This window comes from Streptomyces sp. 147326 (assembly GCF_045000215.1).
In the GTDB taxonomy this organism is placed as follows: domain Bacteria; phylum Actinomycetota; class Actinomycetes; order Streptomycetales; family Streptomycetaceae; genus Streptomyces.
In genome coordinates this window covers 1,526,921-1,639,886 of sequence record NZ_CP134201.1, presented here as the reverse complement: position 1 = coordinate 1,639,886, position 112,966 = coordinate 1,526,921, and the positions used below count along the sequence as shown (strand labels likewise).

The following is a 112,966-nucleotide window of genomic DNA, read 5'->3' as shown; positions in this document are numbered from 1 at the left end:
GGCCCGTCTCGATGAAGCTGATGTGCCGGGACGAGGAGTCGGCGCGGCCCGCCAGCTCCAGCTGGCTGATGCCGCGCCGCTCCCGCCATACGCGGAGCAGGGCGCCGACCGTCGGGGCGGGAGCCGGCGCGGGTGGCGGTGCGGGGGGCGTCGGGGTCATGCCGACGACGGTAGCCGAGCCCCTCGCCCCCGGCCGGCCCGCGTCACCCGAGGTCGAAGATGTTGCGCAGGCCGAGGCGGTGGCGCCACAGGTCGTGCCGCCTGGCGGACTCCAGCTCGGGCGCCCGGTACATGGGTCGGACCGTACACCGCTCCGCCCTCGAACCGTCCCGGTCCAGAAGGCTGTTGACGGCCGCGCGGGCCGAGGCGTTCGCGCCCTCCATCGTCGCCAGGTCGATGTCCACCGCGACGTAGTCCCCGCTGAGGAAGAAGTTCGGGATGCGGGTCCCCGCGCTCGGCCGGTTGTGGAGGGTGCCCACCGGGTGGATCAGCAGCTCGTCCTGGTTGGTGGGATGCGGGGTGCCGAGCCCGTCCACCCCCGGGTCCAGGAACCACGAGTGCAGCCTGGAGTCGCTCAGCAGCGTCTTCCCGGTGTCGTTGAGGGAGGCCTTCAGCTGCGCCCACACCTCGCGCGCCACCTCCTCGCGGGTGCACTGCTTGGCCGTCTTCCCGTACAGGATCCCGGGCTTGTCCCACTCGGAGATGTCCACCGACAGGCAGTCGACCGCCGTACCGTCGCCGTAGTCGGCCGGGAAGTTCCGTGCGGGCCAGTGCTCGGCCTGCTGGATCGCCGTCAACGACCAGGGCGAGTCGATGCAGTTGAGGTGCCCGTGCACCAGCGGCGCCCGCTCGGTCAGATAGAACTGGATACCGGTCATCCAGTCGGTCTCCAGCTTGTCGCAGCGCCCCAGCATCGGATCGGCCGCCCGCAGGCCCGCGCCCCAGGTGCGGCGGGCGTGCTCGACGGGCAGCGCGCTCACGTAGTGGTCGGCCGTGACCGTCTGCCGGGCGCCGTCCGGGCCCTCGACGGAGACGCCGCTGACCCGGCCGTTCCCGTACTGCACCTCCCGTACGGTCCACCCGATTCTGAACTCCACCCCGAGCGACCGCAGATGGGCCTCCCAGGGGTCGATCCAGGCCTCGTTGGTCGGCAGGTTGAGGATCCGGTCAGGCGGGCCGTCCGCCCCCCGCCCCAGCACATTGAAGACGAAGGCCTCGCCGAGGGTGCCGACCGTGCGGGTGGAGGCCTCCTCGGCCTTGGTCGCGACGATGTTGCGGGTGATGCCGACGGCGAGGATGCGCTGGTACTCGGACGACATCCGCGCCGCGCGCACGAAGTCCCACCACGGGGTCCGCTCCCAGACCTCGTTGCGCCGCTCGTCGCAGCTGGTGACGAAGACGAGCACACGGTCCACGAAGTACGCCGTCTCGTGCAGCGGGAGCCGGACCAGCGTCTGCAGGATGCCGGTGAGGGCCCGCCGGAGCTCGTCGGGCGTCAGCTCGGCGGGGGAGTGGTCCGGCCAGGGGATGGGCCCGCGCAGGTCCTCGCGCCCGCCCGCCCGGGCGAACATCATCTCGCGCGGGGCGACGAGGTTGTCCCACACCCCGTTCGCGTTCCCGGGGAAGGGGATGCGCCGCATGGTGTCGGGCAGGTTGTGGTAGATGCCGGGGATGAAGCGGAAGCCGTGCTCGGCGGGCAGCGGCCGGCGCCCGCCGCGGGCGCTGCCGGGCACGTCCATGCTCCGCGCCTTGCCGCCGAGCGCCCGCCGCTCGTACACCGTGACGGCGTAGCCGCGCTCGGCGAGTTCGTGCGCCGCCGTCAGGCCGGCCACCCCGCCCCCGAGGACGGCGACGCGGCGGCCGTCCGGAGCTGCCGGGGCGGCGGCCGAAGACGCCGCGGCCGCCGGCGGGGCGGCCGCGACCCCGGCCGACAGCGCACCGGCGGTGGCCACGGCGCCCGCACCCGCGCCCGCGATGAACGTACGCCTGGAACTCCCTGTGATGGTCATGGCGAATGCCCCCTAGTTACCGCTGGTAACAGTCATGTCCGGCGCAGGAGCCTATGGGGGGCGCGAGGGACGCGGAAGGCGCAGAAGTACCCGAGCGCACTATGGCGCGAAAGGTTCGCTCCGGCGTGCACTGTGGGAACCTTGACTACACGTCACGGGGAAAAGGAGCCGGTGCATGCCGAGTGAGCCGCTGTCACAGAAGGAGATCGAGGACCGGTTGCGGGAACTTCCCGGCTGGGCCTTCGAGGACGACCGGATCATCCGCACCTACCGGCTGGGCACGCACTTCGCCGCGAGCGCCCTCGTCGCCCACATCGCCTCGGTCCAGGAGGAGTTGAACCACCACTCGGACCTGACCCTCGGCTACAACACGGTCCGGCTCTCCGTGAACAGCCACGACGCCGGCGGGGCCGTCACCGAGACCGACTTCGCGCTCGCCGAACGCGTCGAGGCCCTCGCACCCGCCCACGGCGCGAGCTGATGACCACGCACATACAGACCGTCAAAACCCTGCTGGACTACGACGCCGAGGCCGCGGCGTACGACGCGAGCCGCGGCGGCGCCCCACGCGCCGAAGCCGCGGCCGCGGCGGTCCTGCAGCTGCTCCCGGCCGACGTGGGCACCCTCCTCGACCTCGGCTGCGGCACGGGCGTCGTCACCAGCCGGCTGACCCGCCCCGGACTGCGCGTCCTGGGCGCGGACGCCTCCCACGGCATGGCCTCCATGGCACTGCGGCGGGGCGTCCCGGTGGCCCTCGCCGACGCGGCGCGGCTGCCGGTGCGGTCGGGCTCGCTGGACGCGGTGAGCGCGGTGTGGCTGCTGCACCTGCTGAGGCAGCCGGGACTGGTGCCCGCCGTGATCGCCGAGGCCGGACGGGTCCTGCGGCCCGGCGGGGTCTTCCTCACCACCGTGGACAAGGACTCCGCGCACGACGTGGGCAGCGACATCGACGCCGTGTTCGCCGCACACCTGGCCCCGACCCCCGCGGACGCCTCCGGGGACGTCGAGGCGTACGCGGCCCGGGCGGGCCTGCGCCCGGCCGGCGAGGCCCGCTTCACCGGCCACGGTCAGGGCCGCAGCCCGCGCGCCTCCGCCGAGGCCCTGCTCGCGGGCCGGTACGCCTCCCGCATAGCGCCGCGCGGCATCACCCCGCAGCAGCTGGCCGCGCGGCTGGAGCTGCTGCCCGACCAGGACGTGCCGCGCGCGGAGCCGACGTACCGCGTACGCGGCTTCGTACGCGTCTGACGGACGCGCGCGGCTCCGCGCCGCAGGGCTACACCGGCTCCAGGCGCCACCACTGGGCCGGGGAGTCGGTGTCCTCGCCCTGCCGGACGCGGCCCGCGCCGTCCGACTCCAGCGGCAGGCCGCTGATGCAGGCGATCAGGGACACCACCCCGGGATCGTCGAGGTGCTCCTCGACGATCCACTCCTGCGCGCCGAAGGCGTTGGCCCGCCACACCTGCACCCGTGCGCCGCTCTCCGTCGACGCGTTCGCGACGTCGAGGCGCCGCTCGTTGTCCTCGCTCACCACGTGGAAGATCCCGCCGCCGCTGTGCACCGGCGAGATCCGCCACCGGCGGGCGGCCTCCGGCGCGGGCGGCCCGTCCGGGCCGACCCGCACCCGGGAGGCGCCCTCCAGCTGGAGCACCAGCCCGCTCTCGACGTTGCGGATCCGGTAGAGCCCTTCGGGAAGGTTCACCTGGCCGTCGCCCTCAGACGTCGAACTCGGCCGGGTCCGGCCCGATCCGGCGGCCCGCCGCGCCCGAGCCGAGCGCGTCCAGCGCGGCGACGTCGGCGGCCTCCAGCTCGAAGTCGAATACGTCCAGGTTCTCCCGGATGCGCGCGGGGGTCACGGACTTCGGGATCACGATGTTCCCGTGCTGGAGGTGCCAGCGCAGCACCACCTGGGCGGCGCTGCGGCCGTACTTGCCGGCGAGCGCGGCGACCGCCGGGAGGGTGAGCAGTTCCTTGCCCTGGCCGAGCGGGGACCAGGCCTCGGTGGCGATCCCGCGCGCGGCGTGCACGGCGCGCAGCTCGGCCTGCGGGAAGAGCGGGTGCAGCTCGACCTGGTTCACGGCCGGCACCAGCGCGCTCTCGGCGGCGAGCCGGTCCAGGTCCTCGGGGCGGAAGTTCGACACGCCGACCGCCTTGGCGCGGCCGCTCGCCGCGATCTCCTCGAAGGTCTTCCAGATGGCGACGAAGTCGTCGCGCATCGGGCGCGGCCAGTGGATCAGGTACAGGTCGATGTGGTCCAGGCCCAGCTTGCCGAGGGAGTCGTCGAAGGCCCGCAGCACCTCGTCCCGGTCCCACCGCCGCTTCGGGCCGTTCCACAGCTTGGTGGTGACGAACAGCTCCTCGCGCGGCACTCCGGAGGCGGCGACGGCCTTGCCGGTGCCCTTCTCGTTGCCGTAGACGGCGGCCGTGTCGATGCTGCGGTAACCGGCCTCCAGTGCGGTCCCGACGGCGTGCTCCGCCTCCGCGTCGGGCACCTGCCAGACGCCGAAGCCGAGCTGGGGCATGAGGCTGCCGTTGTTGAGCTCAATGGTGGGGACCTGCTGGTTCACGTCTGGTCGTTCCTCGCGTCGGCGGCAGTACAGCGTCGTACGAGGGGCGACAACCGGCCCCTCGTACGACGTATTCCCGCCATCGGCGGAGCCCCTCGCAGGTCCCCTCGAACGCCCCCGCTCACGCCCTCACCCAGCCCTCACCCAGCCCTTACGCGGCTCCCAGATACGCCTCCCGCACCAGTGGGTTCGCCCGCACCTCGGCCGCCGTGCCCTCGGCCAGCACCGTCCCGAGGTCCAGTACGACCACCCGCACGCAGAGGTCCATCACGAACGCCACGTTGTGCTCGACCAGCAGCACCGCACAGCCCTCCTCGGCCGCAAGCCGCCGCACGACCTGCGCGAGCTGCTCGCGCTCGGGCGCCGACATCCCGGACGCGGGCTCGTCCAGCAGCAGCACCCGCGGCGGATCGGCCACCGCACGGGCCAGCTCGACCATCCGGGCCCGCCCGACGGGCAGCCCGCCGGCGTACGAGGTCCCGAGCGCGCCGATCCCGCAGTCGGCCAGCACCCGCTCGCCGCGGTCCCGGCGGGCCCGCTCCCGGGCCCGCCGGGCCGGGAGGGCGAGGAGATCCGCGGCCAGCCCGCCCCCGCCGCCCCGCCACTCCTGCGCCACCAGCACGTTGTCGGCCACGCTGAGCTGCCCGAACAACTGCTGGCGCTGGAAGGTCCGGCGCATCCCGTGCCGGGCCCGCCAGACGGGGGAGCGGCGGGTGATGTCCGCGCCGTCCAGCAGCAGCCGCCCCTGGTCGGGCCGGCGGATCCCGGACAGGACGTCGAACAGCGTGGTCTTCCCGGCCCCGTTCGGCCCGATCAGCCCGCACACCTCGCCCGCCCGGACACCGAGGTCCACCCCGGTCAGCGCCCTGACTCCGCCGAAGCGGACGCTGACACCACTGGCTTCCAGCACGTAGCCGCTCAAGTCCCCACCCCGCTCGTCCCCATCCCGCTCGTCCCGATCCCGCTCGTCCCCATCCCCAGGTAGGCCTCGGTGAGCCGGTCCGCCTCCACCTCGGCCCGGGGGCCGCACCAGGAGACCCTCCCCTGGGAGAGGTAGGCCACGGTGTCGGCGATCCCGAGGATCCCGGCTGCCTTCTCCTCCACCAGGAGCAGCGCGGTCCCGGCGTCGCGGAGCTCGGTGAGCAGCGCGTACACCTCCTCCACCACACGCGGGGCGAGCCCGAGCGAGGGCTCGTCGGCGATCAGCACCTCGGGCGGCCGCTGCAGCAGCGGGGCCAGGGCCAGCAGCTGCTGCTCCCCGCCGGACAGCGCCCCGGCGGCGACCGTGCGGCGCTCCGCGAGCCGGGGGAAGCGCGCGTACACGGCGGCCCGGGCGTCGGCCTCCCCGAGGTACAGGGCCAGGTTCTCCTCGATGGTGAGCGAGGGGAAGATCCCCCGGCCCTCGGGGGCGAGCAGCACCCCGGCCCGCGACCGCCGTACGGCCCCGTCCCGGGTGGCATCCCGCCCGTGTACGCGGACCGCCCCGCCCGCGACGGGCAGCAGCCCGGCGGCCACCCGGCAGGTGGTGCTCTTCCCGGCCCCGTTGGGCCCGAGCACGGCGAGGATCTCCCCCTTGCGGACTTCCAGGTCGACCCCGTGCAGGACCAGCCCCCCGTCGTACCCGGCCGCTACGCCGCGCAGCTCCAGGGCGGGCCTTGCCGGGCTCCGCCCCGCACCCCGCTCCTCAATCGCCGGCGGGGCTGCAACTCCAGCCCCGACGGCGTTTGAGGCGCGGGGGTCCGGGGGCGGAGCCCCCGAGGGGTCCGGGGCGGAGCCCCGGGAAGCGGCGGTCCGCCGCTTCGCCAGGCGGACCGGCACGGCCGCGCAGTACCCGTCGGGATCGTTGGCCAGGGCCAATCCCGCCAGGCCGAAGAGGATCACCGGCAGGTGCGCGGACTCCGTCACGTAGTCGGACAGCAGCCGCGGGGCCACCGCGAACACCAGCCCCGCCACCACCGCGTACTGCGGCCTGCGCACGCCCGCCGCCACCACGACCGCCAGCCACACCAGCCCCGTCAGCGCCGTGAAGTCCGTCGCCGTGATCCGGGTGTTGTACGAGGCGTACATCACGCCGCCGAAGCCGGCCAGCCCCGCCGACAGGGTGAACAGCAGCAGCTTCGTCCGCAGCACGGACACCCCCGAGGCCACCGCGGCCGCCGGGGCCGACCGTACGGCCAGCATCGCCCGCCCCGACGGGGAGTTCCGCAGCGCGCTCAGCCCGGCGGCGACCACCGCGACCAGTACCACCAGGGCCACCCCCAGTGCCCGGTCGTCGGAGAGGTCCACCGGCCCGAACACCGGCCGCGGGACCGACCACCCCGAGTCGCCGTTGCGCAGCCACCTCAGCTGGAAGAGCACCTGGTCGGCGAGGAAGGCCAGCGCCAGCGTGGCCAGGGCCAGGGACCTGCCTCCGAGCCGCAGTGCCGGCAGCGCGACGAGCGCCCCCAGCAGGGCCGCCACGCACGTGCCCACCGCCAGCGCCGCCACGAAGGGCCAGCCCCGGCTCATGAGCAGCCCGGCGACGAGCGCGGCCCCGGTCACGAAGGTGCCCTGTGCCAGGGACACCATCGCCCCCAGCCCGGTCACCACCGTGAAGGACATGAACACCAGCGCGATGGCCAGCCCTTGCGCCAGCAGCCCGCTCCAGAAGGGCGTGGTCACGGTGTAGAACGCCACGCACAACAGCCCGGCGCCCGCCGCCCACACCCCCCACCGCCGTCCCCACGAGGCTCCCGCCAGGTGGTCGACGGGCGGCGCGTCCGCGGCGGCCACTCCCGCCGTCCGGGCCCTGCGGGTCAGCACCAGCAGGCCGCCGAAGAGGATCAGGAAGGGCACCGCCGTACGGAAGCCCGTGATGCCCTCGGCGAAGGACGCGTACCCGGCCACCAGGTTCTGCAGGACCCCCAGCCCGAGCCCGCCCGCGAAGGCGAGCGGCACGGACGCGAACCGCCCGATGACCGCCGCCGTCGCCGACACGAACAGGAACAGCGTGAAGTCGTGCGCCGACAGCCCCAGCAGCGGCGTCGCCAGTACGCCCGCCAGCCCGGCCAGCCCCGACGCGATCATCCACGCCACCGACGACAGCCGGTCGGCGCTGATGCCGCGCAGCTCGGTCAGCGAGCGGTTGTCGACGGCGGCCCGCAGCTGCAGCCCGAGGCGCGTGTGCCGCATCAGCACCCACAGGGCGACCGCCACCAGCGCCGTCACCACCCAGGTGATCAGCTGGTCGGAGTCGATGCCGACGCCCTCCGCGAGCTGCCAGGACTTCGCCGGGCTCGGTCCCGCCCCCGGCAGCCCGAACTGGTTCTCCGCCGGCTTCACCGGCGCGCCCGCGTCCGCGAGCAGGTCCACCGCCCACAGCCCGGCGGCCGGCAGCGCCACCAGCAGTCCGATGGTCGCCACGATCTGGGCCGTCTCACCGACCCGCGCGAGCCGCCGGAACATCAGCCGGTCGAGCCCCCAGCCGAGACCGGGGGCCAGCACGGACACCACCAGCAGCGCCGCCGGGACCGCCGGCCAGCCCAGGCCCGAGTGCAGCTCGTAGAAGGTGAGCGCGCACAGGTAGGCGGTGGCCCCGTGCGCGAAGTTGAACAGCCCGGACGCCGAGTACGACAGCACCAGCCCGGTGGCGAGCAGTGCGTACAGGGCGCCGGAGACCAGACCGCTCAGCACGAAGACGAGCAGATCTCCCATGCCGCAGCCCTACTTGAAGGGGATGGGCTCGTAGCACTTGAACGGGACGGAGACCTCGTACGCGCCGTTCTTCAGCTGTACGAGCGCCCCGCAGCCGAAGCTGTCCTTCTGCCCCTTGGGCTCCGCCCGGTCACCGACGAGCGTGCCGGTGTCGGAGAAGCTCTGCGCGGCGCTCTGGAAGGACTCGACGGTCAGGTCCCTGCCCGCCTTCTGCGCGATGGAGACGAACAGGTCGGCCGACATGTACCCGGTCAACATGTGCATGTTCAGCGGGACTTCCTGGCCTCCCGCGGCCGCCTTGATGTCGGCCCTGAACTGCGCCATCTTCGGATCCGCCGATTCGAAGGGCTGGAACTGCAGCAGTACGTGCACCCCGTCGAGCGCCTGCTTCGTGGCGTCCTTGGCGAGCAGGCCCGGGTCGTAGTCGGTCGGGTCGGAGAGCAGCCCCTTGTACCCGCTGCGCTTGAGCGCGGTGAACAGCCCGATGTTGTTGGGGGTCTGCATCACGGAGACCACGGCGTCCGGGGCCTTGCCGCCGTTGCTCTCCAGGATCTCCTTCACGTACGCGGACCAGTCGCTCGGGACGGCGGTGGCGGGTACGGAGGCCTTGGCGTAGGAGACCGTGAACCCGGCGCTGGCGAAGCCCTGCTGGAAGGTACGGATGCCGAACTTCCCGGCGTCGCTGTCGTTGGCGATGACCGCGACCGACTTGCCGCGGGCCCCGCCGAGGATCGTGGCGATGCCCTCGGGCCAGGTCTGGTTCAGGGTGCCGCCGGGGGTGGGGACCAGGCAGCCGTTGAACCCGTAGATGTACTTGGGCCCGCAGAAGGAGGGCAGGGTGCCCCAGCCGAAGGTGGGGACCTTCTCCTGCTCCAGGAAGTCGGCGCCGGAGAAGGTCACCGAACTCATGGGGGAGACCGCGAAGACCTTGTCCTGCTGGACGAGTTTGCGGGCGGCCGCCATGTTCTTGGCGGGGTCCTGGCCGTCGTCCTCCGCACCGAGGTAGTCGATCTTGCGGCCGTTGACGCCTCCCTCGGCGTTGGCCCTCATGTAGCGGGCCTTGGCACCGAGATCGGTGTCCTTCTTGCTGTAACCGCTGGCGCTGGTCATCGAGACGATGCCGCCGACCTTGATCGAGTCGGCGGTGACCCCGCGGGAGTTCCCCGGGCCGTCGCCGCGCTTGCCGGGGCCGGTGCCGTTCGTGGAGGCGGAGTTGCAGGCGGAGACGAGCGCGAGGGCCGCCGCCGCGGCGGCCAGGGTGCGGATCGGTCGCAACATGTCGGGGGATCCCCTCCGGTCGGAATCCCCGCATTCTGTGCGTGACCTGACGAACCGTCAATATCAACGGCAAAGAGAAATGACGGGTCGTCAGTTGTGGTGAAGGGGTGGCGGGGAAGGCGCCCAGACCTGCGGCGACCGTGGTGAAGGGGGGATCGCGGCCGAGAGGTGCCGACGAGGCGATCCACCCCGGTCCCCGGCCCCGGGGTGTGGCCCCGCCCTCGGCGCGGCAAACCCTGCCATATCCGACTAAGGTGGATCGGAAAGGTAAAAAGCATGTCCGGCGGCTCGTGGCACCCCCGCGTGCCGTCCGGCTGTCCCTGGAGGCGTGATGACCGTACCCTCCGACGCGGCACCGCAGCACACACAGAGCGACCCCGAGGACGCCCTCAAGCAGCTCGGGGGCTCGTGGCGCTGGGCACTCGCGTTCGCCCTCGCGACCCTGATCCCAGGCATCCTGGTGCTCGTCTGGCCCGACGAGACGCTGCACGTCCTCGCCGTGATCATCGGTCTGCAGCTCCTGGTGGCGGGCGGCTTCCGCTTCGTCTCGGCCTTCTCCCACAGCCGTGACGACGGCGGCAGCAGACTGGCCGGCGTCCTGGTCGCCATGCTGGCGTTCCTGGCGGGCGTCCTGGTGCTGAGGCATCCCATGCAGACGATCGGTGCGCTCTCCCTGATCGTCGGGGTGTTCTGGCTGCTGAGCGGAGTGCTCACGGCATACGTCGCGATCGCCGACCGCTCGCTCGTGCACCGCGGCCTGATGTTCGGCCTGGGCGCCCTCGGCGCGGTCGCCGGCATCGTCGTGCTCTGCTTCCCGGTGGACTCCGCGGTCGCCCTGACCCGGCTGCTTGGCCTGTGGCTCGTCCTGCTCGGAGTGTTCGAGGTGGTGATGGCCTTCGCGCTGCGCTCGGCCACCCGCCGGAGCATGTCCCCGTCCCCACGGTGAACGCGGCGAACAGTCCCCCCGGTGAACGCGGCGAACCCCGGTGAACGCCGGGCGCCGGGGACTCACGAGGAGTAGAGGGCCGCGACCTCCTTCGCGTACGCCTTCTCGATCGCCCGGCGCTTCAGCTTCAGCGAGGGGGTCAGCAGTCCCCGCTCCTCCGTGAACTGCTCGCCCAGCACCCGGAAGGTGCGGATCGCCTCCGCCTGCGAGACGAGGGTGTTGGCGGCCACCACCGCCCGCCGGACCTCCACCGCCAGCTCGGGGTCGTTCACCAGGTCCGCGGCCGGCAGCTGCGGCCGGCCGCGCATCGACAACCAGTGCGCGATCCCGTCCATGTCCAGCGTGAGCAGGGCCGCGATGTACGGGCGGTCGTTGCCCACCAGCACGCACTGCGACACCAGCGGATGCGAACGGACCCGCTCCTCCAGCGCGGCCGGCGCGACGCTCTTGCCGTTGGAGGTCACCAGGATGTCCTTCTTGCGCCCGGTGATCGTGAGGTAGCCGCTCTCGTCCAGCCGCCCCAGGTCCCCGGTCGCCAGCCAGCCGCCGCGCAGCACCGCCTCCGTGGCGCCGGGGTCGTTGAGGTACCCGGCGAATATGTGGCGGCCGTGCAGCCACACCTCCCCGTCGTCCGCGATGTGCACCGCGCTGCCCGGGATCGGCCGGCCCACCGTGCCGTACCTCGTCGCCCCCGGCGGGTTCGCGGTGGCCGCCGCGCACGACTCGGTCAGGCCGTACCCCTCGAACACCGTGATCCCGGCACCGTCGAAGAACAGCCCGAGACGGCGCGACATCGCCGACCCGCCCGACATGGCGTGCCGCACCCGGCCGCCCATCGCCTCGCGGACCTTCCCGTAGACGAGCTTCTCGAAGAGCTGGTGCTCCATCCGCAGCCCGGCCGAGGGCCCCGGCCCGATGCCGAAGGCCTTCCGCTCGCGCGCCTCCGCGTACCGTACGGCCGTCTCCACCGCCCGGTCGAAGGGACCCGACCGCCCCTCCGCCTCCGCCTTGCGGCGGGCCGCCGCGAAGACCTTCTCGAAGACGTACGGGACGCCGAGCACGAAGGTCGGCCGGAACGCGGCCAGATCCGGCAGCAGCTCGGCCGCCGCCAGCACGGGCTGGTGACCGAGCTTGACCCGCGCCCGGACGGCGGCCACCTCCACCATCCGCCCGAAGACGTGGGCCAGCGGCAGGAAGAGCAGGGTGGACGGCTGCTCGCCCTGCCTGCCCTGGAACACGGACTCCCAGCCGGCCACCAGGGTGTCCGCCTCGTACATGAAGTTGGCGTGCGTCAGCACGCACCCCTTGGGCCGGCCGGTGGTCCCGGAGGTGTAGATGACGGTGGCCGTCGTGTCCGGCGTCACGGCGCGGCGATGGCGGTGCACGACGTCCTCGGAGACCCCGCGGCCGTCGGCGACGAGGGACTCCACGGCCCCGGCGTCGAGCTGCCACAGCCGCTGCAGGTGGGGAAGCCGGTCGATGACCGAGCCCACCGTCATGGCCTGGTCCTCGTCCTCGACCACGCAGGCCGTGCAGTCGGTGTCGTACAGGATCCAGTGCACCTGATCGGCCGAGGACGTCGGATAGACGGGGACGGGCTGGGCGCCGACCGCCCACAGGGCGAAGTCGAAGAGGGTCCACTCGTACCGGGTACGGGACATGACGGCGACCCGGTCCCCGAACCGCACGCCCTGGGCCAGCAGCCCCTTGGCGAGCGCCAGCACCTCGGCGGCCAGCTCCCCGGAGGTGACGTCCCGCCAGACGCCGTCGGTCTTGCGGCCGAGCACCACCCGGTCCGGCTCCTCGTGGGCGTGCTGGAAGACGACGTCGGCCAGTCCGCCGACGGGCGCGCCCGTGACGACCGGTGGGACGGTGATCTCGCGCAAGGCCCCGCTCCTCTCCGCGCGCCGCGGTGAACGTACCTCACGGTCAAGGGGGGTTGATCAGCAATCGGATACCTCCACAAGACCTCCCCAGTGACCATGCTTCCCATGCCTCTGACGTGCGACATCGGCGGTGCGTCCGGGTTGCCGTGAGGGGCGCCGCCGCGGTTGCCGCGGGGCTTGATCACGGGATCGCCGCCGGGGGTTGCAGCCGGCGCCGCTCCCGGCGTCGCCACCGCCGCCGCTCCCGCGGTCGCCTCCGGCGGCGCGGGCCGCCGTTCCCGCGGTCGCCTCCGGCGGCGCGGACCCGTTCAGCCGGTGCGGCTGAGCCGGTCCGCGCCCGAGAGCACGGCCGCCGCCAGTGCCTCGGCCGCGGCCGAGGCGCGCGGCCCGCGGAGCAGCGCGAACTCCACCGGCCCCAGCTCCGGCAGCCCGCCGACCCGCACCAGGCCCGGCGGGATCAGCCCGCGGGTGTGCGCCATCACGCCCAGACCGGCACGGGCCGCCGCGATCAGACCGCTCAGACTGCCGCTCGTACACGCGATCCGCCAGGCCCAACCCTCGCGTTCCAGCACCTCCAGGGCCCTACCGTGGACTGCCGTACGCCGAGCCGCCCCGCGGCCTGCGTGAAGCTGAGCGTCTGGGCCACCGTGAGGAACGTGCGCAGCTGGACGGGGTCGTACATACCGCCGATGCTAGGCCGTCCCCGCGGACGGCGGTCCTCGTCCTGGCCGTTGACCTGGGCACGAGCCGTCCACGGAGCCGGGGGGCGGCTGCGCCGTGCGCGGTGCGCCGGGTTACCGTGTCCCTTCATTTCTAGGGGGACAACTGATGTCGCACCACATGGGGCCGGGACCGTACCCGGGACAGCCGAATCCGCAGTGGGGAGGCGGCTGGCAGCCGCCGCTTCCGCCGCCGCCGCCGAAGCCCGGCGTCATACCCCTGCACCCGCTCACCATGGGCGATGTGTTCAACGGCGGCTTCGCCACCTTCCGCCGGTACGCGAAGCCCCTGATCGGCGTCATGCTCGCGGTCCAGGGCATCGGAATCCTGGTCGTGCTCGCCGGGATCGGCGCCACCGTGGCCGCCGTGCAGGACCGGTTCGCCGCCGTCTTCGACCTCGCACCGGGGGACCGTCCCGACGGCGCGGACGTGGCGGGCCTGTTCCTTTCCTTCGTACCGGCCGTCGTGCTCCTGCTGGTCGTGGTCACGCTGTGCGCGGGGCTGATCAGCGCCCTGACTCCCGCGGTGACGCAGGAGGCCGTGCTCGGCCGGCCCACGACCTTCGGCGCGATGTGGCGCCGCAGCTGGTCCCGGCTGCCGTCGGTGCTCGGAACCGTGTTGCTCACGGGGCTGATCGTGGGCGGTCCGCTCCTCGTCCTCTACGCGATCTGCGTGCCGCTGATCGTCATGTCCGTCGACGACTCCGAGCCGCCGGCCGCCGCGCTCGCCGTGCTGTTCCTGGGCGTCTTCCTCTACATGCCCGTCGCGGTCTGGCTCATGACGCGGTTCAGCTTCGCGCCCGCCGCCGCCGTGTGCGAGGAGCTGCGCCCCGTCGCGGCTCTGCGGCGCTCCGCCCAGCTGGTCAGCGGTGACTGGTGGCGCGTGTTCGGCATCACGATGCTCGGGTACCTCGTGGCCGGCGCCGTGGGCTACATCATCCAGGTGCCGTTCAGCATGGTCGGCATGATCCCGCTCTTCCCGACCCTGATGGCGGCGGACGGGGGCGACATCGACCCGAGCCAGCTGATCTTCGGACTCGTCGTGTACGCGATCGCCTCGCTGGTCGGCGGCCTGCTCAGCGCGGTGTTCCAGTACGGCTTCCCCCAGCTGGTCATCGCCCTGCTCTACGTCGACCAGCGGATGCGCAAGGAGAACCTCGCGGCGGTCCTGATCGCCGCCGTCGCCCCGGCGCCCGCCCCCGCACCCGCCCAGGCGCCCGCACCCGCCGCCCCGGGTGCCGACGAGGTGTGACACGCACCTGCTATCGCAGGTTGTGATGACAGTGAGTGCGGTGTACGGGTTTCCCGATGACCGCCCACCGTCGACCATGGAGGGAGCACCGCGCCCGGGCCCTCGGCCCGGGCGCCACCCGCCCCGACAGCAAGTGAGCACCCCGCGCATGCGCCGCCCGCACCTCCCCGCCCGGCTGCCCCTGGACCCGTACATCCTGGCCCTGCTCGGCACCGTCGGCCTCGCCGCCCTGTTGCCCGCCCGCGGCGCGGCCGCCACCGTCGCCGACGGGGCTTCCACCGCGGCCGTGGGCCTGCTCTTCTTCCTCTACGGAGCCCGGCTCTCCACCCGCGAGGCCCTCGAAGGACTGCGCCACTGGCGGCTGCACCTCACCGTGCTCGCCTGCACCTTCCTGCTCTTCCCCCTCCTCGGCCTGGCCGCCCGCGTCCTCGTACCCGGCGTCCTGACCCAGCCGCTCTACGGCGGCCTGCTCTTCCTGTGCCTGGTCCCCTCGACCGTCCAGTCCTCCATCGCCTTCACCTCGATCGCCCGCGGCAACGTGCCCGCCGCGATCTGCGCTGGCTCCTTCTCCAGCCTGGCCGGCATCGTCCTCACCCCCCTCCTCGCCGCCGGCCTCCTCGGCAGCCGCGCGGGCGGATTCTCCCCCGACTCCCTGCTCAAGATCACCCTCCAGCTGCTGCTGCCCTTCCTGCTCGGGCAGGCCCTGCGCCGCTGGGTCGGCGGCTTCCTCGTCCGCCACAAGCAGGTCCTCGGCTACGTCGACCGCGGCTCGATCCTGCTCGTCGTCTACGCCGCCTTCAGCGCGGGCGTGGCCGCGGGCATCTGGCACCAGGTCAGCCTTCCGCGGCTGGGCGCCCTGCTGCTGGTGGAGGCCGTACTCCTCGCCGTCATGCTGCTCGTCACCTGGTACGGGTCGGCGCGCCTCGGCTTCGGCCGCGCGGACCGCATCGCCATCCAGTTCGCCGGGTCGAAGAAGAGCCTCGCCGCCGGACTCCCCATGGCCAGCGTGCTGTTCGGGGCCCAGGCCGGCCTCGCCGTGCTCCCGCTGATGCTCTTCCACCAGATGCAGCTGATGGTCTGCGCGGTCCTCGCCCGGCGCCGCGCGCGGGACGCCGAGCCCCAACGTGCGGCAAACCGTGTGGCGGAGGTCTCGCCCCCGGCCCAACATCCCGCCCCCCGGGGCCGTTAACGTGCGGTAGTGACCTGGATACGCCCGCTCGGCGCGCACGCCGAACGCCCCTGCACCCTGGTGGTCTGCCGCGGCTGCTGCTGCGGCGATGCCCGCAAGAACCCCGGCTCCGACCACGCCGGCCAACTCGCCCGGCTGCGCGAGGCCGCCGCCGCCTCCGGGGGCCGCCTGGCCGTCCGTACGAGCGACTGCCTCGGCCCCTGCGCCCAGGCCAACGTGATCGTCGTCCAGCCCACCACCGAAGCCCGCCGCCGCGGCGCCCGCGCGACCTGGTTCGGCTGGGCCCTGGACGACACCGCGACCGACGAGATCATCGCCTGGGCCGAATCCGGCGGCCCGGGCTCGACCCCGCTCCCGGCCATCCTGGACCTCCACCGCATCGACCCCCCGGCCCCCAAGGAGCCGTCGTCGTCCGTCGCCTCCGCCCGCCGAGGCCGCCGCAAGGCTAGAGGGTGATCCGCTCCTCGCCCGCGTAGATGTTCATGTCCGGCCCCCGCAGGAAGCCGACCAGGGTCATCCCCGACTCCAGCGCCAGGTCCACCGCCAGCGAGGACGGCGCGGAGACGGCCGCCAGTACCGGGATGCCGGCCATCACGGCCTTCTGCGCGAGTTCGAAGGAGGCCCGGCCCGACACCAGCAGGACCGCGCCCGTCAGCGGCAGCCCGCCGGCCTGGAACGCCCGGCCGATGATCTTGTCGACCGCGTTGTGCCGGCCCACGTCCTCCCGCAGGTCCAGCAGCTCGCCCTGCGCCGTGAACAGACCGGCCGCGTGCAGTCCGCCCGTACGGTCGAAGACCTTCTGCGCCGCGCGCAGCCGCTCCGGGAGCTCGCAGAGGACCTCCACGGGTACCCGTACCGGGTCGGCGGCGATCCCCGGGAAGCGGGTCGCCGTACGGACCGCGTCCAGGCTGGCCTTGCCGCACAGGCCGCAGGAGGACGTGGTGTAGACGTTCCGCTCCAGCGTGATGTCCGGCACCGGGACCCCGGCGGCCAGCTGGACGTTCACCACGTTGTAGGTGTTCGAACCGTCCTCGGTCGCCCCCTCGCAGTAGGTGACGGCCTGCACGTCCGATGCCGCTCCGAGCACTCCCTCGCTGACCAGGAAGCCCACCGCCAGCGCGAAATCGTCGCCCGGCGTACGCATCGTGATGGCCAGCGGCTTGCCGTTCAGACGTATCTCCAGTGGCTCCTCGGCCACCAGCGTGTCCGGGCGGACACCCGCCCCGCCGTTCCGGATCCGGACGACGCGACGGCGTTCGGTGACCCGTCCCATGGTGATCAGCCCTCCCCTTCAGTTTCTCGCCGGTATCCGACGACCTCATTCTCCCGGTTCCGCTTCCCGCGACGCCCCCGGCAGGTGGATCCTCGGGAAGCTCCAAAATCCGGGGCCGGAATCCTGTCGGGTCACACGCACCCGTACCCACCAGTAGCAGGCAAAGCTGGGTGATCCTGACTTCCGTACAAGGGGGGACCCCGCCCATGACCGGTTCACGCGTGGTGGCGCTAGGGCACTACCAGCCCGCGAAAGTGCTCACCAACGAGGACCTCGCGGCCATGGTCGACACCACCGACGAGTGGATCCGGTCCCGCGTCGGCATCCGCACCCGCCACATGGCGGGCCCGGACGAGCCGGTGGACGAGCTGGCCTACCAGGCGGCGGGCAAGGCGCTGGCCGGCGCCGGCCTGACCCCGGACGACATCGACCTCGTCCTGGTCGCCACCTCCACCGCGATCGACCGTTCGCCCAACATGGCCGCGCGCGTCGCCGCCAAGCTGGGCATGGGCGGCGGCCCGGCCGTGATGGACATCAACGTCGTCTGCTCGGGCTTCACCCACGCCCTGGCCACCGCCGACCACGCCATCCGCGCGGGCTCCGCCACCCGCGCCCTGGTCATCGGCGCCGACAAGATGACCGAGATCACCGACTGGAGCGACCGCAGCACCTGCGTGCTCACCGGCGACGGCGCGGGCGCGGCCGTCGTCGAGGCCTGCGAGGAGCCGGGCATCGGGCCGGTGCTGTGGGGTTCGGTCCCGGAGATGGGCAACGCGGTCCGGATCGAGGGCTCGCCGCCGGTCTTCGCCCAGGAGGGCCAGTCCGTCTACCGCTGGACCACCAGCCAGCTCCCGCCGCTCGCCCGCAAGGTGTGCGAGAAGGCCGGGATCACCCCGGAGGACCTGGCCGCGGTCGTCCTCCACCAGGCGAACCTGCGGATCATCGAGCCGCTCGCCGCCAAGATCGGCGCCGTCAACGCCGTCGTCGCCCGCGATGTCGTCGACTCCGGCAACACCTCGGCCGCCAGCATCCCCATGGCCCTGTCCAAGCTGGTCGAGCGCGGCGAGATCCCCTCCGGCGCCCCGGTCCTCCTCTTCGGCTTCGGCGGCAACCTCTCCTACGCCGGTCAGGTCATCCACTGCCCGTGACGGCTTCCGCAGCCGTTTCCTCCGCCGGCCCGGCGGGGGAGCGGAGGCCCTCGGCGGCCAGCGCGCCGATCAGGACGCACGCCAGCGCCACCAGCTGGCCCGCTCCCGCCCACCCCGTGCCCACGGGGACGGTGGCCAGGGAAAGCACCAGGGCCGCCGCGCGGTAACGGGCCGGCCCGATGCCCAGCGCCGCCCGGAAGGCCAGGTCCCCGGCCAGGTACAGGGCGACGCCGCCCGCCAGCGCGACCGCCGGCCCGGTGTGCAGGTGCTCGCCCAGGTGACCGATGGTCTTCTTCACGCCCGCCGCGAAGACGGCGATGCCCAGGAGCATCGGCAGGAAGGCGTAGTAGTACGCGACCATCGCCAGCTTGAAGCGCCGCTCGGGCGGAGTCCGCTCGAAGACCTCCTCGGCCCGGCCCTCGTCGCGCACGAAGTACATCCACCACATCGCGGACGCGACGGTCAGGGCCAGGAAGGCACCCCCGGCGATCCCGGGGGACAAGGGCAGTGAGCCCACCCCGATGCCGATCGCGATCACGGATTCGCCGAAGACGATGAGCAGCAGCAGGCCGTGCCGCTCCACGAGGTGCGCCGCGTTCATCCCGCCCAGCTGGTCCCCGACCGTCTGACCGGGCGCCTCCGGCTCCGCCGCGGCCCCCGCCGACCCGCTCGCCGCGACCCGCTGTACGACCACCGGCGTCGCGAACTGCAGCAGCAGCGCCAGCATCCACAGTCCCCAGGCCGGCGCACCGTCGAAGAACCCGGCCGCGGTCACCGACAGCGCGCACAGCGCGTTGGGCAGCGCGAACCACAGCACCCCGCGCCCGTGCGCCTGTGTGTAGAGCGCGCTGTGCACCAGGACGACCAGCAGGTACCCGAGCCCGAAGGCCACGCCGCCCGCCCCGAAAGCGGTGGGCACGGCCAGCGCGCACACCAGGAACGCCCCCATGGCCAGCATGAGCAGGACCCGCCGGACGGTCCGGTCCGGCGGCACCTGGTTGGTCAGGTGCGCGTAGCCCCCGTACATCCAGAACAGCACGGTGAAGATCAGCACCACCTGCCCCGCACCCCGCAGGGTCAGGTCGTCCGCCAGCAGCACCGTCAACTGCGTGATGGTGAAGACGAAGACGAGGTCGAAGAACAGCTCCAGCGTGCTGACGCGGTGCTCGGTTTCCATGCGCGGCTCCCCCCCCCGGATGTGTGCGCAGCCATCCGACCGCCCGGCATCCCCCATGTCCAGCCGGTATCAGCATCCGGAAGCCCCACGACGCCGTCGCCCCACCCCGCCCGGTCCCGACGAGACATCCCGTCTCGCTGCCCCCCTGGGGGCATGCCCGCAGGTCAGCCCGGCGTGGCGGACGCCCGCCGCTCGGATAAGTGGTCGGAACCCCGCCGATCCTTTGCTATTGTTGTCCATGTCGCCGCGGGAAACCGGGGCCGACCACCTGGTCCGGGTGGCGGAATGGCAGACGCGCTAGCTTGAGGTGCTAGTGCCCTTTATCGGGCGTGGGGGTTCAAGTCCCCCCTCGGACACAAGCGAAAACCCCACTTCGGTGGGGTTTTTGTCGTTCCGGGGAGTGATACACCGAGCTGAAGCCCGCTCGGTGTGACGGAAGGGTCGGATAGCCTCCGGGTGTCCCGCATCCGCCCGTTCCGTGGAGGGCTCGCACGCCATGGCCAAGCTGCTCTACAGCGACACGACACTCGCTGTGTCTCACCTCGTGAACGACATCGAGCGCGGAACCATAGCCCTGCCCGAGCTGCAGCGCCCTTACGTCTGGCCGGCGGCGAAGGCGCGTGACCTGTTCGACTCCATGTACAAGGGTTTCCCGGTCGGCTCCCTGCTGTTCTGGAAGACCGGAGCCGAACCGGGCGCTCGCCAGATCGGCACCGAGACCAAGCAGGCCGTGCCGCAGCACCTCATCGTCGACGGGCAGCAGCGGCTCACCTCCCTCTACGCCGTGATCACCGGTGCCGCCGTGCTCCGGGACGACTTCACCACGCGCCGGATCCGCCTCGCCTTCCGGCCGACCGACGCCACGTTCGCCGTCACGGACGCCGCCGTCGAGAAGGACCCGGAGTACCTGCACGACATCAGCACCCTCTGGGCGCCGAACAGCCGGAAGAAGGTCGTCCGGGCCTTCCTGGAGCGCCTCGCGGAGAAGCGGGAGCTGGACGAGGAGGAGAAGGACCGCCTGGACACGGCGCTCGACGACCTCCACGGCCTCGGGAACTACCAGTTCAAGATCGTCGAACTGTCCGAGACCATCGACGAGGAGGAAGTCGCCGAGATCTTCGTCCGGATCAACAGCAACGGAGTCACCCTCAACCAGGCGGACTTCATCCTCACCCTGCTGTCCGTGTTCTGGGAGGAGGGCCGGCGCGCCCTGGAGGACTTCTGCCGCGAAGCCCACCAGCCGAGCCTCGACAACTCCTCTCCCTTCAACTGGCACATCCAGCCCGAGCCTTCCCAGATGCTCCGCGTCACCACGGCGGTCGCCCTGCGCCGCGCCGTCCTCAAGCAGGTCTACGTCGTACTCCGCGGCAGGGACATCGACACCGGCAAGCCCTCCGCCGACCTTCGCGAAGAGCAGTTCGGCCGCCTCCAGGCAGCACAGAAGCACGCACTGGACCTGACGAACTGGCACGAGTTCCTCCAGTGTCTGGAGCGTGCGGGCTTCCGCGGGAGCAAGATGATCAGCTCCGCCAACGCCGTGATCTACACCTACGCCCTCTGGCTGGTCGGTCGCGTCGACTACCAAGTGCCGCTCGGCCGGCTGCGCGAGACCATCGCGCGCTGGTTCTTCATGGCCCACACCACCAGCCGCTACTCCGGCTCGTTCGAGACCCGGGTCGAGCAGGACCTCGCCCGCCTGTCCGGCGTGGACGCCGGCGACGCCGATGCCTACCTCGCGACGTTGAACAAGGTCGTCGACGACACCCTCACCCAGGACTACTGGGCCATCACCCTGCCCAACAACCTCGAGACCGCGGCCTCGAAGTCCCCGGCGCTCATGGCGTACATCGCGGCGCTCAACATCCTGGACGCCGACGCCTTGCTGTCCACGGGGAAGGTGCGCACCCGTCTCGATCCGGCGATCACCGCGAAGAAGGGCATCGAGCGCCACCACCTCTTCCCGAAGAACCACCTGAAGAACAGCGGCGTCACGGAGACCCCGCGCATCAACCAGATCGCCAACATGGCCCTGGTGGAGTGGAGCGACAACATCGCCATCGCCGATCAGCGGCCCGCGGACTACTGGCCCGCCCAGGTCACCGCCAAGCAGATCCCCGGCGACCGGTTGGCCCGGCAGCGCCACTGGCACGCGCTCCCGGACGACTGGGAGCACATGCCGTACGACGAGTTCCTCGCGGCCCGCCGCACTCTGATCGCCTCGGTGGTCCGCGACGCGTTCACCAGGCTGAGCGAAACCACGCAGCACACCACTCCGGGGCACTGAGCCGGGGCCCGGCCCCGGACCTTCACGTGCCCAGCACCACCAGGCCCGTCGGGGTGGTCAGGCTGCCCGGGGTGACCGAGGTGAAGGTGTGGGGGAGGGCGAGGCGGGGCTGGCCGGTGTTCGGGGCGGCGTCGAAGAGGTAGGCCGCCGCGGTCGTGGTGTCGCTGACCAGGTGGGGGCCGGCCGCGGCAGCCATGGCTCCGGTCAGCGGGGTGCGGAAGAGGCGGCGGAGGTGGCGGAGGGTCTCCGGGGTGACCGGGGCCCTCATCGGCGGGGGCTCGGCGGCGGGAGCGTCCGCGGGAGCCGGGGTGTCCGGGGGGATCGCGCCGGTCAGGAGCAGCGCGAGGAGTACCGGAACGGCCTTGCGGCGCAGCGCCGCGGTGGCCTCGGGCAGTCGGTGGGCATGGGTCGCGGGCAGGGAGAGCGCGAGGCTCCCGGCCGCGTCGCCGGTGGCGATCGGGACCGCCGAGCAGACGACTCCGGGGGAGTATTCGAGCAGGTCGAAGACGGGCGCGCCCGGAGCGACCGCGTCCAGGGCGGAGAACAGGGCCCGGCTGTCGGTGATGGTCTGCGGGGTGAGCCGGGCGGGCCGGTGCCGGGCCACGTGGTCGGCGCGGCGGTCGTGGTCGAGCTGGGTCAGCAGGCACTTGCCGACCGCACTGGCGTGCGCGGCGGCCCGGAAGTCGACCCACTCCCGCACCGGCGGGGTCGCCGGCCCGTCCGCCATCTGCGTGATCCGGACCTCCCCGTCGGCGTACCGGCTGAGGTACACCGCGGCGCCCGCGCTGTCCCGGGCCAGCGCCAGGGTGCGCTGGAGCTGGCCGGCCAGGCCGTGGCCGCCGGGGGCGGCGAGCCGGTCCAGGGCGGGCCCGGGCCCGTACACCCCCGCGCCCGCGCGGTACGCGTACTCCTCCTCGCACAGCATCGGCAGGAGCCGGCGCAGCTCCGCCCCGGCGAGGCCCGACTCCCGTGCGAGCCGGGCGGCCCCCACCCCCAGCGGGTGCTGCTCCAGGACGCGTACGACGGCCAGCGCGCGGCGGGCTTCCGCCAGGGCCTCGCCCGTTCCGCCCTGGACGACGGTCCCGCGGGCCGCCGCCGTCAGTGCCGGGTGGCGCAGCGGTCCTGCGGACGGCCGGACCGCGGCCGCCGGGGCGGGGGCCGCCGGCGCCGGGACGGTAGCGGTCACGGAGACGGGCGGCGCCAGGAAGGCGGTCAGCACCGCGGACAGCCCGGGCCGCGGCAGCGGCACCGCGCCCAGGTCGGGGTCCTCGAACTGGTCGACGTAGCGCAGCACGGCCGCTTGCGCGCACAGCCGGACCTCCCGCAGGTCCCGCCGGCCGCCCGGCCGGAAGCCGCGGCGGCACAGCTCGCGCGCCCAGTGCCGGGCGTCGTGGTGCTCACCGCGCCGGGAGTGGTCGAGGAAGAGGCAGTACGCGGCCGCGGCGGTCGGCGGGCTCCCGGAACCGGCGGCGAACTGCCACCAGAAGCGGGCGCCTTCGCGCAGTCCGGCGAGGTGCAGCAGGCAGCCGAAGACGACCGCGCCGGCCAGGTCGGTGTGCCCGCCGGTGCGGAAGGAGTCGAGGTGCGCCCCGGCCCTCGGCGCGCACACGGACGCCAGGCAGACGGCCTTGAGGTCGCGCCGCGCCCGTTCGGCGTCGAGCGGGCAGTCCCGGGCCGGGTCGCTCCAGCCGTAGGCCGACCGGCGCCGGGCCCGGTGCCCGGGGACCGGCCCGTGCGGTGTCGCGCGCAGCAGCCGGGCCTCGGCCGCGCCGAGGTCGTAGTGCCGGTAGCGGTCGCGGACGCCCGCCCGGGCGAGGAACTCGGCGAGCGAGCGGGGGGTCGGGTCGCCGTCCTGCCGCTCCACGGGCTCGTACCGCTTCATGAGCCGGCTGATTCGGCTGATTCGGCGGACGTGTCGAGGAGGCGGGCGAGCCGCCGGTGGGCCTGGCCCAGGTAGGAGCGGACCGTGGCCTCGTCGACGCCCATCACCGCGGCGGCCTCACCGGGGGTGCACTGGAGCCCGTACCTCAGGAGGACCGCGTCGCGCTGCCGCTCGGCGAGCCGGGAGACGGCGGAGTAGAAGCGGATGGTGTCGGTCAGCACCTCGTACCGGTCGGCGTGGGCCTCCTTGAGGGCGGCCTCGAAGGCGCTGATGTCCATCGGCTCGGGCTGCTGCTGCCAGGGGTGGCGCCTGTGCTGCCGGTCGACCAGGCAGTGCTTGAGCACGGTCCACGCGTAGGCGTCGAGGCGGTCCATGTGGAGCATCCGGAGCCACTCGCCCATGATCGAGTCGAAGGTGGCGTCCACCGCCTCCTCCGCCGCCGCGTCGGAACCCAGCTGCAGATACGCGAAGCGCATGTACGCGGGCCGCCGGTTGGCGTGGAAGGCCCAGTACGACAGGCGTGCCGTCGCATCCCACTGGCTCATGGGAGTCGGCCGCCGACGCCGACTCGGTAGTCCCACGGCCCCACCGGACTCCTCCGGTCCGCAATCGCTCACCGCTCCACCTCATCCCCTGTGCGCAGAACAGGAAAGCAGCGCGGGCGCACTCGGAGGGCGCAGAGAAGAAAGCTGGAAGCATTGCGTCGGCGATGATCGAACCGTGATCGATCTCGATCGCGCGGGGCTCCAGCCAGCACGTATGCATATGCCCGCTGCCGGTGCCGCCGGACCTCCGGTCCGGTGCCCTGCCGTCCGCCTGTAGCATGGGCCCGATTGCGAGGGCCGTGACGGAGAGGTCACTGCCCTCGCTTTTGCGTTACGTCCCCCATGAACAAATGCGGCGCGTGGCCTTTCGGCGGTTCGATACGATGAACCGCACTCACAATCCGTCACGTCACGTGGCACCGCACAGAGGAAATGGAGCATCCGAGGATGGCTCGACACCTGATCACCAGCGCGCTTCCCTACATCAACGGGATCAAGCACCTGGGCAACATGGTCGGGTCGATGCTTCCGGCGGATGTGTACTCCCGGTACCTCCGCCAGCGCGGCCACGACGTCCTCTACATCTGCGCCACCGACGAGCACGGCACCCCCGCCGAACTCGCCGCCAAGGAGGCCGGGATCTCGGTCGCCGAGTTCTGCGCGCAGGCCCACGACGCCCAGAAGGCGGTCTACGACGGCTTCGAGCTGTCCTTCGACTACTTCGGCCGCAGCTCCTCCGCGCAGAACCGCGAGATCACCCAGCACTTCGCGCGCAAGCTGCAGGAGAACGGCTTCATCGAGGAGCGCGCGATCCGGCAGGTCTACTCGCCGGTCGACGGCCGCTTCCTCCCGGACCGCTACGTCGAGGGCACCTGCCCGCACTGCGGCTACGACAAGGCCCGCGGCGACCAGTGCGAGAACTGCACCCGCGTCCTGGACCCCACGGACCTGATCGAGCCCCGCTCGGCCATCTCCGGCTCCACCGAGCTGGAGGTCCGCGAGACCAAGCACCTCTTCCTCCTGCAGTCCAAGCTCCAGCACGAGGTCGAGGCCTGGGTCTCCGAGCACGAGGAGGAGTGGCCGCAGCTCGCCTCCTCCATCGCCCGCAAGTGGCTGACCGAGGGCCTGCACGACCGCGCCATCACCCGTGACCTCGACTGGGGCGTCCCGGTCCCGGCCGACACCTGGCCCGAGCTGGCCGCCGAGGGCAAGGTCTTCTACGTCTGGTTCGACGCCCCGATCGAGTACATCGGCTCGACCAAGGAGTGGTCGGACCTGGACCCGGCGAACCGCGACTACAAGTCGTGGTGGTACGAGGCCGAGGACGTCCGCTACACGCAGTTCATGGCCAAGGACAACGTCCCGTTCCACACGGTGATGTTCCCCGCCACCGAACTGGCCACCCGCGAGCCGTGGAAGAAGGTCGACTACGTCAAGGCCTTCAACTGGCTGACGTACTACGGCGGCAAGTTCTCCACCTCGCAGAAGCGCGGCGTCTTCACCGACCAGGCGCTGGAGATCCTCCCGGCCGACTTCTGGCGCTACTTCCTCATCGCCAACGCGCCCGAGTCCGACGACTCGTCCTTCACGTGGGAGCACTTCGCGGCCACGGTCAACAAGGACCTCGGCGGCACCCTCGGCAACTTCGTCAACCGCGTACTGACCTTCTCCCGCAAGAAGTTCGGCGACGAGGTCCCCGCCGGCAGCCCCGCCGGCGAGGTCGAGGCCAAGCTGGGCGAGCAGATCGCCGAGCTGCTGGCCGAGTACGAGGGACACATGGAGTCCCTCCAGTACCGCAAGGCGGCGGCCGCGCTGCGCGCCCTGTGGTCGGCCGGCAACGCCTACCTGGACGAGAAGGCCCCCTGGCTGGAGGTCAAGACCGACCTGGAGGGCGCGGCGCTCACCCTGCGCACCGCGATGAACCTGATCCACCTCTACTCGGTGGTCTCCGAGCCGTTCATCCCGGCCTCGGCGCGCGCCATGCGCTCCTCCTTCGCGCTCGCCGACGACACGGCCACCTGGGTCACGCCGGAGCAGGCCAGGGCGCTGGACGCGGTCCCGGCCGGTACGCCGTTCACCGTGCCGCCGGTGCTCTTCGCGCGGGTCACCGAGGAGGACCTGGAGTCCTACCGCGAGCGCTTCGGCGGTTCCCCGGAGGCCTGAGCCTTCGAATGACAACTCCGTGAGGGGCGCGGCCTTTTGGGGCCGCGCCCCTTTCGCGTGCCCGCCGGGCGGGCACGGTAGGGAAAACCCCACCGCGAAGTGTCCACCTGGGCGTGCAGACCCGGTGGGCGCCGCGCGGCTGGAATGGGGCCATGACCCTTTCCCGTACCGCCCGTTGGACCGCGGGCTGGCTGCTCGCGGCTGCCTGGGCGCTGTCCTTTCCGCTCCTGTCCCCGCTGGAACCCCACCGGCTGTGGGGCGGGTGCGCGGCCTGCGGGTACCTCGTCGCCGCCGTGGCCACCGCCCTGGGCCGCCGCCGCGCCGCCCTCGCCGCCGCACTGCTCGGCGCCGTCGCCGTACCGCTGCTGTGGCTGGTCCTGACCGGCCGGGGACAGTCGGAGGTGATGGTCATCGAACGGTCCGGGCGGCTCCTGCTGGAGTCCGGCCGGCTCTACGTCGACCGGCCCGCGGACGTCGAGGAGTACACGCCGTACCTGCCGGGCATGGCCCTGCTCGGCATCCCGCGGGCCCTGCTCGGCGGCGGGGACGGCTGGGCCGTCCGGCTGCTGGGCGATGCCCGGATCTGGTGCGCGGCGGCCCTGTTCGCCGGCCTGTGGGCCGGCCGGAGGCTGCTCGGCGCGGCCCGGTCACCGCTGCTCCCCGTGCTGGTGGCCTCGCCCCTGGTGGCCATGCCCCTCGCCGTGAGCGGGGTGGACCTGCCGCTGGCCGGGCTGTGCTGCCTGGCGCTCGCCGCCGCGGCGTCGGGCCGGCCGGTGGCGGCCGGCGCGGCCCTCGCCGGGGCCTGCGCGCTGAAGTGGACGGCGCTGCCCGCGGTGGCCGTGGCGGTTGCCCTGCTCGCCGTCCGCCGGGACGGGCGGTCGGCGGTGCGCTGCGGACTGACGGCGGTGGGCGGCACGGCCCTGCTGGTGCTGCCCGGTGCGCTGCTGCAGCCGGGCGAGCTGTGGCGGCAGGTGTTCGCCTTCCCCACCGGGCGCGCGGAGGTCGCGACCCCGGCCGGCAGTCCGCTCCCCGGACACCTGCTGGCCGAACTGGGCTCCTGGGGCTGGTACCTGACGACGGCTCTGCTCGTGCTGGGCGGCCTGGCCGTGGCCCTCTCGCTGCTGCTCCGGCCCCCGCGCACGCTGGTGGCGACGGCGGACCGCCTCGCGATCGGCCTCACCACGGCCTTCCTGCTGGCCCCCGCGGGCCGCTTCGGCTACCTGGCGCTCCCGGTGCTGCTGGCCCTCTGGTCCCGCACGGTCGCCGCGCCCCCGCGCCCCACCCGCGTCGTGGCGGGCTCCCGGCAGCCGGGGAAGGTTCCGTCGGTGGTGCGCGGGTCCGGGGGCAGCTCCCACCGGTAGCCGGGGGAGCGGGCCCGCAGGGGACGGTCTATCCGTCGGCGCCGCGCAGGTGGGCCAGGACCGCGAGGACGCGGCGGTTGCCCTCCGTGGCGTCCAGGTCGAGTTTCGTGAAGATGCTGGAGGCGTGTTTGACGACCGCGGCCTCGGTGATGAAGAGCCGTGCGGCCAGGGCCTGGTTGTTGAGGCCCGAGGCCATCAGGGTCAGCACCTCGCGCTCGCGCGGGGTCAGCCGGGCCAGTGGCCGGTCCTCGGACCGGCGGCTGAGCAGGACCCGTACGACCTCCGGGTCGATGACGGTCTGGCCGTCGGCGACCCGCTGGAGGGCGTCCAGGAACTCGGCCACCTCGCCGACGCGGTCCTTGAGGAGATAGCCCAGCCCGGCCGCCGAGGCGCCGGTGAGCAGCTGGGTGGCGTAGGCCGTGGCGACGTACTGGGAGAGCACCAGCACGGGCAACGAGCCGTCCCGGTAGCGGAGTTCGAGCGCCGCCCGCAGCCCTTCGTCGCGGAAGCCGGGCGGCATCCGCACATCGGTGACGACGGCGTCCGGCCGCTCCGCCTCCACCGCCCGTACGAGCTCGTCGGCGCTGCCGACGGCCGCGAGGACCCGGTGGCCGCCACGGGTGAGGAGTTCCGTCAGCCCGGCGCGCAGCAGGACGGAGTCCTCGGCGAGGATCAGCCGGAGCACGGGACCTCCACGCGCAGTTCGGTCGGCCCGCCCACCGGGCTGGACACCACCAGTCTGCCCTTCAACATCGCCACCCTGTCCGCGAGTCCCGCCAGGCCCGCCCCCGCGCCGGGATCGGCGCCGCCGCGGCCGTCGTCGGTGACGGAGAGGATGAGCCGGTCGCCCTCGACCCTACCCGCGACCGCGATCCGCGAGGCGCCGCTGTGCTTGGCGGCGTTCGCGAGGGCCTCGGTGACCGTGAAGTACGCGGTGATCTCCACCGGTTCGGGCAGCCGGGGCAGGTCCAGGTCCACCGTGACCGGCAGGGGATGGCGCAGGGCCACCTCGGCCACGGCCGCCGCGAGCCCGTGGTCGGTGAGCACCTGCGGGTGGATGCCCCGTACGAGGTCGCGCAGTTGCTCCAGGGCCACCTTCGCCTCGCCGCGGCCCCGGGCGACCAGCGCGGCGGCCCCTGCGGCCTCCGGCAGTCCCCGCAGTTCCAGCTCGGCGAGGCCCAGGGTCATGCTGAGCGCGACCAGCTGCTGCTGGGCGCCGTCGTGCAAGTCCCGTTCGATGCGGCGGCGTTCGGCCTCGAAGGCCTCGACGAGCCGGACCCGGGAGCGGGTGAGCTCCAGGACCCGGTCGGCCTCCTCGCGCGGCCCGAGCAGCCGGCGCACGGTCGTGACCTGCGCCCAGGCGAGCAGGGCTCCGGCGTACGCGGCCACCAGCAGCCCGGCCAGGCCGGCCGCCGTGCCGCCCAGGCCCTCCAGCGGGCCGGAGACGGGCCGGCCGGGGATCAGCATCACCTGGTCCGGGGCGATGGCCCAGACGGTGACCGGGGTCGCGACGAGGATCAGGGAGAACGCCACCAGTGTGATCACGAGGAACCCGGCAGCCCCGAAGACCGGCCCGAGGAGGGCGGCGTACCCGAACTCCCGCCAGGTGGCCCGCTCGCGCAGCCGCGTCCGCAGCCAGGCCGCGGGCCCGGCCCCGGGGAGCGAGGTGTGCGGGTCCGCCACGCGCACGGGCTCCACCCACCGCAGCCGCCACCGCTCCAGCGCACTCAGCGGCACCCCGGCGATGACCGCGCAGAGCAGGAGCAGCAGCCCGATCCCGGCCACCGCGAGCACCACCCCGAGCCCGACGAGCAGCCCCAGGACGACCAGGACCGGATAACCGATGAGGAAGCCGCTGCCCGCGTACGCCCAGCACCGCCAGGGCCACCAGGAGCCCAGGAAGCGCAGGGGCCGGCGCATCGCCGCCCGGACGGCGACGGGTGGCCCGGCAGCCGGTTCGGCCGCCGGTGGTGCGGCAGCAGGTTCGGCCGCCTCTTCGGCGAGGGGAAGGGAGTCGGACATGTGACCCCAGTCTAGAAGGTGCCGGCCGGACGCCGGCCGGACGGTACTCCCCGCGTCCGCTGCTCAGCCGGTCCGTACGAAGGTCCGCACCGCCGTGTCGAAGTAGCCCCGCGCCTCGCCGGAACGTCCGACCGGCGACGAGACCCACACGTCGTACAGCCGGCCGCCCTCCTCCCAGCACAGGTCGCGGGTGTGCCGGGGGCCCTCGGCCGTCGAGAAGCCGTTCCAGGTGAACAGCCAGAGGGCGGCCTCGTGGCCGTTGTGCGTGCTGGCCGCGACCTCGGCGTCCCGGTAGCCGGGGTTGTTGGACGGCCCCTTGGCGTGGGCCCGTTGATGCACGGCGAGCGGCCCGCCCGACTCCGGATCGGCCACCTTGATGCCGATGCGGAAGGTCTCACCGGGGGACACGTAGAAGATCCGGGGACCCTCGACCTTGCGCGTGAAGCCGAGGGGGACGGCGAGCGAGAAGCCCTCCGGGTCCTCGGCGACCCGGTAGCCGGCCGGGGCGCCCTTGTCGTCGGAGGACGGGGGAAGCGGCGGCGGCGCCGCCGGGGTCACCGTGCCGGTCCGCTCGCCGGGGCGGCTGGGGGAGGGCATGGGGGTCGTGGGCGAAGGGGTGGTGAGTGCGGGGGCCGGGGAGGTGGCCGTGGCGGGGGACGAGCTGTGGCCGCCGGCCGCCCCGCTCGTGGCGGCCTGTCCCCGGCGTTCGTCGTCGTTCATGAGCAGCGCGGCGGCGGAGACGCCCGCCCCGGCGATCGCGGCCACCAGCAGGCCGGCGATCAGCGCGGCCCCCGGCCGCCGCTTCCCGGGGGCGGGGGAGGCCGACGCCGGGGCTGCGGCCGCGGGTGCGGTTACGGGCGCCGTCGCCGGCACGGGAGCCGGCACCGGTGCCTGCGGCGGCGCCGGCGGCAGTACAGGAGCCGGTACAGGAGCCGGTACGGGCGCCCGTACGGGCGTCGGTGCGGGTACGGCGGGCCCGGCCACGTCCTGCGTCGGCGTGTACTCCGGCGCCGCCGCCGCGTACGCCCGCAGCAGCCGCTCCGCCTCCTCCGCGCCGAGCCGCTCGGCGGGATCGCGCTCCAGCAGCCCCCGCACCACCGGCAGCAGCGGCCCGCACGCGGCGGGCGGCCGGATCTCGTCGTAGACCACCGCGTGGAGCACCCCGCCGAGCGAGTCCCGCCGGAACGGGGACGCGCCGCTCACCGCCGCGCAGAGCAGGGCGCCCAGGGACCACAGGTCGGACTCGGGCCCCACCGGCGCCTGCGCGGACATCCGTTCGGGCGCGGTGTACTCCGGGGAACCGACGAAGGCCCCGGTCGAGGTCAGCGTCGTCGCGCCCGCCACCTGCGCGATCCCGAAGTCCGTGAGGACGGGCCGGCCGCCCGGCGCCTCCAGCAGGACGTTCGCCGGCTTGATGTCCCGGTGCAGCACCCCCGCCGCGTGCGCCGCGCGCAGGGCGCCGAGCAGGGCGATCCCGATCCGGGCGCCCTCCGCGGGGTCCACCGGGCCGGTGCGGGAGAGCCGGTCGGCGAGGGAGCCGCCCTCGACCAGCTCCATGACGATGTACGGGCGTTCGCCGTCCTCGACGATGTCGTGCACCACGATGATGTGCGGGTGCTTGAGCTGAGCCGCCGCGCGGGCCTCGCGGAGCGTGCGCTCGCGCTGGAGCCGGGCCCCGTCCTCGGACAGGGCGGGATCGAGCGCCACCTCCTTGACCGCGACGCACCGGCCGAGCAGCTGGTCGGTGGCGCGCCACACGATGCCCATGCCACCGCGGCCGAGCTTGGCATCCAGCCGGTAACGCCCGGCGATCAGTCGGGCGTTCTCCCCCTGGGTCCCCATGGCGCCATCATGCCGCATCGCCGGCGTGGGCCGGGGCCGGGCGCACGCACGGGCGGACGCACGACCGTGTGAGGACCGGAGGCGCGACCGGGTGAGGAACGGTACGCGCGACCGGGTGACGTGACCCCGCGTCAGGGTTCCCGATCCGTCCGCGGCGTGTCGAAGACGAGCCTTGATCGTTTCTTCAGCGGTGACCCATGCATCTGCTGCGGATTTCGGGAGGACGCGCGTGACCGCTTGGCAGTACTTCGCCGGGGCGGGGCTGGTGGCGGCGCTCTGCCCGCTGCACGGCCACGTGGCGGTCGCGGGCGACGGCCACGGCCGCGGCGCCCGCGTCGACCTGTGCGTGCCGATGAAAGGGCCGCAGCCGAGGGGGCCCGTCGCCCAGCCTTCCGGGCGGCCCTCGGTACGGGCGGCCGTGCCCGGCGCCGCCCGGCCCACCGTGCACCACCCGGGGCGGATGCCCGCGCCGGCCGTCGCCGCGCCCGGACGGACGCCGCGGCCCGGACTGCCGGAGCCGGCGGAGCCGCCGGCCGCGCCGGCTCCGGCGGCGCCCTCCGCGCAGGCCGGGGCCGGGGACGCGGAGCCGCCGGTGCCCGCGCCGGATCCCGGGGGCGCAAGCGCAGGGGCGCCCGCCGACGCACCCGCCGATGCACCCGCCCCGCCCGCGCCCAGGGCCGCCGCCGCCTCGCGCGTGAGTGCCTTCCACGTGCGTCCGTACCGCGCGGTGGCCCTGGAGCGGCGCGGCCCGAACGGAATGTCCACCGTGATGCTCATGGTCGTCGTCACCACCCCGGCCGTACTCGCCGCGGCCGCCCTGCGTCCGCGCTCCAAGAGCCGCGGCTGACCGCCTCTTCCAGGAGCCGCGGCCGCCCGCCGCGCCCCATCGACCCCACCCACCCCACCCACACCGGGAGAATCCACGTGTCCGAATGGCTGGTCCTGGCCATTGCCATGGCGCTCGTCTGCGCCGTCGTCCTCGCCATCACCACGATCCGGCACCGCCGGGCCGCGGACGACGAGGACACCAGCGAAACCCCCGACGTCATCGAGTACATGACGATGATGGTGGGCGTGGTCTACGCCATCGTGCTGGGCCTGGCCATCGCGGGCGTCTGGGAGGCGCGCGGCGCCGCGGAGGACAGCGTGCGCCGCGAGGCCCAGGCGCTGTACGAGGTCACCCAGCGCGCCGACGTCTACCCGGCCGCGGTCCGCGACCGGATCCGCGGCGAGGTGGACGCGTACGTCTCCCACACCGTCGCCGTGGACTGGCCGCTGCTGACCTCCGGGGAGGGCGCGTCGGCCGAGGGCGCCCAGCTGCTGGGCAAGCTGCGCAGCGACGTCACCCACCAGAGTCCGGCCACCGAGCTCCAGGCGCAGGCCTACCAGCCGCTGCTGGACCACATCGCGGCCGCCGACGACGCCCGCCACTCGCGGACGCAGAGCTCCGAGTCCACGCTGCCGAGCGTGGTGTGGTTCGGCCTGCTGGTCGGCGGGGTGGTCACCGTCGGGCTGATCTTCACCCTGCAGATCCGCCGCTCCGGGCGGGAGTTGCTGCTCGCCGGACTGTTCAGCGCGCTGATCGTGTTCCTGCTGTTCATGGTGTGGAGCTTCGACGCGCCCTACGGGCGGGACGGGATCGACTCCGCGGGTCCGTTCCAGGACCTGTTCCCGAAGACGGCGGTGACCGCGGCCCGCTGAGCCCGCAGGGGTGCCCGCTACACCGCGACCTGCTGACGGACCGCCTGCACCACCGGTGAATGCCGCAGGGCGTGGGAGATCCGCAGCAGGTCGCGCGGTACGTCGGCGGTGTCGAGCGGGGTCTCGTCGTCCTCGCCGATGATCCTGCCCTCGGGGTCCGCGGAGCGGGCCCGCACGGCGGCCGCGACCATGGCGGCGTCGGCGACCGCGCGGGCGGTCTCCTCGTCGGCCCCCGCGGCGACGGCGCTCTCGTAGGCGCCGTCGCGCAGGCCCTTGTCGAAGTACGGGCCCAGGTGCAGGAAGCCGTCGTGGATGTCCGACTCCCGCTGGATCACCCGCAGCTCCGCCGCGGACCACCAGGCCATCTGCACGGACGGCGTGCCGCTGGGCGCGGAGATCTGCACCTCCTGCCACAGCGCGCCGAGCCGGCGGTACGTCGCCCAGGTCTGCCAGTGGTCCGACAGCCGCTGGCAGACGAGCGGGACCACGAAGCCCATCGCGCTGATCAGCGCGCCCAGGGCGGCGAGCGGCGGGGCGACGTAGGTGCTCAGGTCGTCGAGGTCGTGGCCCAGCCAGCGGGCGACCACCGAGGAGATCTTGGTGGCGTCGTAGGTGAGGTTGAAGATGTAGCCGGAGACGATGATCATCAGGCCGACCCGCAGCCAGCCGCGCACCTGCAGGGACCAGCGCCAGCACAGGACCACCATCACCACCGCGGCCACGTGGTGGGCCAGCAGGTAGAGGGCGATCATCATCCCGATGTACGGGGTGTTCGCGTAGAAGGTGTCGAAGTCGCGCAGCCGCTCCACCGGGGTGTCACCGAGGGCGAACAGCACGATCAGGGCCACGATCACGAGGCTGTAGCCCGTGATCCAGCGGCGCGAGACGCGTCGGGTCTGTTCCGGCGGTCCGCCCCGCCAGTTGACCATCAGGACCAGGCAGGAGGCGCTGAAGGCGGTGATCAGGCAGTACACCAGGGGGGCCGAGACGTTGACGATCCCGGTCCAGCGGTTGACCGCCGCGATGGTGGGCGGGGCCGCGAAGAAGAACACCGCTCCCGCAAGGGTCAGCAGGGCGACGACCGAACGCAGGAGCGGGTCGCGCCAGTTGTGCCGTAGGGCGGGCAGCTTGAAGGCGAGTGAGATCGCCATCGCGGCCGCCGGTATGTAGTAGTCCTCGCCGTTCAACGGTCGTTCCTGTGCCCCCGGTAGCCCAGCGATGCCTCGATCCGGCCCGCCAGTTGGTCGCGCTGGACCGGAGCCCGGTGGCCGGCCGATCCGGCCAGCCAGTTCCGGCACCGACTGCCCAGCAGTAAGCCGAAGGTTTCGGCCTCGGTCTCCTCCTGCACGTCGGCGCGCGTGCGCGCCGCGACACGGCGGACGGTCTCTCCGATGTCCGCCTCGTCGGTCAGCAGCCGCGCGGCGACGGCGGCGCCGTCGACGTGGTGGCTGCAGTGGCCGGCCTTCATGTGCCACAGCTCGTGGCCCAGGATCACCAGTTGGTGGTCGGGAGCGGTGCGTTCCTCGATGACCACGAGATCGCGGTCCGCCATGTCGAGCCAGAGGCCGCTCGCCGTCCGCGGGGGGAACGAGGCCATCCGGAAGTCCACCCGTCGGCCGCGGTGTCTGCTCATGCCCTCGCAGAGGGCAGCGTAGAGGTCCACGGGTTCCACGGGTGCGGTCAGCCGGATGCCGGCCACCAGCTCCCCGCACAACCGCCGCTGCTCTCTGCCTATGCTCACCGTTCTCCCCGTCGGCGCGGATCCGGATCAGGACTCAAGGATCAGACCCAGACTTTCGACTGGGTCAGGATTCGTTCGGTTTTACGCTTTCGAGGAGCATGTCCAGCCATTCGGTCACCTTGTCCCGGTGCTTGTCGCTGGGCAGTTGGGCGGCGCGCCAGGCGATGCCCCGCACGCCGTGGTTCTGGAGGAGTCTTGCCAGCGGATCGCCCGCCGATGCGGCCGCGGCCGGTACGGTTTCCCGCGCGCGCCCCGCGAAGTCCTGCAGCAGCTGTTGCTCGGTCCGCTGGAGCGCGTCGGTGAGGGCGTCGGAGTCGTGTGCCGTGAGGAACCCGGCGTGCACCCCGAAGAAGCGCTGGATCGCGTCGCAGTGCTCCATGGTGGGGCGGCGGTCGCCGTTGATCAGGGCCCCGGCCTGCTGCCGCGACATGCCGGCGCCGTCCGCGATCTCCTGCTGCGTGTAGCGGCGGCCGTTGGGTTTGACCCGGGTGCGCCGTAGCAGGTCGAGCCGCTGGAGGAACCGGGTCTGCAGATCGGGTTCGCCGGCCGGCCTGCCGTCGAGGAGGGTCTTGACCACGTCCGTGGGCACGCCGGAGGCCTCCGAGAGCCGCCGCAGGTCGAAGACCTGGTTCAGGTCGCGGCCCATCTTGCCCGCGAGTTCGGCGACGCGCGTGATGGTGGCTGCCAGGGGTGCGTTGGCCACCGCGACGGGAGCCGGGAAGCCGTCTGTCACCAGTGGTTCTCCTAGATCGCGCGAAGTCGGTTACGGCACATGGTCGGCTTCTGGAATCTAGCCGCTCTCGCCCGGAAGGGCTAGAACGTGCCACAGCTGTGGCGGGAATGAGCTGTCAAGAGGCTGGAATTGCCACAATAGTTGACACTCGAATGAAGTCGGTAGCAGGATCGCCACACGGAAATGAAGATCCAGACCGGAGGAGGGGGAGCTCTCGGTGCCACATCTCGCAGCGGTGGGCCCGTCCGATGGCCTCGCCCGAGCCGGTGAGGAGCGCCTGGCGGGCGAGGAGTCCGCACGGGGCGCCGTGCGGTCGGAGCGACGCAAGGAGATTTTGCGCCAGCGCCGCGAGGAGCTGGGACTGAGCCAGGAGGACCTCGCCGCCCGGCTGCGCATCAGCGTGCGTGCGTACGGAAACTGGGAACGCGGCCTCGTCAAGGAGTGGACGGACCGCAAACTGCTCGCCCTGGCCGAGGCTTTGGAGATGAGCGAGCGGCAGTGCTTCTGGCTGTTCCGCGTCATGGTCGACCGCGACCCGCCGCCCACGTGGCGGGCCGCCGAGGAGAACAGGCTGCCCGAGGACCCCGCGCAGCGCGACTACCTGTGCGACTACGCGGCCCTCATGGAGTCCGTGCCCTACCCGAGCTTCCTGGTGGACCACCGCTGGGACGTCGCGCTCACCAATTCGGCCTTCGACCAGCTCTTCCAGTCCGTGCGGCCGCACCCGACGGCCCTGCCGGACGACAACTTCCTGCGCTTCGTGCTGTTCCATCCGGACGCGGCGGGCGTGCTGGAGGATCACGAACCGGCCTGGTGCGTACCGCTGCTGGCCCAGTTCGCGGCCGCGCTGGCCGTGGCTCCGGAGGACGAGGGGCTGCGCAGCATCCGCCAGGAGGTGGCCCGTGACCCGTTCATGGAGGCCGCCTACCGGTACGGGGTGCCGCACTGGCTGAGCATGCGCGGAGCCGAGGCCGCCGAGATGGACGGGGCGGTGCGGACCGTGCGCCACCCCGACCCGCGGTGGGGCCTGGTGCGCTGCCGGATGGTGGCCGAGACCAGCCGGATGCTCGACGCGATGGGGCTGACGCGGATCACCCTGATCCTGTCGGCGCCGCAGGGCGCGCCGGTGGGTCCCGTGCGGGGCGGCGGCGCGGGGGTCATGCACCAGCAGGGCGCCCGGCTGCGCGCCGTGCCGTCGCTGGGGGAGTGACCGGCCGGGGCAGACTGGAGCCGGCGGGTGCGCGCCTCGGATTCCGTGCCACCGATCGTGTCACCGATCGTGGCACTGGAGCCCCGGAGCCGCCGCCGGCACGATCGTGGTGCGTGGAACGGCCACGGGAGCTGCCACTGTCACCGGCACCTGCCGTGGCAGGGGCACCGGCACGGGCGAAGGGCGGTAGGGGCGTGCGGCTGACGATCCTCGGCGGGGGCGGTTTCCGGGTACCGCTCGTCTACGGAGCACTGCTCGGCGACCACGCCGAGGGCCGGGTGTCGCATGTGACGCTGTACGACCAGGACCCGGCGCGGCTCACCGCCATGGCCCGTGTCCTCGACGACCAGGCGGCCGCCGCCGGCGTACCGGACGCCCCGGCCGTCACCGCCACCGGGGACCTCGACGAGGCCCTGCGCGGGGCGGACTTCATCTTCTCGGCCATCCGCGTCGGCGGCCTGCACGGGCGCGCCGCGGACGAGCGGATCGCCCTGGCCGAGGGAGTGCTGGGCCAGGAGACGGTGGGCGCGGGCGGCATCGCGTACGGCCTGCGGACCGTGCCGGTGGCCCGCGCGATCGCGCGCAGGATCGCCCGTACCGCCCCCGATGCGTGGGTCATCAACTTCACCAACCCGGCCGGGCTGGTCACCGAGGCCATGGCCGAGGAGCTCGGCGACCGGGTGATCGGCATCTGCGATTCCCCCGTGGGCCTCGGCCGGCGCATCGCCCGGCTGCTCGGGGCCCGGCCGGGAGAGGCCTGGATCGACTACGTCGGCCTCAACCACCTGGGCTGGGTGCGCGGGCTGCGCATCGGCGGCCGCGACGAGCTGCCCCGGCTGCTGGCCGACACCAAGGCCCTGGAGTCCTTCGAGGAGGGCCGGCTCTTCGGCGCCGAGTGGCTGCGCTCCCTCGGCGCGATCCCCAACGAGTACCTGCACTACTACTACTTCAACCGTGACACCGTACGGGCCTACCAGGAGGCCGAGCAGACCCGCGGGGCCTTCCTGCGCGACCAGCAGCGCGGCTTCTACGCCGAGGCCGGCCGGGCCGGGCAGCCGGCCGGGGCGGCGCTGGCCGCCTGGGACCGGACCCGGGCCGAGCGCGAGGCCACGTACATGGCCGAGAACCGCGAGGCGGCCGGCGTCGGCGAGCGCGACGAGAGCGACCTGGAGTCCGGGGGCTACGAGAAGGTCGCGCTCGCGCTGATGCGGGCCATCGCCAGGGACGAGCGGGCCACCCTGATCCTGAACGTCCGCAACGGTTCGACGCTGTCGGTCCTGGACGCCGCGGCGGTCATCGAGGTGCCCTGCCTGGTCGACGCGAACGGCGCCCACCCGGTCGGCGTCGCACAGCTGCCGCTGCACGCGGTGGGGCTCGTGACGGCCGTCAAGGCGGTCGAACGGGAGGTCCTGGCGGCCGCGGCCAGCGGGTCCCGGGCGACCGCCGTCAAGGCCTTCGCGCTCCACCCGCTGGTGGACTCCGTGGCCGTGGCGCGGCGGCTGCTCGACGGGTACGCGGCGGAGCACCCGGGCCTGGCCTACCTGCGCTGACCCGCCTGCGCCGAGCGCCGTCGGGCCCCCGTACGGCGCAGTGCCGCATGCGGTGGGGCGGGGGCGCTGTGAGAGTGCGAGGGTGACCACCGCTCCCGCCGTAGCCGCCGCGCCACCCGTGCTCGACCGGCGGCAGCGCAACATCATCTTCGGCACGATCATGCTGGGCGTGCTGCTCGCGGCACTGGACCAGACGATCGTCGGCACCGCCCTGCCCACGATCGTGGGGGACCTCGGCGGCGGGGACCACATGTCGTGGGTGGTGACCTCCTACCTGCTCGCGGAGACCGTGTCGACGGTGCTGGTGGGAAAGTTCGGCGACCTGTACGGCCGGAAGCTGATCTTCCAGATCTCCGCGATCATCTTCATCAGCGGCTCCTTCCTGTGCGGCCTGTCCAGCAACATGACGTTCCTCATCGTGTGGCGCGGCGTCCAGGGCATCGGAGCCGGCGGCTTGATGGTCACCGCCATGGCACTGATCGCCGACGTGGTGCCCCTGCGCGAACGCGGCAAGTACCAGGGCATGATCGGTGCCGTCTTCGGCGTCGCCACCGTCATCGGACCGCTGCTCGGCGGATTCTTCACCGACCAGCTGACCTGGCGGTGGTGCTTCTACGTCAACGTCCCGATCGCCATCCTCGTGGTCGTCGCGGCCGCCAAGACGATCCCGGTGGTACGGGCCACGGGCAAGCCGGTCATCGACTACCTGGGCATCGCCCTCGTCGCGATCGGCGCGAGCGCGCTGATCCTGGCCACCAGCTGGGGCGGGAACGAGTACGCCTGGACCTCGCCGACGATCATCGGCCTGTTCGCGGGCGGCGTCGTCGCGCTGGCGCTGTTCTGCCTGGTCGAGACGCGGGCCGCGGAACCGATGCTGCCGATGCGGCTCTTCCGCAATCCGGTCTTCGCCGTGTGCTCCGTCCTGAGCTTCGTCGTCGGGTTCGCGATGCTCGGCGCGATGACGTTCCTGCCGACCTACCTCCAGTACGTCGACGGGGACTCGGCCACGGTCTCGGGCATCCGGACCCTGCCCATGGTCTTCGGACTGCTGATCGCCTCCGTCTTCAGCGGCAACGTCACCAGCAAGACCGGCCGGTACCGGATCTTCCCGATCGTCGGCAACGCGGTCATGGGCGTCGGCCTGTACCTGCTGTCGCGCATGCAACCGGGGACCAGCACCCTGCTGGAATCGCTCTACATGTTCGTGCTCGGTGCGGGCATCGGCCTGTCCATGCAGGTGCTCACGATCGCCGTGCAGAACACCGTCGACTACGCCGACCTCGGCACCGCCACCTCCGGGGTCACCTTCTTCCGTACGCTCGGCAGCGCCTTCGGGACGGCGGTCTTCGGCACGATCTACGCGAACCACCTGGGGCCCGGACTGGAGGCGGGGGTCGCGGAGGCGGCGCGGGTCACCGGGCAGGATCCGGCGCGGCTGGCCGAGGCCGCGTCGACCCCGGAAGGCGTGCACCGGCTCAGCCCGGAGGCCGCGGCGCCCATCATCGACGCGTACGCGCAGGCCCTGCACACGGTGTTCCTCTGGACCGTGCCGGTGGCGGTCTTCGGGTTCGTCGCCGGGCTCTTCCTCAAGCAGGTCAAGCTGCGCGACACCGCCCGGGCCGGTTCCACGGACATGGGCGACGGTTTCGGCTCTCCGGCCACGGCCAGCGGGGACTCGGCCAAGCTGCTGGAGCTGGCGGTCGGCAAACTCGTACGGAACATGGGGCGGGACACGGCACGCGGGATCGTCGCGGCCTCCGACACCCGGCTGGACATCGCGGGCGCGTGGGCCGTGATGCAGGTGGAACTCATGACCCGGACGGTCGGTACCGCGAGCATCGGGCTGATCGCCGCGCGCCGGTCGCTGCCGCCGGAGGTGCTGCTCCCGGTCTTCGACCGGATGACGGAGGAGGGCTACCTCAGCGGCGAGGCCGGCTACTTCTCCCTCACCCGGGCCGGGGAGCGGGAGGCCGCCGTCATCTCGGCGGCGTGGGCCCAGTGGCTCGGCGACCAGCTGGAGAAGGACCGGGGGCGGCCGCGGAGCGCCGAACTGCGGGTGGCGGCCGACGCGATCGCGAGGCGGCTGCTGGCCGAGGACCTGGGCGAGGGGAACTTCGCGCCGCGGGTGGTGGTGCGGACGTAGCGCGGCGGGTGGTGGTGCGGACGTGGCGCGGCGGGTGGTGGTGCGGACGTGGCGCGGCGGGTGGTGGTGCGGACGTGGCGCGGCGGGTGGTGGTGCGGACGTGGCGCGGCGGGTGGTGGTGCGGACGTGGCGGAATCGGAACCTCCGCCAGCTGCCGGACATCCTCCCCATCGACACGTGTGGAGCACGGGGACGGGAGTGGACATGGGAATCACACTGGCCGAGGAGATCGTGCTGTTGTCCCTGGACGACGAGTCCGGGCAGGCGCGCGAGCGCCAGTCGGCGGGCTGGGCCGCGGCGGGCGCGATCTTGCTCGAACTGGTCATGGCGGAACGGGTGTCGGTGGCCGGCAAGTACCTGGAGCTGCGGGACCCCACGCCCACCGGGGAAGAACTGCTCGACGGCCGGATCCTGCTGATGGAGGCCTGGCTGCGCGGCCGCGCCAAGCGCCGGGTGACGGACTGGCTGACCAGGGACCAGGCCAAGGCGGTCGGCGCCGCGCTGGAGCGCCTGGTCGGGCGCGGCCTGGTGGTGGCGGAAGTGCACAAGGTGCTCGGGGTGTTCCCGCAGCGGCGCTACCCCGAGACCGACGGCGCCGCCGAGCGCGCGCTGCGGGAACGGCTGCACGCCGTCGTCATCGAGGGCGCCGAGCCGGACGCGCGCACGGCCGGCCTCATCGCGCTGATCCACTCGACCGGGCTGCACCGGCAGGCCTTCCCCGGCCGGCGCCGCGACACGGTGGCCCCGAGGACGGCTGAGATAGCCGCCGGTCAGTGGGCGGCCGACAGCGTCCGGACGGCCATCCGCGACGTGCAGGCCGCCATGGTGGCGGTGACGGCCGTGACGGTGGCGACGACCTTCACGGTGTGAGGCCGGGTCCCGTTCCTTCCCGAGGCCCCGGACGGCCTCGGCCGGTGCGGGGGCTTCAGGCGGTGCCGGTCGCCCCCGAGCTCGCGGTCGGATAGTCGTACGAGGAGACGTGCGGCAAAGTCGCGAGGTCCGGGCGCCAGGCGCGCAGCACGGCCGCCGTCGGGACGTAGAGGGCCGAGGGGATCTCGGCCGGGGCGAACCACTGCCAGCGGGCGATCTTGTGGGGTTCGGTGACGGCGGGGACGCCTTCCGCCGAGGTGGTCACGGCGGCCGCCGTCAGCCGGGTCACGCCGGACTGCGCTTCGATCTGGACGGACAGGACGCGGATGGCCTCGGGGGCCGCCCGCAGATCCGTCTCCTCGGCGAGCTCCCGGGCCGCGGCCTGCTCGAAGCCCTCACCGGGGTCGACCTTGCCGCCGGGCAGCTCCCAGCGGCCGTCGTGCGCCTGGCCGAGCAGCACCCGGCCGTCCGGGCCGATCACGACCAGCCCCACGCCGACGACGGCATTGGGCTGCGGCACGGCGCGCTCGGGACGTTCTCCGGCGGTGGTCATGGGCGTCCTTCCGGTGGAGTGGTGGGCCGGGCGCGGACGTGGATCCGTTCGCCCTGGGGGCCGAAGAGGCTGAGGAACTCCGCTGCCTGCGGTCCCGCGTTGAAGAAGGCGTGCGGGGTGCGCGTGTCGAACTCGGCGGCCTCGCCGGGGCCGAGGACGAGGTCGTGCTCCCCGAGCAGCAGCCGGATGCGCCCGGACAGCACGTACAGCCACTCGTGGCCCTCGTGGACCTTGAGTTCGGGCTCGGGCGGCGGACCTTCGAGGGGCGGGAGGATCTGCTTGAAGGCGTGCACCCCGCTGAACTTGCGGGTCAGCGGCACATAGGTGCTGCCGTGCCGGACGAAGGGACGCGGGCGGACCCGGGGGTCCCCGGTCTCCGGGGCGCCGACCAGCTCGTCGAGCGCCACCCGGTGCGCCCTGGCCAGCGGGAGCAGCAGCTCCAGCGTCGGCCTGCGCTGCCCGGACTCCAGCCGGGAGAGGGTGGAGAGGGAGATCCCGGTGGTCTCGCTGAGCTGGGCCAGTGTGGTCCCGCGCTGCCGGCGCAGGGCGCGCAGCCGCGGGCCCACGGCGGTGAGCACGCCGGCGAGTTCCTCGTCCTGCTCCTCGGTGACCATGGCTCCATTTGCCACTTCGGCAAGAACATTTGTCAAGCGGGCGCCTGCGAGCGGACCCTCGGAGACATGGACGACGCACGGGACTCAAGGAATTCAGGCGATGCGGGGGACGACGTGTTCGACGTGGTGGTCGTGGGCGGCGGGGCCGCCGGGCTCGCCGGGGCCCTGACGCTGGTCCGGGCCCGCCGGTCGGTGCTGGTGATCGACTCCGGCAGCCCGCGCAACGCCCCGGCCGCGCACCTGCACGGCTACCTCGGCCAGGACGGGGAGAGTCCGGCCGCGCTGCTGGCCAGGGGGCGGGCCGAGGTGGCCGGCTACGGCGGCGAGATCAGGCAGGGCACGGCCATCGCCGCGGACCGGCTGCCCGGCGGGGGCTTCCTGGTCCGCTGCGGGGACGGCTCGACCGTCCGGGCGCGGCGGCTGCTGGTCGCCACCGGTCTGGTCGACGGGCTTCCCGCGGTGCCGGGCCTCCGGGCGCGCTGGGGCCGGGACGTGCTGCACTGCCCGTACTGCCACGGCTGGGAGGTCCGGGACCTGCCGGTGGCGGTGCTGGCCGACGGACCCCTCGCGGTGCACCAGGCGCAGCTCTGGCGGCACTGGAGCGAGCGGACCACCCTGCTGGCGCACACCTGGCGGCTCACCGAGGAGGACCGGGAACTGCTGGCCGCCCTCGGCGTCCGGGTCGTCGAGGGAGAGGTGACCGGGCTCGGAGTCGAGGAGGACCGGCTGACCGGGGTGACCCTGGCCGACGGCGCCGTCGTGGAGTGCACGGCCCTGGTGGTGGCCCCGCGGTTCACCGCGCGCTCGGGCGTCCTGACCGCTCTGGGCCTGCCGACCACCGCCGTGGAGCGGGACGGGCACGTGGTCGGCACCTGCGTCGCGTCCGACCCGGCGACCGGTGCCACCGCGCTGCGCGGGGTCTGGGCTGCGGGCAATGTGACCGCGCCGACGGAGCAGGTCGCGGGCGCGGCCGCGCAGGGGGTGCGTGCGGCCGTCTCCGTGAACGCGGACCTGATCGAGGCGGAGGCCCGCCGGGCCGTGGAGGCCCACCGGGCGGGTGCGTGAGGGACCGCCCCGAGGCGGGACGCACGGCTCGTATCGGACAACTGTGCGGGTTTCGGCCGTCGTCCGTCCGTGCAGGCTCTGAGCGGTGTGATCGTCGTACGGTCCAACGGTTCCAAGGGTTCGGGGGGACGCTCCATGACACATGTACTGGTCATCGGCGGAGGAGTCGGAGGACTGGCCACGGCCCTGCTCGCGGCGCGGCACGGACACACGGCGGAACTCTTCGAGCGCGATGCGCGCGCTCCCGGCACCGCCCTCGACCGTGACTTCTTCGGCTGGCGCCGGCCGACCGTACCGCAGGCGGTCCAGCCGCACGTGCTGCTCGGGGCCGCCCGCACCGTCCTGCGGGACGGACTGCCCGACGTCTACACGGAGATGCTCGCACTCGGCGCCCGGGAGCGGCACGAGCTGGACTGGTTCGAAGCCCGGCCCCCCGCCCTCCCCGGCGACGAGGACCTCGTCATGCTCCAGGCCCGGCGCATCGTGCTGGAGAGCGCGCTGACCTCGGCCCTGCGCGCGGAGGCGGGCGTCGTCGTCCGGTACGGGGAGCCGGTCACCGGACTGACCACCGTCCCGGGGCCGGCCGAAGCCCCGGAGGTCCACCACGTGACGGGAGTGACCACCGAGGCCGGGAGTTACGAGGGGGACCTCGTCGTGGACGCGGGCGGGCGGCGCGGGGGCGTCGAGCGCAGGCTGGCCGAGGCGGGCTGCCGGCCGCCCGTCGTGGAACGGCACCGCACGGGGCTCGCGTACTTCTGCCGCTGGTACCGGCTGCCCGAAGGCATGGACGAGGGGCCGCGCCGGCCCTGGGCGGTGACCGGCGGGGCCTTCGCCGGATGCGCCGTGTTCCCGGCCGACAACCGGGTGTTCGCGGTGACGCTGTTCGTGCACACCTCGGACACCACCCGCTCGGCGCTGCGCGACCCCGCCGTCTTCGAGCGGGCGGCCCGCGCCTTCCCGCCCGGTGCGGCCTGGCTGGCGCTCGGGGCCGAGCCGCTGTCGGACGTACGGGCCACGGCGAGCCTGGACAACCGGTGGAGCGCGCTGGTCGACGAGCGGGGACCGGTGGTGACCGGGCTGGTGCCGGTCGGCGACTCGATCACGCACACCAATCCGACCCTCGGGCAGGGCACCTCGCTCGCGCTGTGGGCCGCGCGCAGGGTGGCCCGTACGGCGCACCGTGACCCGGGATCGGCCCGGTTCGCCGTCGGTCACCACGACTGGGCGGTGCGCACGCTCAAGCCGTGGTTCGACTTCCAGGTGGTCGCCGACGCGGCCATCGGGGAGCGCTTCGCGACCCGGGCCGGGCGTACGGGGACGGCGCGGGAGGTGGCCGCGCTGTTCGACTGCGCGCTCGAGGATCCCGAGGTGATGCGGGCGCGGGCGAAGGTCCGGCACCTGGCCGAGCAGCCGGAACGGGCGTACGCGGATCCGGAGATCAGGGCCCGGGTGGCGCGCTGGCTGGCCGCGCGGCCGGACTACGTCCCGCACGAGGCGGGGCCGGACCGGGCCGAGTGGGAGAAGCTGACGGCGGGGCCGGGGCGGGGCGCTCAGCCGGCGGAACCTCAGGTACCGGAGGCGCCGGCGGTACCGGAAGTACCTTCGGTGTCGGAAGTGCCCGCGGTACCGGCGGCCGGGCCGAGCACTTCGGCGAGGTCGTAGCCGACGACCTCCTCCAGCTGGGTGTAGGTGCAGCTCTCCGGTGTCCGGTCCGCCCGCCAGCGGTGGAACTGCGCGGTGTGCCGGAAGCGGTCGCCCTCCATGTGGTCGTACTTCACCTCCACGACCCGCTCGGGGCGCAGCGGTACCCAGGACAGGTCCTTCTTGCCGGTCCAGCGGCTCTGCGCGCCCGGCAGCCGGGCGCTCTCGTGGGCGGACTCCTCCGCCCAGGCGGCCCACGGGTGTCCGGCCGGGTCCGGCATCCGCAGGGGTGCGAGTTCCTCCACCAGCTCGGCGCGGCGCTTCATGGGAAAGGCCGCGCAGACGCCCACGTGCTGGAGGGTGCCGTGGGCGTCGTACAGGCCGAGGAGCAGCGATCCGACAATCGGACCGCTCTTGTGGAAACGGAAACCCGCGACGACGACGTCGGCGGTACGTTCGTGCTTGATCTTGAACATGAGGCGGGCATCGGGCCGGTAGAGGAGATCGAGCGGTTTGGCGATCACTCCGTCGAGCCCGGCGCCCTCGAACCGCTCGAACCACTCCTGCGCGAGCGCGGGATCGGTGGTCGCGGGCGCGAGGTGGACGGGGGGCCGAGCAGTGGAGAGCGACCGGACCAGGGCGGCACGGCGGTCGGTGAGCGGCGTGTCGAGGAGCGAGTCGTCGCCCAGTGCGAGCAGGTCGAAGGCGACGAAGCTGGCGGGGGTGGTCTCGGCCAGCAGGGCGACACGGGACTGCGCGGGATGGATCCGCTCGGTCAGCCGGTCGAAATCGAGCCGCCCGCCGTGAACGATCACGATCTCGCCGTCCACGACGCAGCGGTCCGGCAGATTGCCCTTCAGCGCCTCCGCCAGCTCGGGAAAGTACCGGGTCAGGGTCTTGCCCGTGCGGCTGCCGACCTCGATCTCGTCGCCGTCGCGATGGACGATGGCCCGGAAGCCGTCCCACTTGGCCTCGTACTGCATGCCGGGCGGGATCTTCGCCACGGACTTGGCGAGCATCGGTTTCACGGGCGGCATCACAGGCAGATCCATGCCTTCGATTCTGCGGTGGTACGTCCGGCCGCGCCCGGTATGCGCCCTCGCCCGGGCCCGCCTACCGTGGCGCACATGGGTGCTGCCGGTAATGCGATCGAGCTGGACGCGGGCGGGCGGACGGTACGGCTGTCCAGCCCGGACAAGGTGTACTTCCCGGAGCGCGGCCTCACCAAGCGGGACGTGGCCGAGTACTACCTGGCGGTCGCGGACGGCATCACGCGCGCCCTGCGCAACCGGCCCACGACCCTGGAACGCTTCCCTGACGGGGTGGAGGGCGAGTCCTTCTTCCAGAAGAGGGCGCCGAAGAACCTCCCCGACTGGATCCCGACCGCCCACATCTCCTTCCCGAGCGGCCGCTCGGCCGACGAGATCTGCCCGACCGAGCCGGCCGCCGTCCTGTGGGCCGCCAACCTGGGCTGCCTCACCTTCCACCCCTGGCCGGTGCGCCGCGAGGACACCGACCGCCCCGACGAACTGCGCATCGACCTGGACCCGCAGCCGGGTACCGACTACCACCACGCGGTGGCGGCCGCCCACGAACTGCGCGCCCTGCTGGAGGAGCTGGGCCTGCGCGGCTGGCCCAAGACCTCGGGCGGCCGCGGGCTGCACGTGTTCGTGCCGATCGCCCCGCGGTGGACCTTCACCGAGGTCCGCCGGTGCGCCATCGCCCTCGGCCGGGAACTGGAACGCCGGATGCCGGGCAAGGTCACGACGGCCTGGTGGAAGGAGGAACGCGGCGAGCGGATCTTCGTCGACTACAACCAGACGGCCCGCGACCGCACGATCGCCTCCGCCTACTCCATCCGCCCCCGCCCGCACGCCCCGGTCTCGGCGCCGCTGCGCTGGGACGAGGTGGACGACGCGGAGCCGCGCGACTTCGACATCGTGACGATGCCGGCCCGCTTCGCCGAACTGGGCGACCTGCACGCCGACATGGACGAACACGCCTTCGCCCTGGACCCCGTACTGGAACTCGCGGCCCGCGACGAACACGAGCACGGCCTGGGCGACATGCCCTACCCCCCGGACTACCCGAAGATGCCGGGCGAACCCAAACGCGTCCAGCCCAGCCGCGCCAAGCACGAGGACTGACGTCCGCCCTGTCCCGCTTCACCGCCGCGTTCGCCGTCACCGACGCCGACCGTGTCGGAGGGGCCGCCCTGGACGCCGAGGGCCGGGTCCGGCCGGTCCCGGTTCGGGCAGGGCCGCTGTCAGTGGGGCGTGCGATGCTCGAAGAGGACGGAGAGCGGTGAGTAACCAGCGCGCCGGCGGGGGGCCATGACGGGGTGTTGATCAGGCGTTGATCGGACGTCCATCGGGGACGGCCAGCATTTTCGGCATGTCTATGAACACCACTGCCGCAGCCACGGACACCGCCTGGTACGAACTCGCCCTGTGCGCCCAGACGGGCCCCGGCTTCTTCTTCCCGGAGCCGGGCTCGTCGCTGCGCGACGCGAAGCGGCTGTGCGGGGCGTGCGAGGGGCGGGCGGCGTGTCTGGAGTACGCCCTGGCCAATGACGAGCGCTTCGGCGTCTGGGGCGGCCTCTCAGAAGCCGAACGCCTCGCCCTCCGCCCCCGCCCCTGATCAGGTCCGGGTCCCCTTGCCGTTCCGCCCCATCAATCCGGCCCGCCGGGCCAGCCCGTCATCGCCCCCGACCCACGCCTCGCCGGGCGCGGCGTCGAACACGACCCGCACCGGATGGTGCCCACCTACTGGCGACGCGACTCCCCCGAAGCGGGGGTCCCCGGCGAACCAGATCGTTCCGCTGCCCTCGTTCTCCCGGTCTGTGAGCTGAACGGGGAAGGGGAACATGCGCAGTGCCGGCGAGAAGTCCTGTGCGAAGGCGACTGTGATGAGCGAAGGACGTTGCGCCACGTGCTGGCAGGGCAGCTCGCGCCAGGGGTACGCCTGGAGCACGGAAGCGACACGTCGCCGGGTGCAGTAGCCGATGACGACGACCGGCAGGAACGGGATGATGGTGATGACCACGGCGCTGACCGGGAAAACGGCTTGCGTGATCACGTGTAGTCGAAGGCCCGCCGACAGGATGACGCAGGTGGAGGTCAAACCCACCAGCCAGGCGCCACGACGGAAAGCCATCCGCCTGTAGCCGGCCACTGTCGGGGGGTGGTCCCACGCCACTTTGGTGAGCGGGGCTGTCACAGGAGCACCTCCAGAATGCGCGATGTGCCGGGCAGAGGTGGGGGACTGGGGTCGGCGTCGGGGTCGGAGAAGCTGATCGTGTAGGTGACGGCTTCGAGGATGCTGGCGTAGGCCTCACCGTTGCCGACCGCAGCACTGGTCAGGTCCAGGATGAGGATGTACCGCCCTTGTGTGTCCGCGGTGATGGCCCTGGCCTGAAACAGCTGGTCGTCCACTCCGGGCGGTGAAATCAGTCCGGCGACCAGGTAGCAGGGCAGCGACGAAGGCAGCTCGATGACCCTACGCGTTGCTTTGCTCCAGAGTGCAGAGCGGGAGATGGCCAGGGATGTCTGCGCGACGGCCACGCCGGGGTTCGGGTGCTGGGCATGCCGAACGGTCAGGGAGAAGAATGACGTCGACACACCGAGAGTGTCGTCCGGATGCAGGCCGATCGAGGTGTGGACGACGTGCTGGGCCTGGAGGCCGTCCAGGCCACCTATGAGCCGTGCGATGTCGGCCCTTGCTGCCGGGCTCCCGAGGGCATCCGCCATGCACTCCAAGGCCTGCCGATCGCCAGGACTGATGGTGTGGAAGCCGGGCGGGAGCCGAAACCAGAGCGGCGGAACCGGAACGTCGCTCATCACGGCCTCATCGCCGACCATACGCTGGCCGTTTTCGCGGCTGCTGAGGGACCGTCGTCCAGGACGCCGCGGGCACCATCCACAACGGTAGAAGCGTGCTCGACGGATTCGCTGTCCGATACATAGCCGGCGCTTGCCGTCACCGCCCCGAGAATTGGTGCGGCCAGGCCCACAGACTTGGTCACGGTGGGGTTCGTGGTCCGGACTCCCCAAGTGATCAATGGGTTGTCGACCTCCTGCATGGCGAGGCCCGTGGACCACGTCGTGCTGCGGAAGGAGGCTGATCCCGCGCTCAGGCCGGTCAGGGCGCTGGCTTCGGGGGCGGCGGCCATGGCGGCGCGGGCGGCCAGGGTGCCGGCCTTGGCGCCCGAGGCGACCGCGGCGACGCCCGGGACGGTGCCGGCGGCGTCGCCCAAGAGGGTCACGCCGCTCTTCCAGAAGTCCGCGTCGAACTCGCCCTTCGTGGCCCCGTCCACCAGCGGTTTGCGGAACTTCGGGTCCGCCAGGTGCGTGGTCAGCGCCGCCAGCGACAGGCCGCCCGCGACCAGCATCACCGCCAGGCCCGCGGGCGGGCAGAACAGCGCCACGCCGGCTCCGATCGCGCCCAGGATCGCCGACGCGTTCGACAGGGCGTCGCCCGGGTCGTCCACGATCTTGTGCCAGATCGAGGCCAGCATGCCCGGTTCCTTCGGCGCCAGCCGGTCCGTCGCCGCGGTCAGGGTGCGGGCGACGCGACTCGCCGCCGCCGCGTGTTCGGTGGCGAGTTCGCGGGCCAGGCGGCGGGTGTCGGAGAGGGCTTCGTCCGTCTTGGCCGCGGCGGCCTGGGCCTCGTAGCGGGCGGCCAGTGCGCGGTGCGCGACCAGGGTGTCGTGCCAGCCGGTGAGCCGGCGGGCGGCCTCCGCGAGGGAGGTGTGGGCCGCGCCAAGGTAGCGGGGGAGGTCCTGGGAGAGGGAGGCGCGGAAGGCGGTCGCGGCCTCGCCCTGCCACTGCGAGCTGTGGGAGACGAGGTCCTTCACGACGCGGGAGGCCTCCCCGAGGGAGTGCGCCGACGCGCCGAGCGTCTTCGTCAGGGCCAGGACCGCGGCCGGATCGCCGGGCGCCGGGTCGAAGCCCAGCGCCGCGTGGTCAGCCATGCGCGGCCACCGCCCGGCGGAAGGCCGCGCGGATGGCCTCCTCCAGCTCCGCGTACTCCGCGGCGCTGCGGTCCACGCCCTCCCGCACGGTCTTGACGCGTTTGGTCAGCTCCCGCGTGCCGTGGGCCCACCGTTCCTGGAAGCCGTCGCACGCCGCGTCGAGATCGGCCGTGCCCAGCTGGTCGGGCCGTACGTGGTCCAGCGCGCGCCGTGCCTCCCGCAGGGAGACCAGGGAGGAGTCCAGGGCGCGCGTCAGACGGGTCAGCTGGTCGATGTCCACCTGGAGCGAGGTCATGACGCGAAACCCTGGCAGAGCACGGCTCTGCCAGGGCAATCGGCATCACTCGCCCGAGCGAGCGGAAACAGGTCAGCCCTTGCGGGCCGCGATCCGTGCCGCGCGGGCGGCCAGGCGCTCGTCGAACTTTCGGGCCTCGCCGTCCAGGCCGTTCATGAACAGGCCGAGCTCCTCCTGGGCCTTCTGGCCCTCGGGGCCGAGGCCGTCGATGTCCATGATCTTCAGGAAGCGGATCACGGGGCTCAGCACGTCGTCGTGGTGGATCCGCAGGTTGTAGACCCCGCCGATCGCCATCTGCGCGGCCATCCGCTCGAAGCCGGGCATGCCGTGACCGGGCATCCGGAAGTTGACCACGACGTCCCGGACGGCCTGCATGGTCAGGTCCGGGGCGAGTTCGAAGGCCGCGCCCAGCAGGTTGCGGTAGAAGACCATGTGCAGGTTCTCGTCCTGCGCGATGCGCGCCAGCATCCGGTCGCAGACCGGGTCACCGGACTGGTGGCCGGTGTTGCGGTGCGAGATGCGGGTGGCGAGCTCCTGGAAGGCCACGTACGCCACAGAGTGCAGCATGGAGTGGCGGTTGTCGGACTCGAAGCCCTCCGACATGTGCTGCATGCGGAACGCTTCCAGCTTGTCCGGGTCCACGGCGCGCGAGGCCAGCAGGTAGTCGCGCATCACGATGCCGTGGCGGCCCTCCTCGGCCGTCCAGCGGTGCACCCAGGTGCCCCAGGCACCGTTGCGCCCGAAGAGGCTGGCGATCTCGTGGTGGTAGCTGGGGAGGTTGTCCTCGGTCAGCAGGTTCACGACGAGCGCGATCTTGCCGATGTCGGTGACCTTGGACTGCTCCGGGTCCCAGGCCTCGCCGTCCTCGAAGAAGCCCGGGAAGTTCCGGCCGTCGCTCCACGGGACGTACTCGTGGGGCATCCAGTCCTTGGTGACCTTCAGGTGGCGGTTGAGTTCCTTCTCAACCACCTCTTCCAGCGCGAACAGCAGCTTGGCGTCCGTCCACGCCTCCGAGCTGCCGAGGTGGGGAGAGGTGATCGTCACGGGTACTCCTGGGTGCAAAGCGAATTACCTACGGTTCCGTAGCCTACGGAGTCGTAGGTTAAACGCGACATCAAGGCCAGCCAAGCCCCGGGCAGGTGTATGTCTGGTTACATCCAGTTATCTGTGCAGTTTATGGAGGGTCTGAGGGGTGGCTGAGGGGGCAAAATCACGCAGTCAGGTGTATCGAAACTTTTACTCTTGACGGCCGGAACGGGTTCCGCTTAGCCGCCGCCCGCGGCGTCGGGGTGTCCGTGGGCGGCGGCGGGAGCGGGCTCGCTCACTCGTGCCAGAGCGCTTCCCTGACCTCCTCGGCCGTGGTCGGCCGCAGCTCGCCGTCCAGCAGCAGCCACCGCGTGACCCCGATCGACTCCAGGAACGGCACGTCGTGGCTCGCCACGACCAAGGCGCCCTCGTAGGACTCCAGCGCCTCGGTCAGCTGCCGCACGCTCGCCAGGTCGAGATTGTTCGTCGGCTCGTCGAGCATGAGCAGCTGCGGGGCGGGCTCCGCCAGCAGCAGGGCCGCCAGCGCCGCCCGGAACCGCTCGCCGCCCGACAGGGTGCCGGCCGGCCGGTCCGCCCGGGCGCCCCGGAACAGGAAGTGCGCGAGCCGTGCCCGGACCAGGTTGTTCGTGGCCTGCGGGGCGAACCGCGCCACGTTCTCCACGACCGACCGGCTCTCGTCCAGTACGTCCAGGCGCTGTGGCAGGAACCGCGTGGTCACATGCGTCTCCGCCGCCCCGGACACCGGCGCGAGCTGCCCCGCGATCGTGCGCAGCAGCGTGGTCTTGCCCGACCCGTTGCGGCCCACGAGGGCGATCCGCTCCGGCCCCCGCAGTTCCCACTCGCCCGGTACGGAGGCCCCGTGGGGCAGGTGCAGATCGCTCAGGGTCAGCACGCGTCGCCCCGGCGGGACCTGGGTGGCGGGCAGCTGGATGCGGATCTCGTCGTCGTCGCGCACCGCCTCCACCGCCTGGTCCAGCCGCTCCTTCGCCTGCGCCAGCTTCTCGGTGTGCATGATCCGGTGCTTGCCGGCCGACTCCTGCGCCGCCCGCTTGCGCGCACCCATCACGATCTTCGGCTCGCGCTTGTTCTCGAACATCTTCTGGCCGTACCGCTTGCGCCGCGCCAGTTTGACCTGGGCGTCGGCCAGTTCGCGCTTCTGCCGCTGTACGTCGGCCTCCGCGACCCGGACCATCCGCCCGGCAGCCTCCTGCTCGGCGGCGAGCATCTCCTCGTAGTCGGTGAAGTTCCCTCCGTACCAGCGGACTTCGCCCTCGCGCAGATCGGCGATCTGATCGACCCGCTCCAGCAGCTCCCGGTCGTGACTGACCACGAGCATCACCCCGGACCAGGACTCGACGGCCGCGTACAGACGGCCCCGGGCCCGCAGGTCCAGGTTGTTGGTGGGCTCGTCCAGCAGCAGGACGTCGGGACGCGCGAGCAGCAGCGCGGCCAGCCGCAGCAGCACGGACTCGCCGCCCGAGAGCTCGCCGACGGTGCGGTCCAGGCCGATTCCGGCGAGACCGAGCTGGTCGAGCGTGGCCAGGGCCCGCTCCTCCACGTCCCAGTCGTCGCCGACGACGGTGAAGTTCGCCTCGGTGGCCTCGCCCGCCTCGATGGCGTGGAGGGCGGCGCGCGCGGTGTGGATGCCGAGCGCCTCGTCCACGCGCAGCGCGGTGTCGAGGGTGACCGTCTGGGGGAGGTAACCGACCGAGCCGGTGACGGACGACTGGCCCCCGGTCGGGGTCAGTTCACCGGCGATCAGTTTCAACAGGGTGGACTTCCCAGAGCCGTTGAGTCCGATCAGGCCGGTGCGGCCGGGACCGACGGCGAGCTGGAACCCGTCGAAGACGGGAGTGCCGTCGGGCCAGTCGAAGGACAGGGCGGAGCAGGTGATGAAAGCAGGGGCGTGACTCATGGAGGCCTCCAGGTTGCGTGAGTGGTGCGTGCAACGCGGGGAGACAGCCGACGCTCAGCCATGACCACGGGGGTCACGGTGGTCGGTGGTCGGTGTCTCGAACCTCAGACGAGCAATGTCCTGCTCCGTTTCGACGGCAGTGGGTCGTCAACGAAGCTACGGGCGGCCGGAGCCGCCCGCAATCGAATAACCGGCGGCGCGTCAGCAGGTGTCGCGCATCAGCTCCGCCAGGCTGTGGTCCATGTCGAGGTAGAGGTGCTCCAGACCCGGCGGCACCACGGTCGCCGCCCGCTCCAGGAAGCGGTGCAGCTCGGCCGTCAGCATCAGCACGATCGCGACGCCCTCCGCCGCGTGGAACTCGATCGTCGTCCGGTCGCCGTCGTACGGGCGCACGCGTACGTCGCCACGCCCCGACGGACGGTCCAGCCCGGATTCCAGCAGCTCGCGGGAGAAGGTCCACGAAACCTCGACCCCCTCCAGCGTCGCCGGGGCGGGGAAGGCCATCCGCACGGCGAAAGGATCCGCACGGTCGTAGCAGAGGGTGACGGGCACGGTCTCGACCTTCGGCGCGGTGGCGACCAGACGGGCCTGTGCGGCCTGCTCGATGACAGTGATCAAGGCTCACTCCCTTGCGGCGGATCTGCTGCCGGGCCGTGGGGTGGAGCCCGGCAACCCGATAGACGCCGGAATCGGCAAATCCGTGCATGGGCCGTTGCGTGAGCTGTGTCACCGACTGGCTGGAACCCAACTGTGTGATCGCACAGAGTGACCGGGGGAGGGGAGATGCCCGAAGGAGGACCGGGGGTTCCCGCAGGGCCCGGAGAGCTCGGAGAAGGGCTGGTTACCGCTCACTCCACAGGCGCAAGGCACGGCCCGCGACCCGCTGCGCACCTCCCGTGCGCCGTGGTCACGCGGGGCCGGGGAGGCGCTCTGGACGGCGAATCCGGGGTGCGTTAGCTTCCGGCGCCATGAGACTTCTGGGAGTTGGAGTGGGCCTGTGCGCGGCGGCCCTGATGGTGGGGGCGCTGGCCGCCCCCGCCCACGCCGGGGCGGACCCGGCCGGGGAACCGTCCGCCGGAGCCCCGCCGGCGCAGGACTTAGCGGACGCCGGCTGGGCGCTGAAGGAGACCGGGAAGACCGCACGCTTCCGGGGGCTCGCGGCGGTCAGCCGGAGCACGGCCTGGGTGGCCGGTTCCCAGGGGACCGTGCTGCGCACGGTCGACGGCGGGCGCAGCTGGCAGGACGTCTCGCCGCCCGGAGCCGTCGCGGAGGGGCTGGAGCTGCGCGACATCGAAGCCTTCGACGCGCGGCGCGCGGTGGCCCTGTCCATCGGGGAGGGCGAGGCCTCCAGTGTGCTGCGCACCGAGGACGGCGGCGCCACCTGGACCGAGACCTTCCGCAACCCCGACCCGCGTGCCTTCTACGACTGCCTGACCTTCTTCGACGCCCGGCACGGACTGGCGATGAGCGATCCGGTGGACGGCAGGTTCCGCATCCTGTCCACGGACGACGGCGGGCGGAACTGGCGGGTCCTGCCGGCCTCGGGCATGCCCGAGGCGCTGCCCGGCGAGGCGGGCTTCGCCGCGAGCGGCCAGTGCCTGGCCAGCGCCGGCCCGCGGGACGTCTGGCTGGCCACGGGCGGAGGGGCGAGCGCGCGGGTCCTGCACTCCGCGGACCGCGGTCTGACCTGGCGGGTCGCCGAATCCACCGTCCCGGCGGGCGACCCGGCGCGCGGGGTCTTCGCCCTCGCCTTCCGCGACCGTACGAGGGGACTCGCGGTCGGCGGCGACTACCGCACCGGGCAGGCCTCCCCGCAGGCCGCGGCCTCCTCCTCCGACGGGGGTCGCACCTGGCGCCAGGCGGCGGCACCACCGCCCGCCTACCGCTCGGGCGCGGCCTGGTTCCCGTACAGCCGGGGGACGGCCCTCGCGGTGGGGCCGACGGGCACGGACGTGACCACGGACGGCGGCCGCAGCTGGCGGCCGCTGGAGCCCGGCTCCTTCGACACGGTCGACTGTGCGGCGGACACGGGGTGCTGGGCGGCGGGGGAGAAGGGGCGGGTGGCGCGACTGGAGCGCCGCTGACCGGCCCCCGGGGTCCGTGCGGGCTACGCCACCGGGTTCTCGCGCACCGTCGCGAGGTCCGACGAGCTCTTCGTGGCGATGAACTCGGTGATGCGGTAGGCGCAGACGCCCGCCACCGTGAAGGGGTCCTCGGCCGCGATCCTCTCGATCTCGGCCCGGGACACCCCGCCGGCCAGGATCACGCCCCCGTCGCGCGGGACCTTGCGCCCCGACGCGAGGAAGACGCCCGCGGCGTAATAGCCGTCCAGCCAGGCGATGTGGGCGTCCATCTCCTCTTCGACGGCCTCGACGGGTGCGGTGTAGGTGAGCTCCATGACGAACGTGATCGCCAGGCTACTCTCGCTCCATCATGACGAGTGTGAAGACCCCCGCCAACGAGGCCGAGGCCCGGGCGATACAGGACGTACTGCGCCATCAGGTCGTGCTCACCGAGCCCGGCCCCCCACCCGGCCGCGGGCTGGTCGCGGGAGTGGACGTGGCCTACGACGACGAGCGCGACCTGGTCGCCGCCGCGGCCGTGGTGCTCGACGCCGCCACCCTGGAGGTCGTCGAGGAGGCCACCGCCGTCGGGCACGTCAGCTTCCCGTACGTGCCCGGGCTGCTCGCCTTCCGCGAGCTGCCGACCGTGCTGGCCGCCCTCGACGCCCTGACCACCGGGCCCGGCCTCGTCGTCTGCGACGGCTACGGCCTCGCCCACCCGCGCGGCTTCGGCCTCGCCTGCCACCTCGGCGTGGTCACCGGGCTCCCGGCGATCGGCGTCGCGAAGAATCCGTTCACCTTCACCTACGAGGAACCGGGCGCCCGGCGGGGCGACGCCGCCGCGCTGCTCGCGGCCGACGGGGCGGAGGTCGGGCGGGCGCTGCGCACGCAGGACGGGATCAAGCCCGTCTACGTCTCCGTCGGGCACCGGGTCTCGCTGGACAACGCCTGCGCGCACGTCCTGGCCCTGAGCCCCCGCTTCCGGATCCCCGAGACCACCCGGCACGCCGACTCCCTGTGCCGGCGCGCCCTGCGCGAGGCCACGGCTTAGCGCACTGCCGGGCCGCCGCACACGTCAGCGGGCGTCGGCCACCCGGAAGACGATCCCCGCCTTCTGCAGGCGGGCGATGAGGGCGTCGCCCATCGCCACGGCCGTCGTCAGCTGTCCGGCGGCCTCCGGCAGGGCGTCGTAGGCCAGGCACAGCGCCGACTCCGCCAGCATCTTCGCGGTCTCCGTGTAGCCCGGGTCGCCGCCCGACACCTCGGTGAGCACCCGCCGGCCGCCGCCCCCGCCGACGAACCGCAGGCTGAACCAGCTGCGCGCACGGCGTTCCGCGTCCGGCCCCAGGCCCGGCTCCCAGCGGTTCATCAGCCACCGCCGGGCCGGCGCCACCTGGGCCAGGGCCACCGTCGCGCCCAGCGCCGCCGTACCGCCGACCGCGACCGGGAGGTGCTTGACGGAGGCGTAGTGCCGGTAGCGGAAGTCCGGGCCGTACCGCTCCAGGGCGGCCGCCGACCGGGCCACGATCCGCGGGTCCAGGGTGGGCAGGGGCATCGCCCAGGTGCCGGTCTCCCGGCTGAACCGCGGCGCGCCCACCGGCCCGCGGGCCCGCCGCCCCAGCAGCCGGGGCTCGTGCAGCCTGCGCTGCCGGGCGGCCGCCACGGTCTGGGGGCCGCGGGACAGCGCGGTCAGCGCGGAGGCCAGGGTCCCGCCGGAGAAGAGGGCGTTGGACCGTACGAACCCGTCGACCGTCAGCGGCACGCCTTCCGGCAGCTGCCGGACCGTGAAGTAAGCCCCGAGGTCGGCGGGGATCGAGTCGAAGCCGCAGGCGTGGACGAGCCGCGCACCGGTCTCCCGGGCCCGCGCGTCGTGCTCCACGTACATCCGGTCCACGAACTCCGGCTCGCCGGTGAGGTCCACGTAGTCCGTGCCCGCCTCGGCGCAGGCGGCGACGAGCTCCGCCCCGTACCAGACGTACGGTCCCACGGTCGTGGCCAGCACCCGCGTGGAGGCGGCGAGCTCGCGCAGGGCCCCGGCGTCGGCCGCGTCCGCCCGCAGCAACGGCAGCCCCGCGCACGCCGGATCGATCGCGGCCAGCCGCTCGCGCAGCCGCTCCAGCTTCGCGAGGTCCCGGCCGGCGAGGGCCCACCGGCAGCCGGCGGGCGCGTGCGCGGCCAGGTACTCGGCGGTGAGCGCCCCCACGAACCCGGTGGCGCCGAAGAGCACGACGTCGTAGGCCCGTTCCGGTCGGTCCTGCGGGACCCGTGCGTTCATGAGCGCTCCTCCCAGGTGGTGGCGGTGGTGCCGGTGGCCGAGGCTAGCGTGGCGCTCGACCGCCCGTGCGGGCAGGTGTGACGAGAACAGCGCCCCGGGAACGGCCTTGCGGCCGCGCCCGGGGCGCTGCGAGAACCGCCTGTCGGCGGATCAGCCCTGCTGGTACAGGCCGAAGAGGTCGACGACGAGGTCGATGTCCTCCCAGCCCTGGTTCCAGAAGTCGATGATGCCGTTGGTCCCGGTGCTCGCCTGGACCAGGTTCGGGACGGTGTCGCCCTTCGTCCAGTTCAGGTTCGAGGAGTTGGGCGGCGTCGGCCAGAACTCCGTGCCGTTGTCGTAGTCGTCGATCGAGTTGGGGTCCGGGGTGACCGTGAGGAACCCGTCGCCGTTCGTGTTCGTGACCGTGGAGTTCATCACGAAGCCCGTGATGCTCGGCGCGTTGAACGAGAGCGGCATGTAGACGTAGCTACGGGCGCCCAGCGGACCCCAGGCCCACTGCTGCGGGTCGCGGGTGTCGAGCAGACGCTCCGGCTCGAGCGGCACGAAGGCGCTCGTGCTGTCCTTGCTGTAGAAGCCCACGACGTCGACGACGACGTCGGTGCCCGCCCAGGCGCCGTTGAAGACGCTGATCTTGCCGTCCGCGCCCACGGGCACGATCACCGAGTTGGCGACCGTCTGACCGGGGGTGAAGTTCAGGTTGGAGGCGGTCGGGGTGGCGCCGCCGCTCGGGAAGACCGACAGGTGGCCGGACTCCTTCGGGCTGGTGACCGTCACGTTGAGCGCCACGGCGGTGATGCCCTGGGGCACGCCGCGCAGGCCGCCGATCTGGGTGGAGAACGTCTTGCGCCCGCCGAGCTGGCCCTTGACCGTGCCGAGGCCCTCGCGGGTGTCGACGAAGCGGGACGGGGTGATCGGGGTGTAACCGCTGGACGCGGTGGCGCTGAAGTAGCCGGTGACGTCCGCGATCAGGTCGACCGACTGCGAGCCGCGGTTGGCCAGCTCGACGTAGCCGTTCTTGCCGACCGGCACGATGACCAGGTTCGGGACGGTCTGGCCGGCCTTGAAGTTGACGTTCGACGTGGTCGGACGGACGGTGCCCTCGGCGAAGGCCGTGATGTGTCCGGCGGTCGTGGTGTTGGTGACGGTGATGTTGAGGACCACGGCGGTGACCCCGGCGGGGATGCCCCCGTTGCCGCCGACCTTCACGCGGGTCGAGCCGTACGCCCCGACCTTGCCCTTGACCGCGCCGGTGCCGTCGCGGGTGTCCAGCAGACGGGTGGGCGCGTACGGGGTGAAGTCCGTGCCCTGGGTGACGAACACGACGTCGTTGACGGCCGAGACGCCGTTCGCGGTGTCCTTGACGGTGACCTTGACCGGGTAGGAGCCGACCTCGGCGTAGGTGTGCTCCGTGGTCAGCTCGGTGTCGCCGGACGCGCTGAGCACGTCCGTCTTGCCGTCGCCCCAGGCGATGGTGACCTCGAGCGCGCTGGGGGCGCTCGTGATGACGGTGTTCAGCTCGACCCCGTGCGCCGTGGTGCCGTAGGCGTACACGCCGACCGCGAGGTCGGGGTTGGCGGCGACGGACTGCGCCTGCGGAGCGGCGGCCGCCCCGGCCTTGCCGGCGGGAAGGGCCTTGCGGACCGAGCGCTCGGCAGGGCTGGAGAAGGCGTGGCCCTTCGACTTGGACCCCTTGGCCAGGTCCAGGTCGGGAACGGTCGCACCGTGAGCGTCGGGCTTGGCCGGGTCGGCCTGGGCCACGCCCGGGATGAGACCAACGCCTGCCGCGATGGCGGCAGCGGAAATTACAAGTCGGCGACGGCGCACCGGCCCCCCATTATCTGTGGTTGAACGCTTGAACAAGTTCGAAAGCGTGTTCAGAGTACACAGCCTCACGGCGATTGATCAGGGGGGTGGCCTTACAGCCTGACCTTGCTCTTCTCGATCTCGACACGCCGACGCCGAGCGATACCGGCCCAACGCCGCCCGGGGGCTTGTGCTCGGTGGAACACGTTCCTAGCATCACCGGTGTTACATCAGTTGTGTCACACAGTCGCACACCACGGACACGATCCACACGGAGACGCTGGGGGCTCGATGGCAGTGACAGGGAACGGCGGCGGGAACGCGAGCGGGAGGGGCCCGCTCGCCGGACTGCGCGTCGTCGAGCTGGCGGGCATCGGTCCCGGACCGTTCGCGGCCATGCTCCTCGCCGACCTGGGCGCGGACGTCGTACGCGTGGACCGGCCCGGAGGCGGCGGGCTCGCGGTCGACCCGGCCTACGACCTCACCAACCGCGGCAAGCGCTCCGTCCTCGTCGACCTCAAGTCCGCCGACGGGCCCGCGCGCGTCCTGGACCTGGTCGAGCGGGCCGACGTCCTCGTCGAGGGCTTCCGCCCCGGCGTCGCCGAGCGGCTCGGCGTCGGCCCGGCCGAGTGTCACGCCCGCAATCCGAAGCTCGTCTACGGGCGGATGACCGGCTGGGGCCAGGGGGGCCCGCTGGCGCAGACCGCCGGGCACGACATCGCGTACATCGCCGTCACCGGCGCCCTCGGCATGATCGGCAACCCGGGAGAGCCCCCGGCCGTCCCCGCCAACCTGGTCGGGGACTACGCGGGCGGCTCGCTCTACCTGGTGATCGGGGTCCTCGCCGCCCTCCAGCACGCCGGGACCACCGGCACCGGCCAGGTCGTCGACGCGGCCATCGTCGACGGCACCGCCCACCTCACCGCCATGATCCACGGAATGATGGCGGCCGGCGGCTGGCAGGACCGCCGCGGGGCCAACCTGCTCGACGGCGGCTGCCCCTTCTACGGCACCTACGAGACCTCCGACGGCGGGTACATGGCGGTCGGCGCGCTGGAGCAGCAGTTCTACGACACGTTCGTGGAGCTCCTGGGCATCGCGGACCGGGCCCCGGCCCGCAAGGACGTCGCCCGCTGGGGCGAGCTGCGCGAGGTGGTCGCCGCACGCTTCAGGACCCGTACGCGCGAGGAGTGGACGGCGGTCTTCGAGGGCACCGACGCCTGCGTGGCGCCCGTGCTCTCGCTGCGCGAGGCCCCGCACCACCCGCACCTGGCCGCCCGCGGGACCTTCACGGAATGCGGCGGGATCGTCCAGCCCGCCCCCGCGCCCCGGTTCTCGGCGACCCCGGCCGCCGTCACCGCGGGCCCCGCCCAGCCTGGGGCGGACACCGGGAGCGTGGCCCGCGACTGGGACGTGCCCGCGCTCGTCGCCAAGGAGGCGGACTGATGGAACTGTCGATGCTGCTCGACTACGCCGGTGACCCGCGCCGGGCCGCCGACGAGGCCGCGGCCCTGGAGTCGGCCGGCCTCGACGCCGTGTGGGTGGCCGAAGCCTGGGGCTTCGACTCCCCGACGATCATGGGCTACCTCGCCGCCCGCACCGAACGGCTGAAGATCGGCTCGGCGATCCTCAACGTCTACTCGCGCACCCCCGGCCTGATCGCCCAGACGGCCGCCGGACTGGACGCGCTCTCGGGCGGCCGGGCCCTGCTCGGGCTCGGCGCCTCCGGGCCGCAGGTCGTCGAGGGCTGGCACGGGAAGCCGTACGACAGGCCGCTCGGCCGCACCCGCGAGACGGTCGGGCTGTGCCGCCGCATCTGGCGGCGCGAGACGATCGACCACCACGGCATCACCGACATGCCGCTGCCCCCGGATCGGGGCAGCGGGCTCGGCAAGCCCCTGAAGATCCTCACCCGGCCGGTGCGCGACGCGATCCCCGTCTACATCGCCTCGCTCGGCCCGGCCAACGTGCGGCTGACCGCCGAGATCGCGGACGGCTGGCTGCCCACCCTCTTCATCCCCGAGAAGGCCGCGGCGGTGTGGGGCGGGCCCCTCGCCGAGGGCGCGGCGAAGCGGGCGCCGGAGCTCGGCCCGCTGCAGGCCGTCGCCGGGGGCCTGCTCGCCATCGGCGAGGACGCGGCCTCCGTACGGGACCTCGCGCGCCCGCAGATCGCCCTGTACGTCGGCGGCATGGGCGCGGTCGGCAAGAACTTCTACAACGACCTCGCCGTGGCCTACGGCTACGAGGAGGAAGCCCGGAAGATCCAGGAGCTCTACCTCTCCGGCCGCAAGCGCGACGCGGCCGCCGCCGTACCGGACGAGTTCTGCGAACTGATGACGCTGTGCGGGCCCGAAGGCTACGTGCGCGAGCGCGTCGAGGCCTTCCGGGAGGCGGGCGTCACCATGCTCAACGTCACGCCCGTCGGCCCCGAGCCGGCCCGGCTGATCGAAACCGTCAAGAACTGGCTTTAGGGAGCCGACCGATGAAACGCCAGATCTTCGACGCCGACCACGAGGCGTTCCGCGAGACCGTGCGCACCTTCCTCACCAAGGAGGTGCTGCCGCACTACGAGCAGTGGGAGAAGGACGGCATCGTCAGCCGCGAGGCCTGGCGGGCCGCGGGCCGCCAGGGGCTGCTCGGCCTCGCCGTCCCCGAGGAGTACGGGGGCGGCGGGAACACCGACTTCCGCTACGCCGCCGTGATCGCCGAGGAGTTCACCCGCGCGGGCGCCCCGGGACTGGCCATCGGCCTGCACAACGACATCATCGGGCCGTACCTGACCTCGCTCGCCACCGAGGAGCAGAAGCGCCGCTGGCTGCCCGGCTTCTGCTCCGGGGAGACCATCACCGCCATCGCGATGACCGAGCCGGGGGCGGGCTCCGACCTCCAGGGCATCCGGACCAGCGCCGAGGACCGCGGCGACCACTGGGTGCTGAACGGCTCCAAGACCTTCATCTCCAACGGCATCCTCGCCGACCTGGTGATCGTGGTCGCCAAGACCACCCCCGAGGGCGGGGCGCACGGACTGTCGCTGCTGGTCGTCGAGCGCGGCGCGGAGGGCTTCGAGCGCGGCCGCAACCTCGACAAGATCGGCCAGAAGTCCCAGGACACCGCCGAGCTGTTCTTCCACGACGTACGCGTCCCGAAGGAGAACCTGCTCGGTGAGCTGAACGGCGCCTTCGTCCACCTGATGACCAATCTCGCGCAGGAGCGGATGGGCATCGCGATGGCCGGCATCGCGGCCGCCGAGTACCTGCTGGAGATCACCACCCAGTACGTGAAGGAGCGCGAGGCCTTCGGCCGCCCGCTGTCCAGGCTCCAGCACATCCGCTTCGAGATCGCGGAGATGGCCACCGAGGTCGCCGTCACCCGGACCTTCCTCGACCGGTGCATCACCGACCACTCGAACGGCGAACTGGACCACGTACACGCTTCGATGGCCAAGTGGTGGGCCACCGAACTGCAGAAGCGCGTCGCCGACCGCTGTCTGCAGCTCCACGGCGGATACGGATACATGACCGAATACCGGGTCGCGCGGGCCTTCACCGACGGCCGGATCCAGACCATCTACGGCGGCACGACCGAGATCATGAAAGAGATCATCGGCCGCTCCCTCCTCGGCTAAGACCCAGACCTCCCGAAAGGCTTGACCAGTGAGCACCGAAGCTTACGTATACGACGCGATCCGCACTCCGCGCGGCCGCGGCAAGGCCAATGGCGCCCTGCACGGCACCAAGCCGATCGATCTCGTCGTCGGGCTCATCGACGCCCTGCGCGAGCGCAACCCCGGCCTGGACCCCGCCACCATCGACGACATCGTGCTCGGCGTCGTCGGCCCGGTCGGCGACCAGGGCTCCGACATCGCCCGGGTCGCGGCCATCGCCGCCGGTCTCCCGGACACCGTGGCCGGCGTACAGGAGAACCGCTTCTGTGCCTCCGGCCTGGAGGCCGTCAACCTGGCCGCCGCCAAGGTCCGCTCCGGCTGGGAGGACCTGGTCCTGGCGGGCGGCGTGGAGTCCATGTCCCGCGTCCCGATGGCCTCGGACGGCGGCGCCTGGTTCAACGACCCCATGACGAACTGGGACGTCAACTTCGTTCCGCAGGGCATCGGCGCCGACCTGATCGCCACGATCGAGGGATTCTCCCGGCGCGACGTGGACGAGTACGCGGCCCTCTCGCAGGAGCGCGCCGCCGCCGCCATCAAGGACGGCCGCTTCGCCGGGTCGGTCGTCCCGGTCACCGACCGCAACGGCCTGGTCGTCCTGGACCACGACGAGTTCGTCCGCCCCGGCACCACCGCCGACACCCTCGCCAAGCTGAAGCCCTCCTTCGCGGACATCGGCGAGCTGGGCGGCTTCGACGCCGTCGCGCTGCAGAAGTACCACTGGGTCGAGAAGATCGACCACGTCCACCACGCCGGCAACTCCTCCGGCATCGTCGACGGCGCCTCGCTCGTCGCCATCGGCTCCCGCGAGGCGGGCGAGCGCAACGGGCTGACCCCGCGCGCCCGGATCGTCTCGGCCGCCGTGTCCGGCTCCGAGCCCACCATCATGCTCACGGGTCCGGCCCCCGCCACCCGCAAGGCCCTCGCCAAGGCCGGTCTGACCATCGACGACATCGACCTGGTCGAGATCAACGAGGCGTTCGCCGGTGTCGTGCTGCGCTTCGTCAAGGACATGGGCCTGTCCCTCGACAAGGTCAACGTCAACGGGGGCGCCATCGCGCTCGGCCACCCGCTCGGCGCCACCGGCGCGATGATCCTCGGCACGATCGTCGACGAGCTGGAGCGCCAGGACAAGCGCTACGGCCTCGTCACCCTCTGCGTCGGCGGCGGCATGGGCGTCGCCACCATCGTCGAACGCCTCTGAACCGTCCTGTATCCCCGCCCCCCGGACCTTCCGAAACGAAAGCAGTGACCATGAGCGAGTCCACCACGATCCGCTGGGAACAGGACGAGACCGGCGTCGTCACCCTGATCCTCGACGACCCCGGCCAGTCCGCCAACACGATGAACCAGGCCTTCAAGGACTCGATCGCGGCGATCGCCGACCGCGCCGAGGCCGAGAAGGACTCCATCCGCGGCATCATCTACACCTCCGCCAAGAAGACCTTCTTCGCGGGCGGCGACCTCAAGGACATGATCCGGCTGCGCCCCGAGCACGCGCAGCTGGCCTTCGACACCGGCACCGCCATCAAGCGCTCGCTGCGCCGGATCGAGACCCTCGGCAAGCCCGTCGTCGCCGCGATCAACGGTGCGGCCCTGGGCGGCGGTTACGAGATCTGCCTCGCCTCCCACCACCGCGTCGCCCTCGACGCCCCCGGCTCCAAGATCGGCCTGCCCGAGGTCACCCTCGGCCTCCTCCCGGCCGGCGGCGGCGTCACCCGTACCGTGCGCCTGATGGGCATCGCCGACGCGCTGCTCAAGGTGCTGCTCCAGGGCACCCAGTACAACCCGAAGCGCGCCCTGGAGAACGGCCTGGTCCACGAACTGGCCGCCACCCCCGAGGAGATGCTCGCCAAGGCCCGTGCCTTCATCGACGCGAACCCCGAGTCGAAGCAGCCCTGGGACGTGCCCGGCTACAAGATCCCGGGCGGTACGCCGTCCAACCCGCGGTTCGCCGCGAACCTCCCGGCCTTCCCGGCCAACCTGAAGAAGCAGCTGAACGGGGCCCCGTACCCGGCCCCGCGCAACATCCTGGCCTGCGCCGTCGAGGGCGCCCAGGTGGACTTCGAGACCGCGCTGACCATCGAGGCCCGCTACTTCACCGAGCTGGTCACCGGGCAGACCGCCAAGAACATGATCCAGGCCTTCTTCTTCGACCTCCAGGCCGTCAACGCGGGCCGCAGCCGCCCGCAGGGGATCGAGGCGCGGGGGGTCCGCAAGGTCGCCGTCCTCGGCGCCGGGATGATGGGCGCGGGCATCGCGTACTCCTGTGCCCGCGCGGGCATCGAGGTGGTGCTGAAGGACGTCAGCGCCGAGGCCGCCGCCAAGGGCAAGGCGTACTCCGAGAAGCTCCTCGACAAGGCCGTCTCCCGCGGCCGCAGCACCGAGGCCCAGCGCGCCGAGCTGCTCGCCCGGATCACCCCGACCGCGGACGCCGCCGACCTGGCGGGCTGCGACGCCGTCATCGAGGCCGTCTTCGAGGACACCGCCCTCAAGCACAAGGTGTTCCAGGAGATCCAGGACGTCATCGCGCCCGACGCGCTGCTGTGCTCCAACACCTCCACCCTGCCGATCTCCGGCCTCGCGGAGGGCGTGAAGCGGCCCGCCGACTTCATCGGGCTGCACTTCTTCTCGCCCGTCGACAAGATGCCGCTCGTCGAGATCATCAAGGGGGAGCAGACCGGGGACGAGGCCATCGCCCGCGCCTTCGACCTGGTCCGCCAGATCAACAAGACCCCGATCGTGGTCAACGACTCGCGCGGCTTCTTCACCTCGCGCGTCATCGGCCAGTTCATCAACGAGGGCGTGGCCATGGTCGGCGAGGGCATCGAGCCCGCCTCGGTCGATCAGGCCGCGGCCCAGGCCGGCTACCCGGCCAAGGTGCTCTCCCTGATGGACGAGCTCACCCTGACCCTGCCGCGCAAGATCCGCAACGAGACCCGCAAGGCCTTCGAGGCCGAGGGCCGGGCCTGGAGCGAGCACCCCGCCGACACCGTCATCGACCGGATGGTCGACGAGTTCGGCCGCCCGGGCCGCAGCGGCGGGGCCGGCTTCTACGAGTACGACGAGGCGGGCAAGCGGGCCCGCATCTGGCCGGGCCTGCGCGAGCACTTCGCCAGGCCGGACGCCGAGATCCCCTTCGAGGACATGAAGGAGCGGATGCTCTTCTCGGAGGCGGTCGACACCGTGCGCTGCCTGGACGAGGGCGTCCTCACCTCGATCGCCGACGCCAACATCGGCTCCATCATGGGCATCGGCTTCCCGGCCTGGACCGGCGGCGTGATCCAGTACATCAACGGCTACGAGGGCGGCCTGCCGGGCTTCGTCGCCCGTGCCCGCGAGCTCGCCGAGAAGTACGGCGAGCGCTTCACCCCGCCGGCCTCCCTCGTGGAGAAGGCCGAGCGCGGCGAGACGTACGCCGACTAGCGCCGTGAGGGCAAGGCGGGCCGGGTCGCTCCCGGCCCGCCTTCGCCCTCCGTGGCCCCCGGGGTCAGGGCAGCGTCCAGAACACCTCCGTCACGAGGTAGAAGACGACGACCCAGAACAGGAGCAGCGCGGCGACGACGGCGCCGCCGACCAGGTTGGCCCTGGCGGGCGGTTCGTCCGTCGAGGGCCACAGCCACCGCCTGAGCAGCCGGTTCACGTAGTGGGGCATCGTGAAGAAGCTCATGATGAAGCTCGACAGAAGGTTGCCCACGAGCAGCCCGAACCAGAGCGGCATGCCCAGCGGATGCAGGACGAGGCTCAGTATCACGACGGTCGGGTAGAGCCCGACCCAGACCGCGATGGCGGTCTTGGTCTCCGAGGGCGGCGGCGCCTCCCTGCCGTTCTCCTCGAAGGCGAACCAACTGCCGAACGAGTTGTCGATCGTGCGCAGTCTGAAGTCGTCGAACTTCTCCCCCTCGGCGAGTATCTCCCGTCGCTTCGCCGACGTCAGCCAGGCGTCGAGGTGTTCGGCATTGTCGTAGCGGTACAGGGTGGTCCACTCGTCCTGAAGGCCCTCGACGGGGCGGAAGATCTCCGTGCCGCGAAACCCTTCGAACTTGCTCTCCTCCTGGCTCATGCGCTCCTGCCACGCGAGGAAGTCGTCGACGTTGTCCGGGTGGACTCGGTGGCTCACCACCACCGTCACGAGCGGGTCCGTCGGCTGTGTGCCGCCGCTGATCACCTGCTGGGTGGCGGGACCGTCGAAGTAGTGCGCGCCGACGTCGAGGAGCCTCTGCCTGGTCGCGCCGTTCATCCACGCCTGCAGATGGGCCACCGAGTCGAACCGGTAGACGATCACCCAGTCGGGCTGCAAGGCGGTCGGCTTGGTCACCTCAGCGCCGAGGTGACCGGCGTAGCGGGCGGCCGCGGCGTTGACCTCCTCCTGCCATTTCTCGTACGCCCGCTCCATGCCGGGGCGGACCTTCCGGCCGATGATGACCGTCGCCGCGGCGTCCGCCTGCCGGTCGGTCGTCATCGTGCCGTGCCCGCCCGCGCCGACCGGCTCTCGACGAGCCAGCCGTAGATCCGTTCCGGTGTGAGGGGCAGCTCGCGGTAGCGGACGCCCGTGGCGTCGCGGAGCGCGTTCGCCAGCGCGGGGGCCACCGGGTTGATGCAGCACTCCGCCATCCCCTTCGACCGCATGGCCCCGACGGAGTCCGACGAGCCCACCAGGAGAACGTCGGTGCGGGGGACGTCGGCGTAGGTGGGGATGCGGTAGTTGCGGAGGTTCGGGTTGGCCATGACGCCGTCCGCGTCGATCTGGAAGTTCTCGGTCAGTGCGAATCCGATGCCCTGGGCGACGCCGCCCTCCACCTGTCCCCGGACCTGTTCCGGGTTGATGAGCACACCGGCGTCGGTCGCCTGGACGCTGTAAAGGATACGGATCTCACCCGTCACCCGGTGGACGGCGATGCGGAAGCCCTGCGTATTGGAGGTGACACTGCGGGGCGAGCCGTACGCCTTGCGGGCGGCCGTGAACCGGATGCCGCGCGCCCGGGCCTCGGCGACGAGCGTGGCCAGCGAGACGCGCTCGTCCCCGCAGACGACGTCGTCGTCGTCCATCGAGCACATCACGACGTGGACGCCCGTGTGCGTGGCGGCGAAGTCCAGGATGCGGTCGCGCACCGCGTTGGCGGCGCGGAGGACCGCGTTGCCCGCCACGAAGAGTCCGGCACTCGCGAAGGCGCCGGTGTCGAATCCCGTGCGGTCGGTGTCGGACTGCACCAGGCGAATCCGCGACGGCGTCGTACCCAGCTGGTTGGCCGCGATCTGGACGTGCGCGGTCGACGTGCCCTCCCCGAATTCGACGGTGCCGACGGCCAGTTCGTACACGAGGTCGTCGCCGAGCGTGAGCCAGGCCTCGGAGACGTGCTCGGTCGGCGGCGCGGTCTCGTGCATGGAACTCGCGACGCCGACCCCGACGAGCCATCCGGGGCCGGGGGAGGGCCGGTCGGCCGTATGGGCCAGCTCGCCGGCCACGAGGTCGATGCACTTGCCGAGCCCGTCCTCGTGGAACACCACGTCGTCGGGCCCGTCGTGCAGGGCGACGAGGGGCTCGCCCGGGCGCACGATGTTGCGGCGCCGCAGTTCGAGCGGATCCATGTGCAGGGCGAGGGCCAGTTCGTCCATCGCCGATTCCACGGCGAAGGCCGGCTGGGTCATTCCGTAGCCGCGCAGGGCGCCGCTCGGAACGGTGTTCGTGTAGACGGAGAAGGCGTCGTACTTCTTGTTGGGGCAGCGGTAGATCATGACGGCGGAGCCGCCCGCGTACAGGGTCTCGCCGCCGTGGTTGCCGTAGGCGCCCGTGTTGGACAGGTTGCGGACCTGGAAGGCGGTGAGGGTGCCGTCGGCCTTCGCGCCGAGCCTGACCGTCAGCTTCATCGGATGCCGGGGCGAAGCCGTGGTGAACTCCTCCTCGCGCGTGTACTCGAAGCAGACGGGCCGCCCGGTGTCGAGGGCCGCGAGCGCGGCCAGGTCCTCCGAGATGACCTCCTGCTTGCCGCCGAAACCGCCGCCGACGCGCTTGCAGAACACGCGGAGCTGGTCCGGGCGCAGCGCGAACAGGTAGGCCAGCTTGACCTTCGCGATCGACGGAGACTGCGAACTGGTGCGGACGTTCAGCCGCCCGTCCTCCATCCACGCGATCGAACCGTGGGTCTCCAGGTGCGCGTGCTGCACGCGCGGTGAGAAGTAGGTGCCCTCGTGGATCACGTCGGCCGCGGCGAATCCCGCGTCGACGTCGCCGATGTGCGAGTGGATCTCCAGCAGGAGGTTGTGGACGTAGTCGCGGGCGAACGGGTCCTCCGAGCCGTGCAGTTGCGGTGCCCCGTCGGCCATCGCCTTCTCCGGGTCGAAGACCGCCGGCAGCACCTCGTACTCCACGGCCACCTTCCGGCAGCCCTCCTCGGCCGCCCCGACCGTGTCGGCGAGCACCGCGACGACGCGCTGGCCGACGAAGCGGACGGTGCGGTCGAGGACGTAGGTGTCGTCCGGATCGACGAGGTGGTCGGTGTGGATCGCCGTGGTGAAGCGCCTGCGCGGCACGTCCTCCCAGGTGTAGACGCGATGCACGCCGGGGACCGCGAGCGCGGCGCTCTTGTCGATCGAGACGATGCGGGCGTGTGCGTGGGGCGAGTGCAGCACCTTGAGGTGCAGCATGCCTTCCATGTGGGTGTCCATCGTGAACTCGGCGCGACCGGTCACCACGTCGTCGGCCGCCGGCGCACCGACGCTCGTTCCGACGGCCCGTCCCGGCGCGGCGCTCTGCACACCGGCGACGCCCTTCACCGCGTCCTCGATCGCCCGGTAGCCGGTGCAACGGCAGAGGTTGCCCTTCAACGCCCGTGGCAGGTCAGCCTTCTGGGCCTCGGTGAACGTCTCCGAGGTCATGATCATCCCTGCGGTGCAGAACCCGCACTGGAATCCGGGGGCGTCCCGGAACCTGCGCTGCGCGGGATGCAGGTCGCCGGGTGATCCGAGACCCTCGATCGTGGTCACCTCATGGCCTTCCGCGCGGAAGGCGGGGGTGATGCAGCTGTGGACCGGAGTGCCGTCCAGCCACACGGTGCACGCGCCGCAGTCACCGGCGTCGCAGCCCTTCTTGACGCCGAAGTGGCCGAGCGCGCGCAGGAACGTACGCAGACACTGGCCGGGGTCCGGTTCCTCGGAGAAGCTCCTGCCGTTCACGGAGTACGTCATGCCGGGCCCCCAGCCATGAGTTCGTGGCGGATCTCTTCGGCGAAGTGCAGGGTGAGGTGGTGGCGGTGGTCCGGGGTTCCGTTGGGGTCGGCGAACCAGACGTCGGCAGGGATGGCGTTGATGCTCTGCTGCAGGGCGCGGGCATCGGGCACGGTGTCGAAGGCGATGCGCACCGGGCGTGAGGTGCCGGCGGTGACGGTGAGCAGCAGGTCGCTCGTTCCCGGCGTTTGCGTACCGACGAGGAAGACCGTCGAACGTCCCAGGTGCGTCAGTGTGAAGAGGCGGTGGGCGGTGCGCTTGCGCAGGGCACGCGCCGGAAGGCGGACGCGCCGCAGCAGTTCCCCGGGAGCGAGGATGTTCCGGTTGTTCCCGGTCACGAAGTCGAGGGCGTCGACGGTGCGCACCGACCCGTCGGGAGCCCACAGCTCGTACTCGGCCTCGAGCGCGACCGTCAGCGTGATCATGGGGCCGGCCGGCAGGGACATGCAGATGTTTCCGCCGACGGTCGCCGCGTTCCAGACCTTGAACGAGGACAGGAACGCCTCGCAGCTCGGCGCGAAGAGGCGGCCCGCGGTCCAGTCGGCCGGAGGTGTGAAGGCGTACAGGTCCCGGACGGTGCACGTGGCGCCGATCTCCAGGCCCGCGCCGCTCGGTACGAGGGGATCCCAGCCCAGGGCCGTCAGGTCGACCAGGCGGCGCAGGCCCGGCTGCCCGGCGGAGAACAGCCATGTCCCGCCGGCGAGCCAGGCATCGCCCTCGCGCCAGTCTGCGCCCGGCCGGTCGGACGGTCGCCGGACGACTTCGCTGATGGTGTTGAGGTCCATGGAAACACCTGCCCGTTACGTGCAGGAGGGGCGCCACCTTGAGCGGAAGAATCCGCTGGGGCCGCAGGGGCCGACCCGCACAGAGCAGGGGCCGGCGGGCGCAAAGGCTCCCTTCCAGCGTACTGAGAACGGGCCTGCCCCGCCAAAGCAGGGCTTCAAGCCCGCGGCTATGGCCCGCCGGGTGCCTCGCCGGACACGAACGCGGCCCGCAATTCCTCGCGCAGGGACCGCTGGAAGGCCGTCACCAGGGCCTGGACCACCATCGGCTGCATGTGCGCCGAAAGGGCCTTCATCGACTCCACCCGCTCCGGATCGCTCTCGTCGCGCGTGAAGGGGCCCCACACCTCGTCCCGGAACAGCGCCGTCAGCTCGTGCGCGGCCGACCTGGTGTGCTCCATCAGCACCTTGCGCGCCGCCAGGATCGTCTCGTGCGCGATCGGCACGTCGAGCAGCGCGACCCCCAGCCGCAGCAGCCCCACGTCCACCCGGAGCCCGTCGCCCGAGGCGGCGAGCACGTTCATCGCCGTCAGCCGCCGGACGTCGGTCTCCGACAGGCTCCGCCCGGCCCGCTTCTCCAGCTCCTCGCGCGAGACCTCCTGGGCCGCGTCCGGGGCCCAACTGGCCACCATCGCCCGGTGGATCGCCAGGTCGTGCGCGCTCAGGTCGTCGGGCAGCGCGTCCAGATAGCGCTCGATGGCGGACAGGGTCATGCCCTGGTGCTGGAGCTCCTCGATCAGGGCCAGCCGGGACAGGTGCTCCGGCCCGTAGTGCCCCACCCGACGAGGACCGATCACGGGAGGGGGCAAAAGCCCGCGGGTGCTGTAGAACCGTACGGTGCGTACGGTGACGCCCGCCCTGGCCGCCAGCTCGTCGACGGTGAGCATCGGCTCGGTTGCCTGGTCGGCCATCGTCTGCGCCTCGCTCTCTGCTCCACAGCTTGGGTTCAACAGTATTGCTGTCGCACCAACGATGTGAAACGGCCAGGAGCTGCCCATGACCACGAACCTGCGACTGCCCGGACGACCCGAAGAGATCACCCTCCCCGCCCTGCTGGCCCGCAACGCCGCCGAGCACGGGGAACTCCCCGCCCTCTCGTGGCGCGCCGGCCCCGGCTCCGCCGACTGGGCGACCCTCACCTGGAGCGAGGTCCGCCGCAAGGTGGCCGTCCTCGCCTCCGGCTACGCCGCCCTCGGTGTCGAGCGCGGCGAGCACGTCCTGATGATGATGGGCAACCGCCCCGAGCACTGGCTCAGCGACCTCGCCCTCGTCCACCTCGGCGCCGTGCCCGTCACCGTGTACGGGACCTCCGCGCCCGAGCAGATCGCCCACATCGCCCGCCACAGCCGGGCCAGGGTCGCCGTCGTCGAGGGCGCCCGCGAACTCCTGCGGTGGGAGCCGCTGCTGGCCGACCCGAGCGTGCCCCTGGAACGCCTCGTCGTGGCCGAGGCCGCCGACGCCGGCGGGCACTCCACGTACGGCTCCCTGCACGCGAGCGGAGCCCGGATCCACCGCTCCGACGCCTTCGAGAAGGCCTGGCAGGAGACGCGCCCCGAGGACCCGCTGACCGTCGTCTACACCTCCGGCACCACCGGCGACCCCAAGGGCGTGCGGCTGACCCACCGCAACCTCATGCTCCAGGCGATCCGCCTCGACCGGCACGTCGACCTGCCCGAGCACGCCGAGCACCTCTGCTACCTGCCCTTCGCGCACATCGCCGAGCGGGTCCTCGGCATCTACCTGCCCCTGCTGCGGGCCGCGCACGTACGGCTGTGCGCCGACCCGACCGCCGTGGCGGGGGCGGTCCGGGAACTGCACCCGGTGCAGTTCTTCGGCGTGCCCCGGGTGTGGGAGAAGCTCGCCGCCTCGGTCCGTGCGGTCCTCGCGCAGCTCCCCGAGGCGCAGCGCGGGGCGATCGAGGCCGCGAACGACCTGGCCCGCGCCCGGGCCGGCCACCAGGAGCGCGGTGAGGAGGTGCCGGCCGCGCTCGAAGCCTCGTACGCCGGGGCGAAGGAACAGGTGCTGGATCCGCTGCTGCGCCTGGCCGGCCTGGACCGGCTGGTCTGGACGGCCAGCGCGACCGCGCCGATGCCGATCGACGTGGTCCGTTTCTGGGCCGGCTGGGGCGTCACGATCATGGACGCCTGGGGGCTCACCGAGACGGCCGGCGTGTGCACGGTCAACAGTCCGGACGGCTTCCGGCTCGGCTCGGTGGGCCGCCCGATCGAGGGGCTGGAGCTGAGGCTCGCCGAGGACGGGGAGATCCTCACCCGCGGTGCGACCGTCTTCGGCGGCTATCTGCGGCCGGACGGCACGGTGGAGAGCGCCTCCGACGCCGAGGGCTGGTTCCCGACCGGGGACGTGGGCCGCCTCGACGAGGACGGGTTCCTCTGGCTGACCGACCGCAAGAAGGAACTGATCATCACCTCGAACGGCAAGAACGTCTCGCCGGCGCTGGTGGAGAACACGGTCAAGGAGCACCCGCTGATCGGCCAGGCCCTCGTCCACGGCGACGGCCGGTCCTACCTCGTCGCCCTGCTGGTCCTGGACCCCGAACTGGCCCCGGTCTGGGCCGCCGCCCGGGGCATCGAGGCCGCCACACCGGCCGAGCTCGCCGCGCACCCGGCTGTCCGCGAGGAGATCGCCCGCGCGGTCGGGGCGGCCAACGCCCGGCTCAACCGGACCGAGCAGATCAAGCGGTACCGGCTGCTGACCGAGGAGTGGGGCCCCGACACCGGGGAGCTCACCCCCTCGCTCAAGCTCCGCCGCCGCGTGATCCGCGACAAGTACGGCGCACTGATCGACGGACTGTACGAGGAACCGTACGAGCCGTCCCGGCACTCCGAGCAGTCGGCCGGTGATCCGCGGCCGTGAGCCGACGGCCCCGGCCGGCGGGCGGTCCCGCCCGACGGCCGGGGAACCCCGGTTCTCCGTCCGCCCCGCATGCCTCGCGTGAGTCCGGGCAGCCGCACGGTGAGCTTCTGCTCCGCTCCCGGGGCGGCCACGAGGGCCGGCCCTTGCCGAGAGGTGCCCCCGATGGCCGACGAGTCCGATGTGAGTGCTGGCGAGCGGCGGAAGCTGCGGCCCCCGGAGACGGTGGAGCCGCTCCTGGACCTGGAACTGCGCATGCTGGTCAACCTGGTGAACAAGGACGAGGAGAACCGGTCGCACTTCGGCGTGGCGCTGAACATTCCCGGTGGGGCGATCTTCGGACAGGTGATCAGCCGTACCGCGTACGCGCAGGAGTGGGAAGCCTCGCTGCGCGATCTCCCCGGTGCCGGAGCGGAGTCACTCGCCAGTCTGCCGAGGCTGATCAACGAGGTCGTCGAGGAGCGGCGGGAGGAGTTCGAGCCGAACCCGCTGCCGCGGTGGGTGCACCTGCGGGACGCCACCTTCCTGACGGGTGCGCCGAACCAGACGATGCACTACGGCCTGTGGCGCGGCCGCCTCGCCGATGTCGTCGGCTGGTCGCTGTCCATTCCGTCCTGAGGCGGCCCGGCGGGAGGACCGGGCCGCCTGCGAGGGCGGGCCGGGTCAGCGGCCGATCAGCGGGTAGTGGTCGGAGAGGTTGGTGTAGGTGTAGGAGGTGCCCCAGCTGGAGACCGTCCAGGGCGCCGACTGCTCCTTGACCACGTTGTTCTCCCAGCCCGCGGGACGGGCGTTGCCCTTGCGGTGGAGGACGTAGTCCAGGTCCTCGCGCGGGTCGGTCGGGTAGCGGTAGTTCGCTATCGAGTTCAGCGCGGTGTCGAAGGAGTACGGGTGGCCCGTGCGCGTGTCGGAGCCCGCCAGGTCGGCGTTGGCGAGCAGGGCGGCGTACTCGGGCGTGCGCGAGTCGACGTTCAGGTCGCCCGCCACGATGACCTGCTCGTTCGCCGGGATGTTCTTCCCGTCCAGGAAGGCGTCGATCGCGCGGAACTGGCGGGCGCGCACGTCCGCAGCCTCGCCCGCGCCGCAGCCCGGGTCGGTGGACTGGGCGTGCGTGCCGACCACGTGCACCTTCGCGCCGTTCACGTTCAGCACCACGTAGGCGAAGCCCTTGTTGGACCACCAGTCGGCGCCGCAGGCGTCCTTGAAGACCACCTGCTCCTTGCGGACGATCGGCCACTTGCTCAGGACCGTGACGCCGCCGTCCTCCGGGGTGGTGGTGGAGTACGCGCCGCCCGTCGCGTCCCAGCCGCTCTTGCTGCGGCCGACGACCGGGGTCTGGTACGGGTACTGCGCGGCCGAGTTGGCCTTCAGCGCGTCCGACGCGCCGTTGTCGAAGGCCTCCTGGAGCACCACCACGTCGTGGCCCTGGTAGAAGGAGGCCTTGGGGATCTCCGCGGCCCGGTGGTCCTGGCCCCAGTTCGGGTAGAGGCTCTTGCTCATCAGGAACACGTTGTACGACAGGACGCTGAGCCGCGGGGCGGCGGCGCCCTCCGCGGCCGTGGCGGCGGGCGCGGAGGTGGCGGCCAGGGCGCCGGCGGCGACCGCCGCTACGGCCGCGGAGGCGGCACGGTGGCGACGGGGGGAGTTCTGCGGCATGGGGGACTCCATCATTCCTGCGGGAAGATCGGCTCCGTCATCCAAGCAGCCACGGTTACCTCTGGGTAACACCCGTGCAGCGACTTTCTGTCCGGCTCGGGGCCATCTGGCTCTCGCATACTGGTGACATGGAAAGAACGGCAGCCCACGCTTCCGAAAGCCGCCCCGCGCGCCCCCGCACCGACCCCGAGCCGCCGCCTCCCGGCGGGGTGCTCTGGACCATCGCCGGCGACGTCCGGGCCCTGCTGATGCTGCCCGCCGCCTTCACCCTGCAGGTGGCCCACCCCGCGATCGGGGCCGGCGTCGACCAGTACTCCGTCTTCCGCACCGACCCCTGGGGCCGCGGCGAGCGCTCGCTGCGCTCGGTCCAGCTGTGGGTGTACGGCGGGGAGGAGGCCGCCGAGGAGGGCCGCCGGGTCCGCCGCCTGCACAAGGAGATCCAGGGCACCGACACCCGCGGCCGCCGCTACCACTCCCTCGACCCCGCCTGCTACTCCTGGGTGCACGCCACGGGCTTCCCCGTCTACCTGTACGCCGGGCGCTACCTGCTGCGCCGCTTCACCCCCGCCCAGGAGCGGCAGCTCTACCGGGAATGGCTGCAGGTGGGCCGCATCCTCGGCATACACGACCGGGACATGCCGCAGAGCATCGAGGAGTACTGGACGTACTGGGGCCGGATGCTCGCCGAGGAGATCGAGCCCACCAAGGTCGCCCGCGAGCTGGTCGCCACCGATGTGCCGCTGCCCCGGCCCGAGGCCGGTTCCTTCGCCGTACGCGTGCTGCTGCGGCTGACCTGGCCCGTCCTGCGGGCGGCGTTCCTGCACCTGCGGGCCTTCGTCACCGTCGGGTACATGCCGCCCGAGGCGCGGGCCGCGCTCGGGCTGGAGTGGAGCCCGGACCAGGAGCGCAGGCTCCGCCGGTTCAGCACGGCCCTGCGGCTTCTCGTACCGCTGCTGCCCGAACGGCTGCGGTACCTGCCCATCGCGCGGGCGGCGCGGGCCCGATGGCGCGCCGCCGCCCGCTGACGGGACTCAGTGCTCGTCGTGCGTGTGGATCGTGTTCGTCTCCGCGATCTTCTTCCAGGACTTCGGCTCCGCGGCGGGCTTCGCCGGGGCGGACTGCGCCGAGCGGGCCGCCGGCTTCGCGGCCGCCGGGTTCAGGGCCGAGGCCTCCGGCTTGCCCGGGGTGTAGAGCCAGGTCTCGAACAGCTGGGCCAGCGGCTTGGCCGAGACCTTCTCCGCGTAGCGCACGAAGTCCCCGACCTTGGCGTTGCCGTAGGCGCGCTCGGTCGGCCAGCCCTTGAGGATCTGGAAGAACTTCTCGTCGCCGATCTCGTTGCGCAGCGCCTGCAGGGCGACGGCGCCACGGTCGTATACGGCCCCGTGGAACTGGTTCTCCGGACCCGGGTCACCCGGCTTGACCTGCCAGAACGCATCCTCGGCGGGGCGCAGCGCGTAGGCCCAGTCGGCGAGCTCCTGCGCGGTGCCCTCGCCCTCCTTCTCCGACCACAGCCACTGGCTGTAGCGGGCGAAGCCCTCGTTGATCCAGATGTCCTTCCAGCCCTCGACGGACACGCTGTCGCCGTACCACTGGTGGGCCAGCTCGTGCACGACCACCGAGACGTTGGCGCCGTTCTGGAACTGGCGCGGACCGTAGAACGGCCGCGTCTGGGTCTCCAGCGCGTAGCCGGCGTTCACGTTCGGCACGTAACCGCCGAGCGCGTTGAAGGGGTACGGGCCGAACACCCCCTCCAGCCACTCGGTGACCTCGCCGGTGCGCTCCACGCTCGCGCGCGCCGCGCCCGCGTTGTCGCCGAGGTCCTTGCTGTAGGCGTTGACGATCGGCAGCCCGCTCGCCGTCTTGTCGGTGGTGATGTCGAACTTGCCGACGGCGAGGGTGGCGAGGTAGGTCGCCTGCGGCTTGTTGGAGCGCCAGTTGTACCGGGTCCAGCCGAGCCGCGAGGTCTGCGACTGGAGCACGCCGTTGCTGATCGCCTGGGTGCCGTCGGGGACGTTGACGGAGACGTCGAAGGTGGCCTTGTCCAGCGGGTGGTCGTTGCTGGGGAACCACCAGACCGCCGAGTCGGGCTCCTGCGCCGCCACACCGCCGTCGGGCGTGCGCTGCCAGGCCGTCCAGCCGTCCACCTTGAACTCGGAGGGCTTCCCGGCGTACTTGACGACGACGGTCAGCGGGGTGTTGCGCGCCAGCGGCTTCGCCGGGGTGACCTCCAGCTCGTGGGCGCCGGACGTGGCGAACTTCGCCTTGGCGCCGTTGACGCGGATCTCGCTGACCTGAAGGCCGAAGTCGAGGTTGAAGCGGGACAGGTCCTGCTTGGCGGTGGCGAGGAGGGTGGCGGTGCCTTCGAGCAGGTCCGTCTTCGGCTGGTACTGCAGGCGCAGGTCGTAGTGGGACACGTCGTATCCGCCGTTGCCGCTGGCCGGGTAGTAGGGGTCGCCGATACCCGGGGCACCCGGACCGGCACTCGCCGCCGACGCCGGGATCACCAGCAGCAGGGAAGCGGCGAGCACGCTCGGGGCGATGACTTTGCGGTGCACGAATGACTCCAAGTGATAGGGGAGGCAGGTCGGTTCCAGGTCTTGTCGCTCGACCGTATTCACCCGTGATCGCTCACGTCATGTCCATGGCCCCTGCTGTCACACGATCGCCATTCGGCCGTCACGGTATGGCGCAGGGCCAGGGGCGCACGCCGGGGGCGCCGCGCGCCGCGTGCACCCCGCCGGCGGCCCGGCGCCACCCGGCCGGGGCCCGTGACCTGCGGCGCAGCCGCCGGCTCCCGGCCCCGACGGCGCCCGCGGGGCCCATGCCGAAGAGGCGGGGAGCGGCTCTGCGACGGGCCGCGTCCCGGGCTGCGGATCGGCCGAATCGGGCCTGAGGAACCGGGGGAAGCCCTGGCCCTCCCCGGCCGCCGTACCGGCGGCTCAGTCGTCGAGCAGGCGCCAGGCGGTGAGGGCGAGTGCGGCCCGCCGCAGGCCCGTGGGCTCGGTGAAGTCGATGCCCAGGGCCTTCCCGATCTGGTCGATCCTGCGGGCGACGCTGCTGTGGTGCAGGTGGAGGAGGTCGGCGGCCCGGCGCAGGGAGCCGGTGGCGCAGTAGGCGTCCAGCGTCGCCAGGTCCTCCGGGTGGGCGGCCACGCGGGCGACCGCGGCCACGTCCCCGTTCTCGCGCGCGGCGCCCCGGGGTATGTCGGCCAGCAGCGCCAGCGCACCCAGGTCGTCGTGGCGGACGACGGGTTCGCGCGGGGTGGCGAACCGCAGGGCGGTGCGGGCCTGCCGCCAGGAGCGGTCGGGGCTCCCGGCGCCGCCGATGCCCGCGCGTACGTCCGCCGGAAAGCGGGCCGTGTCGACGGCGGTGGCCAGGATGACGCCCACGTCGGCGACCGATGCCGCCTTCACCGGCCGGGCCGGGCACACCAGGGCGCCGATCCGGTCGAGCGGCAGCCGCGACCGTACGGCGACGGCGCGGACGGGCAGACCGGCGGCGAAACCCAGCAGCCGCAACGCCCGGGCCCGGGCCGCCTCGTCGCCGTCGGAGCTGATCGCCAGTTCGACGAGCGCGGGGTCGGCCATGGTGGTGGGGGCGGGGCCGTACCGTTCGACGACCGCCGCGGCGGCGAGGGCGAGCCGGTCCAGGAGCACGTCGTCGAGCGGGTTCGGCGGGCCGGGGCGCTCCAGCCACACCGTGCCGATCTCCTCCTCGTCCAGGGTGATCGGCGCCGTGGAGGACGCGGCGGGCGGCGGGGCGGACACCTGTCCGCCGTCGGGCGCGACCCGGACCACCCGCCCCGCGCCGTGGAGCCGGAACCCCGCCACGCATTCGGCCAGACCCGCCGAAGCCCGGGCGAGCGCCGGGAGGTCCACGCGCCGGCGCATCAGCGTGTCGTAGAACGCGACGACGCGGATCGCGCCCTCGGCGTACGAATCGAGTCCCGACAGCCGTACGGCCAGTGCCTCCATGGCGCAAGGATAGGCACCGGCCCGTGCGCCGATCGGCGCGCGATCGGGGCGCGGTGCGCGACGGACGGCGGACGACCCGGCCGGGCGTGGGCCGCGAGGATGGGCGTCATGGATCCCGAACTCGAAGCATTCATCCCGTTGCTGGCTCCGCTCGACCTGAGCGACCCGGTCGCCGCACGCAAGAACTTCGCCGAGCGCGCCGCGGCGGCGCCGGCTCCGGACACCTCGAACATGGAGGTCGAGGACCGCACGGTGTCCGCCGACCCGGACGTGCCGGTGCGGATCTACCGCCCGTCCCAGGCGCAAGGAGCCGTCGTCTGGCTGCACGGCGGCGGCGGGGTCTTCGGCGACCTGGACACCGAGCATCCCTGGGCCGCCCGGATCGCGGACCTCTCCGGGGCGGTGGTGATCTCGGTGGGCTACCGCCTGGCGCCCGAGAACCCGTTCCCCGCCGCCCTGGACGACGCCTACGCCGTGCTGAACTGGACGGCCGGGCACGCGGACGAACTCGGCATCGACCCGGCGCGGATCGCGGTCGGCGGACACAGCGCCGGCGCGAACCTCGCCGCCGCCACCGCGCTGCGGGCACGGGACGAACAGGGGCCCGCGATCCGCTTCCAACTGCTCAATCAGGCGGGACTGGACGACCGTCAGGAGACTTGGTCGGCACGGAACTTCACCGACACGCCCTGGTTCAACCACGGCCAGATCGCCGCGGCCTGGCGGCACTACCTGGGCTCCCGGCCCGCGACCCCGTACGCCGCCCCGGCGCGGGCCGCCGACCTGTCCGGGCTGCCCCCCGCCTACATCGCCGCCGCGGAGTTCGACCCGAACCGCGACGAGGACATCGACTACGCGCGGCGCCTGCTGCAGGCGGGCGTGTCCGTCGAACTGCACCAGTGGCCCGGCACCTTCCACGGGTCCCAGGCGATCCTGTCCGCCGAGATCTCGCAGCGCCAGAACGCCGAACTCGCCGCAGCCCTGCGCCGCGCCCTCGCCGCATGAGCCGCGGACATCGACTCACCGATCGTGAAAGGACGGACGTGGTGAAGATCCGACTGGCGGTATGCGCAAGCGTGGCCGCGCTGGGTGTCTGTGCGGGCACGGCGGGGGCAGCTCCCGCGCCCCACGCGACGAGGGCCGTCCCGGCCGCCGGCACGAGCCCGTCGACCGCTTCCGGTCCCGCGGAGCTGAAGTCCGCCCTGGACGGTGTCCACCGCGCGGGAATCCCGGGGGTGTTCGCCGAGGTGCGCGATGCCGGCCGGGTATGGCGCGGGGCCTCCGGGGTCGCCGATGTCAGCACCGGCCGCCCCGTCAGGCCCGACATGCGCCAGCGCGTCGGCAGCATCACCAAGACCTTCACCGCCGCCGCGGTCATGCAGCAGGTGGAACAGGGCCGCATCCGGCTCGACGCGCCGATCGGCGACCATCTGCCGCAGCTGGTACCGGGGGAACGGGGCAGGAAGATCACGGTCCGGATGCTGCTCAACAACACCAGCGGCCTTCCCGACTACATCCGCCACGCGTTCCCTTCGCTGCAAGACATGTCGCCCAAGAGCCTGGACGACAACCGGTTCAGGCGGTTCCGCCCGGCCGAGCTGATCGGGATGGGAGTTGCCGCGCCCCCCGCGAGCGAGCCCGGAGCCACTCCGGGGGTCTACTCCAACACCAACTACCTGCTCCTCGGCCAGCTCCTGGAGCAGGTGACCGGTATCCCGGCCGAGGAGTACATCACCCGGAACGTCATCGAGCGCGCCGGGCTGCGGCACACCGGGTTTCCGGCCGGGCCGCGCATCGAGGGACCGCACTCGCGGATGTACGAGGCCCTGTGGGGCCTGATCGACCCGCCGCGCGACTACAGCGTCTACGACATGTCCTGGACGGGTACGGGGGCGGCCCTCGTGTCGACCATGGAGGACCTCAACCGCTTCTACGCCGAGCTGCTCGACGGGAAGATCGTCAGCCGGTCGTCGCTGGCACAGATGCAGCGCACGGTCCCGGTCATCGCCCTGGACGGATCGACGATCCAATACGGCCTCGGTCTGCACAAGGTCGTCATCGAGGGGTGCGGCACCTTCTGGGGCCACGACGGCACGGTCTGGGGGGCCGGAACGGTGTCCCTGACCCGGGAGGACGGCGAGCGCCAGATGTCCGTCGCGGTCAACCTCCAGAGGTGGAACGAGCCGGACTCCTCGGGCAACCCGCAGCACCACCCCATCGACGACGCGCTGGAAGCCCTGTACGGACGGGCGATGTGCGGTGACGCGGACGCCCGGGCCCGGCCGGCCGGGGGCGCGGGGGAGGTGTCCACGTGGTGAGACGCGCACCACGGGCCGTGACCCTACCCCACGTACCAAACAGTCGGTAGCCTGCGGCGCATGACGTTTCCCCTGCTCGCCGCCCGTCGCTGCTGGCACGCCGCGATCAACCCGCTGCACGCCACCGTCTACTTCTCGCCGGAGATCGCCAAGGAATTCGCCGGCCTCGGGATCACCGATCCCGTCGCCGTCAACCTCGCCCACCGTTCGGCCGCGATGGGCGCCGTCGGGGCCGGCGTGGTCACCGCCACCTTCTACAACTACCGCCACGACCTCGTCGCGCGGCACCTGCCGGCCGTCTGGGACACCACCACTCCCGAGGAGGCCCTCGCCGCCCGGCTGCGGGCCGCCGACGGCTCCCTGCGCCGGCTCCTCGGCGCCGAGACCATAGCCTCGCCCGAGCTCGCCGAGGCCGCCGACCTGGCGATGCGCGCCACCGAGGGCTGCACCCGGCACGCCCGCACCCTGTACGCGGCCCACGCCGACCTCCCCGTACCGGAGGAGCCGCACCTGCGCCTGTGGCACGCCACGACCCTGCTGCGCGAGCACCGCGGCGACGGCCACCTCGCCGCCCTGCTCCTGGCGGGCCTCGACCCGGTCGAGGCACTGGTCAGCCACACCGCCACCGGCAAGGGCATGAACCCGAAGTGGCTCAAGGTCCAGCGCGGCTGGGTGCAGGCCGACCTGGACGCCGCGACCGCCCGGCTGCGCGAGCGCGGCGTGCTCGACGCCGCGGGCGAGCTGACCGAGACGGGCGCGGCCCTGCGCGAACAGCTGGAGAGCGACACCGACCGCCTCGACGCCGGCCCCTACCAGCACCTCGGCGAGGCCGGCCTGGCCCGCCTCACCGAGCTCGGCGGCGCCCTCGTGGTCAAGGCCGTGACCGCCGGGGCCTTCCCCGCGGACCTGATGGGCAAGGGCTGACGGACAGGGCTCCCGCCGTCCGTCACCGCCACCTGCCACAATTGGCAGCCTTCCAGTGCAAACGAAGGCAGGCGGGACCCGATCGTGACGATGTCCATCGAAGGCAGGATCGCCGAGGAGCTCGGCGTACGGGAGCGGCAGGTGAAGGCCGCCGTCGAGCTGCTCGACGGCGGCTCCACCGTGCCGTTCATCGCGCGCTACCGCAAGGAAGCGACCGAGATGCTCGACGACGCCCAGCTGCGCACCCTCGAGGAGCGGCTGCGGTATCTGCGCGAGCTCGAGGACCGGCGCGCGGCGATCCTGGACTCCGTACGGGAGCAGGGCAAGCTCGACGCCGAGCTGGAGGCCCGGATCAACGCGGCCGACACCAAGGCCCGGCTGGAGGACATCTACCTCCCCTTCAAGCCCAAGCGGCGCACCAAGGCGCAGATCGCCCGCGAGGCCGGGCTGCAGCCGCTCGCGGACGGCCTGCTGGCCGACCCGTCGGTGGAACCGGCCGCCGCGGCCGCCGCGTTCGTCGACGCGGACAAGGGCGTCGCCGACCCGGCAGCCGCCCTCGAAGGCGCCCGCGCCATCCTCACCGAGCGGTTCGGCGAGGACGCCGACCTGATCGGCGAACTGCGCGAGCGCATGTGGGGCCGCGGCCGGCTCGCCGCGAAGGTCCGCGAGGGCAAGGAGGAGGCGGGTGCGAAGTTCGCCGACTACTTCGACTTCGCCGAGCCGTTCACCGCGCTGCCCTCGCACCGCGTCCTCGCCATGCTGCGCGGCGAGAAGGAGGACGTCCTCGACCTCAGCCTGGAGCCGGAAGAGCCTTCGGAGGTTCCCGGGCCGTCCACGTACGAGGGCATGATCGCCCGCCGCTTCGGGGTGGCCGACCGCGGCAGGCCGGGCGACAAGTGGCTGGCCGACACGGTCCGCTGGGCCTGGCGTACGAAGATCCAGGTGCACCTCGGCATCGACCTGCGGATGCGGCTGCGCCAGGCCGCCGAGGACGAGGCCGTACGGGTCTTCGCGTCGAACCTGCGCGACCTGCTGCTCGCGGCGCCCGCCGGCACCCGGGCCACGCTCGGTCTGGACCCGGGCTTCCGCACCGGCGTGAAGGTCGCCGTCGTGGACGCCACCGGCAAGGTCGTGGCCACGGACGTGATCTACCCGCACGTGCCCGCCAACAAGTGGGACGAGTCCCTCGCCAAGCTGGCCCGCCTCGCGAAGGAGCACGCGGTCGAGCTGGTCGCCATCGGCAACGGCACGGCCTCCCGTGAGACGGACAAGCTCGCCGGGGACCTCATCACGCGCCACCCCGAGCTGGGGCTCACCAAGGTGATGGTCTCGGAGGCGGGCGCCTCCGTGTACTCGGCCTCGGCCTTCGCCTCGCAGGAACTGCCCGGCATGGACGTGTCGCTGCGCGGCGCCGTCTCCATCGCCCGCCGCCTGCAGGACCCGCTCGCCGAGCTGGTCAAGATCGACCCGAAGTCGATCGGCGTCGGCCAGTACCAGCACGACCTGTCCGAGGTGAAGCTCTCGCGCTCGCTCGACGCGGTGGTCGAGGACTGCGTGAACGGGGTCGGCGTGGACGTCAACACCGCCTCCGCGCCCCTGCTTTCGCGCGTGTCGGGCATCAGCGGCGGCCTCGCCGAGAACATCGTGGCCCACCGCGATGCCAACGGCCCCTTCCGCAACCGCAAGGGGCTCAAGGACGTGGCCCGACTCGGCCCGAAGGCGTACGAGCAGTGCGCGGGCTTCCTGCGGATCCGCGGCGGGGACGACCCGCTGGACTCCTCCGCCGTGCACCCCGAGGCGTATCCGGTGGTCCGTGCGATGGGGAAGACGGCCGGCGGCGAGGTCGCGGCCCTGGTCGGCAACACCTCCGTCCTGCGGTCCCTGCGCCCCGAGCAGTTCGTCACCGAGGCCTTCGGACTGCCGACCGTCACCGACATCCTGCGCGAGCTGGAGAAGCCGGGCCGCGACCCGCGTCCCGCCTTCAAGACGGCCACCTTCAAGGAGGGCGTCGAGAAGATCGGCGACCTGGCCCCCGGGATGATCCTGGAGGGCGTGGTCACCAATGTGGCCGCCTTCGGCGCCTTCATCGACATCGGCGTCCACCAGGACGGCCTGGCGCACGTCTCGGCGCTGTCGAAGAACTTCGTCAAGGACCCGCGGGACGTGGTCAAGCCGGGCGACATCGTCCGCGTGAAGGTCATGGACGTGGACATCCCGCGCAAGCGGATCTCGCTGACCCTGCGCCTGGAGGACGAGGCCGGGGCCGAGCGCGGCGCGGGCGCCCCCAGGCAGCGCGAGGACCGGCGGGGCGGCGGCTCCGGCGGCGGCCGTCCCCCGCAGCAGCGTGGCGGGGGCGGCGGTGCCCGCGAGGGCGGCCGGAACCAGGGCGAGCGCGGCCCGGGCGGCGGCCAGCGTCAGGGGCAGGGCCAGGGCGGCCAGGGCCAGGGCGGCCAGGGCCGGCGCCAAGGCGGCGGTGCCCCCGCCCCCGCGAACAGCGCGATGGCGGACGCGCTGCGCCGCGCGGGCCTCACGGCTCCCGAGGAGCGCCGCAAGCGGTAGGCATCGTCAAGGGCGGCTTGCAGCCACCCGGCGCGTTAGGGCCTTCGTGCGCAGTGGCCGAATAGGGTCCCCACCTGGGGACTTGCCTTGCCAACTCGCGTACAAGATCTGTAGGCATGGTGGAACGCCCGTTCGTCATCCGGCGGACGGGCTTCCGTGTCCCCCCTCAGGACCCGTATTCCCCGAGGCCGCCTTGAAGGCACAGGACGTCATGCCCATGCCCATACACGCCTACCGACGCTGCCCCGGAAAGGGTCCGAAGAGGGATCACATGCCCCACCGGCAACTCAGCATTCGTAAAAGGTGCGAGACCATTCTCGGCCATCTGGATCTGACCCACCCGTTCTCCCTCGACGCGCTGTGCAACCGGATCGCCGAGCAGCGCGGCCGCCCCATCCGCCTCCACCCGCTCCCCAAGGAGGCGGCGGAGTCCGGAGTGTGCGGACTGTGGGTGGGCACGGCCAGCGTCGACTACGTCTTCTACGAGGCGCAGACCACCCCGCTGCACCGGGAGCACATCGTCCTCCACGAGCTCGGCCACATCCTCTTCGGACACCACTCGCTGGAGGGCGAGGAGACCGACGGCAACGCCCCCACCGTGCTCGGGCGCACCAACTACACCACCCGCCAGGAGCAGGAGGCGGAGATGCTCGCGAGCATGATCCGCATCCGCACGGCGAACGCCGGCCCGCGCCCGGCGCACCGGGACCGGGGCACCCTGGCCCGGCTGGAGTCGGCCATGGGCTACGAGTGGGGCAACGATGGCAGCTGACCTCACCGCATTCGGCAACTGGCTCGCCGTCCCCAGCGTGGTGTGCCTGTGGGCCGCCGTCCTGCTCCGCGCCCCCGGGGCCCTGCGCTCGCCCCAGCAGCGCGGCCTGTGGCTGGCCGTCGCCACCGCCGCCGCCGCGATGACCCTGAACCTCCCGGACGTGGTCGCCTACGCGATGGACCGCGGCGCCGGCTACGCCCACACCATCGGCCTCGTCCGCAACCTCATCGGTGTGCTGTCGGCGGGCGCCGTGCTCTACTTCGTCGCCGCCACCACCCGCGGCCGCCGGCTCCAACTCGCCTCCTGGATCGCCACGGTGGCGTGGCTGGGCGCACTCCTGGCCCTGGACGCGGCCGCACCCGGGCACGGCACCCACACCATGCCGCCGGTCGGCGACCCGGTGCCCTCCCTCGCGTACTGGCTGGTGCTGATCTCCGCCCACGTCATCGCCAACACCGTCTGCGTGTCCCTGTGCTGGCGCTACAGCCGGCGCACCGGGAGCCGGGGCCTTGCCGCCGGACTGCGCCTGTTCGGCCTCGGTACCGCCCTCGCCGGCCTGTTCTGGCTGGCGTACCTGCTCAAGGCCCTGTTCGGCAGCACCTGGGCGATGCCCGCCCTCCCGCTGCTGATGAACCTGCACGGCCTGCTGCGCGCCGCCGCGATCCTCGTGCCCACCCTCTTCACCTTCCGCCGCACCGCCGCCGACACCGCCACCGCCTGGCGGCTGTGGCCGCTCTGGCGCGACCTGGTCGAGGCCGTCCCGCACGTGGCCCTCAACAAGCCGCGCGCCGGCCGGGTGGTGGAACTGCTGTGGCCGCCGGTCCCGCGCAACCTGCTGGTGTACCGCAAGGTCATCGAGACGCGCGACGCGATCCTGATCCTGGGGGAGTACGCGGCCCCGGGCGCCCTGGAGCGTGCCCGCGGCCAGGCCGCCGGACAGGGGGTCCCCGAACAGCGGCGCACCGCGGCCGCGCTGGCCCGCGTACTGCAGGAGGCGCGGCAGGCGAAGCTCGACGGACTGCCCGGGCAGCCGGGAGAGGCCGCCGCGCTGGAGCTGCCCGCCTCGATCCACACCTCGCAGGAGGGCGGGGACCTGGCGGACGAGGCCCGGTTCCTCGTCGACGTCGCCCAGGCGTACGCCGCGCCCGCCGGCACCACGCCCGCCCGCACGAGGAAGTGAAGCCGTCTTGACGACCGCAGGAACCACCGTACTGATCACCGGGGCGAGCGCCGGACTGGGCGCGGCCTTCGCCCGCGGCTTCGCGGCCAAGGGCTGCGACCTGGTCCTCGTCGCCCGCGACAAGGACCGGCTCGAAGCCGTCGCCGGGCAACTGGGCCGCGAGTACGGCACCGTGTGCGAGGTGCTGCCCGCAGACCTGCTCGACCCGGGGGACTGCGCGGCGGTCGCCGAGCGGCTCGCCGACCGGACCAGGCCCGTGGACATGCTGGTCAACAACGCGGGCTTCGGACTGCCCGCGCCCTTCCCGCACAGCCCGGTCGAGGACGAGGAGCGGATGCTCGACCTGCTCGTGAAGGTTCCGCTGCGGCTCACCCACGCCGTCCTGCCGGGCCTGCGCGAGCGCCGCCGCGGCGCGGTCCTCAACGTCTCCTCGGTGGCGGGGCTCCTGCCCACCGGCACGTACGGCGCCGCCAAGGCCTGGATCACCGCGTTCAGCGAATCGCTCCGGGTGGACATGGAGCCCTACGGGGTCCGGGTCCTGGCGGTGGTCCCCGGCTTCACCCGCACCGAGTTCCAGGAGCGCGCCGGGACGGACGTCAGCGCGCTGCGCGACGCGGTCTGGCTGGAACCGGAGGCCGTGGTCGCCCAGGCGCTCAAGGACCTGGCCCTGCGGCGCCCGGTCAGCATCACCGGCCGCCGCTACCAGGCGTACGCACTGGCGGTCCGGCACCTCCCGCGCGCCTTCGTGGCCCGGAAGATGGCCCGCAGGCGCCGCCCCCCGGCCGACCTGGACACGTGACCCCGCCCGCGGACCGGGTCCGTGAGGCACTGGGGTCCAGCCTTCCGGTCATCGAGGTCTACGCCGAACCCGCGGCCGGCACGGACGGCTTGCGGTCGGCGCGGGCTGCGCGGCTGCGAGGATTCGCGGTCCCCGCGCGCGTACGGGTCCGGGAGCGCGGGGACCCGGTCCGGTACGGGGCGGTGCCGGGCACGGCGGGGGAGCTGCCCGCCGCGTGGCTGCCGCCCGGCGACGAGGAGGCCGCCGGACGGGCGCGCCAAGCGCGCGAGCGGCGCGCCCGGGAGGCAGCCCTTACAGCTCGATGACCTTGCCGCCCGAGACCTCCAGGCGACGGGTCACGTGCACGGCTTCCAGCATGCGGCGGTCGTGGGTGACCAGGAGGAGGGTGCCCTCGTAGGCGTCGAGGGCGGACTCCAGCTGCTCGATCGCCGGGAGGTCGAGGTGGTTGGTGGGCTCGTCCAGGACCAGCAGGTTCACCCCGCGGCCCTGGAGCAGCGCCAGCGCGGCACGGGTGCGCTCGCCGGGGGAGAGGGTGGCTGCCGGGCGCAGCACGTGGGCCGCCTTGAGGCCGAACTTGGCCAGCAGGGTGCGTACTTCGGCCGGCTCCGTCTCCGGGACCGCCGCACAGAAGGCCTCCAGCAGCGGCTCGTCGCCGAGGAACAGGCCGCGGGCCTGGTCCACCTCGCCGACCAGGACGCCGGAGCCGAGGGTGGCGGAGCCCGAGTCCGGGGTCAGCCGGCCCAGCAGGACCGCGAGGAGGGTGGATTTGCCGGCGCCGTTGGCACCGGTGATCGCCACCCGGTCCGCCCAGTCGATCTGCAGGCTGGCCGGCCCGAAGGCGAAGTCGCCCCGCTTGACGGCCGCTTCGCGCAGGGTGGCCACCACCGAGCCGGAGCGCGGGGCCGCCGCGATCTCCATGCGCAGCTCCCACTCCTTGCGGGGCTCGTCCACGACGTCCAGCCGCTCGATCGCGCGCTGCGTCTGGCGGGCCTTGGCGGCCTGCTTCTCGCTGGACTCGCCGCGCAGGTTCTTGCCGATCTTGTCGTTGTCGGAGGCCTTGCGGCGGGCGTTGCGCACGCCCTTGTCCATCCAATTGCGCTGCATCTGGGCCCGGCCCTCCAGGGCCGACTTCTTGCCCGCGTACTCCTCGAACTCCTCGCGGGCGTGGTCGCGGGCGCGCTCGCGCTCCTCCAGGTACGCGTCGTAGCCGCCGCCGTAGAGGTTGATCTGCTGCTGGGCCAGGTCGAGTTCGAGGACCTTGGTGACGGTCCGCGTCAGGAACTCGCGGTCGTGGCTGATGACGACCGTGCCCGCGCGCAGGCCCTTGACGAACCGCTCCAGCCGCTCCAGACCGTCCAGGTCCAGGTCGTTGGTGGGCTCGTCGAGGAGGAAGACGTCGTAACGGGACAGCAGCAGCGAGGCGAGGCCCGCGCGGGCCGCCTGACCGCCCGAGAGCGCCGTCATGGGCAGGTCCAGGCCCACCATGAGGCCGAGCTCGGCGGCGACCTCCTCGGCCCGCTCGTCGAGATCGGCGCCGCCGAGGTCCAGCCACCGGTCCAGCGCGGTCGCGTACGCGTCGTCCGCGCCCGGCGTCCCGTCCACCAGCCCCTGCGTCGCCGCGTCGAGCTCCGCCTGCGCGGCGGCCACACCCGTACGACGGGCCAGGAAGTCCCGGACCGACTCGGACGGCCGGCGCTCCGGCTCCTGCGGGAGGTGGCCGACGGCGGCGGTCGGCGGGGAGAGCCGCAGCTCCCCGGTCTCGGGGGTGTCCAGCCCGGCGAGCAGGCGCAGCAGGGTGGACTTCCCGGCGCCGTTCACGCCGACGAGGCCGATGACGTCACCGGGGGCGACGACGAGGTCGAGATCGGCGAAGAGCGTGCGCTCACCGTGCGCGGCGGTGAGCTTCTTGGCGACGAGGGTTGCAGTCATGATGTGCCGATCCTATCCGGGCGGACGGACGTCCCCCGGATGGCTGCATAGGTGGGAAGCACGTCATTGCGGCCATCGGGGCCCGCGTCACACCATGGGGTCATGTCGTTGCGAAACGTACTCGTCGTCCTCTACGACGGGGTTCAGAGCCTGGACGTGACCGGGCCCGTGGAGGTGTTCGCCGCCGTGGCCCGCTTCCCGGGGCTGCCCGGGTACACGATCGGCACGGTGTCGCCGGGAGGTGCGCCCGTCCGTACCAGCAGCGGGCTGACGCTGGTGCCGGACGGAGACCTGGAGAGTGCCCGGCCGGGCGCCGGGACCATCCTGCTGGTGCCCGGGGGCCGGTACACGGGCGACTTCGAGCCGCGGCTCACCGACTGGCTGCGCACCTACGGGGGTGGGGCGGAGCGGCTGGTGTCCGTGTGCACGGGAGGACTGCTGCTGGCCGAGGCCGGGCTGCTCGACGGGCGGCGGGCGACGACGCACTGGTACGTGTGCGAGCAGATGGCGCGCGACTACCCGGCCGTGGCGGTGGAGCCCGACCCCATCTACGTGCGGGACGGACCGGTGGCCACCTCGGCCGGGGTCACGGCCGGGATCGACCTCGCGCTCGCGCTGGTGGAGGAGGACCACGGGAAGGACACCGCACTGGCGATCGCCCGGCATCTGGTGGTGTTCCTGCACCGGCCGGGCAACCAGGCGCAGTTCAGCGCGCAGCTGGAGGCCCAGACCGCCCGGCGGGAGCCACTGCGGGACGTACAGCAGTGGATCACCGAACACCCGGGCGGCGATCTCAGTGTCGAGGCGCTCGCCGCACGGGCCCGCCTCTCCCCGCGCCACTTCGCCCGGGCCTTCCGGACGGAGACGGGGGTGACCCCGGGGCGGTACGTGGAGCGGGTGCGGGTGGAGCACGCCCGGCGCCTGCTGGAGGAGGGCTCCTCGGGCATCGCCCAGGTCGCCCGCGCCTGCGGGTACGGCACGCCGGAGGCACTGCGCCGGGCCTTCGTGAAGACGCTGGGCCAGCCCCCGACGGAATACCGCCGCCGCTTCGGCGCACACCGGACCCCTTAGCCGTGCAGCCGGACGAACAGCCGAACAGCCAGAGAACCCCCACACCCATCTACCGCTCCGGAGGAGCCATGCAGATCGCCGTACTGCTCTACGACCGCTTCACCGCCCTCGACGCCATCGGGCCCTTCGACACGCTCGGGCGGCTGCCGGGCGCCGAGGTCGTGTTCGTGTCCGAGCGCCCCGGGCCCGTGCGGACGGACAACGGGTCGCTCGCGCTCGTCGCCGACAAGGCGCTCGGCGAGGTGACCCGGCCCGACATCGTCATCGTGCCCGGCGGGCCGCATCCGGAGGTGGAGATGAAGAACCCCGCCGTCATGGACTGGCTGCGGGCCGTCGACGCCACCAGTACGTGGACCACGTCCGTGTGCACCGGGTCGCTGCTGCTGGCCGCCGCCGGGCTGCTCGACGGGAGGCGGGCAGCCGGCCACTGGCTGTACCTCGACCAGCTGCCGCAGTTCGGTGCCGAGCCCACCGGGGAGCGGGTGGTCTTCGACGGGAAGTACGTCACCGCGGCCGGGGTGTCCTCAGGGATCGACATGGGCCTCACCCTGCTCGGCAGGATCGCGGGGGACGAGGTCGCCCAGACCGTCCAGCTGATGACCGAGTACGACCCCCAGCCGCCCTACGACGCCGGTTCGCCGGAGAAGGCGCCCGCCGGGCTCGTCGCCCGGCTGCGGGCGAACAACCCACTGGCGTAGGCCGGGGCGTCACCGTCGCGGGTCAGGGCGTCACCGCCTCACGGCGTCCAGGTGAAGCGGGGGGCCCGGCGCTCCAGGAACGCGGCGACGCCCTCCGCGGCGTCGCCGCTCACCGCCGCCTGGGCGTCCCAGTGCCCGTCCCGGTCCGTCCGGCCGTCCGCGAACTCCTTGGCCGCCGCCTGCGTCAGCTGCGAGCGCGAGGCCAGGATCCGGGTGAACTCGGCGACCCGCTCGTCCAGCTGCCCGGCCGGCAGCAGCTCGTTCAGGAACCCGGCGCGCAGCGCCTGGTCCGCGCCGATCAACTCCGCCGAGAAGAGGAGGTACTTGGCCCAGGCCGGGCCGACCAGGGAGGCCAGCCTCCGGGTGGAGGAGGCCGAGTAGACGATGCCCAGCTTCGCCGGGGTCACCCCGAAGGACGCGCCCTCCTCAGCGAAGCGCAGGTCGCAGGCCGCCGCCAGCTGGCTCCCGCCGCCCACGCAGAACCCGCGGATGGCCGCCAGCGTCGGCTTGGGGAAGGCGGCCAAGGCCTCCTCCGCCGTCACGGCGAGGGCCCTTGGGTCCTCGTCCCCGGTCAGCGAGGAGATGTCGGCGCCCGCGCAGAAGGTCGGTCCGGCCCCGGTCAGGACGAGCACCCGTACCTCCGGGTCGCCCGCCAGGCCGGTCAGCAGCTCCGGGAGCGCCCGCCACATCGAGGCGGTCATGGCGTTGCGCTTGGCGGGGTGCGAGACGACGACGGTGGCGACCCCGTCGGCGACCTTGTGCAGGAGGGTGGCGTCGAGGTCTGCGTCCATGCGCCGGATGCTATCCCGGGCGGCCAAACCCATGCTCAGGGGAGTCCGTCCGGGGGCTCGCCGTCGTCGTCGCCGCGACGTCGCAGGCCGTGCAGCCGCGCAGGATCGAACTTGGGGCTCGCGCTCGTCCAGGGAGCCTTCGGGGTCCTGCTGGGGATCCTGATCCTCTCCAGCTGGCCCGGCAACAGTCTGTACGTGATCGGAACCTTCTTCTCCCTCGCCCTCCTGTTCGACGGCCTGAGCCTCATCGCCCTGGGCATGGGAGCCCGGCGCATCCTGGGCTTGGTCAGGGAAGACGAGGAGCCGCGGGAGGCGGCCGCGGCGGACGGGGCCCGGGAGTCGGCCGCGAAGCGCTCGGCAGAAGATCAGGAACAGTCGAACAACTGACTCTGTCATACGCCAGTGGTCAGAATGTGTCCGATTGATGCTGACTTCTGGTCAGCAGTACGGTCCGGACCAGCAGGTTCCCCACTCTTGACGCGTGGAGACGATCGAGCGTGAAGACGGGGGACGGAAGATGGATGTCAGCGGGAGCGTCCCGCCAGCCAAGGAGGGGGAGCCGGAGGCTCCGGCCGACCCCCTCGCGTACGAGGGCGTGTGGAGGTTCACGGCGCCCGCGGTAGAAGAATCCGTTCCGCAGGCCCGCCGGGCGGTCCGGGACCTGCTCGGGCGCCAAGGGGTGCCGGCCCATCAGGACCTGGTGTACTCCCTGCTCCTGATCGTCTCCGAACTGGTGACGAACTCGGTCCGGCACGCCGCCCTCCTCTCGCCGGAGGTCGCGGTCGAGGTCGCGATCGGCCGCGAGTGGGTACGGGTGGCGGTCGAGGACAACCACCCGTACCGGCCCAAGGCGCTGGAGGCCGACTTCGGCCAGACCGGCGGCCGGGGACTGCTCCTCGTACGGGAGGTCACGCGGGAGGCCGGCGGGGTCTGCGACGTCGAGCACACCTCGACCGGCGGCAAGGTCATCTGGGCGGCCCTGCCGCTCGCCACCCCGCCGACCGCCGGCTGAGCGGCGGACGGCGCAGCGGCGGACGAGCGGGACGGCGTACGGGCAGGGCCCCCGGAGACCGGACAGCGGGACGGCGTACGGCTACCAGCCGGCCGCCTCGCCCGTCAGCTCGCGGATCGCGGGCCGCGCCGCGTCCAGCACGGTCATGAACCAGGCCGAGAACGGCACTTCGGCATGCCGCTTGGCCAGCTCCTCGGCGGTGACGAAGGCGGTGTCCTCGACCTCCTCCGGATCGGGCCGCACGACCGACTGCGCGAGTCCCACGAACAGGTGATTGAACTCCTGCTCCACCAGCCCCGACGCGGGGTCCGGGTGGTTGTAGCGCACCGTCCCCGCCTGCGCGAGCAGCGAGGGCGACAGCCCCAGTTCCTCGTGGGTCCGCCGGGCCGCGGCCGCGAACGGCGACTCCCCGGGATAGGGGTGACCGCAACAGGTGTTCGACCAGACGCCGGGGGAGTGGTACTTCCCGATGGCCCGCTGCTGGAGCAGCAGACGACCCTGCTCGTCGAAGAGGAACACCGAGAACGCCCGGTGCAACTGCCCGGGCGCCTGGTGGGCGGAGAGCTTCTCCGCCGTGCCGATGGTGTTGCCGGACTCGTCGACCAGTTCGAGCATGATCGGTTCTTGAGTACCGGTGCCGTTGGACGCGCTGTTCGCGGCGGTGGCTGGTGTGGTCGGCATACCCATCCTTCGCTTCGGACTTCGGCCTTCAGTCTGCCGTACAAAAGAGGCTTGTCCGCACTTCGCAGATCCGCGCATGTCCGCCCCCCGTCCCGTGCTAGGCGACGAGGGGCGGATCACATCACATGCGACATCACCGGACGTCGCGCAGGCGTCAGACCCCGAACGGGGCCGGGTACCTGATCGTTCCCGCCGGCACCGGAACGGAATCGTCCAGCACCAGCGCCATCATCGCCTCGTCCGGGACCTCGAAAGGTGCCCGGATCCCGAAGTGCGACGCCGGTGTGAAACCGAAGCGCGGGTAGTACTCCGGGTGCCCCAGGACGAGGACCAGCGACTCCCCGCGCTCCCGGGCCGCCGCCAGCAGGGCCCGTACGACCGAGCTGCCCGCGCCCGAGCGCTGTAGCGCGGGATCGGCCGCCACCGGTGCGAGGGCGAGCGCCGGGGCGCCGTCGACCTCGCACCGGGTCAGCAGGGCGTGCGCCGCCACCGATCCGTCCGGGCCCTCGGCCACGTACGAGAGCCCGGGCAGCCAGGCCGCGTCCGTGCGCAGCGCGTCCACGAGATCCGCCTCCAGCAGGGTCCCGAACGCCGCGAGGTGGACCTCCCGTACCGCGGCCACATCGGCCGCGGTCTCCGGGCGGGCGGGCCAGGCGTCGCCGTCCCCGGCCGTCACCGGGCTCAGGACGTAGCCCGTGTACCCGTACTCGTGCCCGTGCCGGGCCCGTACGTCGAGCTCCTCGCGGGTCGCTGCCAGGGCCGCGGCCATCGCGGGGGCGTCGGCGCCGGTGCCGGAAAGGGCACGGACCCGCTCGGCGAGCGGCCCGTAGTACTGGGCCCAGTCCGAGTCGGGCAGGTGGTGCACGCCGAGCACCTGGTACCCGGCGGCCTGGGCGGCCGCGAGGTTGCGGGCGGTGGTGCGCAGCGCGTAGTGCGGGTCCCAGAAGGCGCGGGCGCCCGCGGACGGCTCGGGCACCGTCCACTGGCACTCGGTCAGGACGAGGGTGCCGCCCGGGGCGAGCAGCCGCTTCCACCGCGCGAGCGCGGCGTCGAAGCCGAGGATGTAGGCGGAGCCCTCGGCCCAGACGAGGTCGAAGGAGCCGTCCTCGAAGTCCTCGCCCGTGAGCGCGCCCATGTCCGCCTCGACGGTGCGGACGCGGCCGGCGAGCCCGCGGGCCGCGGCGGCCGCGCGGAGCTCTTCGAGGAAGGGGGCGTGCAGGTCGACGGCGGTCACCTCGGCGCCGGCTTCGCCGCCCGCCTCGGCGGCGAGCAGCAGGGCGCTGCGGCCCGGACCGCAGCCCAGGTCGAGGACGCGCGGCCGCTCGGGCAGCGGTCCGCACAGGGACAGCAGCCTGCGGGTGCTCGCGTCGGAGCCCGGAGCCTGCCGGGGCAGGCCGTGGTGCAGGGCGAAGAACGCCTCGGTGAAGGCGTGGTCGGTGAAGGTGTTGGTGTCGGTCAACGTGAACCCTTGGAACGGGGGCTCCGGCCGACGAGGCCCAGCGGTGTGATCAGGCCCGGCCGGATGCCCGGAGGAAACGGGAAATGGGGATGCACCGGAGTTCGCTGCGCATGGCCGCGACCACTACGACGGTCATCAACCCACCTCTTTCCACTCGACACGTTCAGGGACGTGCCCACCGTAACATCCGGGCCGTTTGTGGTCCCGCGCCGTGATCACCGATGATGATCGCGACCCGGCCCGGGGCCGCGATATTCGGCTTATCGGGGCGTAAACGGGTGGTGAACCCCTGCTTCCATTCATCCGATAGCCTCTGCCGACGTGCCGCCGCCCCCCAGGCGCCCGTCCGGAATCCGTTACAAGGAGTGAGTTCGTCTGCCGACCGTCATCCTCACCGGCCTGCCGGTCCCCGGATCACCGCTCACGGACGAGCTGCGCTCCCTCGGCTTCGAGGTCCGCCCCGCCGGCGGTCCCGAGGACGCCGCCGCCGCACTGGCCGCCGTACCCGCCGACCAGCGGGTGGCCGTCGTGGACAGCGCCTTCGTCGGGCACGTGCACGCACTGCGCCTCGCACTGACCGATCCGCGCTTCGACGCCTGCGCCGTCACCGGCGCCCTCGCCGTCCAGCCCGGAGCCCGCAACGCCCTCGACAAGGCCGCCGTCGCGACCGGAGCGGACACCGGCGCCGCCGCCCCGTACGCGGACCGGCTCGCCGCCGCGGTCGAGGCCGCCGGGACCTCCGTCCAGCGCCCCGAACTGGGCACCCTCGTCGCCACGGTCCCCGCCGGTCCGGCGGAACGGGACGCGGCGACCGCCGCCGTCGCCGCCGTCGACGACGAGGCCGTGCGCCTGCGGACCGCCGTGAAGTCCCGCGACGGCTTCTTCACCACCTTCTTCATCAGCCCGTACTCGCGCTACATCGCCCGCTGGTGCGCCCGCCGCGGCCTGACCCCCAACCAGGTCACCACCGCCTCGCTGATCACCGCGCTGATCGCGGCCGGCTGCGCCGCCACGGGCGAGCGCTGGGGCTACGTGGCGGCCGGCGTGCTGCTCCTCGTCTCCTTCGTACTGGACTGCACGGACGGGCAGCTCGCCCGCTACTCGCTCCAGTACTCGACGATGGGCGCCTGGCTCGACGCCACCTTCGACCGCGCGAAGGAGTACTCCTTCTACGCGGGCCTCGCGCTCGGCGCCGCCAGGAACGGCGACGACGTCTGGGCCCTGGCCACCGGCGCCATGATCCTCATGACCTGCCGGCACGTCGTGGACTTCTCCTTCAACGAGGCCAACCACGACGCCACCGCCAACACGAGTCCCACGGCGGCGCTCTCCGACAGGCTCGACAGCGTCGGCTGGACCGTGTGGGTCCGGCGGATGATCATCCTGCCGATCGGTGAGCGCTGGGCGATGATCGCGGTCCTGACCGCCCTCACCACCCCCCGCATCGTCTTCTACGCCCTGCTCGTCGGCTGCGCCTTCGGCGCCCTCTACACCACCGCCGGCCGGGTCCTGCGCTCCCTGACCCGCAAGGCCACCCGCACCGATCGCGCGGCCCAGGCCCTCGCGGACCTCGCCGACTCCGGGCCGCTCGCCGAGCTCCAGGCCCGGCTGCTGCGCGGCCGCGCCGGGTCCTTCGGGTCCGTGTACGTGGCGGCCCTGGGCGCGGCGCTGATGATCGGGGCGGCCCTGTGGCTGCCGTTCGGCGACCCGCGGCTGATCGCCGGCGCGGTGATCTACGTCATGGCGTCCGGGCTGGCCGTCGCCGCGCCGCTCAAGGGCGCCCTGGACTGGCTGATCCCGCCGCTGTTCCGGGCCGCCGAGTACGTCACGGTCCTCGTGCTGGCCGCCAAGGCGGACGTCCCCGGAGCCCTTCCGGCGGCATTCGGCCTGATCGCGGCGGTCGCCTACCATCACTACGACACGGTGTACCGCATCCGCGGCGGCACCGGCGCGCCCCCGCACTGGCTGGTGCGGACGATCGGCGGCCACGAAGGCCGGGTCCTGCTGCTCACGGTCCTGGCGGCCGTCCTCGCCTCGCGCGAAGCGGACTTCCCCGTCGCGCTCACGGTCACCGCCGTGTTCGTGGCACTCGTGGTGCTCGTCGAGAGCATCCGGTTCTGGGTCTCCTCCGGAGCACCCGCCGTACATGACGAAGGAGAACCAGCATGATCGGCCTTGTACTCGCTGCCGGTGCCGGACGCCGTCTGCGTCCCTACACCGACACCCTGCCCAAGGCGCTCGTGCCGGTCGGCCCCGAGGGTGACGAGGAGAGCCTCACGGTTCTCGACCTGACGCTGGGCAACTTCGCCGAGGTCGGCCTGACCGAGGTCGCCATCGTCGTCGGCTACCGCAAGGAAGCCGTGTACGCCCGCCGCGAGGCCCTGGAGGCCAAGTACGGCGTCAAGATCACGCTGATCGACAACGACAAGGCCGAGGAGTGGAACAACGCCTACTCCCTGTGGTGCGCGCGTGACGTCCTCAAGCAGGGCGTGATCCTCGCCAACGGCGACACCGTCCACCCGGTCTCGGTCGAGAAGACCCTGCTCGCCGCCCGCGGCAACGGCCAGAAGATCATCCTCGCCCTCGACACGGTCAAGAACCTGGCCGACGAGGAGATGAAGGTCGTCACCGCCGACGGCAAGGGTGTCCAGAAGATCACCAAGCTGATGGAGCCCTCCGACGCCACCGGCGAGTACATCGGTGTCACCCTCATCGAGCCCGAGGCCGCCGAGCAGCTCGCCGAGGCCCTGAAGACCACCTTCGAGCGCGACCCCGACCTCTACTACGAGGACGGCTACCAGCAGCTCGTCAACGACGGCTTCACCATCGACGTGGCCCCCATCGGCGACGTCAAGTGGGTCGAGATCGACAACCACGACGACCTCGCCAAGGGCCGGACGATCGCATGCCAGTACTGACGAGGCTCATCCCCTCGCCCGTCGTCGTCGACATCAGTCGCGGGGCGATGGACGACCTGGCCGGCCTCCTGGCCGACCAGCGGATCTCCGCCTCCGGCAAGCTGGCCATCGCGATCAGCGGAGGCTCCGGCGTGGCGCTGCGCGCCAAGCTGGAGCCCGTACTGCCGCACGCCGACTGGTACGCGGTCGTCGACGGCACCATCGACTCCGCGGTGAAGCTGGCCGACGACATAAAGGGCCGCCGCTACGACGCCGTCGTGGGCCTGGGCGGCGGCAAGATCATCGACGTGGCGAAGTACGCCGCGGCGCGGGTCGGCCTGCCCATGGTGGCCGTCGCCACCAACCTCTCGCACGACGGCATCTGCTCGCCGGTGTCCATCCTGGACAACGACAACGGCCGCGGTTCCTACGGCGTGCCCACGCCGATCGCCATGGTGATCGACCTCGACGTCATCAAGGAAGCCCCGGTCCGGTTCATCCGCGCCGGCGTGGGCGACGCGATCTCGAACATCTCGGCCATCGCCGACTGGGAGCTCTCGCACGAGATCACCGGCGAGCCCGTCGACGGCCTGGCCGCCGCCATGGCCCGCACCGCCGGCCAGTCCGTGCTGCGCCACCCCGGCGGATGCGGTGACGACGAGTTCCTCACCGTGCTTTCCGAGGCCCTGGTCCTCACCGGCATCGCCATGTCGATCAGCGGGGACACCCGCCCCGCCTCCGGCGCCTGCCACGAGATCAGCCACGCCTTCGACCTGCTCTACCCGGGGCGCTCCGCGCTCCACGGCGAGCAGGTCGGCCTCGGCGCCGCCTTCGCGATGCACCTGCGCGGGGCCGCCGAGCAGTCCGGCCTCTTCACCGAGGTGCTGCGCCGGCACGGTCTGCCGGTGGCGCCCGAGGAGATCGGATTCAGCGTCGACGAGTTCGTCACGGCCGTCGAGTACGCCCCCCAGACCCGCCCGGGACGCTTCACGGTCCTGGAGCACCTCAACCTGTCCGCCGCCGAGATCAGGGACGCTTACGCCGACTATGCCAAGACCATCCGTAGCTGAACTCCGGCCCGTCGTGCACCCGGCGGGCGTCAAGGACCGGGTCAGCGGCGAGCACTGGGGCGGGCGCCTCTACATGCGCGAGATCTCCCTGCGCATCACCCGCCTCCTGGTCACCACCAAGGTCACGCCGAACCAGCTGACCTACGTGATGACCCTCGCCGGCGTCCTCGCCCTTCCGGCCCTGCTGGTGCCGGGCATCCTGGGCGCCGTCCTCGGCGTGGTCGCGGTCCAGCTCTACCTGCTGCTCGACTGCGTCGACGGAGAGGTCGCGCGCTGGAAGAAGCAGTTCTCGCTCTCCGGGGTGTACCTGGACCGGGTCGGCGCCTATCTGTGCGACGCGGCCGTCCTCGTGGGCTTCGGCCTGCGCGCGGCGGACCTGTGGGGCACCGGGCGGATCGACTGGCTCTGGGCCTTCCTGGGCACCCTCGCGGCGCTCGGCGCGATCCTGATCAAGGCCGAGACCGACCTGGTCGGCGTCGCCCGCCACCAGGCCGGCAAGCCGGTGGTCAAGGACGCGGCGGCCGAGCCGCGCTCGTCCGGCATGGCCCTCGCCCGCCGGGCCGCCGCCGCGCTCAAGTTCCACCGCCTGGTCCTCGGCATCGAGGCCTCGCTGCTCATCCTGGTGCTGGCCGTCCTGGACCAGATGCGCGGCGACCTGTACTGGTCCCGCGTCGGTGTGGCCGTTCTGGCCGGCATCGCGGTGCTGCAGACCGTGCTGCACCTGGTGTCGATCCTGGCTTCCAGCAGGCTCAAGTGACCGCCCCGATGCGGCTGGGCGCCGTGATCATCACCATGGGCAACCGGCCCGACGAGCTCAAGGCGCTCCTCGACTCGGTGGCCCGCCAGCAGGGCGACCCCGTCGAGGTGGTCGTCGTGGGACAGGGCGTCGAGGTCACCGGCTTGCCCGAGGGTGTGCGCAGCATCACGCTGCCCGAGAACCTGGGCATCCCCGGCGGCCGCAACGTCGGCATCGAGGCCTTCGGCCCCGGCGGCCGTGACGTGGACGCGCTGCTCTTCCTGGACGACGACGGGCTGCTGGAGCGCACCGACACCGCCGAGCTGTGCCGGCAGGCCTTCGCCGAGGACCCGGGGCTGGGGATCATCAGCTTCCGGATCGCCGATCCCGACACCGGTGTGACCCAGCGCCGGCACGTGCCGCGGCTGCGCGCCTCGGACCCGATGCGCTCCTCCCGCGTGACCACCTTCCTGGGCGGTGCCAACGCCGTCCGTACGAGGGTGTTCGAGCAGGTCGGAGCCTTGCCGGGGGAGTTCTTCTACGCCCACGAGGAGACCGATCTGGCCTGGCGGGCGCTCGACGCCGGGTGGCTGATCGACTACCGGGCGGACATGGTCCTGCTGCATCCGACCACTGCCCCCTCCCGGCACGCGGTCTACCACCGTATGGTGGCTCGTAACCGGGTGTGGCTCGCCCGCCGCAACCTGCCCGCTCCGCTGGTCCCGGTCTACCTGGGCGTCTGGCTCCTGCTGACGCTCGTACGCAGGCCCTCGGCACCGGCGCTCAAGGCCTGGTTCGGCGGATTCCGAGAGGGATGGACCACTCCCTGCGGACCCCGCCGCCCCATGAGATGGCGTACGGTCTGGCGGTTGACCCGGCTGGGCCGACCGCCTGTCATCTGACCAGCCCGCGTCTGGGAACATGGCGCGATCACGGGCCTCGCGCCACCAGCCTGATGCCCACCTGGCCGCATCTTGAGGACGAAAGTTTCAACTTGTGAGTGACACAACCCACGACGGCGCCCTCGCCACGAGCAAGCCGCCGTCCGAAGACGCGGGGCTGAGCTCCGCGGAGCTCGCCAGGAAGTACGGCCTGTCCGTCAGCGGTGCCCGGCCCGGTCTGGGCGACTACGTGCGCCAGCTCTGGGGCCGGCGCCACTTCATCATGGCCTTCTCCCGGGCCAAGCTGGTCGCGCAGTACAGCCAGGCGAAGCTCGGCCAGGTCTGGCAGGTGGCGACCCCGCTGCTGAACGCCCTGGTCTACTGGCTGATCTTCGCGCTGATCCTCGAGGCGGACCGCGGCATGCCGCGTGGGGTCTACATCCCCTTCCTGGTGATCGGGATCTTCGTCTTCACCTTCACCCAGAGCTCGCTGATGGCGGGTGTCCGGGCGATCCCCGGGAACCTCGGCCTGGTCCGCGCGCTGCACTTCCCGCGCGCCTCCCTGCCGATCTCCTTCTCGATGCAGCAGCTCCAGCAGCTGCTGTACTCGATGATCGTGGTGTTCGTGATCGTCATGGCCTTCGGGAACTTCCCGCAGCTGTCCTGGCTGCTGGTCATCCCGGTGCTGGTGCTGCAGTTCGTCTTCAACACCGGCCTCGCCATGGTCTTCGCACGGGCGGGCTCCAAGACCCCCGACCTCGCGCAGCTGATGCCGTTCGTCACGCGTACGTGGATGTACGCCTCCGGCGTCATGTTCTCGATCAGCGAGATGCTCAAGGACAAGCCCGCGTGGATCGCGGACGTGCTCCAGTGGAACCCCGCGGCGATCTACATGGACCTGATCCGGTTCGCGCTGATCGACGGCTACGGTCCGGAGAACCTGCCGCCGCACGTCTGGGCGTTCGCGGTCGGCTGGGCCGTCCTGATCGGCCTCGGGGGATTCGTGTACTTCTGGAAGGCTGAGGAGCGTTACGGCCGTGGCTGAGAACTCCAAGGGGCGCGTCCCCACCGTCATCGCCGACGACGTCCACATCGTCTACCGGGTCAACACCGGCAGTTCCGGCAAGGGCAGCGCCACCGCGGCGCTGAGCAAGATAATCCGCCGGGGCAAGGGCGACGCCCCGGGCGTCCGCCGGGTCCACGCCGTGCGCGGGGTCTCCTTCACGGCGTACCGCGGCGAGGCGATCGGCCTGATCGGTTCCAACGGCTCCGGCAAGTCGACCCTGCTGCGCGCCATCGCGGGCCTGCTGCCCTGCGAGGCCGGCAAGGTCTACACCGACGGCCAGCCCTCACTGCTGGGTGTCAACGCGGCGCTGATGAACGACCTCACCGGTGAGCGCAACATCGTCCTCGGCGGTCTCGCGATGGGCATGAGCCGCGAGCAGATCAAGGAGCGCTACCAGGGCATCGTCGACTTCTCGGGCATCAACGAGAAGGGCGACTTCATCTCCCTGCCGATGCGCACCTACTCCTCCGGCATGGCGGCGCGACTGCGCTTCTCCATCGCGGCGGCCAAGGACCACGACGTCCTGATGATCGACGAGGCCCTGGCCACCGGTGACCGCAGCTTCCAGGTGCGTTCGGAGAACCGCATCCGCGAACTGCGGGAGAAGGCCGGCACGGTCTTCCTCGTCAGCCACAACAACAAGTCCATCCGCGACACCTGTGACCGGGTGCTGTGGCTGGAAAAGGGCGAGCTCCTGATGGACGGGCCCACCGAGGAAGTCGTCTCGGCCTACGAGAAGGCCTCCAACGGCTGACCTCCGGGTCGCGCGGCGCCCGTCGAGGCGCTCGTCCGCTTCTCCCGAAGGCCCCCGCTGCCGTGCGTGGCGGGGGCCTTCGGCGTGCTTTCGCATTCCGCGGCGACATTCGACGCCGGAGGGAATACCCGAGAGGCCTCCGCGACGTTCTACAGCGTAAGCTGAAGCGGTCCTGAATCGCGGCAAGAGGGGACGATTCCCCGCAGGTGAACGGCCCTGGGGCAGCCCCGGCGAAAGCCCCGGCGGCGTGTCCGAAATGGGATGTATTGGGTCGGCAGTGTAGAACGGGAGATGTGACGGCAATGGCTACGGGAATTCTCCGGCCCCCAGGCACGACGGCCGTCCCCGCCCCTGGCGGCGGGCGGTGACCGCGGCGCACGGCATCCGGCCCCCGTCCGACACGGTCCACGTGAGCGCCACCCTCGACAAGGCATCGGCGGAGAACTTCCCCGTCGCCCCCGCTTTCCTTCCGCGCGCCTGGCGCGACGGGCTGATGGCCGTCTACGGGTACGCCCGCCTCGTCGACGACATCGGCGACGGCGACCTCGCCCCCGGCGGGCGCGACGCCGTACTCCTCGGCCTCGACCCGGACGCCGCCGACGACCGGCTCGCGATGCTCGACGCCCTCGAGGCGGACCTGCTCCGTGTCTTCAACGGTTCCGGCGGCCCGGCCGGCCCCCCGAGGCACCCCCTGCTCCTCGCCCTGCAGCCCGTGGTCCGCGCCCACGGGCTCACCCCCGAGCCCTTCCTCGGGCTCATCGAGGCCAACCGCCAGGACCAGCGGGTCACGCGCTACGAGACCTACGGGGACCTGGTCGGCTACTGCGAGCTCTCCGCGAACCCGGTCGGGCGCCTCGTGCTCTCCCTCACCGGCACCAGCACCCCCGAACGCATCCGCCGCTCCGACGCCGTCTGCACCGCCCTGCAGATCGTCGAGCACATCCAGGACGTCGCCGAGGACCTCGGCAACGACCGGATCTACCTGCCCGCCGAGGACATGCGGCGCTTCCACGTGAGCGAGGCCGATCTGGCGGCCCCGTCCGCCGGCGCGTCCGTACGCGCCCTGGTCGCATTCGAAACTGAGCGCGCACGCGAACTGCTGAATGAAGGCACCCCGCTCGTGGGTAGCGTGCACGGCAGACTCCGGCTGCTGCTCGCGGGCTTCGTGGGAGGAGGGCGCGCAGCCCTGCGAGCCGTCACGGCCGCCGGCTTCGACGTACTCCCCGGCCCGCCCAAGCCCACCAAGAGCGGCCTGCTCCGCGAGGTTGCCGCCGTCCTGCGCACAGCGCCGAGAAAGGGGTGAGCCCGACCGTGGAGGGCCCCACACACGCGTCCGCACCGGCTGCGATGTCCGCACCGATTTCGGCGGCCTACAGCTACTGCGAGGCCGTCACCGGTTCACAGGCGCGCAATTTCGCGTACGGCATCCGGCTGCTGCCCACCGACAAGCGGCAGGCGATGTCCGCGCTGTACGCCTTCTCCCGGCGCGTCGACGACATCGGCGACGGCACGCTGCCGCCCGAGGCCAAGCTGGCCCGGCTGGAGGAGACCCGCGCCCTGCTCGGACGGATCCTGGCCGAGGAGATCGACGAGGACGACACCGACCCGGTCGCCGTCGCCCTCGCGCACGCCGCCCGCCGCTTCCCGATCCCGCTCGGCGGCCTCGACGAACTCATCGACGGCGTCCTGATGGACGTCCGCGGCGAGACCTACGAGACCTGGGACGACCTCAAGGCCTACTGCCGCTGCGTCGCCGGCGCCATCGGCCGGCTCTCGCTCGGCGTGTTCGGCACCACGGCGGGCGCGGCCGACTCCGGGCGCGCCTCCGAGTACGCCGACACCCTCGGCCTCGCCCTGCAACTCACCAACATCCTCCGCGACGTTCGCGAGGACGCCGGCAACGGACGCACCTACCTGCCCGCGGAGGACCTCGCCAAGTTCGGCTGCTCGGAAGGCTTCCACGGCGACCGGGCGCCCGCCGGCTCCGACTTCGCCGGGCTGGTCCACCACGAAGTCCGGCGCGCCCGCGTCCTGTTCGTCGAGGGCTACCGGCTGCTGCCGATGCTCGACCGGCGCAGCGGCGCCTGCGTGGCCGCCATGGCCGGCATCTACCGCCGCCTCCTCGACCGCATCGAGCGGGAGCCGGAGGCGGTGCTGCGGGGCCGCGTCTCGCTGCCGCCGCACGAGAAGGCGTACGTCGCCGTCCGCGGCCTGTCCGGCCTCGACGCGCGCACCATCTCCCGCCAGAGCACGCGGAGGCGGCCCTGATGGCACCGATCACCCTGCCCCCGGCGACGGCTCCGGGAGCGGTCCCGGCGTGCGCGGCCGCCGCGCCGTACCGGGCCGCGCGGGCCGGCTCCACGAGTGCGCCCGTCACCCCGCGCGGCGCGGGCGCGTCCGGCGTTCCGGAGGCCGTAGCCGCCGCGGGGCGCCCGCGCCCGGCGGGCCGTCGCGGCCGGGACGGAGCCCGGGCAACCACCGCGGCTGCGGGCGCGTCTCTTCCGGCGGACTCCGGCCCTGCCGGGCGGGCCGCCGCACACGGGGCGGCCTCGCCCGCCCAGGACCGACCGGCCGGCCCGGAGGGCGACCGCACCACGGGGGAGGGCGCATGACCGGCACCGACCAGCACGCCGTCGTCGTGGGCGGCGGCCTCGCCGGGGTCACCACCGCCCTCGAACTCGCCGACGCAGGGCTCCGCGTGACCCTGCTGGAGGGCCGCCCCCGGCTCGGCGGGCTCGCCTTCTCCTTCAAGCGCGGCGACCTCGACGTCGACAACGGCCAGCACGTCTACCTGCGGTGCTGCACCGCCTACCGGTGGTTCCTCGACCGCGTCGACGGCGCCGCCCTCGCCCCCCTCCAGGACCGGCTCGACGTACCCGTCCTCGACGTGGCCCACCCCGGCGGCCCGCGCCTGGGACGGCTGCGCCGCAGCGCCCTGCCCGTGCCCCTGCACCTGGCCGGGTCGCTGGCCCGCTACCCGCACCTGTCCCTCGCCGAGCGCGCGAGCGTCGGCCGCGCCGCCCTCGCGCTGCGCCGCCTCGACCCCGCCGACCCGGCCCTCGACGGCCTGGACTTCGCGACCTGGCTCGGCCGCTACGGCCAGAGCCCGCGCGCCATCGAGGCCCTGTGGGACCTCGTCGGCATCGCCACCCTGAACGCCACCGCCGCCCAGTCCTCGCTGGGCCTGGCCGCCATGGTGTTCAAGACCGGCCTGCTCTCCGAGAACGGCGCCGCCGACATCGGCTGGGCCCACGTACCGCTGGGCGACCTGCACGACGGCCTCGCCCGCAAGGCCCTCGACGCGGCCGGCGTACGGACCGAGCTGCGCACCCGGGTCACGGGCATCTCCCGTACCGCCGAAGGGAACTGGCGGATCGACACCGAGGACGAGTCCCTCGACGCCGGGACCGTCGTCCTCGCCGTCCCGCAGCGCGAGGCACACGGACTGCTGCCGGCCGGCGCCCTCGCCGACCCCGACAAGCTCCTCGACATCGGCACCGCGCCCATCCTCAACGTCCACGTCGTCTACGAGCGCAAGGTGGTCAGGCAGCCCTTCTTCGCGGCGCTCGGCTCCCCGGTGCAGTGGGTCTTCGACCGCACCGAATCCTCCGGGCTCCCCGACGGCGGCCAGTACCTGGCGCTCTCCCAGTCCGCCGCCCAGGACGACATCGACGAGCCCGTCTCGGTCCTGCGCGCCAAGTACCTGCCCGAGCTGGAGCGGCTGCTCCCCGCCGCTCGGGGCGCCAAGGTACGGGACTTCTTCGTCACCCGGGAGCGGACCGCCACCTTCGCCCCCACCCCCGGGGTCGGCCGGCTGCGCCCCGGGGCGCGCACCGACACGCCGGGGCTCTACCTGGCCGGTGCGTGGACCGCCACCGGTTGGCCCGCGACCATGGAGGGCGCCGTCCGGAGCGGAATGAGCGCGGCGCACGCCGCACTCGCCGCGCTCGGCCGCCACCGCGACCACCCTCTGCAGGAGGCGGCATGACGCTCACCACGAGCACGACGAGCACGACCAGCAACACCGGCACAGCACCTACAGGAACAAGAGGAGAGCCAGTGAACCCGGGGAATCCGGCCGTCGAGAACACGGATGCCAGTGTGGGCACGGCCGGAAGGGGCGCGGAGAAGGCGGACACGATCGCCCTCCTGGAGCGCGGCCGCACACTGTCGACCCCCGTGCTCCGCGCGGCCGTGGACCGGCTCGCCGCGCCCATGGACACCGTCGCCGCCTACCACTTCGGCTGGATCGACGCCCAGGGCAACCCGGCGGACGGCGACGGCGGCAAGGCCGTACGCCCCGCCCTCGCGCTGCTCTCCGCCGAAGCCGCGGGCGCCGCGGCCGAGGTCGGCATCCCCGGCGCCGTCGCCGTCGAGCTCGTGCACAACTTCTCGCTGCTGCACGACGACCTGATGGACGGCGACGAGCAGCGCCGCCACCGCGACACGGTGTGGAAGGTGCACGGACCGGCCCTCGCGATCCTGGTCGGCGACGCCCTCTTCGCCCTCGCCAACGAGGTGCTGCTGGAGCTCGGCACCGTCGAGGCCGGCCGGGCGACCCGCCGGCTGACCACCGCCAGCCGCAAGCTCATCGACGGCCAGGCGCAGGACATCTCCTACGAGCACCGCGAGCGCGTCAGCGTCGAGGAATGCCTGGAGATGGAGGGCAACAAGACCGGCGCGCTCCTCGCCTGCGCGGTCTCCATCGGCGCGGTGCTCGGCGGCGCGGACGACCGTACGGCCGACAAGCTGGAGGAGTACGGCTACCACCTGGGCCTCGCCTTCCAGGCCGTCGACGACCTGCTCGGCATCTGGGGCGACCCGGAGGCCACCGGCAAGCAGACCTGGAGCGACCTGCGCCAGCGCAAGAAGTCCCTGCCGGTCGTCGCCGCCCTCGCGGCCGGCGGTCCTGCCTCCGAGCAGCTCGCCGAACTGCTCGCCGCGGACGCCAAGGCCAGCGACTTCGAGAACTTCTCGGAGGAGGAGTTCGCCGCCCGCGCGGCGCTCATCGAGGAGGCCGGCGGCCGCCAGTGGACCGCCGACGAGGCACGCCGCCAGCACGCCGTGGCGATCCGGGCCCTCGACGACGTCGACATGCCGCAGCGGGTGCGCGAACAGCTCGTGGACCTCGCCGACTTCGTCGTCGTGCGCAAGAGGTGATCGCCACCCGACAGCGGATATGAATCGCGAGTCGCCGGCCGGAGCCGCCATCTGAGCGTGGCGCGCACCGGCCGACGGCAGACCCCAGCACAGCACAGGACACTGTTCTAAGGGGAAGCCATGACAGCGACGACCGACGGCAGCGCCGAGGGCGCTGCCGCTGGCAGCGAATCAGCCCCGGGCCTCCCGGTGGCTCCCGGCGTGGGGCACGCCCGCGGCCCGTCCGCCGAAGCGGGGCCCCCGGCCCCGCCCCGCGCAGGCCGGCCCGGCCTGCAGGCCGAATACGGCGACGCGCCGGGCGCCGCCGGCCCGCGGGCCGAATACGGCTCGCGCGGCACGCCCGCAGCGGACGGCGGCCGGGTGCGCGTGAGCCCGCTCGGGGACCGGCCCGGCGCGGCGCGGGCGCCGGGCGCCGCACCGCCCGACTTCGCCCCGGAGGCCGACCCGCCGGGCGAGCCCGGTGGCCGCGTGCGCGTGAGCGTGCTCGCGGGCGCGCCCCCCGGACCGGACCGGGCGGGACCGGACCGGGCCGCCGCGGACCTGCCCGAGCCGCCGTACGGCGCCCCGCCGGGCGTGTACGAGGCCACCGCGCGGGCGGCCCGGCACCTGCTGGAGCGTCAGGACGCCGAGGGCTGGTGGAAGGGCGACCTGGAGACCAACGTCACCATGGACGCGGAGGACCTGCTGCTGCGGCAGTTCCTCGGCATCCGGGACGAGGCCACCACCCACGCCGCGGCCCTGTTCATCCGCGGCGAGCAGCGGGAGGACGGCACCTGGGCCACCTTCCACGGCGGCCCGTCCGAACTGTCCGCCACCATCGAGGCCTACGTCGCGCTGCGCCTCGCCGGGGACGCGCCGGACGCCCCGCACATGGCCCGCGCCTCGGCCTGGATCCGGGCCCACGGAGGGATCGCCGCCGCCCGCGTCTTCACCCGGATCTGGCTGGCGCTCTTCGGCTGGTGGAACTGGGACCACCTGCCCGAACTCCCGCCCGAGCTGGTGTTCCTGCCGTCCTGGGTGCCCCTGAACATCTACGACTTCGGCTGCTGGGCCCGCCAGACCATCGTCCCGCTCACCGTGGTCTCCGCACTGCGGCCGGTCCGCCCGGCCCCCTTCGCCCTCGACGAACTGCACGCCGACGCACGGGTGCCGAACCCCGCCAGGCGCCCCGCCCCGCCGACCAGCTGGGAGGGCGCCTTCCAGCGGATGGACAAGGCCCTGCACGTCTACCGGCGGTTCGCCCCGCGCCGGCTGCGCAAGGCCGCCATGGCCACCGCCGGCCGCTGGATCGTCGAGCGGCAGGAGAACGACGGCTGCTGGGGCGGGATCCAGCCGCCCGCCGTGTACTCCGTCATCGCCCTGCACCTGCTCGGCTACGACCTCGGGCACCCCGTGATGCGCGCCGGACTGGAATCCCTGGACCGCTTCGCGGTGTGGCGCGAGGACGGCGCCCGGATGATCGAAGCCTGCCAGTCCCCGGTGTGGGACACCTGTCTGGCCGCGATCGCCCTCGCCGACGCGGGCCTGCGCCCCGACCACCCGGCACTGGTCAAGGCCGCCGACTGGATGCTCGGCGAGGAGATCACCCGCAGCGGGGACTGGGCGGTGCGGCGGCCGGGGCTGGCCCCCGGCGGCTGGGCCTTCGAGTTCCACAACGACACCTACCCCGACATCGACGACACCGCCGAGGTCGTCCTCGCACTGCGCCGGATCCGGCACCCCGACCCGGCCCGGGTCGAGGCGGCCATCGCCCGCGGCGTGTCCTGGAACCTCGGCATGCAGTCGAAGAACGGCGCCTGGGGCGCCTTCGACGCCGACAACACCAGCCCCTTCCCGAACCGGCTGCCCTTCTGCGACTTCGGCGAGGTCATCGACCCGCCCTCGGCCGACGTCACCGCCCACGTCGTGGAGATGCTCGCCTTCGAGGGCCGGGCGGGCGACGCCCGGACCCGGCGCGGCATCGCCTGGCTGCTCGCCGAACAGGAGCCGAACGGCGCCTGGTTCGGCCGCTGGGGCACCAACTACGTCTACGGCACCGGGTCGGTGATCCCGGCGCTCACCGCGGCGGGCATCTCCCCCGGACATCCCGCGATCCGCCGGGCCGTGCGCTGGCTGGAGACCGTACAGAACGAGGACGGCGGGTGGGGCGAGGACCAGCGTTCCTACAAGGACCCGTCCTGGGCCGGCAAGGGGGCCTCCACCGCCTCGCAGACCGCGTGGGCGCTGATGGCCCTCCTGTCGGCCGGCGAGCGGGACGGCAAGGCCGTCGAACGGGGCATCGGCTACCTGACGGAGACGCAGCGGGAGGACGGCTCCTGGGACGAGCCGTACTTCACGGGCACCGGCTTCCCCTGGGACTTCTCCATCAACTACCACCTGTACCGGCAGGTGTTCCCGCTGACCGCGCTCGGCCGCTACCTGTACGGGGAGCCGTTCGCCCCGGGCGGGGGCCTGTGATGTCCGCCGTGCCGGAGCGGACCGAGGGGGACCGGGCCCGGAACCCCGACCCGCTGCTGGTCGCCTGCGCGCTGCGCATCGAGCAGGCGGCGCTGCGCAGCGCCGGGCCCGGGGCGGCCCGCGGCCCGGCCGGGGGCTACTCCCTGCTGCGTACGGGGATGGGCCCGCGCGCGGCCGGGCGTGCGGTCGTCCGGGCACTGGACCGGCCCGGGATGGACCGGGCCGCCGTCCTCGCCACCGGGTTCTGCGCCGGGCTGCTCCCCGGCATGCACCCCGGCGACCTGGTCGTCGCCGAGGAGACCCGGGACCCGCAGGGGTCCGTCACCTGCACCGGCACCGCCCTGCTCGCCGAGGCACTGGCCCGGGCCGCACCGGGCCGGACCGTGCACACCGGCGCACTGACCGGATCCGACCACGTCGTCCGCGGCCAGGAGCGCGCGCAGCTGCGCGCCACCGGCGCCATCGCGGTCGACATGGAGTCCGCGGCCACCCTGTGGACCGCCACCCGTGGAGGCCCCTGCCCGGGCGGCGGCCGCCCGGTTGCGGCCGTCCGGGTGATCGTGGACGCTCCGGAGCATGAGCTCGTCCGTATCGGCACGGTTCGCGGGGGAATATCGGCCTTCCGCGTTCTGCGTGCCGTACTGCCCGCGTTTTACGAATGGCACCGTTCTTTGCTGCTCCCCAGGAGGTGAGCCAGATGGCCATGCCGCTGCGCCAGTCCATCAGGGTCGGGACCTATCTTCTCGAACAGAAGCTCCGCAAGCGTGAGAAGTTCCCGCTGATCGTCGAGCTGGAGCCGCTCTACGCCTGCAACCTGGCCTGTGAGGGCTGCGGAAAGATCCAGCATCCGGCCGGGGTGCTCAAGCAGCGCATGCCGGTCGCCCAGGCGGTCGGCGCCGTGCTGGAGTCCGGCGCGCCGATGGTGTCCATCGCGGGCGGCGAGCCCTTGATGCACCCGCAGATCCACGAGATCGTCCGGCAGTTGGTGGCGAGGCGGAAGTACGTATTCCTCTGCACCAATGCGATGCTCCTGCGCAAGAAGATCGAGAAGTTCACCCCTTCCCCGTATTTCGCCTTCGCCGTGCACATCGACGGCCTGCGCGAGCGCCACGACGAGTCCGTGGCCAAGGAAGGCGTCTTCGACGAGGCGGTCGCGGCCATCAAGGAGGCGAAGAAGCGCGGGTTCCGGGTGACCACCAACTCCACCTTCTTCAACACGGACACCCCGCAGACGATCATCGAGGTGCTCAACTACCTCAACGACGACCTGCAGGTCGACGAGATGATGATCTCGCCCGCCTACGCCTACGAAAAGGCCCCCGACCAGGAACACTTCCTCGGCGTCGAACAGACGCGGGAACTCTTCAGGAAGGCCTTCGCGGGCGGCAACCGGCGGCGCTGGCGGCTCAATCACTCGCCGCTCTTCCTGGACTTCCTGGAAGGGAAAGCCGATTTCCCCTGCACGGCCTGGGCCATTCCGAATTACTCCCTCTTCGGCTGGCAGCGCCCCTGCTATCTGATGAGCGACGGCTACGTACCGACGTACCGGGAGCTGATCAACGACACCGACTGGAGCAAGTACGGCCGCGGAAAGGACCCGCGCTGCGCGAACTGCATGGCGCACTGCGGCTACGAGCCCACCGCCGTCCTCGCCACCATGGGCTCCCTCAAGGAATCCCTGCGAGCGGCCCGGGAGACGATCGGCGGCAACCGGGACGCGTCGGCATGACCCCGGCGGAGGAAGGAGCGGGCGCCCGGGGCAAGGGCTTCGACCTCGGCGCCCTGCTCGCCGCGCGCGGAGGGGAGCGGTACGAGCTGCACGCCCGGCACCTCAACCACCAACTGCCCCGGATGCTGCACACCATCGGCTTCGACAAGGTCTACGAGCGGGCCGAGGGCGCCCATTTCTGGGACGCCGAGGGCAACGACTACCTGGACATGCTGGCCGGCTTCGGGGTGATGGGCCTGGGCCGCCACCACCCGGTCGTCCGCCGGGCCCTGCACGACGTCCTGGACGCGCAGCTCGCCGACCTCACCCGCTTCGACTGCCAGCCGCTGCCGGGGCTGCTGGCCGAGAAGCTGCTCTCGTACAGTCCGCACCTGGACCGGGTCTTCTTCGGCAACAGCGGCACCGAGGCGGTGGAGACGGCCCTGAAGTTC

At 72.6% G+C, this 112,966-nt stretch carries 101 protein-coding genes, 1 tRNA gene and 2 pseudogenes (2 of these 104 cut by a window edge); 59 read left to right on the top strand and 45 right to left on the bottom strand.

Features of this window, described 5'->3' with window-relative positions; all coding sequences use genetic code 11:
• Nucleotides 1-160: the beginning of a helix-turn-helix domain-containing protein gene (locus RIU97_RS07490; protein ID WP_404954393.1), read on the bottom strand. The gene continues 674 nt to the left of window position 1, outside the view; the window shows 160 of its 834 coding nt (coding positions 1-160); its start codon is at nt 158-160; its stop codon lies beyond the left edge, outside the window.
• Nucleotides 161-203: 43 nt separating this feature from the next.
• The gene (locus RIU97_RS07485) at nt 204-2,009 is read right to left on the bottom strand and encodes an FAD-dependent oxidoreductase (protein ID WP_404954391.1); all 1,806 of its coding nucleotides are present in this window, start codon (nt 2,007-2,009) and stop codon (nt 204-206) included.
• A 175-nt stretch (nt 2,010-2,184) separates the two neighbouring features.
• Here RIU97_RS07485 and RIU97_RS07480 point away from each other — a divergent pair, with 175 nt between their 5' ends.
• Nucleotides 2,185-2,490, top strand: a complete 306-nt coding sequence (locus RIU97_RS07480) for a 4a-hydroxytetrahydrobiopterin dehydratase (RefSeq protein WP_327412559.1) — start codon at nt 2,185-2,187, stop codon at nt 2,488-2,490.
• Entirely contained in the window at nt 2,490-3,254 is a 765-nt protein-coding gene (locus tag RIU97_RS07475; protein WP_404954389.1) for a class I SAM-dependent methyltransferase, read from the top strand. Before RIU97_RS07480 ends, RIU97_RS07475 begins: the two co-directional genes overlap by 1 nt.
• Nucleotides 3,255-3,282: 28 nt before the next feature.
• Here RIU97_RS07475 and RIU97_RS07470 read toward each other — a convergent pair whose 3' ends face one another.
• From RIU97_RS07470 to RIU97_RS07450, 5 genes are all read right to left on the bottom strand, one after another.
• Complete coding sequence (locus RIU97_RS07470) at nt 3,283-3,708, bottom strand: RICIN domain-containing protein (RefSeq protein ID WP_404954387.1); 426 nt, start codon at nt 3,706-3,708, stop codon at nt 3,283-3,285.
• A 13-nt stretch (nt 3,709-3,721) separates the two neighbouring features.
• The gene (locus RIU97_RS07465) at nt 3,722-4,528 is read right to left on the bottom strand and encodes an aldo/keto reductase (protein ID WP_404962782.1); all 807 of its coding nucleotides are present in this window, start codon (nt 4,526-4,528) and stop codon (nt 3,722-3,724) included.
• 196 nt (nt 4,529-4,724) lie between these two features.
• Nucleotides 4,725-5,495, bottom strand: coding sequence for an ABC transporter ATP-binding protein (locus tag RIU97_RS07460; RefSeq protein ID WP_404954385.1), 771 nt, complete (start codon nt 5,493-5,495; stop codon nt 4,725-4,727).
• Nucleotides 5,492-8,266, bottom strand: coding sequence for an ABC transporter permease subunit (locus tag RIU97_RS07455; protein ID WP_404954383.1), 2,775 nt, complete (start codon nt 8,264-8,266; stop codon nt 5,492-5,494). Before RIU97_RS07455 ends, RIU97_RS07460 begins: the two co-directional genes overlap by 4 nt.
• A gap of 9 nt (nt 8,267-8,275) precedes the next feature.
• Nucleotides 8,276-9,544, bottom strand: a complete 1,269-nt coding sequence (locus RIU97_RS07450; RefSeq protein ID WP_404954381.1) for an ABC transporter substrate-binding protein — start codon at nt 9,542-9,544, stop codon at nt 8,276-8,278.
• Nucleotides 9,545-9,875: 331 nt separating this feature from the next.
• Here RIU97_RS07450 and RIU97_RS07445 point away from each other — a divergent pair, with 331 nt between their 5' ends.
• Nucleotides 9,876-10,490: an HdeD family acid-resistance protein gene (locus tag RIU97_RS07445; protein ID WP_404954379.1), complete on the top strand. Its 615-nt coding sequence runs from the start codon at nt 9,876-9,878 to the stop codon at nt 10,488-10,490.
• Between the two features lie 62 nt (nt 10,491-10,552).
• On the opposite strand, the gene RIU97_RS07440 is transcribed toward RIU97_RS07445, so the two are convergent.
• The 3 genes and pseudogenes from RIU97_RS07440 to RIU97_RS07430 all read right to left on the bottom strand — a co-directional run bounded on the left by RIU97_RS07440 (nt 10,553) and on the right by RIU97_RS07430 (nt 13,058).
• Nucleotides 10,553-12,376, bottom strand: coding sequence for an AMP-dependent synthetase/ligase (locus RIU97_RS07440; RefSeq protein WP_404954377.1), 1,824 nt, complete (start codon nt 12,374-12,376; stop codon nt 10,553-10,555).
• A gap of 308 nt (nt 12,377-12,684) precedes the next feature.
• Nucleotides 12,685-12,960, bottom strand: a pseudogene (locus tag RIU97_RS07435) (LysR family transcriptional regulator); the annotation flags it as partial.
• Complete coding sequence (locus RIU97_RS07430) at nt 12,894-13,058, bottom strand: LysR family transcriptional regulator (protein WP_404954375.1); 165 nt, start codon at nt 13,056-13,058, stop codon at nt 12,894-12,896. The gene RIU97_RS07430 and the pseudogene RIU97_RS07435, both read right to left, overlap by 67 nt.
• Before the next feature lie 146 nt (nt 13,059-13,204).
• Here RIU97_RS07430 and RIU97_RS07425 point away from each other — a divergent pair, with 146 nt between their 5' ends.
• The 3 genes from RIU97_RS07425 (at nt 13,205) to RIU97_RS07415 (ending at nt 15,992) form a co-directional block, all read left to right on the top strand.
• A complete protein-coding gene (locus RIU97_RS07425) occupies nt 13,205-14,347 on the top strand; it encodes a hypothetical protein (RefSeq protein WP_404954373.1) in 1,143 nt (380 codons plus the stop codon).
• A 148-nt stretch (nt 14,348-14,495) separates the two neighbouring features.
• The gene (locus RIU97_RS07420; RefSeq protein WP_404954371.1) at nt 14,496-15,536 is read left to right on the top strand and encodes a bile acid:sodium symporter family protein; all 1,041 of its coding nucleotides are present in this window, start codon (nt 14,496-14,498) and stop codon (nt 15,534-15,536) included.
• Nucleotides 15,537-15,545: 9 nt separating this feature from the next.
• The gene (locus tag RIU97_RS07415; RefSeq protein ID WP_404954368.1) at nt 15,546-15,992 is read left to right on the top strand and encodes a (2Fe-2S) ferredoxin domain-containing protein; all 447 of its coding nucleotides are present in this window, start codon (nt 15,546-15,548) and stop codon (nt 15,990-15,992) included.
• Here RIU97_RS07415 and fdhD read toward each other — a convergent pair.
• Nucleotides 15,982-16,809: a formate dehydrogenase accessory sulfurtransferase FdhD gene (fdhD, locus tag RIU97_RS07410; protein ID WP_404954366.1), complete on the bottom strand. Its 828-nt coding sequence runs from the start codon at nt 16,807-16,809 to the stop codon at nt 15,982-15,984. The two genes, RIU97_RS07415 and fdhD, sit on opposite strands and share 11 nt — an antisense overlap.
• 206 nt (nt 16,810-17,015) lie before the next feature.
• On the opposite strand from fdhD, the gene RIU97_RS07405 reads away from it, so the two are divergent.
• Nucleotides 17,016-17,957, top strand: a complete 942-nt coding sequence (locus tag RIU97_RS07405; RefSeq protein ID WP_404954364.1) for a beta-ketoacyl-ACP synthase III — start codon at nt 17,016-17,018, stop codon at nt 17,955-17,957.
• On the opposite strand, the gene RIU97_RS07400 is transcribed toward RIU97_RS07405, so the two are convergent.
• A complete protein-coding gene (locus tag RIU97_RS07400) occupies nt 17,941-19,134 on the bottom strand; it encodes a low temperature requirement protein A (protein WP_404954362.1) in 1,194 nt (397 codons plus the stop codon). The genes RIU97_RS07405 and RIU97_RS07400 overlap by 17 nt on opposite strands.
• 271 nt (nt 19,135-19,405) lie before the next feature.
• Here RIU97_RS07400 and RIU97_RS07395 point away from each other — a divergent pair.
• Nucleotides 19,406-19,490, top strand: a tRNA-Leu gene (locus tag RIU97_RS07395).
• A gap of 140 nt (nt 19,491-19,630) precedes the next feature.
• On the top strand, nt 19,631-21,418 hold the full coding sequence (locus RIU97_RS07390; RefSeq protein ID WP_404954360.1) for a DUF262 domain-containing protein: 1,788 nt from the start codon (nt 19,631-19,633) through the stop codon (nt 21,416-21,418).
• Between the two features lie 331 nt (nt 21,419-21,749).
• Here the strand turns inward: RIU97_RS07390 and RIU97_RS07385 are convergent.
• A pseudogene (locus tag RIU97_RS07385) lies at nt 21,750-22,469 on the bottom strand (IclR family transcriptional regulator); the annotation flags it as partial.
• 827 nt (nt 22,470-23,296) lie between these two features.
• The gene (locus RIU97_RS07380; protein WP_404954358.1) at nt 23,297-23,845 is read right to left on the bottom strand and encodes a sigma factor-like helix-turn-helix DNA-binding protein; all 549 of its coding nucleotides are present in this window, start codon (nt 23,843-23,845) and stop codon (nt 23,297-23,299) included.
• 447 nt (nt 23,846-24,292) lie between these two features.
• On the opposite strand from RIU97_RS07380, the gene metG reads away from it, so the two are divergent.
• A complete protein-coding gene (gene metG / locus RIU97_RS07375) occupies nt 24,293-26,008 on the top strand; it encodes a methionine--tRNA ligase (protein WP_404954356.1) in 1,716 nt (571 codons plus the stop codon).
• A 152-nt stretch (nt 26,009-26,160) separates the two neighbouring features.
• Complete coding sequence (locus RIU97_RS07370; RefSeq protein ID WP_404954354.1) at nt 26,161-27,369, top strand: glycosyltransferase 87 family protein; 1,209 nt, start codon at nt 26,161-26,163, stop codon at nt 27,367-27,369.
• A 28-nt stretch (nt 27,370-27,397) separates the two neighbouring features.
• On the opposite strand, the gene RIU97_RS07365 is transcribed toward RIU97_RS07370, so the two are convergent.
• The 3 genes from RIU97_RS07365 to RIU97_RS07355 form a co-directional block, all read right to left on the bottom strand.
• On the bottom strand, nt 27,398-28,054 hold the full coding sequence (locus tag RIU97_RS07365; RefSeq protein WP_404954352.1) for a response regulator: 657 nt from the start codon (nt 28,052-28,054) through the stop codon (nt 27,398-27,400).
• Nucleotides 28,042-29,289 carry a sensor histidine kinase gene (locus tag RIU97_RS07360; RefSeq protein ID WP_404962781.1) on the bottom strand — a complete coding sequence of 416 codons (1,248 nt, stop codon included), beginning with the start codon at nt 29,287-29,289 and terminating at the stop codon, nt 28,042-28,044. The genes RIU97_RS07365 and RIU97_RS07360 overlap by 13 nt, the downstream gene beginning before the upstream one ends.
• Before the next feature lie 165 nt (nt 29,290-29,454).
• On the bottom strand, nt 29,455-31,233 hold the full coding sequence (locus RIU97_RS07355; RefSeq protein WP_404954350.1) for a serine/threonine-protein kinase: 1,779 nt from the start codon (nt 31,231-31,233) through the stop codon (nt 29,455-29,457).
• 229 nt (nt 31,234-31,462) lie between these two features.
• Here RIU97_RS07355 and RIU97_RS07350 point away from each other — a divergent pair, with 229 nt between their 5' ends.
• Both RIU97_RS07350 and RIU97_RS07345 read left to right on the top strand, forming a co-directional pair.
• Nucleotides 31,463-32,080 (top strand): hypothetical protein, encoded by a 618-nt coding sequence (locus tag RIU97_RS07350; protein ID WP_404954348.1) that lies wholly within the window; start codon nt 31,463-31,465, stop codon nt 32,078-32,080.
• Between the two features lie 77 nt (nt 32,081-32,157).
• Nucleotides 32,158-32,934 carry a hypothetical protein gene (locus RIU97_RS07345; protein ID WP_401604914.1) on the top strand — a complete coding sequence of 259 codons (777 nt, stop codon included), beginning with the start codon at nt 32,158-32,160 and terminating at the stop codon, nt 32,932-32,934.
• Nucleotides 32,935-32,951: 17 nt separating this feature from the next.
• On the opposite strand, the gene RIU97_RS07340 is transcribed toward RIU97_RS07345, so the two are convergent.
• The 3 genes from RIU97_RS07340 to RIU97_RS07330 form a co-directional block, all read right to left on the bottom strand.
• Nucleotides 32,952-34,121, bottom strand: a complete 1,170-nt coding sequence (locus tag RIU97_RS07340) for an MAB_1171c family putative transporter (RefSeq protein ID WP_404954346.1) — start codon at nt 34,119-34,121, stop codon at nt 32,952-32,954.
• Nucleotides 34,118-34,675: a toxin-antitoxin system, toxin component gene (locus RIU97_RS07335; protein ID WP_327412539.1), complete on the bottom strand. Its 558-nt coding sequence runs from the start codon at nt 34,673-34,675 to the stop codon at nt 34,118-34,120. Before RIU97_RS07335 ends, RIU97_RS07340 begins: the two co-directional genes overlap by 4 nt.
• 64 nt (nt 34,676-34,739) lie before the next feature.
• Nucleotides 34,740-35,408: a helix-turn-helix domain-containing protein gene (locus RIU97_RS07330; RefSeq protein ID WP_404954343.1), complete on the bottom strand. Its 669-nt coding sequence runs from the start codon at nt 35,406-35,408 to the stop codon at nt 34,740-34,742.
• A gap of 217 nt (nt 35,409-35,625) precedes the next feature.
• Between RIU97_RS07330 and RIU97_RS07325 the strand changes: the two genes are divergently transcribed.
• The 4 genes from RIU97_RS07325 to RIU97_RS07310 all read left to right on the top strand — a co-directional run bounded on the left by RIU97_RS07325 (nt 35,626) and on the right by RIU97_RS07310 (nt 41,181).
• Nucleotides 35,626-36,618, top strand: a complete 993-nt coding sequence (locus RIU97_RS07325; protein ID WP_404954341.1) for a helix-turn-helix domain-containing protein — start codon at nt 35,626-35,628, stop codon at nt 36,616-36,618.
• Nucleotides 36,619-36,812: 194 nt separating this feature from the next.
• Nucleotides 36,813-38,168, top strand: coding sequence for a 6-phospho-beta-glucosidase (locus RIU97_RS07320; protein WP_404954339.1), 1,356 nt, complete (start codon nt 36,813-36,815; stop codon nt 38,166-38,168).
• Between the two features lie 82 nt (nt 38,169-38,250).
• The gene (locus RIU97_RS07315) at nt 38,251-40,311 is read left to right on the top strand and encodes an MDR family MFS transporter (RefSeq protein WP_404954337.1); all 2,061 of its coding nucleotides are present in this window, start codon (nt 38,251-38,253) and stop codon (nt 40,309-40,311) included.
• A 204-nt stretch (nt 40,312-40,515) separates the two neighbouring features.
• The gene (locus RIU97_RS07310) at nt 40,516-41,181 is read left to right on the top strand and encodes a GPP34 family phosphoprotein (RefSeq protein ID WP_404954335.1); all 666 of its coding nucleotides are present in this window, start codon (nt 40,516-40,518) and stop codon (nt 41,179-41,181) included.
• Nucleotides 41,182-41,236: 55 nt separating this feature from the next.
• Here the strand turns inward: RIU97_RS07310 and RIU97_RS07305 are convergent, their stop codons facing one another.
• Together RIU97_RS07305 and RIU97_RS07300 are read right to left on the bottom strand one after the other, a co-directional pair.
• Nucleotides 41,237-41,734, bottom strand: coding sequence for an NUDIX hydrolase (locus RIU97_RS07305; protein WP_404954333.1), 498 nt, complete (start codon nt 41,732-41,734; stop codon nt 41,237-41,239).
• Nucleotides 41,731-42,348: a helix-turn-helix domain-containing protein gene (locus tag RIU97_RS07300; protein ID WP_404954331.1), complete on the bottom strand. Its 618-nt coding sequence runs from the start codon at nt 42,346-42,348 to the stop codon at nt 41,731-41,733. Before RIU97_RS07300 ends, RIU97_RS07305 begins: the two co-directional genes overlap by 4 nt.
• 66 nt (nt 42,349-42,414) lie before the next feature.
• Here RIU97_RS07300 and RIU97_RS07295 point away from each other — a divergent pair, with 66 nt between their 5' ends.
• On the top strand, nt 42,415-43,413 hold the full coding sequence (locus RIU97_RS07295; protein ID WP_404954329.1) for an NAD(P)/FAD-dependent oxidoreductase: 999 nt from the start codon (nt 42,415-42,417) through the stop codon (nt 43,411-43,413).
• 135 nt (nt 43,414-43,548) lie between these two features.
• The gene (locus RIU97_RS07290; RefSeq protein ID WP_404954327.1) at nt 43,549-45,075 is read left to right on the top strand and encodes an NAD(P)-binding protein; all 1,527 of its coding nucleotides are present in this window, start codon (nt 43,549-43,551) and stop codon (nt 45,073-45,075) included.
• Here the strand turns inward: RIU97_RS07290 and RIU97_RS07285 are convergent.
• A complete protein-coding gene (locus tag RIU97_RS07285; protein WP_404954325.1) occupies nt 44,979-46,106 on the bottom strand; it encodes an ATP-dependent DNA ligase in 1,128 nt (375 codons plus the stop codon). The two genes, RIU97_RS07290 and RIU97_RS07285, sit on opposite strands and share 97 nt — an antisense overlap.
• A gap of 75 nt (nt 46,107-46,181) precedes the next feature.
• Between RIU97_RS07285 and ligD the strand changes: the two genes are divergently transcribed.
• Entirely contained in the window at nt 46,182-47,201 is a 1,020-nt protein-coding gene (gene ligD, locus RIU97_RS07280) for a non-homologous end-joining DNA ligase (RefSeq protein ID WP_404954323.1), read from the top strand.
• 247 nt (nt 47,202-47,448) lie between these two features.
• On the top strand, nt 47,449-47,694 hold the full coding sequence (locus RIU97_RS07275; RefSeq protein WP_351291910.1) for a WhiB family transcriptional regulator: 246 nt from the start codon (nt 47,449-47,451) through the stop codon (nt 47,692-47,694).
• Here RIU97_RS07275 and RIU97_RS07270 read toward each other — a convergent pair whose 3' ends face one another.
• The 7 genes from RIU97_RS07270 to RIU97_RS07240 form a co-directional block, all read right to left on the bottom strand.
• Nucleotides 47,695-48,228 (bottom strand): hypothetical protein, encoded by a 534-nt coding sequence (locus RIU97_RS07270; RefSeq protein WP_404954321.1) that lies wholly within the window; start codon nt 48,226-48,228, stop codon nt 47,695-47,697. It lies immediately after the preceding gene.
• Nucleotides 48,229-48,269: 41 nt separating this feature from the next.
• Nucleotides 48,270-48,893, bottom strand: a complete 624-nt coding sequence (locus tag RIU97_RS07265) for a hypothetical protein (protein ID WP_404954319.1) — start codon at nt 48,891-48,893, stop codon at nt 48,270-48,272.
• On the bottom strand, nt 48,893-50,026 hold the full coding sequence (locus RIU97_RS07260) for a hypothetical protein (protein ID WP_404954317.1): 1,134 nt from the start codon (nt 50,024-50,026) through the stop codon (nt 48,893-48,895). Before RIU97_RS07260 ends, RIU97_RS07265 begins: the two co-directional genes overlap by 1 nt.
• Nucleotides 50,019-50,321: a hypothetical protein gene (locus RIU97_RS07255; RefSeq protein ID WP_383572451.1), complete on the bottom strand. Its 303-nt coding sequence runs from the start codon at nt 50,319-50,321 to the stop codon at nt 50,019-50,021. Before RIU97_RS07255 ends, RIU97_RS07260 begins: the two co-directional genes overlap by 8 nt.
• A gap of 72 nt (nt 50,322-50,393) precedes the next feature.
• Nucleotides 50,394-51,365: an acyl-ACP desaturase gene (locus tag RIU97_RS07250; RefSeq protein WP_404954315.1), complete on the bottom strand. Its 972-nt coding sequence runs from the start codon at nt 51,363-51,365 to the stop codon at nt 50,394-50,396.
• A 277-nt stretch (nt 51,366-51,642) separates the two neighbouring features.
• Nucleotides 51,643-53,283 carry an ABC-F family ATP-binding cassette domain-containing protein gene (locus RIU97_RS07245; RefSeq protein WP_404954313.1) on the bottom strand — a complete coding sequence of 547 codons (1,641 nt, stop codon included), beginning with the start codon at nt 53,281-53,283 and terminating at the stop codon, nt 51,643-51,645.
• Between the two features lie 201 nt (nt 53,284-53,484).
• Nucleotides 53,485-53,901 (bottom strand): SsgA family sporulation/cell division regulator, encoded by a 417-nt coding sequence (locus tag RIU97_RS07240; RefSeq protein WP_361751837.1) that lies wholly within the window; start codon nt 53,899-53,901, stop codon nt 53,485-53,487.
• Between the two features lie 350 nt (nt 53,902-54,251).
• Between RIU97_RS07240 and RIU97_RS07235 the strand changes: the two genes are divergently transcribed.
• Nucleotides 54,252-55,367: a WD40/YVTN/BNR-like repeat-containing protein gene (locus tag RIU97_RS07235; protein WP_404954311.1), complete on the top strand. Its 1,116-nt coding sequence runs from the start codon at nt 54,252-54,254 to the stop codon at nt 55,365-55,367.
• Between the two features lie 23 nt (nt 55,368-55,390).
• Here the strand turns inward: RIU97_RS07235 and RIU97_RS07230 are convergent, their stop codons facing one another.
• Nucleotides 55,391-55,681, bottom strand: coding sequence for a YciI family protein (locus RIU97_RS07230; protein WP_404954309.1), 291 nt, complete (start codon nt 55,679-55,681; stop codon nt 55,391-55,393).
• A gap of 35 nt (nt 55,682-55,716) precedes the next feature.
• Here RIU97_RS07230 and RIU97_RS07225 point away from each other — a divergent pair, with 35 nt between their 5' ends.
• Complete coding sequence (locus RIU97_RS07225; protein WP_404954307.1) at nt 55,717-56,397, top strand: endonuclease V; 681 nt, start codon at nt 55,717-55,719, stop codon at nt 56,395-56,397.
• A 24-nt stretch (nt 56,398-56,421) separates the two neighbouring features.
• Here the strand turns inward: RIU97_RS07225 and RIU97_RS07220 are convergent, their stop codons facing one another.
• The gene (locus tag RIU97_RS07220; protein ID WP_404954305.1) at nt 56,422-57,621 is read right to left on the bottom strand and encodes a saccharopine dehydrogenase family protein; all 1,200 of its coding nucleotides are present in this window, start codon (nt 57,619-57,621) and stop codon (nt 56,422-56,424) included.
• A gap of 150 nt (nt 57,622-57,771) precedes the next feature.
• The gene (locus RIU97_RS07215; RefSeq protein WP_404954303.1) at nt 57,772-59,379 is read right to left on the bottom strand and encodes a PKD domain-containing protein; all 1,608 of its coding nucleotides are present in this window, start codon (nt 59,377-59,379) and stop codon (nt 57,772-57,774) included.
• 336 nt (nt 59,380-59,715) lie between these two features.
• Here RIU97_RS07215 and RIU97_RS07210 point away from each other — a divergent pair, with 336 nt between their 5' ends.
• From RIU97_RS07210 to RIU97_RS07190, 5 genes are read left to right on the top strand one after another with little or no spacing between them, the layout of a single operon-like run.
• Nucleotides 59,716-60,870: a CaiB/BaiF CoA transferase family protein gene (locus tag RIU97_RS07210; protein WP_404954301.1), complete on the top strand. Its 1,155-nt coding sequence runs from the start codon at nt 59,716-59,718 to the stop codon at nt 60,868-60,870.
• Nucleotides 60,870-61,895, top strand: a complete 1,026-nt coding sequence (locus RIU97_RS07205) for an LLM class F420-dependent oxidoreductase (protein WP_404954299.1) — start codon at nt 60,870-60,872, stop codon at nt 61,893-61,895. Before RIU97_RS07210 ends, RIU97_RS07205 begins: the two co-directional genes overlap by 1 nt.
• A gap of 11 nt (nt 61,896-61,906) precedes the next feature.
• Entirely contained in the window at nt 61,907-63,049 is a 1,143-nt protein-coding gene (locus RIU97_RS07200) for an acyl-CoA dehydrogenase family protein (protein WP_404954297.1), read from the top strand.
• A 28-nt stretch (nt 63,050-63,077) separates the two neighbouring features.
• Entirely contained in the window at nt 63,078-64,292 is a 1,215-nt protein-coding gene (locus RIU97_RS07195) for an acetyl-CoA C-acetyltransferase (protein WP_404954295.1), read from the top strand.
• Between the two features lie 50 nt (nt 64,293-64,342).
• A complete protein-coding gene (locus RIU97_RS07190) occupies nt 64,343-66,514 on the top strand; it encodes a 3-hydroxyacyl-CoA dehydrogenase NAD-binding domain-containing protein (RefSeq protein ID WP_404954293.1) in 2,172 nt (723 codons plus the stop codon).
• Nucleotides 66,515-66,578: 64 nt separating this feature from the next.
• Here the strand turns inward: RIU97_RS07190 and RIU97_RS07185 are convergent, their stop codons facing one another.
• From RIU97_RS07185 to RIU97_RS07170, 4 genes are all read right to left on the bottom strand, one after another.
• Nucleotides 66,579-67,550 carry an antibiotic biosynthesis monooxygenase gene (locus tag RIU97_RS07185; RefSeq protein ID WP_404954291.1) on the bottom strand — a complete coding sequence of 324 codons (972 nt, stop codon included), beginning with the start codon at nt 67,548-67,550 and terminating at the stop codon, nt 66,579-66,581.
• Complete coding sequence (locus tag RIU97_RS07180) at nt 67,547-70,273, bottom strand: molybdopterin-dependent oxidoreductase (protein ID WP_404954289.1); 2,727 nt, start codon at nt 70,271-70,273, stop codon at nt 67,547-67,549. Before RIU97_RS07180 ends, RIU97_RS07185 begins: the two co-directional genes overlap by 4 nt.
• Entirely contained in the window at nt 70,270-71,097 is an 828-nt protein-coding gene (locus tag RIU97_RS07175) for an FAD binding domain-containing protein (RefSeq protein WP_404954287.1), read from the bottom strand. Before RIU97_RS07175 ends, RIU97_RS07180 begins: the two co-directional genes overlap by 4 nt.
• A gap of 167 nt (nt 71,098-71,264) precedes the next feature.
• Complete coding sequence (locus tag RIU97_RS07170; protein WP_404954285.1) at nt 71,265-72,005, bottom strand: MerR family transcriptional regulator; 741 nt, start codon at nt 72,003-72,005, stop codon at nt 71,265-71,267.
• A gap of 85 nt (nt 72,006-72,090) precedes the next feature.
• Between RIU97_RS07170 and RIU97_RS07165 the strand changes: the two genes are divergently transcribed.
• Both RIU97_RS07165 and RIU97_RS07160 read left to right on the top strand, forming a co-directional pair.
• Nucleotides 72,091-73,968 carry an AMP-dependent synthetase/ligase gene (locus RIU97_RS07165; RefSeq protein WP_404954283.1) on the top strand — a complete coding sequence of 626 codons (1,878 nt, stop codon included), beginning with the start codon at nt 72,091-72,093 and terminating at the stop codon, nt 73,966-73,968.
• Nucleotides 73,969-74,130: 162 nt separating this feature from the next.
• Nucleotides 74,131-74,583, top strand: coding sequence for a hypothetical protein (locus RIU97_RS07160; RefSeq protein ID WP_404954281.1), 453 nt, complete (start codon nt 74,131-74,133; stop codon nt 74,581-74,583).
• Between the two features lie 45 nt (nt 74,584-74,628).
• Here RIU97_RS07160 and sph read toward each other — a convergent pair whose 3' ends face one another.
• Entirely contained in the window at nt 74,629-75,618 is a 990-nt protein-coding gene (gene sph, locus RIU97_RS07155) for a sphingomyelin phosphodiesterase (RefSeq protein ID WP_404954279.1), read from the bottom strand.
• A gap of 128 nt (nt 75,619-75,746) precedes the next feature.
• On the opposite strand from sph, the gene RIU97_RS07150 reads away from it, so the two are divergent.
• On the top strand, nt 75,747-76,643 hold the full coding sequence (locus RIU97_RS07150) for an oxygenase MpaB family protein (RefSeq protein ID WP_404954277.1): 897 nt from the start codon (nt 75,747-75,749) through the stop codon (nt 76,641-76,643).
• A 6-nt stretch (nt 76,644-76,649) separates the two neighbouring features.
• Here the strand turns inward: RIU97_RS07150 and RIU97_RS07145 are convergent, their stop codons facing one another.
• Together RIU97_RS07145 and RIU97_RS07140 are read right to left on the bottom strand one after the other, a co-directional pair.
• Entirely contained in the window at nt 76,650-78,173 is a 1,524-nt protein-coding gene (locus RIU97_RS07145) for a M1 family metallopeptidase (RefSeq protein WP_404954275.1), read from the bottom strand.
• A 384-nt stretch (nt 78,174-78,557) separates the two neighbouring features.
• Nucleotides 78,558-79,592 (bottom strand): PucR family transcriptional regulator, encoded by a 1,035-nt coding sequence (locus RIU97_RS07140; RefSeq protein ID WP_404954273.1) that lies wholly within the window; start codon nt 79,590-79,592, stop codon nt 78,558-78,560.
• A gap of 108 nt (nt 79,593-79,700) precedes the next feature.
• Between RIU97_RS07140 and RIU97_RS07135 the strand changes: the two genes are divergently transcribed.
• From RIU97_RS07135 to RIU97_RS07100, 8 genes are all read left to right on the top strand, one after another.
• Nucleotides 79,701-80,597: an alpha/beta hydrolase gene (locus tag RIU97_RS07135; protein WP_404954271.1), complete on the top strand. Its 897-nt coding sequence runs from the start codon at nt 79,701-79,703 to the stop codon at nt 80,595-80,597.
• A gap of 47 nt (nt 80,598-80,644) precedes the next feature.
• Entirely contained in the window at nt 80,645-81,910 is a 1,266-nt protein-coding gene (locus tag RIU97_RS07130) for a serine hydrolase domain-containing protein (RefSeq protein WP_404962780.1), read from the top strand.
• Between the two features lie 60 nt (nt 81,911-81,970).
• Nucleotides 81,971-82,834, top strand: coding sequence for an SCO6745 family protein (locus RIU97_RS07125; protein ID WP_404954269.1), 864 nt, complete (start codon nt 81,971-81,973; stop codon nt 82,832-82,834).
• A gap of 84 nt (nt 82,835-82,918) precedes the next feature.
• The gene (locus RIU97_RS07120; RefSeq protein ID WP_404954267.1) at nt 82,919-85,393 is read left to right on the top strand and encodes a Tex family protein; all 2,475 of its coding nucleotides are present in this window, start codon (nt 82,919-82,921) and stop codon (nt 85,391-85,393) included.
• Between the two features lie 271 nt (nt 85,394-85,664).
• Nucleotides 85,665-86,165, top strand: coding sequence for a hypothetical protein (locus tag RIU97_RS07115; RefSeq protein ID WP_404954265.1), 501 nt, complete (start codon nt 85,665-85,667; stop codon nt 86,163-86,165).
• Nucleotides 86,155-87,345 (top strand): MAB_1171c family putative transporter, encoded by a 1,191-nt coding sequence (locus tag RIU97_RS07110; protein ID WP_404954263.1) that lies wholly within the window; start codon nt 86,155-86,157, stop codon nt 87,343-87,345. Before RIU97_RS07115 ends, RIU97_RS07110 begins: the two co-directional genes overlap by 11 nt.
• 7 nt (nt 87,346-87,352) lie before the next feature.
• A complete protein-coding gene (locus tag RIU97_RS07105) occupies nt 87,353-88,144 on the top strand; it encodes an SDR family NAD(P)-dependent oxidoreductase (protein ID WP_404954261.1) in 792 nt (263 codons plus the stop codon).
• Nucleotides 88,141-88,449 carry a hypothetical protein gene (locus RIU97_RS07100; protein WP_404954259.1) on the top strand — a complete coding sequence of 103 codons (309 nt, stop codon included), beginning with the start codon at nt 88,141-88,143 and terminating at the stop codon, nt 88,447-88,449. Before RIU97_RS07105 ends, RIU97_RS07100 begins: the two co-directional genes overlap by 4 nt.
• Here the strand turns inward: RIU97_RS07100 and RIU97_RS07095 are convergent.
• Nucleotides 88,436-90,073, bottom strand: a complete 1,638-nt coding sequence (locus tag RIU97_RS07095) for an ABC-F family ATP-binding cassette domain-containing protein (RefSeq protein WP_404954257.1) — start codon at nt 90,071-90,073, stop codon at nt 88,436-88,438. The genes RIU97_RS07100 and RIU97_RS07095 overlap by 14 nt on opposite strands.
• A gap of 102 nt (nt 90,074-90,175) precedes the next feature.
• Here RIU97_RS07095 and RIU97_RS07090 point away from each other — a divergent pair, with 102 nt between their 5' ends.
• On the top strand, nt 90,176-91,144 hold the full coding sequence (locus RIU97_RS07090; RefSeq protein WP_404954255.1) for a GlxA family transcriptional regulator: 969 nt from the start codon (nt 90,176-90,178) through the stop codon (nt 91,142-91,144).
• A 68-nt stretch (nt 91,145-91,212) separates the two neighbouring features.
• Nucleotides 91,213-91,842, top strand: coding sequence for a DJ-1/PfpI family protein (locus RIU97_RS07085; protein WP_404954253.1), 630 nt, complete (start codon nt 91,213-91,215; stop codon nt 91,840-91,842).
• A 38-nt stretch (nt 91,843-91,880) separates the two neighbouring features.
• On the opposite strand, the gene RIU97_RS07080 is transcribed toward RIU97_RS07085, so the two are convergent.
• Nucleotides 91,881-92,633 carry an enoyl-CoA hydratase/isomerase family protein gene (locus RIU97_RS07080; RefSeq protein WP_404954251.1) on the bottom strand — a complete coding sequence of 251 codons (753 nt, stop codon included), beginning with the start codon at nt 92,631-92,633 and terminating at the stop codon, nt 91,881-91,883.
• A gap of 111 nt (nt 92,634-92,744) precedes the next feature.
• On the opposite strand from RIU97_RS07080, the gene RIU97_RS07075 reads away from it, so the two are divergent.
• The gene (locus tag RIU97_RS07075; RefSeq protein WP_404954249.1) at nt 92,745-93,020 is read left to right on the top strand and encodes a hypothetical protein; all 276 of its coding nucleotides are present in this window, start codon (nt 92,745-92,747) and stop codon (nt 93,018-93,020) included.
• A 130-nt stretch (nt 93,021-93,150) separates the two neighbouring features.
• Complete coding sequence (locus tag RIU97_RS07070; protein WP_404962779.1) at nt 93,151-93,645, top strand: ATP-binding protein; 495 nt, start codon at nt 93,151-93,153, stop codon at nt 93,643-93,645.
• Between the two features lie 81 nt (nt 93,646-93,726).
• Here RIU97_RS07070 and idi read toward each other — a convergent pair whose 3' ends face one another.
• From idi to RIU97_RS07055, 3 genes are all read right to left on the bottom strand, one after another.
• On the bottom strand, nt 93,727-94,326 hold the full coding sequence (idi, locus tag RIU97_RS07065; RefSeq protein ID WP_404954247.1) for an isopentenyl-diphosphate Delta-isomerase: 600 nt from the start codon (nt 94,324-94,326) through the stop codon (nt 93,727-93,729).
• A 154-nt stretch (nt 94,327-94,480) separates the two neighbouring features.
• Nucleotides 94,481-95,785, bottom strand: a complete 1,305-nt coding sequence (locus tag RIU97_RS07060) for a GNAT family N-acetyltransferase (protein ID WP_404954244.1) — start codon at nt 95,783-95,785, stop codon at nt 94,481-94,483.
• A gap of 414 nt (nt 95,786-96,199) precedes the next feature.
• Nucleotides 96,200-96,343 (bottom strand): hypothetical protein, encoded by a 144-nt coding sequence (locus tag RIU97_RS07055; protein WP_404954242.1) that lies wholly within the window; start codon nt 96,341-96,343, stop codon nt 96,200-96,202.
• Here RIU97_RS07055 and RIU97_RS07050 point away from each other — a divergent pair.
• From RIU97_RS07050 to RIU97_RS06975, 16 genes are all read left to right on the top strand, one after another.
• Complete coding sequence (locus tag RIU97_RS07050; RefSeq protein WP_404954240.1) at nt 96,338-97,954, top strand: DUF5941 domain-containing protein; 1,617 nt, start codon at nt 96,338-96,340, stop codon at nt 97,952-97,954. The genes RIU97_RS07055 and RIU97_RS07050 overlap by 6 nt on opposite strands.
• Entirely contained in the window at nt 97,951-98,703 is a 753-nt protein-coding gene (locus RIU97_RS07045) for a phosphocholine cytidylyltransferase family protein (RefSeq protein ID WP_362797909.1), read from the top strand. The genes RIU97_RS07050 and RIU97_RS07045 overlap by 4 nt, the downstream gene beginning before the upstream one ends.
• Nucleotides 98,691-99,752, top strand: coding sequence for an iron-containing alcohol dehydrogenase family protein (locus RIU97_RS07040; RefSeq protein ID WP_404954238.1), 1,062 nt, complete (start codon nt 98,691-98,693; stop codon nt 99,750-99,752). The genes RIU97_RS07045 and RIU97_RS07040 overlap by 13 nt, the downstream gene beginning before the upstream one ends.
• Nucleotides 99,730-100,509 (top strand): CDP-alcohol phosphatidyltransferase family protein, encoded by a 780-nt coding sequence (locus RIU97_RS07035; RefSeq protein WP_404954236.1) that lies wholly within the window; start codon nt 99,730-99,732, stop codon nt 100,507-100,509. Before RIU97_RS07040 ends, RIU97_RS07035 begins: the two co-directional genes overlap by 23 nt.
• 8 nt (nt 100,510-100,517) lie before the next feature.
• The gene (locus RIU97_RS07030) at nt 100,518-101,390 is read left to right on the top strand and encodes a glycosyltransferase family 2 protein (protein ID WP_404962778.1); all 873 of its coding nucleotides are present in this window, start codon (nt 100,518-100,520) and stop codon (nt 101,388-101,390) included.
• Nucleotides 101,391-101,484: 94 nt separating this feature from the next.
• Nucleotides 101,485-102,414: an ABC transporter permease gene (locus RIU97_RS07025; protein ID WP_404954234.1), complete on the top strand. Its 930-nt coding sequence runs from the start codon at nt 101,485-101,487 to the stop codon at nt 102,412-102,414.
• The gene (locus tag RIU97_RS07020) at nt 102,407-103,189 is read left to right on the top strand and encodes an ABC transporter ATP-binding protein (protein WP_030712860.1); all 783 of its coding nucleotides are present in this window, start codon (nt 102,407-102,409) and stop codon (nt 103,187-103,189) included. The genes RIU97_RS07025 and RIU97_RS07020 overlap by 8 nt, the downstream gene beginning before the upstream one ends.
• Nucleotides 103,190-103,553: 364 nt before the next feature.
• Entirely contained in the window at nt 103,554-104,492 is a 939-nt protein-coding gene (hpnC, locus tag RIU97_RS07015) for a squalene synthase HpnC (protein WP_404954232.1), read from the top strand.
• Nucleotides 104,493-104,536: 44 nt separating this feature from the next.
• Complete coding sequence (gene hpnD / locus RIU97_RS07010; protein WP_404954230.1) at nt 104,537-105,457, top strand: presqualene diphosphate synthase HpnD; 921 nt, start codon at nt 104,537-104,539, stop codon at nt 105,455-105,457.
• Nucleotides 105,457-105,801: a hypothetical protein gene (locus RIU97_RS07005; protein ID WP_404954228.1), complete on the top strand. Its 345-nt coding sequence runs from the start codon at nt 105,457-105,459 to the stop codon at nt 105,799-105,801. Before hpnD ends, RIU97_RS07005 begins: the two co-directional genes overlap by 1 nt.
• Nucleotides 105,798-107,177, top strand: a complete 1,380-nt coding sequence (gene hpnE, locus RIU97_RS07000; protein WP_404954226.1) for a hydroxysqualene dehydroxylase HpnE — start codon at nt 105,798-105,800, stop codon at nt 107,175-107,177. Before RIU97_RS07005 ends, hpnE begins: the two co-directional genes overlap by 4 nt.
• A complete protein-coding gene (locus RIU97_RS06995; RefSeq protein WP_404954224.1) occupies nt 107,174-108,349 on the top strand; it encodes a polyprenyl synthetase family protein in 1,176 nt (391 codons plus the stop codon). Before hpnE ends, RIU97_RS06995 begins: the two co-directional genes overlap by 4 nt.
• A gap of 120 nt (nt 108,350-108,469) precedes the next feature.
• Nucleotides 108,470-110,806: a squalene--hopene cyclase gene (shc, locus tag RIU97_RS06990; protein ID WP_404954222.1), complete on the top strand. Its 2,337-nt coding sequence runs from the start codon at nt 108,470-108,472 to the stop codon at nt 110,804-110,806.
• A complete protein-coding gene (locus RIU97_RS06985) occupies nt 110,806-111,498 on the top strand; it encodes a 1-hydroxy-2-methyl-2-butenyl 4-diphosphate reductase (protein WP_404954220.1) in 693 nt (230 codons plus the stop codon). Before shc ends, RIU97_RS06985 begins: the two co-directional genes overlap by 1 nt.
• A 5-nt stretch (nt 111,499-111,503) precedes the next feature.
• The gene (hpnH, locus tag RIU97_RS06980; RefSeq protein WP_327412467.1) at nt 111,504-112,535 is read left to right on the top strand and encodes an adenosyl-hopene transferase HpnH; all 1,032 of its coding nucleotides are present in this window, start codon (nt 111,504-111,506) and stop codon (nt 112,533-112,535) included.
• Nucleotides 112,532-112,966, top strand: partial view of an aspartate aminotransferase family protein gene (locus RIU97_RS06975; RefSeq protein ID WP_404954217.1) — the 5' end (the start) only. It continues 981 nt past the right edge of the window; 435 of the gene's 1,416 nt are visible here — the first part of the coding sequence; its start codon is at nt 112,532-112,534; the stop codon falls past the right edge of the window. The genes hpnH and RIU97_RS06975 overlap by 4 nt, the downstream gene beginning before the upstream one ends.

Excerpts from the sequence above, each read along its gene's own strand:
- RIU97_RS07030 (WP_404962778.1), top strand. The coding sequence starts at position 100,518 with ATGCGGCTGGGCGCCGTGATCATCACCATGGGCAACCGGCCCGACGAG.
- RIU97_RS07310 (WP_404954335.1), top strand. The coding sequence starts at position 40,516 with ATGGGAATCACACTGGCCGAGGAGATCGTGCTGTTGTCCCTGGACGAC.
- RIU97_RS07425 (WP_404954373.1), top strand. The coding sequence starts at position 13,205 with ATGTCGCACCACATGGGGCCGGGACCGTACCCGGGACAGCCGAATCCG.
- RIU97_RS06985 (WP_404954220.1), top strand. The coding sequence starts at position 110,806 with ATGTCCGCCGTGCCGGAGCGGACCGAGGGGGACCGGGCCCGGAACCCC.
- RIU97_RS07185 (WP_404954291.1), bottom strand. The coding sequence starts at position 67,550 with ATGACGACCGACCGGCAGGCGGACGCCGCGGCGACGGTCATCATCGGC.
- RIU97_RS07285 (WP_404954325.1), bottom strand. The coding sequence starts at position 46,106 with ATGGATCTGCCTGTGATGCCGCCCGTGAAACCGATGCTCGCCAAGTCC.
- hpnD (WP_404954230.1), top strand. The coding sequence starts at position 104,537 with ATGTCCGCACCGATTTCGGCGGCCTACAGCTACTGCGAGGCCGTCACC.
- RIU97_RS07265 (WP_404954319.1), bottom strand. The coding sequence starts at position 48,893 with ATGAGCGACGTTCCGGTTCCGCCGCTCTGGTTTCGGCTCCCGCCCGGC.
- RIU97_RS07190 (WP_404954293.1), top strand. The coding sequence starts at position 64,343 with ATGAGCGAGTCCACCACGATCCGCTGGGAACAGGACGAGACCGGCGTC.
- RIU97_RS07070 (WP_404962779.1), top strand. The coding sequence starts at position 93,151 with ATGGATGTCAGCGGGAGCGTCCCGCCAGCCAAGGAGGGGGAGCCGGAG.
- RIU97_RS07150 (WP_404954277.1), top strand. The coding sequence starts at position 75,747 with ATGGAAAGAACGGCAGCCCACGCTTCCGAAAGCCGCCCCGCGCGCCCC.
- RIU97_RS07035 (WP_404954236.1), top strand. The coding sequence starts at position 99,730 with ATGCCAAGACCATCCGTAGCTGAACTCCGGCCCGTCGTGCACCCGGCG.
- idi (WP_404954247.1), bottom strand. The coding sequence starts at position 94,326 with ATGCCGACCACACCAGCCACCGCCGCGAACAGCGCGTCCAACGGCACC.
- RIU97_RS07370 (WP_404954354.1), top strand. The coding sequence starts at position 26,161 with ATGACCCTTTCCCGTACCGCCCGTTGGACCGCGGGCTGGCTGCTCGCG.
- RIU97_RS07200 (WP_404954297.1), top strand. The coding sequence starts at position 61,907 with ATGAAACGCCAGATCTTCGACGCCGACCACGAGGCGTTCCGCGAGACC.
- RIU97_RS07110 (WP_404954263.1), top strand. The coding sequence starts at position 86,155 with ATGGCAGCTGACCTCACCGCATTCGGCAACTGGCTCGCCGTCCCCAGC.
- fdhD (WP_404954366.1), bottom strand. The coding sequence starts at position 16,809 with ATGGGACGGGTCACCGAACGCCGTCGCGTCGTCCGGATCCGGAACGGC.
- RIU97_RS07445 (WP_404954379.1), top strand. The coding sequence starts at position 9,876 with ATGACCGTACCCTCCGACGCGGCACCGCAGCACACACAGAGCGACCCC.
- RIU97_RS07245 (WP_404954313.1), bottom strand. The coding sequence starts at position 53,283 with ATGAGTCACGCCCCTGCTTTCATCACCTGCTCCGCCCTGTCCTTCGAC.
- RIU97_RS07205 (WP_404954299.1), top strand. The coding sequence starts at position 60,870 with ATGGAACTGTCGATGCTGCTCGACTACGCCGGTGACCCGCGCCGGGCC.
- RIU97_RS07275 (WP_351291910.1), top strand. The coding sequence starts at position 47,449 with ATGTCTATGAACACCACTGCCGCAGCCACGGACACCGCCTGGTACGAA.
- hpnE (WP_404954226.1), top strand. The coding sequence starts at position 105,798 with ATGACCGGCACCGACCAGCACGCCGTCGTCGTGGGCGGCGGCCTCGCC.
- RIU97_RS07175 (WP_404954287.1), bottom strand. The coding sequence starts at position 71,097 with ATGGACCTCAACACCATCAGCGAAGTCGTCCGGCGACCGTCCGACCGG.
- RIU97_RS07305 (WP_404954333.1), bottom strand. The coding sequence starts at position 41,734 with ATGACCACCGCCGGAGAACGTCCCGAGCGCGCCGTGCCGCAGCCCAAT.
- RIU97_RS07300 (WP_404954331.1), bottom strand. The coding sequence starts at position 42,348 with ATGGTCACCGAGGAGCAGGACGAGGAACTCGCCGGCGTGCTCACCGCC.
- RIU97_RS07210 (WP_404954301.1), top strand. The coding sequence starts at position 59,716 with ATGGCAGTGACAGGGAACGGCGGCGGGAACGCGAGCGGGAGGGGCCCG.
- RIU97_RS07455 (WP_404954383.1), bottom strand. The coding sequence starts at position 8,266 with ATGGGAGATCTGCTCGTCTTCGTGCTGAGCGGTCTGGTCTCCGGCGCC.
- RIU97_RS07355 (WP_404954350.1), bottom strand. The coding sequence starts at position 31,233 with ATGGGGACCCAGGGGGAGAACGCCCGACTGATCGCCGGGCGTTACCGG.
- RIU97_RS07095 (WP_404954257.1), bottom strand. The coding sequence starts at position 90,073 with ATGACTGCAACCCTCGTCGCCAAGAAGCTCACCGCCGCGCACGGTGAG.
- RIU97_RS07390 (WP_404954360.1), top strand. The coding sequence starts at position 19,631 with ATGGCCAAGCTGCTCTACAGCGACACGACACTCGCTGTGTCTCACCTC.
- RIU97_RS07080 (WP_404954251.1), bottom strand. The coding sequence starts at position 92,633 with ATGGACGCAGACCTCGACGCCACCCTCCTGCACAAGGTCGCCGACGGG.
- shc (WP_404954222.1), top strand. The coding sequence starts at position 108,470 with ATGACAGCGACGACCGACGGCAGCGCCGAGGGCGCTGCCGCTGGCAGC.
- hpnH (WP_327412467.1), top strand. The coding sequence starts at position 111,504 with ATGGCCATGCCGCTGCGCCAGTCCATCAGGGTCGGGACCTATCTTCTC.
- metG (WP_404954356.1), top strand. The coding sequence starts at position 24,293 with ATGGCTCGACACCTGATCACCAGCGCGCTTCCCTACATCAACGGGATC.
- RIU97_RS07400 (WP_404954362.1), bottom strand. The coding sequence starts at position 19,134 with ATGGAAACCGAGCACCGCGTCAGCACGCTGGAGCTGTTCTTCGACCTC.
- RIU97_RS07430 (WP_404954375.1), bottom strand. The coding sequence starts at position 13,058 with ATGTACGACCCCGTCCAGCTGCGCACGTTCCTCACGGTGGCCCAGACG.
- RIU97_RS07485 (WP_404954391.1), bottom strand. The coding sequence starts at position 2,009 with ATGACCATCACAGGGAGTTCCAGGCGTACGTTCATCGCGGGCGCGGGT.
- RIU97_RS07045 (WP_362797909.1), top strand. The coding sequence starts at position 97,951 with ATGATCGGCCTTGTACTCGCTGCCGGTGCCGGACGCCGTCTGCGTCCC.
- RIU97_RS06995 (WP_404954224.1), top strand. The coding sequence starts at position 107,174 with ATGACGCTCACCACGAGCACGACGAGCACGACCAGCAACACCGGCACA.
- RIU97_RS07405 (WP_404954364.1), top strand. The coding sequence starts at position 17,016 with ATGACCGGTTCACGCGTGGTGGCGCTAGGGCACTACCAGCCCGCGAAA.
- RIU97_RS07450 (WP_404954381.1), bottom strand. The coding sequence starts at position 9,544 with ATGTTGCGACCGATCCGCACCCTGGCCGCCGCGGCGGCGGCCCTCGCG.
- RIU97_RS07140 (WP_404954273.1), bottom strand. The coding sequence starts at position 79,592 with ATGGAGGCACTGGCCGTACGGCTGTCGGGACTCGATTCGTACGCCGAG.
- RIU97_RS07480 (WP_327412559.1), top strand. The coding sequence starts at position 2,185 with ATGCCGAGTGAGCCGCTGTCACAGAAGGAGATCGAGGACCGGTTGCGG.
- RIU97_RS07170 (WP_404954285.1), bottom strand. The coding sequence starts at position 72,005 with ATGGCCGACCAGGCAACCGAGCCGATGCTCACCGTCGACGAGCTGGCG.
- RIU97_RS07165 (WP_404954283.1), top strand. The coding sequence starts at position 72,091 with ATGACCACGAACCTGCGACTGCCCGGACGACCCGAAGAGATCACCCTC.
- RIU97_RS07125 (WP_404954269.1), top strand. The coding sequence starts at position 81,971 with ATGACGTTTCCCCTGCTCGCCGCCCGTCGCTGCTGGCACGCCGCGATC.
- RIU97_RS07115 (WP_404954265.1), top strand. The coding sequence starts at position 85,665 with ATGCCCCACCGGCAACTCAGCATTCGTAAAAGGTGCGAGACCATTCTC.
- RIU97_RS07040 (WP_404954238.1), top strand. The coding sequence starts at position 98,691 with ATGCCAGTACTGACGAGGCTCATCCCCTCGCCCGTCGTCGTCGACATC.
- RIU97_RS07420 (WP_404954371.1), top strand. The coding sequence starts at position 14,496 with ATGCGCCGCCCGCACCTCCCCGCCCGGCTGCCCCTGGACCCGTACATC.
- RIU97_RS07295 (WP_404954329.1), top strand. The coding sequence starts at position 42,415 with ATGGACGACGCACGGGACTCAAGGAATTCAGGCGATGCGGGGGACGAC.
- RIU97_RS07235 (WP_404954311.1), top strand. The coding sequence starts at position 54,252 with ATGAGACTTCTGGGAGTTGGAGTGGGCCTGTGCGCGGCGGCCCTGATG.
- RIU97_RS07260 (WP_404954317.1), bottom strand. The coding sequence starts at position 50,026 with ATGGCTGACCACGCGGCGCTGGGCTTCGACCCGGCGCCCGGCGATCCG.
- RIU97_RS07225 (WP_404954307.1), top strand. The coding sequence starts at position 55,717 with ATGACGAGTGTGAAGACCCCCGCCAACGAGGCCGAGGCCCGGGCGATA.
- RIU97_RS07475 (WP_404954389.1), top strand. The coding sequence starts at position 2,490 with ATGACCACGCACATACAGACCGTCAAAACCCTGCTGGACTACGACGCC.
- RIU97_RS07135 (WP_404954271.1), top strand. The coding sequence starts at position 79,701 with ATGGATCCCGAACTCGAAGCATTCATCCCGTTGCTGGCTCCGCTCGAC.
- RIU97_RS07005 (WP_404954228.1), top strand. The coding sequence starts at position 105,457 with ATGGCACCGATCACCCTGCCCCCGGCGACGGCTCCGGGAGCGGTCCCG.
- RIU97_RS07230 (WP_404954309.1), bottom strand. The coding sequence starts at position 55,681 with ATGGAGCTCACCTACACCGCACCCGTCGAGGCCGTCGAAGAGGAGATG.
- RIU97_RS07290 (WP_404954327.1), top strand. The coding sequence starts at position 43,549 with ATGACACATGTACTGGTCATCGGCGGAGGAGTCGGAGGACTGGCCACG.
- RIU97_RS07160 (WP_404954281.1), top strand. The coding sequence starts at position 74,131 with ATGGCCGACGAGTCCGATGTGAGTGCTGGCGAGCGGCGGAAGCTGCGG.
- sph (WP_404954279.1), bottom strand. The coding sequence starts at position 75,618 with ATGCCGCAGAACTCCCCCCGTCGCCACCGTGCCGCCTCCGCGGCCGTA.
- RIU97_RS07380 (WP_404954358.1), bottom strand. The coding sequence starts at position 23,845 with ATGAGCCAGTGGGATGCGACGGCACGCCTGTCGTACTGGGCCTTCCAC.
- RIU97_RS07465 (WP_404962782.1), bottom strand. The coding sequence starts at position 4,528 with ATGCCCCAGCTCGGCTTCGGCGTCTGGCAGGTGCCCGACGCGGAGGCG.
- RIU97_RS07085 (WP_404954253.1), top strand. The coding sequence starts at position 91,213 with ATGCAGATCGCCGTACTGCTCTACGACCGCTTCACCGCCCTCGACGCC.
- ligD (WP_404954323.1), top strand. The coding sequence starts at position 46,182 with ATGGGTGCTGCCGGTAATGCGATCGAGCTGGACGCGGGCGGGCGGACG.
- RIU97_RS07360 (WP_404962781.1), bottom strand. The coding sequence starts at position 29,289 with ATGCGCCGGCCCCTGCGCTTCCTGGGCTCCTGGTGGCCCTGGCGGTGC.
- RIU97_RS07255 (WP_383572451.1), bottom strand. The coding sequence starts at position 50,321 with ATGACCTCGCTCCAGGTGGACATCGACCAGCTGACCCGTCTGACGCGC.
- RIU97_RS07180 (WP_404954289.1), bottom strand. The coding sequence starts at position 70,273 with ATGACGTACTCCGTGAACGGCAGGAGCTTCTCCGAGGAACCGGACCCC.
- RIU97_RS07220 (WP_404954305.1), bottom strand. The coding sequence starts at position 57,621 with ATGAACGCACGGGTCCCGCAGGACCGACCGGAACGGGCCTACGACGTC.
- RIU97_RS07090 (WP_404954255.1), top strand. The coding sequence starts at position 90,176 with ATGTCGTTGCGAAACGTACTCGTCGTCCTCTACGACGGGGTTCAGAGC.